Annotated in this window: 89 protein-coding genes and 4 tRNA genes (2 of these 93 running past the window's edge); 43 read left to right on the top strand and 50 right to left on the bottom strand. The window is 65.7% G+C overall.

Annotation, left to right across the window (positions count from 1 at the left end; genetic code table 11):
• From ASC94_RS34115 to ASC94_RS01355, 4 genes are all read left to right on the top strand, one after another.
• Window positions 1-859: the 3' portion of a methyl-accepting chemotaxis protein gene (locus tag ASC94_RS34115; RefSeq protein WP_056389654.1), read on the top strand. Its footprint begins 668 nt before the window's first position; only the last 859 of its 1,527 coding nucleotides appear in the window; its start codon lies beyond the left edge, outside the window; its stop codon occupies window positions 857-859.
• A 101-nt stretch (window positions 860-960) separates the two neighbouring features.
• Complete coding sequence (locus ASC94_RS01365; RefSeq protein WP_056389648.1) at window positions 961-1,620, top strand: DNA alkylation repair protein; 660 nt, start codon at window positions 961-963, stop codon at window positions 1,618-1,620.
• An 81-nt stretch (window positions 1,621-1,701) separates the two neighbouring features.
• Window positions 1,702-2,481: a class II aldolase/adducin family protein gene (locus tag ASC94_RS01360; protein WP_056389645.1), complete on the top strand. Its 780-nt coding sequence runs from the start codon at window positions 1,702-1,704 to the stop codon at window positions 2,479-2,481.
• A 10-nt stretch (window positions 2,482-2,491) separates the two neighbouring features.
• The gene (locus ASC94_RS01355; protein ID WP_056389642.1) at window positions 2,492-2,677 is read left to right on the top strand and encodes a 4-oxalocrotonate tautomerase; all 186 of its coding nucleotides are present in this window, start codon (window positions 2,492-2,494) and stop codon (window positions 2,675-2,677) included.
• Window positions 2,678-2,785: 108 nt separating this feature from the next.
• Here ASC94_RS01355 and purL read toward each other — a convergent pair whose 3' ends face one another.
• The gene (gene purL, locus ASC94_RS01350; protein WP_056389639.1) at window positions 2,786-6,832 is read right to left on the bottom strand and encodes a phosphoribosylformylglycinamidine synthase; all 4,047 of its coding nucleotides are present in this window, start codon (window positions 6,830-6,832) and stop codon (window positions 2,786-2,788) included.
• 249 nt (window positions 6,833-7,081) lie between these two features.
• Here purL and ASC94_RS01345 point away from each other — a divergent pair, with 249 nt between their 5' ends.
• The 3 genes from ASC94_RS01345 to ASC94_RS01335 are packed head-to-tail and all read left to right on the top strand — an operon-like array spanning window position 7,082 to window position 11,093.
• Window positions 7,082-8,803: a response regulator gene (locus ASC94_RS01345; protein WP_082616001.1), complete on the top strand. Its 1,722-nt coding sequence runs from the start codon at window positions 7,082-7,084 to the stop codon at window positions 8,801-8,803.
• On the top strand, window positions 8,803-10,440 hold the full coding sequence (locus ASC94_RS01340; RefSeq protein ID WP_056389636.1) for a response regulator: 1,638 nt from the start codon (window positions 8,803-8,805) through the stop codon (window positions 10,438-10,440). Before ASC94_RS01345 ends, ASC94_RS01340 begins: the two co-directional genes overlap by 1 nt.
• Window positions 10,441-10,457: 17 nt before the next feature.
• Window positions 10,458-11,093 carry a VOC family protein gene (locus tag ASC94_RS01335; protein WP_056389633.1) on the top strand — a complete coding sequence of 212 codons (636 nt, stop codon included), beginning with the start codon at window positions 10,458-10,460 and terminating at the stop codon, window positions 11,091-11,093.
• Here ASC94_RS01335 and ASC94_RS01330 read toward each other — a convergent pair.
• Complete coding sequence (locus ASC94_RS01330; protein WP_056389631.1) at window positions 11,088-14,702, bottom strand: hydantoinase B/oxoprolinase family protein; 3,615 nt, start codon at window positions 14,700-14,702, stop codon at window positions 11,088-11,090. The two genes, ASC94_RS01335 and ASC94_RS01330, sit on opposite strands and share 6 nt — an antisense overlap.
• Window positions 14,703-14,830: 128 nt before the next feature.
• Here ASC94_RS01330 and ASC94_RS01325 point away from each other — a divergent pair, with 128 nt between their 5' ends.
• Window positions 14,831-16,348, top strand: a complete 1,518-nt coding sequence (locus tag ASC94_RS01325) for a bifunctional ADP-dependent NAD(P)H-hydrate dehydratase/NAD(P)H-hydrate epimerase (protein WP_056389627.1) — start codon at window positions 14,831-14,833, stop codon at window positions 16,346-16,348.
• Here the strand turns inward: ASC94_RS01325 and ASC94_RS01320 are convergent.
• Window positions 16,345-17,046, bottom strand: coding sequence for an ABC transporter ATP-binding protein (locus tag ASC94_RS01320; protein WP_056391980.1), 702 nt, complete (start codon window positions 17,044-17,046; stop codon window positions 16,345-16,347). The two genes, ASC94_RS01325 and ASC94_RS01320, sit on opposite strands and share 4 nt — an antisense overlap.
• A 49-nt stretch (window positions 17,047-17,095) precedes the next feature.
• Between ASC94_RS01320 and ASC94_RS01315 the strand changes: the two genes are divergently transcribed.
• Both ASC94_RS01315 and mnmH read left to right on the top strand, forming a co-directional pair.
• Window positions 17,096-17,740, top strand: a complete 645-nt coding sequence (locus ASC94_RS01315) for an arylesterase (RefSeq protein ID WP_056389624.1) — start codon at window positions 17,096-17,098, stop codon at window positions 17,738-17,740.
• On the top strand, window positions 17,737-18,789 hold the full coding sequence (gene mnmH / locus ASC94_RS01310) for a tRNA 2-selenouridine(34) synthase MnmH (protein ID WP_056389621.1): 1,053 nt from the start codon (window positions 17,737-17,739) through the stop codon (window positions 18,787-18,789). The genes ASC94_RS01315 and mnmH overlap by 4 nt, the downstream gene beginning before the upstream one ends.
• 91 nt (window positions 18,790-18,880) lie before the next feature.
• Here mnmH and ASC94_RS01305 read toward each other — a convergent pair whose 3' ends face one another.
• The 12 genes from ASC94_RS01305 to ASC94_RS01250 all read right to left on the bottom strand — a co-directional run bounded on the left by ASC94_RS01305 (window position 18,881) and on the right by ASC94_RS01250 (window position 32,555).
• Window positions 18,881-20,800, bottom strand: a complete 1,920-nt coding sequence (locus ASC94_RS01305; RefSeq protein WP_082615999.1) for a SurA N-terminal domain-containing protein — start codon at window positions 20,798-20,800, stop codon at window positions 18,881-18,883.
• 149 nt (window positions 20,801-20,949) lie between these two features.
• Window positions 20,950-21,026: transfer RNA gene (locus tag ASC94_RS01300), tRNA-Asp, on the bottom strand.
• 25 nt (window positions 21,027-21,051) lie between these two features.
• Window positions 21,052-21,128: transfer RNA gene (locus ASC94_RS01295), tRNA-Asp, on the bottom strand.
• 54 nt (window positions 21,129-21,182) lie between these two features.
• A tRNA-Val gene (locus tag ASC94_RS01290) sits at window positions 21,183-21,258 on the bottom strand.
• A 53-nt stretch (window positions 21,259-21,311) separates the two neighbouring features.
• Window positions 21,312-21,599: an HU family DNA-binding protein gene (locus ASC94_RS01285; protein WP_307188286.1), complete on the bottom strand. Its 288-nt coding sequence runs from the start codon at window positions 21,597-21,599 to the stop codon at window positions 21,312-21,314.
• Between the two features lie 177 nt (window positions 21,600-21,776).
• Entirely contained in the window at window positions 21,777-24,188 is a 2,412-nt protein-coding gene (lon, locus tag ASC94_RS01280; RefSeq protein WP_056389611.1) for an endopeptidase La, read from the bottom strand.
• A 284-nt stretch (window positions 24,189-24,472) separates the two neighbouring features.
• Window positions 24,473-25,741 (bottom strand): ATP-dependent Clp protease ATP-binding subunit ClpX, encoded by a 1,269-nt coding sequence (gene clpX, locus ASC94_RS01275; RefSeq protein ID WP_056389610.1) that lies wholly within the window; start codon window positions 25,739-25,741, stop codon window positions 24,473-24,475.
• Between the two features lie 171 nt (window positions 25,742-25,912).
• Complete coding sequence (clpP, locus tag ASC94_RS01270) at window positions 25,913-26,530, bottom strand: ATP-dependent Clp endopeptidase proteolytic subunit ClpP (protein WP_056391978.1); 618 nt, start codon at window positions 26,528-26,530, stop codon at window positions 25,913-25,915.
• Window positions 26,531-26,571: 41 nt separating this feature from the next.
• Window positions 26,572-27,912 carry a trigger factor gene (tig, locus tag ASC94_RS01265; RefSeq protein WP_056391976.1) on the bottom strand — a complete coding sequence of 447 codons (1,341 nt, stop codon included), beginning with the start codon at window positions 27,910-27,912 and terminating at the stop codon, window positions 26,572-26,574.
• Window positions 27,913-27,945: 33 nt separating this feature from the next.
• Window positions 27,946-28,032 (bottom strand) — tRNA-Leu (locus ASC94_RS01260).
• 270 nt (window positions 28,033-28,302) lie between these two features.
• Window positions 28,303-31,389, bottom strand: coding sequence for an efflux RND transporter permease subunit (locus tag ASC94_RS01255; protein ID WP_056389606.1), 3,087 nt, complete (start codon window positions 31,387-31,389; stop codon window positions 28,303-28,305).
• Window positions 31,386-32,555, bottom strand: a complete 1,170-nt coding sequence (locus tag ASC94_RS01250) for an efflux RND transporter periplasmic adaptor subunit (protein ID WP_373888096.1) — start codon at window positions 32,553-32,555, stop codon at window positions 31,386-31,388. Before ASC94_RS01250 ends, ASC94_RS01255 begins: the two co-directional genes overlap by 4 nt.
• A 172-nt stretch (window positions 32,556-32,727) precedes the next feature.
• On the opposite strand from ASC94_RS01250, the gene hpnC reads away from it, so the two are divergent.
• The 6 genes from hpnC (at window position 32,728) to ASC94_RS01225 (ending at window position 37,890) form a co-directional block, all read left to right on the top strand.
• Window positions 32,728-33,594 (top strand): squalene synthase HpnC, encoded by an 867-nt coding sequence (gene hpnC, locus ASC94_RS01245; RefSeq protein ID WP_056389604.1) that lies wholly within the window; start codon window positions 32,728-32,730, stop codon window positions 33,592-33,594.
• Window positions 33,595-33,628: 34 nt separating this feature from the next.
• On the top strand, window positions 33,629-34,462 hold the full coding sequence (hpnD, locus tag ASC94_RS01240; RefSeq protein WP_056389600.1) for a presqualene diphosphate synthase HpnD: 834 nt from the start codon (window positions 33,629-33,631) through the stop codon (window positions 34,460-34,462).
• Between the two features lie 6 nt (window positions 34,463-34,468).
• Complete coding sequence (locus ASC94_RS01235; RefSeq protein WP_056389597.1) at window positions 34,469-35,971, top strand: FAD-dependent oxidoreductase; 1,503 nt, start codon at window positions 34,469-34,471, stop codon at window positions 35,969-35,971.
• 155 nt (window positions 35,972-36,126) lie between these two features.
• Window positions 36,127-36,249: a hypothetical protein gene (locus ASC94_RS33970; RefSeq protein WP_267875078.1), complete on the top strand. Its 123-nt coding sequence runs from the start codon at window positions 36,127-36,129 to the stop codon at window positions 36,247-36,249.
• Window positions 36,250-36,264: 15 nt separating this feature from the next.
• Window positions 36,265-37,062, top strand: a complete 798-nt coding sequence (locus tag ASC94_RS01230; RefSeq protein ID WP_056389594.1) for a DUF1700 domain-containing protein — start codon at window positions 36,265-36,267, stop codon at window positions 37,060-37,062.
• A gap of 18 nt (window positions 37,063-37,080) precedes the next feature.
• Window positions 37,081-37,890 carry a head GIN domain-containing protein gene (locus tag ASC94_RS01225; protein ID WP_056389589.1) on the top strand — a complete coding sequence of 270 codons (810 nt, stop codon included), beginning with the start codon at window positions 37,081-37,083 and terminating at the stop codon, window positions 37,888-37,890.
• 39 nt (window positions 37,891-37,929) lie between these two features.
• Here ASC94_RS01225 and ASC94_RS01220 read toward each other — a convergent pair whose 3' ends face one another.
• Entirely contained in the window at window positions 37,930-39,213 is a 1,284-nt protein-coding gene (locus ASC94_RS01220; RefSeq protein WP_056389586.1) for a TIGR03862 family flavoprotein, read from the bottom strand.
• A gap of 80 nt (window positions 39,214-39,293) precedes the next feature.
• Between ASC94_RS01220 and ASC94_RS01215 the strand changes: the two genes are divergently transcribed.
• Complete coding sequence (locus ASC94_RS01215) at window positions 39,294-39,527, top strand: hypothetical protein (protein ID WP_056389583.1); 234 nt, start codon at window positions 39,294-39,296, stop codon at window positions 39,525-39,527.
• Between the two features lie 141 nt (window positions 39,528-39,668).
• Here the strand turns inward: ASC94_RS01215 and moaD are convergent, their stop codons facing one another.
• From moaD to thrC, 3 genes are read right to left on the bottom strand one after another with little or no spacing between them, the layout of a single operon-like run.
• Window positions 39,669-39,926 carry a molybdopterin converting factor subunit 1 gene (moaD, locus tag ASC94_RS01210; RefSeq protein ID WP_056389580.1) on the bottom strand — a complete coding sequence of 86 codons (258 nt, stop codon included), beginning with the start codon at window positions 39,924-39,926 and terminating at the stop codon, window positions 39,669-39,671.
• Window positions 39,923-41,131, bottom strand: a complete 1,209-nt coding sequence (gene glp / locus ASC94_RS01205; RefSeq protein ID WP_056389577.1) for a gephyrin-like molybdotransferase Glp — start codon at window positions 41,129-41,131, stop codon at window positions 39,923-39,925. Before glp ends, moaD begins: the two co-directional genes overlap by 4 nt.
• Window positions 41,132-41,134: 3 nt before the next feature.
• The gene (thrC, locus tag ASC94_RS01200) at window positions 41,135-42,610 is read right to left on the bottom strand and encodes a threonine synthase (protein ID WP_056389574.1); all 1,476 of its coding nucleotides are present in this window, start codon (window positions 42,608-42,610) and stop codon (window positions 41,135-41,137) included.
• Window positions 42,611-42,779: 169 nt separating this feature from the next.
• Between thrC and ASC94_RS01195 the strand changes: the two genes are divergently transcribed.
• The 5 genes from ASC94_RS01195 to ASC94_RS32225 all read left to right on the top strand — a co-directional run bounded on the left by ASC94_RS01195 (window position 42,780) and on the right by ASC94_RS32225 (window position 50,339).
• Entirely contained in the window at window positions 42,780-43,931 is a 1,152-nt protein-coding gene (locus tag ASC94_RS01195) for a glycosyltransferase (protein WP_056389571.1), read from the top strand.
• A gap of 80 nt (window positions 43,932-44,011) precedes the next feature.
• On the top strand, window positions 44,012-44,581 hold the full coding sequence (locus tag ASC94_RS01190; RefSeq protein WP_056389568.1) for a dual specificity protein phosphatase family protein: 570 nt from the start codon (window positions 44,012-44,014) through the stop codon (window positions 44,579-44,581).
• A complete protein-coding gene (locus tag ASC94_RS01185) occupies window positions 44,578-45,189 on the top strand; it encodes a hypothetical protein (protein WP_056389565.1) in 612 nt (203 codons plus the stop codon). The genes ASC94_RS01190 and ASC94_RS01185 overlap by 4 nt, the downstream gene beginning before the upstream one ends.
• 52 nt (window positions 45,190-45,241) lie before the next feature.
• On the top strand, window positions 45,242-49,753 hold the full coding sequence (locus ASC94_RS01180; protein WP_056389562.1) for a DEAD/DEAH box helicase: 4,512 nt from the start codon (window positions 45,242-45,244) through the stop codon (window positions 49,751-49,753).
• A 25-nt stretch (window positions 49,754-49,778) separates the two neighbouring features.
• Entirely contained in the window at window positions 49,779-50,339 is a 561-nt protein-coding gene (locus ASC94_RS32225; protein ID WP_157201234.1) for a hypothetical protein, read from the top strand.
• Window positions 50,340-50,367: 28 nt separating this feature from the next.
• On the opposite strand, the gene ASC94_RS01175 is transcribed toward ASC94_RS32225, so the two are convergent.
• Genes ASC94_RS01175 through kbl form a run of 3 tightly spaced genes read right to left on the bottom strand, consistent with a single transcriptional unit; the run spans window position 50,368 to window position 53,973 of the window.
• On the bottom strand, window positions 50,368-51,747 hold the full coding sequence (locus tag ASC94_RS01175) for an L-serine ammonia-lyase (RefSeq protein WP_056389559.1): 1,380 nt from the start codon (window positions 51,745-51,747) through the stop codon (window positions 50,368-50,370).
• Between the two features lie 35 nt (window positions 51,748-51,782).
• Window positions 51,783-52,745 (bottom strand): NAD-dependent epimerase/dehydratase family protein, encoded by a 963-nt coding sequence (locus ASC94_RS01170; RefSeq protein ID WP_056389556.1) that lies wholly within the window; start codon window positions 52,743-52,745, stop codon window positions 51,783-51,785.
• Between the two features lie 22 nt (window positions 52,746-52,767).
• Window positions 52,768-53,973 carry a glycine C-acetyltransferase gene (gene kbl, locus ASC94_RS01165; protein ID WP_056389553.1) on the bottom strand — a complete coding sequence of 402 codons (1,206 nt, stop codon included), beginning with the start codon at window positions 53,971-53,973 and terminating at the stop codon, window positions 52,768-52,770.
• A gap of 164 nt (window positions 53,974-54,137) precedes the next feature.
• On the opposite strand from kbl, the gene ASC94_RS01160 reads away from it, so the two are divergent.
• Window positions 54,138-54,713 carry a helix-turn-helix domain-containing protein gene (locus ASC94_RS01160; protein ID WP_056389552.1) on the top strand — a complete coding sequence of 192 codons (576 nt, stop codon included), beginning with the start codon at window positions 54,138-54,140 and terminating at the stop codon, window positions 54,711-54,713.
• Between the two features lie 50 nt (window positions 54,714-54,763).
• On the opposite strand, the gene ASC94_RS01155 is transcribed toward ASC94_RS01160, so the two are convergent.
• On the bottom strand, window positions 54,764-55,822 hold the full coding sequence (locus ASC94_RS01155; RefSeq protein ID WP_056389549.1) for an oxidoreductase: 1,059 nt from the start codon (window positions 55,820-55,822) through the stop codon (window positions 54,764-54,766).
• 65 nt (window positions 55,823-55,887) lie between these two features.
• On the bottom strand, window positions 55,888-57,090 hold the full coding sequence (locus ASC94_RS01150; protein ID WP_056389545.1) for an ammonium transporter: 1,203 nt from the start codon (window positions 57,088-57,090) through the stop codon (window positions 55,888-55,890).
• 255 nt (window positions 57,091-57,345) lie between these two features.
• Between ASC94_RS01150 and ASC94_RS01145 the strand changes: the two genes are divergently transcribed.
• Complete coding sequence (locus ASC94_RS01145) at window positions 57,346-58,470, top strand: hypothetical protein (RefSeq protein WP_157201233.1); 1,125 nt, start codon at window positions 57,346-57,348, stop codon at window positions 58,468-58,470.
• A 13-nt stretch (window positions 58,471-58,483) separates the two neighbouring features.
• The gene (locus tag ASC94_RS01140) at window positions 58,484-59,320 is read left to right on the top strand and encodes a hypothetical protein (protein ID WP_056389541.1); all 837 of its coding nucleotides are present in this window, start codon (window positions 58,484-58,486) and stop codon (window positions 59,318-59,320) included.
• 95 nt (window positions 59,321-59,415) lie between these two features.
• Here ASC94_RS01140 and ASC94_RS01135 read toward each other — a convergent pair whose 3' ends face one another.
• The 4 genes from ASC94_RS01135 to ASC94_RS01120 all read right to left on the bottom strand — a co-directional run bounded on the left by ASC94_RS01135 (window position 59,416) and on the right by ASC94_RS01120 (window position 67,402).
• On the bottom strand, window positions 59,416-61,899 hold the full coding sequence (locus ASC94_RS01135; RefSeq protein WP_056389538.1) for a zinc-dependent metalloprotease: 2,484 nt from the start codon (window positions 61,897-61,899) through the stop codon (window positions 59,416-59,418).
• Between the two features lie 102 nt (window positions 61,900-62,001).
• Window positions 62,002-64,173 carry a prolyl oligopeptidase family protein gene (locus tag ASC94_RS01130; RefSeq protein ID WP_157201232.1) on the bottom strand — a complete coding sequence of 724 codons (2,172 nt, stop codon included), beginning with the start codon at window positions 64,171-64,173 and terminating at the stop codon, window positions 62,002-62,004.
• Window positions 64,174-64,289: 116 nt separating this feature from the next.
• On the bottom strand, window positions 64,290-66,740 hold the full coding sequence (locus tag ASC94_RS01125; protein ID WP_056389533.1) for an EAL domain-containing protein: 2,451 nt from the start codon (window positions 66,738-66,740) through the stop codon (window positions 64,290-64,292).
• Between the two features lie 8 nt (window positions 66,741-66,748).
• Complete coding sequence (locus ASC94_RS01120) at window positions 66,749-67,402, bottom strand: methylamine utilization protein (protein ID WP_229417125.1); 654 nt, start codon at window positions 67,400-67,402, stop codon at window positions 66,749-66,751.
• A gap of 147 nt (window positions 67,403-67,549) precedes the next feature.
• On the opposite strand from ASC94_RS01120, the gene ASC94_RS01115 reads away from it, so the two are divergent.
• On the top strand, window positions 67,550-69,352 hold the full coding sequence (locus ASC94_RS01115; RefSeq protein WP_229417124.1) for a GGDEF domain-containing protein: 1,803 nt from the start codon (window positions 67,550-67,552) through the stop codon (window positions 69,350-69,352).
• 22 nt (window positions 69,353-69,374) lie between these two features.
• Here the strand turns inward: ASC94_RS01115 and ASC94_RS01110 are convergent, their stop codons facing one another.
• The 3 genes from ASC94_RS01110 to ASC94_RS01100 form a co-directional block, all read right to left on the bottom strand.
• On the bottom strand, window positions 69,375-70,763 hold the full coding sequence (locus tag ASC94_RS01110; RefSeq protein ID WP_056389530.1) for a tetratricopeptide repeat protein: 1,389 nt from the start codon (window positions 70,761-70,763) through the stop codon (window positions 69,375-69,377).
• Window positions 70,764-70,865: 102 nt separating this feature from the next.
• Window positions 70,866-71,504: a PolC-type DNA polymerase III gene (locus ASC94_RS01105; RefSeq protein WP_056389527.1), complete on the bottom strand. Its 639-nt coding sequence runs from the start codon at window positions 71,502-71,504 to the stop codon at window positions 70,866-70,868.
• Window positions 71,504-72,760 carry an Hsp70 family protein gene (locus ASC94_RS01100; protein WP_056389524.1) on the bottom strand — a complete coding sequence of 419 codons (1,257 nt, stop codon included), beginning with the start codon at window positions 72,758-72,760 and terminating at the stop codon, window positions 71,504-71,506. The genes ASC94_RS01105 and ASC94_RS01100 overlap by 1 nt, the downstream gene beginning before the upstream one ends.
• Window positions 72,761-72,959: 199 nt before the next feature.
• On the opposite strand from ASC94_RS01100, the gene ASC94_RS01095 reads away from it, so the two are divergent.
• Window positions 72,960-74,087, top strand: a complete 1,128-nt coding sequence (locus ASC94_RS01095; protein ID WP_056389519.1) for a LacI family DNA-binding transcriptional regulator — start codon at window positions 72,960-72,962, stop codon at window positions 74,085-74,087.
• 23 nt (window positions 74,088-74,110) lie between these two features.
• On the opposite strand, the gene ASC94_RS01090 is transcribed toward ASC94_RS01095, so the two are convergent.
• The 4 genes from ASC94_RS01090 to cphA (ASC94_RS01075) all read right to left on the bottom strand — a co-directional run bounded on the left by ASC94_RS01090 (window position 74,111) and on the right by cphA (ASC94_RS01075) (window position 79,957).
• A complete protein-coding gene (locus ASC94_RS01090) occupies window positions 74,111-74,584 on the bottom strand; it encodes a hypothetical protein (RefSeq protein ID WP_056389516.1) in 474 nt (157 codons plus the stop codon).
• Between the two features lie 93 nt (window positions 74,585-74,677).
• Complete coding sequence (locus ASC94_RS01085; protein WP_056389513.1) at window positions 74,678-75,046, bottom strand: MmcQ/YjbR family DNA-binding protein; 369 nt, start codon at window positions 75,044-75,046, stop codon at window positions 74,678-74,680.
• A gap of 125 nt (window positions 75,047-75,171) precedes the next feature.
• Window positions 75,172-77,742 (bottom strand): cyanophycin synthetase, encoded by a 2,571-nt coding sequence (cphA, locus tag ASC94_RS01080; protein WP_056389510.1) that lies wholly within the window; start codon window positions 77,740-77,742, stop codon window positions 75,172-75,174.
• A gap of 49 nt (window positions 77,743-77,791) precedes the next feature.
• Window positions 77,792-79,957, bottom strand: coding sequence for a cyanophycin synthetase (gene cphA, locus ASC94_RS01075; RefSeq protein WP_056389506.1), 2,166 nt, complete (start codon window positions 79,955-79,957; stop codon window positions 77,792-77,794).
• A gap of 212 nt (window positions 79,958-80,169) precedes the next feature.
• On the opposite strand from cphA (ASC94_RS01075), the gene ASC94_RS01070 reads away from it, so the two are divergent.
• The 4 genes from ASC94_RS01070 (at window position 80,170) to ASC94_RS01055 (ending at window position 84,061) form a co-directional block, all read left to right on the top strand.
• On the top strand, window positions 80,170-82,452 hold the full coding sequence (locus ASC94_RS01070) for an ABC transporter ATP-binding protein (RefSeq protein WP_082615996.1): 2,283 nt from the start codon (window positions 80,170-80,172) through the stop codon (window positions 82,450-82,452).
• Window positions 82,442-82,933: a DUF1854 domain-containing protein gene (locus ASC94_RS01065; protein WP_229417123.1), complete on the top strand. Its 492-nt coding sequence runs from the start codon at window positions 82,442-82,444 to the stop codon at window positions 82,931-82,933. The genes ASC94_RS01070 and ASC94_RS01065 overlap by 11 nt, the downstream gene beginning before the upstream one ends.
• Before the next feature lie 22 nt (window positions 82,934-82,955).
• A complete protein-coding gene (locus tag ASC94_RS01060) occupies window positions 82,956-83,390 on the top strand; it encodes an NUDIX domain-containing protein (protein ID WP_056389497.1) in 435 nt (144 codons plus the stop codon).
• 149 nt (window positions 83,391-83,539) lie between these two features.
• Window positions 83,540-84,061: a hypothetical protein gene (locus tag ASC94_RS01055; protein ID WP_056389494.1), complete on the top strand. Its 522-nt coding sequence runs from the start codon at window positions 83,540-83,542 to the stop codon at window positions 84,059-84,061.
• An 8-nt stretch (window positions 84,062-84,069) separates the two neighbouring features.
• On the opposite strand, the gene ASC94_RS01050 is transcribed toward ASC94_RS01055, so the two are convergent.
• The 7 genes from ASC94_RS01050 to ASC94_RS01020 all read right to left on the bottom strand — a co-directional run bounded on the left by ASC94_RS01050 (window position 84,070) and on the right by ASC94_RS01020 (window position 91,247).
• Window positions 84,070-84,825: a LytTR family DNA-binding domain-containing protein gene (locus tag ASC94_RS01050; protein WP_056389490.1), complete on the bottom strand. Its 756-nt coding sequence runs from the start codon at window positions 84,823-84,825 to the stop codon at window positions 84,070-84,072.
• Window positions 84,822-85,991 (bottom strand): sensor histidine kinase, encoded by a 1,170-nt coding sequence (locus tag ASC94_RS01045; protein ID WP_056389487.1) that lies wholly within the window; start codon window positions 85,989-85,991, stop codon window positions 84,822-84,824. Before ASC94_RS01045 ends, ASC94_RS01050 begins: the two co-directional genes overlap by 4 nt.
• Window positions 85,988-86,560 (bottom strand): hypothetical protein, encoded by a 573-nt coding sequence (locus ASC94_RS01040; RefSeq protein WP_056389483.1) that lies wholly within the window; start codon window positions 86,558-86,560, stop codon window positions 85,988-85,990. Before ASC94_RS01040 ends, ASC94_RS01045 begins: the two co-directional genes overlap by 4 nt.
• Window positions 86,561-86,702: 142 nt before the next feature.
• The gene (locus ASC94_RS01035) at window positions 86,703-88,820 is read right to left on the bottom strand and encodes a TonB-dependent siderophore receptor (protein WP_056389480.1); all 2,118 of its coding nucleotides are present in this window, start codon (window positions 88,818-88,820) and stop codon (window positions 86,703-86,705) included.
• 70 nt (window positions 88,821-88,890) lie between these two features.
• Window positions 88,891-90,573 (bottom strand): M23/M56 family metallopeptidase, encoded by a 1,683-nt coding sequence (locus ASC94_RS01030; RefSeq protein WP_082615994.1) that lies wholly within the window; start codon window positions 90,571-90,573, stop codon window positions 88,891-88,893.
• 2 nt (window positions 90,574-90,575) lie between these two features.
• Window positions 90,576-90,950, bottom strand: coding sequence for a BlaI/MecI/CopY family transcriptional regulator (locus tag ASC94_RS01025; RefSeq protein WP_056389473.1), 375 nt, complete (start codon window positions 90,948-90,950; stop codon window positions 90,576-90,578).
• Between the two features lie 99 nt (window positions 90,951-91,049).
• Window positions 91,050-91,247 carry a hypothetical protein gene (locus ASC94_RS01020; RefSeq protein WP_056389470.1) on the bottom strand — a complete coding sequence of 66 codons (198 nt, stop codon included), beginning with the start codon at window positions 91,245-91,247 and terminating at the stop codon, window positions 91,050-91,052.
• A gap of 236 nt (window positions 91,248-91,483) precedes the next feature.
• On the opposite strand from ASC94_RS01020, the gene ASC94_RS01015 reads away from it, so the two are divergent.
• On the top strand, window positions 91,484-91,984 hold the full coding sequence (locus tag ASC94_RS01015) for a hemerythrin domain-containing protein (RefSeq protein WP_056389468.1): 501 nt from the start codon (window positions 91,484-91,486) through the stop codon (window positions 91,982-91,984).
• Between the two features lie 89 nt (window positions 91,985-92,073).
• Complete coding sequence (locus tag ASC94_RS01010) at window positions 92,074-92,313, top strand: DUF2158 domain-containing protein (protein ID WP_056389465.1); 240 nt, start codon at window positions 92,074-92,076, stop codon at window positions 92,311-92,313.
• On the opposite strand, the gene ASC94_RS01005 is transcribed toward ASC94_RS01010, so the two are convergent.
• Window positions 92,294-92,686 carry a YbaN family protein gene (locus ASC94_RS01005; protein WP_056389462.1) on the bottom strand — a complete coding sequence of 131 codons (393 nt, stop codon included), beginning with the start codon at window positions 92,684-92,686 and terminating at the stop codon, window positions 92,294-92,296. The genes ASC94_RS01010 and ASC94_RS01005 overlap by 20 nt on opposite strands.
• A 150-nt stretch (window positions 92,687-92,836) precedes the next feature.
• On the opposite strand from ASC94_RS01005, the gene ASC94_RS01000 reads away from it, so the two are divergent.
• From ASC94_RS01000 to ASC94_RS00990, 3 genes are all read left to right on the top strand, one after another.
• Window positions 92,837-93,742 (top strand): polysaccharide deacetylase family protein, encoded by a 906-nt coding sequence (locus ASC94_RS01000; protein ID WP_200955522.1) that lies wholly within the window; start codon window positions 92,837-92,839, stop codon window positions 93,740-93,742.
• Window positions 93,743-93,843: 101 nt separating this feature from the next.
• Window positions 93,844-96,762 carry a glycosyl hydrolase 115 family protein gene (locus ASC94_RS00995; protein WP_056389454.1) on the top strand — a complete coding sequence of 973 codons (2,919 nt, stop codon included), beginning with the start codon at window positions 93,844-93,846 and terminating at the stop codon, window positions 96,760-96,762.
• A 40-nt stretch (window positions 96,763-96,802) separates the two neighbouring features.
• Window positions 96,803-99,778, top strand: a complete 2,976-nt coding sequence (locus ASC94_RS00990; protein WP_082615992.1) for a sugar-binding domain-containing protein — start codon at window positions 96,803-96,805, stop codon at window positions 99,776-99,778.
• 116 nt (window positions 99,779-99,894) lie between these two features.
• Here ASC94_RS00990 and ASC94_RS00985 read toward each other — a convergent pair whose 3' ends face one another.
• Together ASC94_RS00985 and ASC94_RS00980 are read right to left on the bottom strand one after the other, a co-directional pair.
• The gene (locus ASC94_RS00985) at window positions 99,895-100,599 is read right to left on the bottom strand and encodes a GntR family transcriptional regulator (RefSeq protein ID WP_056389448.1); all 705 of its coding nucleotides are present in this window, start codon (window positions 100,597-100,599) and stop codon (window positions 99,895-99,897) included.
• A gap of 61 nt (window positions 100,600-100,660) precedes the next feature.
• Window positions 100,661-102,904, bottom strand: coding sequence for an outer membrane beta-barrel family protein (locus ASC94_RS00980; protein WP_229417122.1), 2,244 nt, complete (start codon window positions 102,902-102,904; stop codon window positions 100,661-100,663).
• A gap of 182 nt (window positions 102,905-103,086) precedes the next feature.
• Here ASC94_RS00980 and ASC94_RS00975 point away from each other — a divergent pair, with 182 nt between their 5' ends.
• Entirely contained in the window at window positions 103,087-104,568 is a 1,482-nt protein-coding gene (locus ASC94_RS00975; protein WP_056389442.1) for a hypothetical protein, read from the top strand.
• 37 nt (window positions 104,569-104,605) lie between these two features.
• On the opposite strand, the gene ASC94_RS00970 is transcribed toward ASC94_RS00975, so the two are convergent.
• Complete coding sequence (locus ASC94_RS00970; protein ID WP_056389438.1) at window positions 104,606-105,085, bottom strand: hypothetical protein; 480 nt, start codon at window positions 105,083-105,085, stop codon at window positions 104,606-104,608.
• 223 nt (window positions 105,086-105,308) lie between these two features.
• Between ASC94_RS00970 and ASC94_RS00965 the strand changes: the two genes are divergently transcribed.
• The 4 genes from ASC94_RS00965 (at window position 105,309) to zwf (ending at window position 111,256) form a co-directional block, all read left to right on the top strand.
• Window positions 105,309-106,517 (top strand): D-amino acid dehydrogenase, encoded by a 1,209-nt coding sequence (locus ASC94_RS00965; RefSeq protein ID WP_056389435.1) that lies wholly within the window; start codon window positions 105,309-105,311, stop codon window positions 106,515-106,517.
• 60 nt (window positions 106,518-106,577) lie between these two features.
• Entirely contained in the window at window positions 106,578-107,873 is a 1,296-nt protein-coding gene (locus tag ASC94_RS00960; protein WP_056389432.1) for an ABC transporter substrate-binding protein, read from the top strand.
• 94 nt (window positions 107,874-107,967) lie between these two features.
• The gene (locus tag ASC94_RS00955) at window positions 107,968-109,728 is read left to right on the top strand and encodes a sensor domain-containing phosphodiesterase (protein WP_157201231.1); all 1,761 of its coding nucleotides are present in this window, start codon (window positions 107,968-107,970) and stop codon (window positions 109,726-109,728) included.
• A 64-nt stretch (window positions 109,729-109,792) separates the two neighbouring features.
• Window positions 109,793-111,256 (top strand): glucose-6-phosphate dehydrogenase, encoded by a 1,464-nt coding sequence (gene zwf / locus ASC94_RS00950; RefSeq protein WP_056389423.1) that lies wholly within the window; start codon window positions 109,793-109,795, stop codon window positions 111,254-111,256.
• A gap of 9 nt (window positions 111,257-111,265) precedes the next feature.
• On the opposite strand, the gene ASC94_RS00945 is transcribed toward zwf, so the two are convergent.
• Together ASC94_RS00945 and ASC94_RS00940 are read right to left on the bottom strand one after the other, a co-directional pair.
• Window positions 111,266-111,703 (bottom strand): DUF2177 family protein, encoded by a 438-nt coding sequence (locus ASC94_RS00945; RefSeq protein ID WP_056389420.1) that lies wholly within the window; start codon window positions 111,701-111,703, stop codon window positions 111,266-111,268.
• Window positions 111,704-112,026: 323 nt separating this feature from the next.
• On the bottom strand, window positions 112,027-112,830 hold the full coding sequence (locus ASC94_RS00940; protein ID WP_056389417.1) for an SDR family oxidoreductase: 804 nt from the start codon (window positions 112,828-112,830) through the stop codon (window positions 112,027-112,029).
• Window positions 112,831-112,929: 99 nt separating this feature from the next.
• Between ASC94_RS00940 and ASC94_RS00935 the strand changes: the two genes are divergently transcribed.
• Window positions 112,930-113,352: a MerR family transcriptional regulator gene (locus ASC94_RS00935; protein WP_056389414.1), complete on the top strand. Its 423-nt coding sequence runs from the start codon at window positions 112,930-112,932 to the stop codon at window positions 113,350-113,352.
• Here ASC94_RS00935 and ASC94_RS00930 read toward each other — a convergent pair.
• Together ASC94_RS00930 and ASC94_RS00925 are read right to left on the bottom strand one after the other, a co-directional pair.
• Window positions 113,336-114,016 carry a type 1 glutamine amidotransferase domain-containing protein gene (locus ASC94_RS00930; protein ID WP_056389411.1) on the bottom strand — a complete coding sequence of 227 codons (681 nt, stop codon included), beginning with the start codon at window positions 114,014-114,016 and terminating at the stop codon, window positions 113,336-113,338. The genes ASC94_RS00935 and ASC94_RS00930 overlap by 17 nt on opposite strands.
• 101 nt (window positions 114,017-114,117) lie before the next feature.
• Window positions 114,118-114,726 (bottom strand): TetR/AcrR family transcriptional regulator, encoded by a 609-nt coding sequence (locus ASC94_RS00925; RefSeq protein WP_056389408.1) that lies wholly within the window; start codon window positions 114,724-114,726, stop codon window positions 114,118-114,120.
• Window positions 114,727-114,966: 240 nt separating this feature from the next.
• Between ASC94_RS00925 and ASC94_RS00920 the strand changes: the two genes are divergently transcribed.
• Window positions 114,967-115,343, top strand: the start of a protein-coding gene (locus ASC94_RS00920) for an HAF repeat-containing PEP-CTERM protein (RefSeq protein WP_162251378.1). The gene runs 697 nt beyond the window's last position; the window shows 377 of its 1,074 coding nt (coding positions 1-377); the start codon lies at window positions 114,967-114,969; its stop codon lies off the right edge, out of view.

The raw sequence follows: 115,343 nt of genomic DNA, 5'->3' as shown, positions 1-115,343 counted from the left end.
CATTGCCAGCGGCGATTTCTCCGCGAATATAGAAACCGCACCGGGCGATAAGCGCAGCCTGCTCTACGAAATTAAGAGAATTCAGGACCACTTGGCGGCGATGGTGCAACAAATCCGCGCCGGCACCGATACCATTGCTTTGGCCTCCCAGGAAATTGCTTCCGGCAATCTTGATTTATCCAACCGCACCGAAGAACAGGCCGGCTCGCTGGGCCGTACCGCCTCCTCGATGAACCAGATTACCGCGACGGTAAAACAAAATGCGGATAATGCCCGCCAGGCCAATGGCTTGGCCGCCTCCGCATCCGAAGTGGCGATCAAAGGCGGCGACGTAGTCGATGAAGTGGTTAAAACCATGAGCTCGATTAACGATTCTTCGCGGAAAATCGTCGACATTATCGGCGTTATTGATGGCATCGCTTTCCAGACCAATATCCTCGCGCTGAATGCCGCGGTTGAAGCGGCGCGTGCGGGTGAACAAGGGCGGGGATTTGCGGTCGTTGCATCCGAAGTCCGCAATCTCGCGCAGCGCTCCGCAGCTGCAGCCCGAGAAATTAAAGGCTTGATTGATGATTCCGTGCAAAAGGTGGATACAGGCAGCCGGCTGGTGGACCAGGCTGGCACCACCATGCAGGAAATCGTCAACAGCGTAAAACGCGTCACCGATATCATGGCCGAAATCAGCCACGCAAGCCAGGAACAAACCGCCGGCATCGAACAGGTGAATATCGCCATCGGCCAAATGGATCAGGTAACCCAGCAGAACGCGGCATTGGTCGAACAGGCCGCCGCAGCGGCTGCCTCCATGCAGGACGAATCGGCAAATCTCGCGCAAGTCGTCAGCCGCTTCAAACTATAATATTCCGATGCAACGTTGGGCGCTCTACGGAGCGCCTTTTTTTTGCCCAGTTCGCACCAGTACCGAGCACGTTCAAGCCACCTTCTGGCATACTTTACCCCATGAACGAGCACTTCCTCCAGCAAGTCCAGGCCACGCTGCTTACCCTTGCCAATCCAGAGCGCGCCAACGCCATGCGCGCCTATATGCGCGACCAATTCGACTATCTTGGTGTCCCCACACCAGAACGCCGCAGCGCATTAAAACCCATGCTGCAAGGACTTAAAGGAGCGGGGCCTGCGCAGCTGATCGCACTGGCCAGTGCACTCTGGGAGTTGCGCGAACGGGAATACCAATATGCCGCGCTGGACCTGCTGAATATGCACAGCAGAGAGTTGAATATAGCGGACATACCCGCCCTGCTCTCGCTGGTGCTGCGCAAATCCTGGTGGGATACTGTCGACGCACTCGCGACCATCATCGGCGATATATTAAAAGGCCGGCACGAACACATGGACGACGCGATCAAGCACGGGAATTTCTGGATGCGCCGCATAGCGCTACTGCATCAATTGGGCTGGCGCGGCAATACGGATAGTGCGCGCCTCTATTCATATTGCCTCGCCCAGGCGCATGAAAAGGAATTCTTCATTCAAAAGGCAATCGGATGGGCACTACGGGACTATTCGCGCCACGCGCCCGATGAAGTCCGCGCGTTCACGCAAACAAATAAACACATATTGTCGGCGCTCAGCTACCGGGAGGCTAATAAGCACCTCTAATCCCGCTTATATGCCGTCGCGCATGACCGCCATTCGCGCACGCACATTATGAGAGCGGCACGGCCCTGATAATCTGCCCCAATGGACAGACTTACCACATCAGGCCAGGCCGCATTTACGCCGCCCGGCATCACCAGCGCCGCCGAATGGCAAACCCGGATTGATCTCGCGGCCTGCTACCAACTGTGCGCCCTATTCAATTGGGACGACGGCATATATACCCACATTTCCGCCGCCGTTCCGGGCGAACCGGGCCATTATCTGATCAACCCCTTCGGTTTCAGGTTTGACGAAATTCGTGCCTCCAATCTCGTCAAAGTCGACCGCCACGGCAATATCATCTGCCGCTCCCAGCACGCAATCAACAGCGCAGGCTTCGCCCTGCACGGCGCTGTCCACGCAGCCCGTCCCGACGCGGCCTGCGTCATGCACTTGCACAACCCCAGCGCCATCGCTGTCGGCATGCAGGGCCCCGGGCTGCAGCCGCTGTCCCCCTACGCGCTGCGCTTCTACAGCGAGCTCGCCTACCACGACTACGAAGGCCTGGCCATGTCGCCCGCCGAGCAGGCCAGGCTGACGGCCAGCCTCGGCGGGCATCCAGCCATGCTCCTGCGCAACCACGGCAGCCTCACGGTCGGCCGCACCATTGCCGAAGCCTTTGTACTGATGCAGACGCTGGACCAGGCCTGCGGGCTGCAACTGCTGGCCCAGTCCGCCTGCATGCCCCTGCGCCAGCCCAGCGAAGCCGTGTGCATCAAGGCGCACGGGGAGCTCGTCGGCGACCGCGCTCCCGAAGGCCGGCTTGAATGGCCCGCCCTGCTGCGCCGTCTCGACGCCACCAATCCCAGCTACCGCACCTAAGGAACGCCGCATGCCAACCATCAACGTCCAACTCTTCGAAGGCCGCACGCCGGAACAGAAGCGCGCCTTCGTACAAGCCATCACCGAAGCCACCTGCGCCACGTTGGGCTCCACGCCCGAATCCGTCGACGTGCTCATCCACGAAATCAAAAAGGAACACTGGGCCACCGCCGGCCGTCTCTGGTCCGAAACCTAGGCACCAACAAAAAGAAAATGGGGTCAGGGTTAATTAATTTGGAAACATTTCCAAATTAATTAACCCTGACCCCATTTTGGGGGCGGGCCGGGCATGGCCCGGCTTGCTTTAGCCGATGAACTTGCGGGCGTTGCGGAACATGCGCATCCATGGGGAGTCTTCGCCCCACGATTCGGGGTGCCACGATTGCTGCACGCTGCGGAATACGCGCTCGGCGTGCGGCATCATCACCGTGAAGCGGCCGTCGGCCGTCGTCACCGAGGTCAGCCCTTGCGGCGAGCCGTTCGGGTTGTACGGGTAGGCTTCGGTGGCGGCACCTTTGTTGTCGATGAAGCGCAGCGCTGCGATGGCTTCGCCGATGTTGCCGGTCTGCGTGAAGTCGGCGTAGCCTTCGCCATGGGCGATGGCGATGGCGGTCTGGGTGCCGGCCATGCCCTGGAAGAAGATCGACGGCGAATCCAGCACTTCCACCATCGAGAAGCGTGCTTCAAACTTCTCCGATTTGTTGGTGGTGAACTTCGGCCACGCGTGCGCGCCCGGGATGATGGATTTGAGGTTGCTCATCATCTGGCAGCCGTTGCATACGCCCAGGCCGAAGGTGTCGATGCGGCCGAAGAAGCGCGCGAACTGCTCCGCCATCGCCGGGTTGAACAGGATGGACTTGGCCCAGCCTTCGCCCGCGCCCAGCACGTCGCCGTACGAGAAGCCGCCCACGGCGATGATGCCCTGGAAGTCGTCCAGCTTGACGCGGCCGGCAATCAGGTCGCTCATGTGGACGTCCACGGCGGCAAAGCCGGCCTGGTGCATCACCCACGCGGTTTCGATGTGGGAGTTAACGCCCTGCTCGCGCAGGATGGCCACGCGCGGACGCGCACCGGTGGACAGGAACGGCGCCGCCACGTTTTCCGACGGGTCGAACGTGAGCTTGGGCGAAATGCCGGGATCGGCCAGGTCCAGCAGGCGGTCGTACTCGGCGTCGGCGGTGGCCGGATTTTCCCGCACGCGGGAAATGCGCCAGCTGGTTTCGCTCCACAGGCGGTGCAGCTCGAAGCGCTGCTGGCTGTAAATGGTCTTGGCGTCGCGCGTGAATTCGATTACGCCACGGTCGTTCGGCTTGCCGATGATGTGGCTGCACGCGCCCAGGTTGAAGGAGCGCAGCACGTCCATGACCTGCGATTTCTCGTCGGCGCGCACTTGCACCACGGCGCCCAGTTCTTCGTTGAACAGCGCCTTGAGCGTCTGCTCGTTGCGCCGCTCGCCGATCTGGCTGGCCCAGTTCTTGGCGTCGCCCTGGTCGGCGCCGTGGCCGGCGTCCAGGGTCAGGATGTCGAGGTTGATCGACAGGCCGGCGCGGCCGGCAAAAGCCATCTCGGCCAGCGTGCCGAACAGGCCGCCGTCGGAACGGTCGTGGTAGGCCAGCAGTTTGCCGTCCTGGTTCAGCTGCTGGATGGCAGTGAAAAAGGCTTTCAGGTCTTCGGCGCTGTCGACGTCCGGCGCTTCGTTGCCCAGCTGGCCCATCACTTGCGCCAGCGCCGAGGCGCCCATGCGGTTTTTGCCGCGGCCCAGGTCGATCAGGATCATGACCGTGTCGCCCGCGTCCGTGCGGATCTGCGGGGTCAGCGATTTGCGTACGTCGTACACCGGCGCGAAGCCGGACACGATCAGCGAAACCGGCGACATCACGGCCTTGCTCTGGTCTTCATCCTTCCAGGTGGTGCGCATGGACAGCGAGTCCTTGCCCACCGGGATGGAGATGCCCAGCGCCGGGCACAGTTCCATGCCCACTGCCTGCACGGTGTCGTACAAGGCGGCGTCCTGGCCCGGCTGGCCGCAGGCGGCCATCCAGTTGGCGGACAGCTTGATGTCTTCGATCGAGCGGATCGGCGCGGCGGCCAGGTTGGTCACCGTTTCGCCCACGGCCATGCGGCCCGAGGCTGGCGCGTCGATCACGGCCAGCGGGGTGCGCTCGCCCATCGCCATGGCTTCGCCCAGGTAGCCTTCGAAGCTCATGGTGGTCACGGCGCAGTCGGCCACCGGTACCTGCCATGGGCCGACCATCTGGTCGCGCACGGACATGCCGCCCACGGTGCGGTCGCCAATGGTGATCAGGAAGGATTTGTCGCCCACGGTCGGCAGCAACAGTACGCGCTTGGCGGCTTCTTCCAGCGAGATGCCGGTCAGGTCGATGGCCGGGTAGTCGTTCTGTACGTGGTGCACGTCGCGCTGCATCTTGGGCGGTTTGCCCAGCAGGACGTCCATCGGCATGTCGACCGGGCTGTTGCCCATGTCGTCATCGATCAGCTTGAGCTGGCGTTCTTCCGTGGCGGTGCCGACCACGGCGAACGGGCAGCGCTCGCGCTCGCACATGGCCTTGAATGCCGGCAGGTCGTTCGGCGCAATGGCCAGCACGTAGCGTTCCTGCGATTCATTGGACCAGATTTCCTTCGGCGCCATGCCGGATTCTTCCAGCGGGATCTTGCGCAGGTCAAACAGCGCGCCGCGCTTGGCGTCGTTGGTGATTTCCGGGAAGGCGTTCGACAGGCCGCCGGCGCCCACGTCATGGATGGAGATGATGGGGTTGTTCGGACCCAGCTGCCAGCAGCCGTTGATCACTTCCTGGGCGCGGCGTTCCATTTCCGGGTTGCCGCGCTGGACCGAGTCGAAGTCCAGGTCGGCGGTGTTGGTGCCGGTGGCCATCGAGGAAGCGGCCGAGCCGCCCATGCCGATGCGCATGCCCGGGCCGCCCAGCTGGATCAGCAGGCTGCCGACCGGGATGTCGTTCTTGTGGGTGTGCTGGCCGGAGATGTTGCCGATGCCGCCGGCAATCATGATGGGCTTGTGGTAGCCGTACACGGTGTCCGGCGTGCCGGCAGTCTGCGTGCCGACGTTCTGCTCGTAGGTGCGGAAGTAGCCGCCCAGCACGGGCCGGCCGAATTCGTTGGAGAACGCGGCGCCGCCCAGCGGGCCGTCGATCATGATCTGCAGCGGCGAGGCGATGCGGTCCGGCTTGCCGTAGGCCTTGCTGGTGTCGCGGGCGGCGGCCGGCGCGGTGACCGAAGCGGCGTTTTCCCAGGCCTGCACGGCACCGGGTATCATCAGGTTGGACACCGTGAAGCCGCACAGGCCGGCTTTCGGCTTGGCGCCGCGGCCGGTCGCACCTTCGTCGCGGATCTCGCCGCCGGCGCCGGTGGAGGCGCCGGGGAATGGGGAAATCGCGGTCGGGTGGTTGTGGGTTTCCACCTTCATCAAGGTGTGGGTCAGCTCGGTGGTGGCGGCGTATTCCTGGCCGGCGCCTTGCGGGAAGAAGCGCGACACCACGGCGCCTTCCATGATGGACGAGTTGTCGCTGTAGGCCACGATGGTGCCTTTGGGCTGCTTCTCGTGGGTGTTCTTGATCATCTTGAACAGCGACTTGTCCTTCGCTTCGCCGTCGATCGTCCAGTCGGCGTTGAAGATCTTGTGGCGGCAGTGCTCGCTGTTCGCCTGCGCGAACATCATCAGTTCCACGTCGGTCGGGTTACGCTGCGCCTTGGTGAAGGCGTCGTGCAGGTAGTCCACTTCGTCTTCCGACATGGCCAGGCCGAGGTCGGTGTTGGCTTTTTCCAGTGCCTGCTTGCCGGCGCCCAGCACGTCGACCGCTTCCAGCGGCTTGGCTTCCAGCGTGCGGAACAGCCCGGCGGCTTCGTCAGCGTGGCGCAGCACGGACTCGGTCATGCGGTCGTGCAGCAGCGCTGCCACGGCCTCGGCCTGCTCGGCCGACATCTTGCCGGCGCCGATGCTGCTGCCCAGGAAACCTGCCTTCAGGTGGATGCGGTAGGCCACGCCGCGCTCGACGCGCTTGATGTGGGCCATGCCGCAGTTGTGCACGATGTCGGTGGCCTTGGATGCCCATGGCGAGATGGTGCCGAAACGCGGGATCACGACAAATTCCTCGACCGCGCCGCCGTCGGCCAGTTCGGCCTGGGCAGGTTCGCCGTAGGTCAGCAGGCCTTGCAGGCGGCTGGTGTCGTCGCTGGACAGCGGCACGGCGGCGTCGATGAAGTGCAGGTGGCGCGCTTGCACGGCCGTAATGGCTGGCAACACGGCTTGCAGTTGAGTGAGGAGGCGATGGCTACGGAATGCAGACAGGGCGTTAGAACCCGGCAAAATCAACATGGTTGGGAGGTGGTTGAGCAGCGAGGCTGCGGATTAAAGAAGAAATCTGTGTGGCTAAAATCCTTTGCCCGGCATTATACCTTGTTAGCACCTCTACGGGCAGGGTCCGCTAGACAGCTTATTCCTGCCGAGAGAGCGTCTGGCACGGCCGATCAGTGCCTTGGAAGCAACATTCTTTGCATTTTTCGGCAAATCCGGCACGCCATGGAGTATGCTGGAAAGAAGTATGCCCGGCCTGAAAGAAAGAAGATGCCAGACTATAGCAACCTGTCGGTCCTGATCGTCGACCCCAACCAGGGTATGCGCGCCAGCGTCCACAATATGCTGACCCAGGTGAACATCAGCAAGGTGGAGCACGCGGTCAGCTCCGGCACGGCCATCCGGGCCCTGAACAAGAAGAATTTCGACGTTATCCTGTGCGAGTACGACCTGGGCAGCGCCGGCGGCAGCGAGGCGGGCCAGGACGGCCAGCAGCTGCTGGAAGACTTGCGGCTGCACCGCGTGATCAGCCAGTGGGCCATTTTCATCATGCTCACCTCCGAAGGCGTCTACAGCAAGGTGGTGAGCGCAGCCGAACTGCTGCCCACCGACTACATCCTGAAACCGTTCACCGTGGACGTGCTGGCGCAGCGCATCGGCCGCGCGCTGGAGCGGCGCGCCACGTTCCTGCCGGTGTACCAGATGATCAGCCAGGGCAAGGCGCGCGAAGCCATTGCTGCCTGCCTGAGCAACGAAGCGTCCCAGCCGCGCTACGCCACCGACTACGCCCGCCTGCGCGCCGAACTGCTGATGAGCTTGAACCGCCTGCCGGAAGCCGAGCTGGCCTACGCCGGCATCGTTGCCGGCAAGCCGCTGGGCTGGGCCCAGCTGGGCCAGGCGCGCTGCGCCTTCGCGCTGACGCGCTACCCCGAAGCCCAGGCGCAGCTGGAAGCGCTGATCGCCGCCAACCCCAAGCTGATGGCGGCCTACGACCTGCTGGCCCAGGTGCTGCGCGCCCAGCGCAAGGATGGGGAAGCCAAGCAGGTGCTGGAGGACGCGGTGGCGATTTCGCCGCACATGGTATCCCGCCTGCGCAACCTGGGCGACGTGGCCTACGCCACCGGCGACATAGACGCCGCCGAAAAAGCCTTCAAGCAGGTGGTGGCCAAGGCCAGGTACTCCGAATTCCGCGACCCGGCCGACCATGTGAACCTGGTGCGCACCCTGGTCAAGAAGGGCGACGCTGGCGGCGCCTCGGCCGTCATCCGCGACATGGAGCGCTCGCTGCGCAGCGGGCCGGACGTGGACGTGTGCCGCGCCTATTCCTCGTCCATGCTGCAGGAGCTGAATGGCAAGCCGGATGCGGCCGCGGCCGAGCTGGCCAAAGCCATGGCCCTGCTGTCCGAAGCCACCGGCATGTCCAGCAACATCAAGCTGGGGCTGGCGCACAGCTGCCTGGTGAACCGCATGGACGAACAGGCCGCCGTGCTGTTCGAGGAACTCACCAGGGACCCGGACAGCGGCGTGAGCGCGGCCGACGTGGTCAGCCTGTGCGCACAGGCCGGGCGCGAGGACGTGGCGCGCAGCTACGACCAGCAGCTCGACCTGGAAGTGGACGCCATGGTGCGGCAGGCCGCCGAGAACAGCCGCAAGGGCGACCTGCAAGGCGCGGTGGCGGTGCTGCAGCTGGCGCTGCGCAAGCGTCCCGACCATAAGGGCTTGTGGACCGTGGCTGCCACGGCCATGCTGCGCCAGATCATGGACCTGGGCTGGGACGCCACCCTGGCGGTGCAGTGCACCGGCCTGCTGCGCCGCATCCGCGAAGACAATCCCGCCCACCCGCTGCTGCCGGGCCTGATCGCCCAATACGCCGCCGTCCGGCAGAAATACGCGCCCGCGGTGTCCGCCGCAGCCGCCGCGGCCGCCGGCACTGCCCCCCCTGCCCCCGGCCCCGCGCCCGCCCCGGCCCCGGCCCCTGCGGAGACACGCTGATGCAAGACTACGCCGAACTCTCCGTCCTGCTGGTGGACCCCAATCCCGGCATGCGCGCCAGCCTGCGCAATATGTTGAACCAGTCCGGCATCACCCGCATCGACGACGCGGTCAGCTCCGGCACGGCCATCCGCCAGCTGGGCAAGAAGAACTACGACCTGGTGCTGTGCGAGTACGACCTGGGCAGCGGCAGCAGCGACAACGGCCAGGACGGCCAGCAATTGCTGGAAGACCTGCGCCACCACAAGCTGATCGGCCCCTGGACCATCTTCATCATGCTGACCTCGGAAGGCGTGTATGGCAAGGTGGTGAGCGCCGCCGAGCTGCTGCCGTCGGACTACATCCTGAAACCGTTCACGGTGGAAGTGCTGCTGCAGCGCATCGCCAAGGCGGTGGGGCGGCGCACGGCCTTCCTGCCCATCTACGAAAAAATCACCCAGGGCGACATGCGCGGCGCCATCGCCGCCTCCACGGCGGCCGAAGCCAACCACCCGCGCCACGCCACGGACTTTGCCCGCCTGCGCGCGGAACTGCATTTCGCCGAAGGCCAGCTGGCCGAAGCCGAGCTGGCCTACCACACCATCCTGGCCGGACGGCCCATAGGCTGGGCGCACCTGGGCCTGGCGCGCTGCCAGTTCGCCGGCCAGCGCTACGACGACGCCCTGCTCACGCTGGACAAGCTGCTGTCGCAGAATCCGAAATACATGGCAGCCTACGACCTGCTGGCGCGCACGCACGAAGCCATGGGCCAGGCCGTGCAGGCCAAGAAGGTGCTGGAGGACGCGGTGGCGATCTCGCCGCACATGGTGAGCCGCCTGCGCCACCTCGGCACCGTGGCCTACGAAACCGGCGACATCGGCATGGCCGAGAAAGCCTTCAAGCAGGTAGTGGCCAAGGCCAAGTACTCCGAGTTCCGCGATCCGGAGGACCACGTCAACCTGGTGCGGACGCTGGTCAAGAAAGGCGATGCCAGCCAGGCCAGCGGCGTGATCCGGGACCTGGAACGCTCGCTGCGCGGCAACGCCAATACGGAAGTGTGCCGCGCCATCTCCGCCGCCCTGCTGCTGGACCTGACGGGCAACGACACAGCCGCGGCCACCGAACTGAGCAATGCGGTGGCCGCCGTCACGCAGGCCAAAGGCTTGTCCAGCCCGCTCAAGCTGAACCTCGTGCAAAGCTGTCTCAAGCATAAACTGGACAAGGACGCGGCCGGCGTCGTCATCGACATGATGAACGACAGTGAAAGCGGGCTGTCCATGGAGCAGGCGGTGGGCGTGTTCGAGCAGGCCGGCCGGCATGACCTGGCGCGCGGCATCGGCGAGCAGATCACCCACCAGGTGGAAGAGCTGCTGGAAAGCGCCGCCGGCCACTTGGAACAGGGCGATCACCGTGCGGCGGTCAGTTCGCTCAACATGGCCCTGCGCAAGAGCCCGGGCAACCTGGCGGTGCTGTACGCGACCACCAGCGCCATGCTGCGCCAGCTCGACGAGCTGGGCTGGGAAGCGCCGCTGGCCGAACAGGCCGGCCACCTGCTGCAGCGCCTGGGCCGCATCGACAGCGGCAACCCGGACTACGACACCCTGGTGCAGCAATACAGCGCCACCCAGCGCAAGTACGGCATTTCCACCACGGCCTGATCCACCGCCACGATGCCATGACAACTTGCCACATCGACCATCTCACGATTACCGCCCCCACCCTGGAAGCGGGCGCAGACTACGTGTGCCGGGCGCTCGGGGTGACGCCCCAGCGCGGTGGAGAGCATCCCCGCATGGGAACACACAACCTGCTTCTTCGGCTGGGCGACTCCCTGTTCCTGGAGGTTATTGCCGCGAATCCCCACGCCGCCAAGCCGGCGCGGCCGCGCTGGTTCGGGCTGGACGCCTTGCCGCCGGACGCGCCGCCTGCGCTCGCCACCTGGGTGGTGCGCACCCCGGACATCGGCGCCAGCGTCTCGGCCTGCCCTGAAGCGATCGGCAATATCGAGCCCATGAGCCGGGGCGCACTCAACTGGCAGATCACCATCCCTGCCGACGGCACGCTGCCCTTGAACGGTATCGCGCCCGCCCTCATCGAATGGCAGGCGCAAGTGCATCCGGCGGCCGGGCTTCAGGATGACGGCCTGTCGCTCGCCAGGCTCGAACTGTTCCACCCGGAACCGGAACGCATCACGCGTTTGCTGCAGTCGCTCAGCCTCGAAGGCCCGGTTACCGTCTCGCCCCTGCGCGGGAAGCACGGTGCATGCATGGTTGCGCACATCCATACACCGCAGGGGCTGCGCGTGCTATGAGCGCGGCGTTTCGGGCCCGTAGCCGCCGCCACCCGGCGTCTCGATAATAAACACGTCTCCCGGCGCCATGCCGGTCTTGCCGATGTGGCCGAGCTGTTCGATGCTGCCGCCGGCGCGCTGCACCAGGTTGCGCCCCACCTGGCCCGGCTGGCCGCCGGCCATGCCGAACGGCGCGTGCAGGCGGTTGTTGGACAGGATGGCGGCCGTCATCGCTTCCAGGAAGCGCACCTTGCGCACACCGCCATTACCGCCGCGCCAGCGCCCCGCCCCGCCCGAGCCCTCGCGGATCTCGTAGCTTTCCAGCCGCACGGGGAAGCGGAACTCCAGTATCTCCGGGTCGGTCAGGCGCGAATTGGTCATATTCGTCTGTACCACCGAGGTGCCGTCGAAACCGTCGCCCGCCCCCGAGCCGCCGCTGATGGTTTCGTAATACTGGTAGCGCGCGTTCCCGAAGGTGAAGTTGTTCATGGTGCCCTGCGACGCGGCCAGCACGCCGAGCGCGCCGTACAGCGCGTTGGTGATGCAGGTGGAAGTCTCCACATTGCCCGACACGACAGACGCCGGATAGTGCGGATTGAGCATGGAGCCCGGCGGTATCAGCACCCGCAGCGGCTTGAGGCAGCCGGCGTTGAGTGGAATCTCGTCGTCCACCAGGGTGCGGAACACGTACAGCACCGCCGCCATGCAGACCGCCGAAGGGGCGTTGAAGTTGTTGTCCAACTGCGCCGAGGTGCCGGTGAAGTCAATGTCGGCGCTGCGCCCGGCGCGGTCCACGCGCACCGCCACCTGGATCTGCGCGCCGTTGTCCAGCTTGAGCGTATAGCTGCCGTCGTGCAGCGCGCCGATCACGCGGCGCACGGCTTCTTCCGCGTTGTCCTGCACGTGGCCCATGTAGGCGCGCACCACGTCCAGCCCGAAGTGCGCCACCATTTTGCGCAGCTCGTCCACGCCCTTCTGGTTGGCGGCCACCTGGGCCCGCAGGTCGGCCATGTTCTGGTCGGGATTACGGGCCGGGTACTTTGCGCCGGCCAGCAGGGCGCGCGTTTCGGCGTCGCGCAACTGGCCGCCGGCGGCGCCGTCCACCAGCTTGAAGTTGTTGATCAATACCCCCTCTTCCTCGATGCTGCGCGAATCGGGCGGCATCGAGCCAGGCGTGGTGCCGCCGATGTCGGCATGGTGGCCGCGCGAGCCCACGTAGAACAGGATCTCGCTGCCTTCCTCGTCGAACACCGGCGAAATCACCGTCACGTCCGGCAGGTGGGTGCCGCCGTTGTAGGGGTCGTTCAGCATGTAGACATCGCCGGCGTGCATGCGGCCGGCGTTCTCGCGCATCACGGTCTTGATGCTTTCGCCCATGGAACCCAGGTGCACCGGCATGTGCGGCGCGTTGGCGATCAGGTTGCCGCCGGCGTCGAAGATGGCGCAGCTGAAGTCCAGGCGCTCCTTGATGTTGACCGAATAGGCGGTGTTCTGCAGCCGCAGGCCCATCTGCTCGGCGATCGACATGAACAGGTTGTTGAAGATCTCCAGCATCACCGGGTCGGCCGTGGTGCCGATGGCGCGGCGCTCGGGCAGTGCCTCGACGCGCGTCAGCACCAGGTGGTCGTGCGGTGTGACGTCCGCCTGCCAGCCGGGTTCTACCACGGTGGTGGCGTTGGCCTCGGCGATAATGGCCGGGCCGTGGATGAGGTCGCCGATGCGCGTGTCGCCGCGCTGGTAGAGCGGCGTGTCCCGCCAGGCGCCCGCCGCGTACATCGGCAGCACGGCCGAGGGCTGCAGTCCGCCGGCGCGCGGCGCTTGCTGCGGCGGCGCCTCGGCCGGCGCGTCCGACGCGCCCACCGCCTCGACCGATACGGCTTCCACGATCAGCGGCTTGTGCTGCATCAGGAAGGAGAAGCGCTTCTTGTAGGCAGCTTCGAACTGCGCCGTCATGCTCTCCACGCCGTCGAACAGCACGATCAGCGCCGAGTCAGTGCCCTCGTAGCGCAGGTGGACGCGGCGTATCAGCGAAATGCGCTCCGCAGCCACGCCCTGCCGCAGCAGTTCGCCGCGCGCTGCCTCGCCCAGCGCCGCCAGCCGCGCCGCCAGGGCCTGTTCGCCGCTGTCGGCCAGGCGCGCTTCCACCGCTGCCTCGCGCATCGCGGTCTGGTCGGCCAGGCCCATGCCGTAAGCCGACAGCACGCCGGCCAGCGAATGGATGAACACTGTCTTCATGCCCAGCGCATCGGCCACCAGGCAGGCATGCTGGCCGCCCGCGCCGCCAAAGCTGGTGAGCGTGTATTCGGTGACGTCGTGCCCGCGCTGCACCGAAATCTGCTTGATCGCGTTGGCCATATTGCCGACCGCGATGTCGATAAAGCCCGCCGCCACCTGCTCCGGCGTGGCGGCGGTGCCGGCCGCCGCGTTGATCTCGTCCGCCATGGCCGCAAACCGCTCGCGCACCGCGGCGGCGTCCAGCGCCTGCCTGCCGTCCGCGCCGAACAATTGGGGAAAATGCGCCGGCTGAATCTTGCCCAGCATGACGTTGCAGTCCGTCACCGCAAGCGGGCCGCCGCGCCGGTAGCTGGCCGGCCCCGGATTGGCGCCGGCGCTGTCCGGACCGACGCGCAAGCGGCTGCCGTCGAAATGCAGGATCGAGCCGCCGCCGGCTGCCACGGTGTGGATGCTCATCATCGGGGCGCGCATGCGCACGCCCGCCACCTGGGTCTCGAACACCCGCTCGAAATCGCCCGAGAAGTGCGAGACGTCGGTGGAGGTGCCACCCATGTCGAAACCGATGATGCGCTCGAAGCCCGCCAGCCTGCTGGCCCGCACCATGCCGACAATGCCGCCCGCCGGCCCGCTCAGGATGCTGTCCTTGCCCTGGAACGCGCGCGCGTCCGTCAGGCCGCCGTTCGATTGCATGAACTGCAGGTTCACGCCAGGCAGCTCGCTGGCCACCTGGTCCACGTAGCGCCGCAGGATGGGCGACAGATAGGCATCGACCACCGTGCTGTCGCCGCGCGCCACCAGCTTCATCATCGGGCTCACCTGGTGCGACACGGAGACCTGCGTGAAGCCGATCTCGCGCGCCACGGCCGCCACGGCCGCCTCGTGCTCACTGTAGCGGTAACCGTGCATGAAGACGATGGCCAGCGAGCGCAAGCCCTTGTCGTACGCTGCCTGCAGGCCCGCGCGCGCCGCTGCGGCATCCAGCGGCTGCACCACCTCGCCGTGCGCGCCCATGCGTTCATCGATCTCCACCACGTGGCTGTACAACAGTTCGGGCAGCACGATGTGGCGGTCGAACAGGCGCGGACGGTTCTGGTAGGCGATGCGCAGCGCATCCCGGAAGCCGCGCGTGATGGCCAGCGCGGTCGGTTCGCCCTTGCGCTCCAGCAGCGCATTGGTGGCCACCGTGGTGCCCATTTTTACCGCCCCGATCCTGCCCGCCGGCACCGGGTCGCCAGCCGCCACGCCCAGCAAATGACGGATGCCGGCAATGGCGGCGTCGCGGTACTGCTCCGGATTCTCGGACAGCAGCTTGTGCGTGCGCAGCGTACCGTCCGGCAGGCGCGCCACGATGTCCGTAAACGTGCCGCCGCGGTCTATCCAGAACTGCCAGTCCATGTGCTACCTCCAGCTATGCGTGAAGGGCCTATTGTAGTGTGCATGGCAAGGTTTTGGGGGACGATAGCGCGGCTCGGCGGCAGCGCTTCAATGCTAGAATGACATCACCTCCACTGCCATGGCCGGCCATGAATCCACTCTACACCGTCGCAGAAATCCGCCACATCGAACACACCGCCGCCCAGCGCCTGCCGCCGGGCGCGCTGATGCAGCGGGCCGGCCAGGCGGGCGCCAACGCGGCGCTGGACCTGCTGCCATTCTCCACCGGCCGCGCGCGCGTGCTGGTGCTGGCCGGCCCGGGCAACAATGGCGGCGACGCGCTGGAGACTGCCGCCCACCTGGCCTATGCCGGCGCGCAGGTCAGCATCCTGCACATCGACGGCGGCGCGCCGGGCTCTCCCGAGCGCGTCCAGGCGCTGCAGAGGGCCCGCGGCAGCGCGGCCGCATTCACGGAAATGGGTCTGGAGGAACTGGCCGGCATCGAATGGAACCTGGTGGTGGACGGCTTGTTCGGCATCGGCCTGACACGGCCGCTGGAAGGCCATCTGCGCGCGCTGGTGGCGGCGGTGAACGGCCTGCCCTGCGCGCGGCTGGCGCTGGACGTGCCCAGCGGGCTCGATGCCGACACCGGTGCCATCGTCGGTGCGGACGGCGTCGCCGTGCGCGCCACGCACACCGTCACCTTCATCGGCGACAAGCCCGGCCTGCACACCTGCGAAGGCCGCGACCACGCGGGCCTGGTGCAGATCTCGCGGCTGGACCTGGAAGCGTCGCTGTTCCCGCCTTCGCGCCAGCACCTGAACGACGTCAAATTCTTCGTGCGCCACGTGCGCGCGCGGCGCCACAACACGCACAAGGGCAGCTATGGCAACGTGGCCGTGCTGGGCGGGGCGCACGGCATGGCGGGCGCGGCGGTGTTGGCAGCGCGGGCGGCACTGCTGACCGGCGCCGGCCGCGTCTACGCCTGCTTTGCCGGCGATGCGCCGGCCTACGACAGCGCCTATCCGGAACTGATGTGCCGCCAGGCCGGCGATGCCGATTTCAAGGCCGTCGTGGTGGTGGCAGGCCCCGGTCTCGGCAGCGCGCCCGCCGCGCATGGCCTGCTGGCGCGCGCGGCCGGCGGCGGCGGCCCGCTGGTGCTGGACGCGGATGCGCTCAACCTGCTGGCATCCGACCCGGCGCTGGCGGCCGCGCTGGCCGGGCGCACCGGCCCCACGCTGCTCACGCCGCACCCGCTGGAGGCGGCGCGCCTGCTGGACATACCGGTAGCCGAAGTCCAGGCGGACCGGCTCSCCGCCGCGCGCCGGCTGGCCGCGCGGATGCGGGCGGTGGTGGTGCTGAAAGGGTCGGGTACGGTGGTGGCGGAGCCGCTGGGCCAGGTGGTCATCAACACCACCGGCAACCCCGCGCTGGCCACGGCGGGCACCGGCGACGTGCTGTCGGGACTGTGCGGCAGCCTGCTGGCACAGGGCTGGCCGGCCTGGGAAGGGGCGCTGGCGGCGGTCTGGCTGCACGGCATGGCGGCGGACGTGATGGTGGCCGAAGGCATGGGGCCAATCGGCATCACGGCGGGCGAACTGATACCGTTTATCCGCACGGCGCTGAACCGCATGGTCCAGCACCACGGCCACGGCCAGGCGCGTTAAACGATGCGCCCGGCCGCAATGGTGATGACGCGGCCGCAGCGGGCGGCAATCGACGGGTCGTGCGTCACCAGCACCAGCGTGGAACCGTGTTCGCGGTTCAGTTCAAACATCAGCTGGATCACCGCTTCGCCGGTGGCCGCGTCCAGCGAACCGGTAGGCTCGTCGGCAAACAGCAGCGGCGGCTGGCCCACGAAGGCGCGCGCCAGCGCCACGCGCTGCTGCTCGCCGCCGGACAGGTACTTCGGATAGTGCTTCAGGCGGCTGGACAGGCCGACCCGCCCCAGCATGGCCTCGGCCTTGGCGCGCGCGTCGCCGTCCCCGGCCAGCTCCAGCGGCAGCATCACGTTCTCCAGCGCCGTCAGGTGCGCCAGCAGCTGGAAGGACTGGAACACGAAGCCCAGCTTCGCCTTGCGCACGGCGGCGCGGCCATCCTCGTCCAGGGCGTAGATATCGCTGCCGTCCAGGTGCACGCTGCCGGTGCTGGGCGAATCCAGGCCGGCCAGCAAGCCCAGCAAGGTGGACTTGCCCGAACCGGAAGCGCCAACGATGGCAAGCGTCTCGGCCTTTTGCACGGTAAAATCCACGCTGTGCAGGATGGTCAGCTCACCGCTGGCATCGGCCACGCGCTTGCTCAGCCCCGCCACCACGATGGCCGCCTCGCTGCGCGCACCGGCCGGCACAGTGCCGCTGTCCAGCATGGACGGCGAATCCGGAATGAAATTGCTGGACGCTTTAGGGAATTCAGGCATGGTCTTTTTGAAGAAATTACGTCAGGTTCTGTGGCTGCCAGTGGCAGTGCTGCTCATGTTCAGCGCCGCCGCAAGCGCCTATTCTGCACCAAAAACCGTGCTGGTGCTGGGCGACAGCCTGTCTGCCGAATACGGCCTGGCGCGCGGCGCCGGCTGGGTGGCGCTGCTGGAACAGAAACTGCAGGCGCAGAAAATTGACGCGCGCATCGTCAACGCCAGCGTCAGCGGCGAAACCACCAGCGGCGGGCGCACCCGCCTGCCGGCACTGCTGGGCAAGCACAAGCCCGACATCGTGGTCATCGAACTGGGCGCCAACGACGGCCTGCGCGGCCTGCCGGTGGCTGCAGCCGAAGCCAATCTGCGCGCCATGGTCAAGCAGGCGCGCGATGCCGGTGCCCAGGTGCTGCTGGTGGGCATGCGCATGCCGCCCAACTACGGGCGCGACTACGCCGACAAATTCTTCGCCATGTTCGGCGCCCTCAGCAAGGACGTGAAAGCGCCGCTGGCGCCCTTCATGCTTGACGGCGTGGCCGAAAAGGCCGAACTGTTCCAGGCCGACCGCCTGCACCCGCTGGCGGCCGCCCATCCCATCATCCTTGGCAACATCTGGCCGCATCTGCAGCCGCTACTGAAAGCAAAATGAAATATCCCGAAATCCTGCGCTTCGCCGACATCGCCGGCCGCCTCGGCGAATTCGACGCCATCATCGACGCGCGCAGCCCGTCCGAGTACGCCCTCGACCACCTGCCCGACGCCATCAACTGCCCGGTGCTGAACGACGAGGAACGCATCCAGGTCGGCACCACCTACAAGCAAGTCAACTCCTTCGAAGCGCGCAAGATGGGCGCGGCCATGGTGGCCCGCAACATCAGCGCCCACATCGACGCGCTGTGGCTGGACAAGCCGCGCGACTGGCGGCCGCTGGTCTACTGCTGGCGCGGCGGCAACCGCAGCGGCTCGCTGGCCCACATCATGGCCAAGATAGGCTGGCCGGTGGTGCAGCTGGACGGCGGCTACAAAGACTTCCGGCAGTTCGTCAGCAGCGCCCTGGAGCACCCGCCGGCGCTGGACTACCGCGTGGTGTGCGGCACCACCGGCAGCGGCAAGAGCCGGCTGCTGCAGACGCTGGAATCGATCGGCGCGCAGGTGCTGGACCTGGAACAGCTGGCCGCCCACCGCGGCTCGGTGCTGGGCGGCCTGCCCAGCCAGCCGCAGCCCACGCAGAAAGCCTTCGAAACGGCCATCTGGGACCGCCTGCACCGCTTCGACCCCGCGCTGCCGGTGTTCGTCGAATCCGAGAGCAAGAAGGTGGGCGCGCTGCGGGTGCCGGGCGCGCTGATGGAACAGATCCGCGCCGCGCGCTGCATCTCGCTACAGCTATCGCGCGCGCACCGCGTGCAGCTGCTGATGGAAGACTACCAGCACTACACGCAGGACGCCGGCCCGCTCAACGAACAGCTGGGCTACCTGGCCGCGCTGCACGGCAACGAAAAGATCAGCAACTGGCAAAGCCTGGCCAGCGAAGGCCGCATGGCCGAGCTGGTGGAAGCGCTGCTGGCCGAGCACTACGACCCCGCCTACACCCGCTCCATCGGCCGCAACTTCCCCCGCATCGCCAACGCCCAGGTGCTCGACCTGCCCGGCATCGCGCCCGCCGACATGCTCGCCGCCGCCCGCCAGCTCCACCCCTAAACCAAAAAAAATGGGGTCAGGGTTAATTATTCGGGAAACATTTCCCGGATAATTAACCCTGACCCCATTTTCGGGGACGGCGGCGTTGGTGTTACTTGGCGTCCGCGGTCTTGGCCGTTTCTGCCGAGGCCAGGATCTTGACCTTGGATTTTTGCTTGAGCGCTTCCACGTAGGCCGCCATTTCCTGCTCGGCCACGATGCTGGTGATTTGCTCTTCTTCGGCTTTGCGGCGCGCGGCGTCCTGCGTTGCGGGCTGCTGCACTTTGCCGATGCGATACACGCCGTAGCCTGCGCCCGGCACTTCCACGCCCACGTAGGCCGGCAGCTTGCTGGCGTCGGCTTTCATGACTTCGGCCAGCACCTGCGGGCTCAGGCCCTTGCCTTCGGTGCGCGACACGATCTGCGCCGGGCCGAAGCCTTCCGCGCCGCCGGCTGCCTTGGCGGCGGCCATCTTGGCCTCGCCTTCCTTGCGCGCCAGCTTGACCGATTCTTCGGCCGCCACGCGCTGGCGGATGGCCGCGTCGACTTCGGCCAGCGGACGCTTGGCCGCAGGCTTGAATTCGACAATGCGGCCCGCCACCAGGGTGCTCGGCGCCACTTCAACCGCTTCGGTGTTGCGCTTGTTTTTCAGCGAGTCAGCCGAGAACAGCGCGGTCAGGAACTTGGCGTTGTTGTACGGCGCCGCGCCCAGGGCCGGCGAAGGATTGCGCGCCACGCGCTCGGCCGTTTCCACTTTCAGCTTGAGCTTGTCGGCCACCGGCTTCAGGCTGTCGGACTGCTCGTAGACGGTGTTGGTAAAGGCTTCGGCCATCTCGGAATACTGCTTGCCGGCTTTCTGTTTTTTCAGGTCGGCGGCGATGGTGTCCTTCACTTCTTCCAGCGGCTTGGTGGCCGATGGCTTGAGCGAGGTGATGGTCACCACGTGGTAGCCGAACTCGGTCTCGACCGGACCGGCGATCTCGCCCTGCTTCATGCTGAAGGCTTTGTCTTCCAGCGCTTTCGGCAGCGAGCCTTTTTCCAGTTCGTTCAGGTCGCCGCCCTGCTCGGCCGACGATGGATCCTGCGACTTGGCCTTGGCAATCTTGGCGAAATCGGCCGGGTTCTTCTTCACCTCGGCCAGGATGGCTTCGGCCTTGGCCTTGGCTGCTGCCTTGTCGGCGGCGCTGGCGTCCTTGCCCACGGTGACCAGGATGTGGCTGGCGCGGCGCGATTCGGCGCTGGCGAAGCGCGCCTTGTTGGCTTCGTAGTAGGCGGCCACCTCGGCGTCGGTCACGCTGACCTGCTCGGCCACGGCGGCGGCGCTGAACACCACGTATTCGATCTTGGCTTGCTCAGGCGTTTCGAACAGCTTGCTGTTCTTGTCGTAGAAGGCTTTCACCATCTCGTCGGTGACTTTGACTTGCGACAGGTACTGGGCGGCCGGGAACAGCTGTTCCTGCACCTCGCGTTCCTGCGAGCCGAAATCGGAGATCTGCTTGGCCACCGCGCGCGGCACGATGCCGGTGCCTTGCACGGCGCCTGCCAGCTGCTGCAGCGCCATGTCGCGGCGCAGCTGGGCTTCGTAGCCGGCTGGCGACAGCCCTTGCGCGCCCAGCAGCGCCTTGTAGCGCTCCATGTCGAAGCTGCCGTCGTCCTTGCGCAGGCCGGGGGTGTCCAGGATCTGCTTTTGCAGCACGCTGTCGGCCACGGTCAGGTGGCTGCGCACCATTTCAGCGGCCACTGCGCGGTCGGCCACCAGGCGCTCCAGCACGTTCTGCTTGAACTCGGGGGTGTCGAACAGCTTCTGGTCGAACTGCGCGCCCATACGCTGGCGGAAGCTGTCGAGCTGGCTGCGCTGCGCGGCTTCCCATTCCTGCCGGGTTACGGACTGGTCGCCGACCTTGGCCACGACGTTGGCCTGGTCGCCGGTGTTGTTGTAGCCGGCCACGCCGACCAGCACAAACGACGGCACGATCAGGATCGCCAGTAAAATCTGCATCAGCTTTTGATGCGTGCGTATAAATTCAAACATGGTCCGCCATTCTGAGGAGAGGAAATATTCCGTCGCGATTTTACAGCGCCGCGCCGCTCTATAGCAAGGCGCAGTTTTGAGAAAACGGCAAGCATGCCAGAATTGAAAAAGCCCCTGCAACTTCGCAGCTGCAGGGGCTTCCATATTCTTGGCGGAGCGGACGGGACTCGAACCCGCGACCCCCGGCGTGACAGGCCGGTATTCTAACCAACTGAACTACCGCTCCTGGTCAGATGTTTATGTGTATTTGCTGGCGGAGCGGACGGGACTCGAACCCGCGACCCCCGGCGTGACAGGCCGGTATTCTAACCAACTGAACTACCGCTCCAGCAAATACAGGTACAGCATCACTGTTACCACAACGTGTACAACATGGCTTGACTGGTGGGCGCTGAGAGGCTCGAACTCCCGACCTAAGCCTTGTAAGGGCTCCGCTCTACCAACTGAGCTAAGCGCCCAATCAAACCGCTTCAGTGAGTTTCAAGCTGGCTTGGCAACTCACCGAAGTCCGTTAGTTTACAGCATCCTTCAAAGCTTTGCCAGCTTTAAATTTAGGAACCTTGGCTGCATCGATCACGATTTCTTCTTTCGTGCGCGGATTGCGGCCGGTGCGGGCAGCGCGTTCGCTCACGGAGAAAGTGCCGAAGCCGACCAGGGTGACGCTGTCGTTCTTGGCCAGAGTAGTAGTTACGCCATCGATCACCGCATCCAGTGCGCGCGCAGCAGCCGCTTTCGAGATGTCAGCGGAAGTGGCAATATGGTCGATCAATTCAGTCTTGTTCACAAGCTTCCCCGTCACAAAGGTTTATATCGTTTATACCGTTTTTATACGGCAGAGAAAATCTCAGGCCGTATTAAACAAGCCGTTGCAACCTTGTGTCAAGGGAAACACAGTACAAAACCACAGTAAAAATTGAAACAGGCGCTTAAAAAGCGCCTGTTTATGGTCAAACGGACAATTTATGCAAGCCGGGGCTTAGTGCTTGACGACTTCGCCCTGCCCGTCCACCTTGGCTGCCGCTGCGGCCACCGCCTCCACCGGAGGGGTTTCCACGACAGCTTCCGGCTGGCGTTCCAGTGCGATTTCCAGCACTTTGTCGATCCAGCGCACCGGCACGATTTCCAGCTTGTTCTTCACGTTGTCCGGAATCTCGGCCAGGTCCTTCACGTTCTGCTCGGGGATCAGGACCGTCTTGATGCCGCCGCGATGCGCCGCCAGCAGCTTCTCTTTCAGGCCGCCGATCGGCAGCACTTCGCCGCGCAGCGTGATCTCGCCCGTCATCGCCACGTCGGCGCGCACCGGGATGCCCGTGAACACGGACACCAGCGCGGTCGTCATCGCGATACCGGCCGAAGGACCGTCCTTCGGCGTGGCGCCTTCCGGCACGTGGATGTGGATGTCGCTCTTCTCGAACACTTCGGGCTTGATGCCCAGCCGCGCCGAACGGCTGCGCACCACGGTGCGAGCTGCCTCGATCGATTCCTTCATCACGTCGCCCAGCGTGCCGGTGCGGATCACGTTGCCCTTGCCCGGCATGGTCACGGCTTCGATGGTCAGCAGATCGCCGCCCACCTCGGTCCATGCCAGACCGACCACCTGGCCAACCTGGTTTTCCTTCTCGGCCACGCCGAAGTCGTAGCGGCGCACGCCCAGGAACTTGTCCAGGTTTTTCGGCGTCACGGCGACCTTCTTCTCGGTCTTCTTCAGCAGCAGCATCTTGACCACCTTGCGGCAGATCTTCGACACTTCGCGTTCCAGCGAACGCACGCCGGCTTCGCGGGTGTAGTAGCGGATGATGTCGCGCAGCGCGGCTTCCGATACCGAGATCTCTTCTTCCTTCAGACCGTTGTTCTTGATCTGTTTCGGCAGCAGGTAGCGCTGCGAGATGTTGGTCTTCTCGTCTTCCGTGTAGCCCGACAGGCGGATCACTTCCATGCGGTCCAGCAGGGCCGGCGGAATGTTGTACGAGTTCGAAGTCGCCACGAACATCACGTCGCTCAAGTCGAAGTCCACCTCGATGTAGTGGTCGGAGAACGTGTGGTTCTGCTCAGGGTCCAGCACCTCCAGCAGGGCCGACGACGGATCGCCGCGGAAGTCCGCGCCCATCTTGTCGATTTCGTCCAGCAGGAACAGCGGGTTGCGCACGCCGACTTTCGCCAGCGACTGCAGCACCTTGCCCGGCATGGAGCCGATGTAGGTACGGCGGTGGCCGCGGATCTCGGCTTCGTCGCGCACGCCGCCCAGCGCCATGCGCACGAACTTGCGGTTCGTGGCGCGCGCGATGGACTGGCCCAGCGAGGTCTTACCCACGCCCGGAGGACCCACGAAGCACAGGATGGGCGCCTTCAGCTTGTCGACGCGCTGCTGCACCGCGAGGTATTCCAGGATGCGTTCCTTGACCTTGTCCAGGCCATAGTGGTCGCCTTCCAGCACTTTCTCGGCGTTCGCCAGGTCGTTGTTGACCTTGGACTTCTTCTTCCAGGGCAGGCCGACCAGGGTGTCGATGTAGTTGCGCACCACGGTGGCTTCGGCCGACATGGGCGACATCAGCTTGAGCTTTTTCAGCTCGGCGTTGGCCTTGTCCAGTGCCTCTTTCGGCATCTTGGCGGCGGCCACTTTCTTTTCCAGTTCGTCCAGGTCGGCGCCGTCTTCGCCTTCGCCCAGCTCCTTCTGGATCGCCTTGACCTGCTCGTTCAGGTAGTACTCGCGCTGCGACTTTTCCATCTGGCGCTTGACGCGGCCGCGAATGCGCTTTTCCACCTGCAGGATATCGAGCTCGCCTTCCAGCTGGCCGAGCAGGTGCTCCAGGCGCTTGGCGACGTTGAAGATCTCAAGGATGACCTGCTTCTGCTCAAGTTTGAGGGGCAGATGCGCAGCCACCGTGTCGGCCAGGCGGCCGGCGTCGTCGATGCCGGACAGCGAAGCCAGGATCTCCGGCGGGATTTTCTTGTTCAGTTTGACGTACTGGTCGAACTGTTGGACGATGGCGCGGCGCATCGCTTCGATTTCCGAATCATCGCCGATCTCGGAATCGAGCGGGGTCAGATCGGCCACGAAGTGCGTCGGCGCGTCGGTGATCTTCTTGATGCGGGCGCGCTGGGCACCCTCGACCAGCACCTTGACGGTGCCGTCCGGCAGTTTCAGCATCTGCAGGATGTTGGCCACGCAACCGATTTCATAAATGTCGGAGGCGGAAGGTTCGTCCTTGGCGGCAGCTTTCTGGGCGGCGAGCATGATGCTCTTGCCCTGCTCCATCGCGGCTTCCAGCGCCTTGATCGACTTGGGGCGACCTACAAACAGCGGTATCACCATATGCGGGAAAACTACAACATCCCGCAGTGGCAATAACGGCAGTTGAGTTTGCTCAGTTAATTTGGAAGTTGTCATGGCGTACCTTATGTGAAAGCGTGTTGCAGATATTGGCGCAAAGATGCCAAATCACAAGACCCGGCAGATAATAATTCTCTGAAATACTAACTATTGCATAACGCAAGGACTCCAGAGGGACTGCCGTGCTATAAAAATATGCAGAATTCAAATAAAAAAGCCACGCGCGACGCAGGCATCGCGTGTGGCTTTCCGAATGAAGCCTGCATTCTTTTATTGATTTAAATTGTACCGCCTTGCCTCATGGATGCAAAACGAATTTTGCGCATGTGTGCAGTCCTTATTTAATTTTCACCAGATGCTTTAGGCGTTTCCTGATAAATCAACAAGGGCTTGGCGCCGCTGGTGATGGTGTTTTCATCAATCACCACTTTACTCACATTCTGCTCGTTGGGCAGCTCGTACATCACATCCAGCAGCGCGTGTTCCAGGATCGAGCGCAGGCCGCGCGCGCCGGTCTTGCGGGCCAGTGCCTTCTTGGCGATGGCATGCAGAGCGGCAGGCCGGATTTCCAGCTCCGAGCCTTCCATGTCCAGCAGCTTGGAGTATTGCTTGACCAGGGCGTTCTTCGGTTCGATCAGGATCTGGATCAGCGCTTCTTCCGTCAGTTCGGCCAGCGTGGCCACCACAGGCAGGCGGCCCACCAGTTCGGGGATCAGGCCGAACTTGATCAGGTCTTCCGGTTCCGCTTCCATCAGGATCTCGGAGGCAGCGCGCTGCTCCTTGCTCTTGACGGTGGCCGAGAAGCCGATGCCGCTCTTTTCCGAACGGTTGGAGATGATCTTGGCCAGGCCGTCGAAGGCGCCGCCGCAGATGAACATGATGTTGGTGGTGTCGATCTGCACGAAGTCCTGGTTAGGGTGCTTGCGCCCGCCCTGCGGCGGCACCGAGGCCATGGTGCCCTCGATCAGCTTGAGCAGCGCCTGCTGCACGCCCTCGCCCGACACGTCGCGCGTGATGGACGGGTTGTCGGACTTGCGCGAGATCTTGTCGATCTCGTCGATGTAGACGATGCCGCGCTGGGCTTTTTCCACATCGTAGTTGCAGCTTTGCAGCAGCTTCTGGATGATGTTCTCGACGTCTTCACCCACGTAGCCCGCTTCGGTCAGGGTGGTGGCGTCGGCGATCACGAAGGGCACGTTGAGCATGCGCGCCAGGGTCTGGGCCAGCAGTGTCTTGCCCGAGCCGGTGGGGCCGACCAGCAGGATGTTGCTCTTGGCCAGTTCCACGTCATCCTTCTTGCCCAGGTGCTTCAGACGCTTGTAATGGTTGTACACGGCCACCGACAGGATGCGCTTGGCGGTCTGCTGGCCGATGACGTACTGGTCCAGCAGTTCCTTGATTTCGTGCGGGGTCGGCAGGTCCGACTTGGCGCCGGTGACCGATTCAATGCTCGACGTCTCGTCACGGATGATGTCGTTGCACAAGTCGATGCATTCGTCGCAGATGAAGACGGACGGGCCGGCGATCAGCTTCTTGACCTCGTGCTGGCTCTTGCCGCAGAACGAGCAATAGAGGAGTTTTTCGCCGCTGGAGGATTTTTTCTCGGACATGGGACTTGTTTAAGTAGTTGCAAGATTGGTGCAGCGTACACCTTGCCTATTTTGCCCTGGGCAAAACGTGCATGGGTGCACATAGCACATGCTACCTGAAATAAAAAAGAAACGCCCGGAACGTTGTAGCGTCCGGGCGTCTTTTTTGAGTTTCTCAGCGCAGGGAACGCATCAGCCGCGGTTGGTCAACACTTTGTCGATCAGGCCGTATTCCGTTGCTTCTTCGGCGGACAGGAAACGATCGCGGTCGGTGTCCTTGGCGATCTGTTCCACGGTCTGGCCGGTGCGCTCGGCCATGATCGAGTTCAGGCGGTGGCGCAGGTACAGGATTTCCTTGGCCTGGATTTCAATGTCCGACGCCATGCCCTGCGAGCCGCCCGACGGCTGGTGAATCATGATGCGCGAGTTCGGCAGCGAGAACCGCTTGCCCTTCGCGCCAGCCGCCAGCAGGAAGGCGCCCATCGACGCCGCCATGCCGGTGCACAGGGTGGACACGTCCGGCTTGATAAACTGCATCGTGTCGTAGATCGCCAGGCCGGCCGAAACCGAACCGCCAGGAGAGTTGATGTACAGCGAGATATCCTTGTCAGGATTTTCGCTCTCCAGGAACAGCAGCTGGGCCACGATCAGATTGGCCATCTGGTCGTTGACGGGGCCGACCATGAAAATCACGCGCTCCTTCAACAGGCGCGAGTAGATGTCATAGGAGCGCTCGCCACGGCCGCTTTGTTCAATCACCATCGGCACCAGGCCGAGCATTTCAGTGTCGAGTGCCGGATTACGGTTCATCATGCATTGTTCCTTGTGATGCAGCTTCTTCTGAAGCTGGATTACGCTTGCGCGTTGCTTCCCATCAGCTCGTCGAAGGCAACAGCCTTGGACGTGGTTTTCGACAGGCCCAGAACGAAGTTAACGACGTTTTCTTCCAATACAAGGGCTTCGACTTCCGCCAGGCGGCGGCGGTCGCTGTAGTAGTACTTCAGCACTTCGCGCGGGTCTTCGTAGCTTTGTGCGAAGTCTTCCACTTGCGCTTTCACTTGCTCCGGCAGCGCTTGCAGCTTGTTTTCGTTAACCAGTTGCGACAGGATCAGGCCCAGGCGCACGCGGCGCTCGGCTTTTTCCGCGAACAGTTCTGGTGGGAATGGTACATCTTTTACGTTCATGCCGCGTTGCGCCATGTCTTGACGGGTCATTTCGGCCAGGCGCTCGGTGTCTTGGGCGATCAGGGCTTGCGGCACGTCCAGGGTGGCGGTCTTGACCAGCGCATCCATCACGGCTTCCTTGTTGCGTGCTTTCACACGGCCGTTGACTTCGCGTTCCAGGTTGACTTTGATGTCTTCGCGCATTTTGGCCAGGTCGCCGTCGGCAACGCCCAGCGATTTGGCGAATTCCGCGTCAACTTCCGGCAGGTGCGCCCATTCCAGCTTCTTCAGCGTGATGGTGAACTGGGCGGTTTTGCCGGCCACGTCCTTGCCATGGTAGTCCTCTGGGAAAGCCAGGTCGAAGGTCTTGGCTTCGCCCACTTTCAGGCCCACGGTGGCTGCTTCGAATTCCGGCAGCATGCGGCCTTCGCCCAGAACGAATGCGTAGTCTTCGGCTTTGCCGCCTGGGAATTCAACGCCGTCGATGGAGCCGACGAAGTCCACGGTCACGCGGTCGCCGTTGGCAGCAATCGGCGCACCGCCGTCGCCGTGTTCACCGGCCTCACCCTTGGTGTGGAAGTGCACGCGCTGCTTGCGCAGGATTTCGATGGTCTTGTCGATTTCCGCGTCCGACACGTCGGCTTTCACGGTTTCGATTTCAACGGTGGACAGGTCGCCGATCACGACTTCCGGATACACTTCGAAGGTGGCGTCGAAGGTCAGCTGGCCTTCCGGCGCGTCGTTCTTTGGTTCGATGCGTGGGTAGCCTGCTACGCGCAGTTCGGCGGCATTGGCGGCGTCGTTGAAGGCGCGGCCTACTTTATCGTTCAGCACTTCGGTTTCGATCTGATAACCGTATTGTGCGGCGACCATTTTCATGGGCACTTTGCCAGGACGGAAGCCTGGTGCCTTAGCCGACTTGGCTTGCACTTTCAGGCGCTTCTCAACTTCCGAGCGGACTTCGCTCAGCGGGAAGGAGATCGTGATACGACGTTCGAGTTTGCCCAGGGTTTCGACTGCAGTTGCCATGTAAAAATCGTCCAAAAAATATAAAGAATACTGTGGTGCGAGGAGGGGGACTCGAACCCCCACACCATTGCTGGCGTCAGGACCTAAACCTGGTGCGTCTACCAATTTCGCCATCCTCGCGGCGTATTTGTACAAAAGCAAAGGGCGGCCCGTTTTTCAATAAGGTCCATTGAAAACGGCACGCCCTTTCCCCGCCGCAGCAGGGGCTTTCAACTTCAACGCGGTATTTTACTGTTTTTTTCAGAGTACGGAAGGGTTTTTTAACCTAAACACAACGTTATAAACGTAATGCCTTGATTCCTCTGCAAATTCAGCTTCCGCGCGGCGGGTTACGCGCTGCGCGCTAACCCGCCCTACGTGTGTCTCACTGGTTCTCACTGGTACGTGGCATTACGTTTGCGCCGGCTTTTTGACGCGGAACCAGGCCGCGTACAGCGCCGGCAGGAACAGCAATGTCAATGCCGTGGCCAGTATCAGGCCGCCCATGATGGCCACTGCCATCGGCCCCCAGAACACGGAGCGCGACAACGGTATCATCGCCAGCGCCGCCGCGGCCGCCGTCAGGATGATGGGACGGCAGCGCCGCACCGCCGATTCCACGATCGCATCCCACGGCTCCGCGCCACCCTTGATGTCCTGCTCGATCTGGTCCACCAGGATCACGGAGTTACGGATGATCATGCCGAACAGCGCGATGATGCCCAGGTTGGCCACGAAGCCCAGCGGACGCCCCAGCAGCAGCAAGGCGGCCGCCGCGCCGGCCACGCCCAGCGGCCCGGTGAGGAACACCAGCAGCGCGCGCGAGAAGCTGTGCAGCTGCAGCATCAGCAGGGTGAAGATGATGAAGATCGCCAGCGGCAGATTGGCCGAGATCGACGCTTCCGCCTCGCTGCTGTCGGACGCGGCGCCCTTCACGTCGATGCGGTAGCCGGCCGGCAGGTTCTTGCGCAGCTCGTCCAGCCTGGGATCGATCTGGCCGGTGACGGTCGGGCCCTGGATGCCTTCGGCCACGTCGGACTGCACGGTGATGGCCCATTCGCGGCCTTCACGCCACACCACGCCCGGCTCCCACACGAAGTGCACGCGCGCCAGCTGGCCGATGGTGACGGACTTGCCGTTCGCCGTCGGAATATTGGTGTCGTTCAGCCTGGAGATGGTGTTGCGCTCCTCCAGCGGCTGGCGCACCTGGATGTCGATCAGCTTGATGCCGTCTCGGAACTGGCCCACCGTGGTGCCGGACAGGATGGTATTGGCCGCGCGCATCACCGTTTGCGAGGTGACGCCCAGGGCGCGCATCTTGTCCTGGTCCAGGTCCATGCGCAGCACTTTCACCGACTCGTTCCAGTTGTCGTTCACGCCCAGTGTGTTCGGATTGGCACGCATGATGTCCTTCACCTGGTCGGCGATGACGCGCACCTTCTCCACCTCGCCGCCGATCACGCGGAACTGCACCGGGTACGGCACGGGCGGACCGTTAGGCAGCAGCTTCACGCGGCCGCGCACTTCCGGGAAGTCCTCCTTGAACAGCTTGGTGATCTTCTGGCGCAGCTCTTCGCGCGCCTTCAGGTCCTTCGGCAGCACCACGAATTGCGACACGTTCGTCTGCGGGAAGATCTGGTCCAGCGGCAGGTAGAAGCGCGGGCTGCCGGTGCCGACATAGCTGGTCACGCTGACGACGCCTTCCTGCTTCTGGATGAAGGACTCGAATTTCTTCACCTGTTTTTCATTGGCGGCGAACGCGGTCCCTTCCGGCATCCAGATTTCCACCATCAGCTCGGGGCGGCTCGAATCCGGGAAGAACTGCTTTTCGATGAAACCGAAGCCGTACACGCCCAGGAAAAAGACGGCCAGCGTGGCGGCGATGGTGGTCTTGCGCCATTCGACGCACCAGTTCACAAGCGAGCGGAATTTGCGGTAGCCCGGCGTGTCGAACAGTTCATGGTGGCCGTCGCCGTGGGGCTGCACTTTCAGCAGCAGGTAACCGATGTAGGGCGTGAAGAGCACCGCCACGAACCACGATATGATCAGCGCCAGCGCATTCACCGAGAACAGCGTGAAGGTGTACTCGCCCGCCGCCGATTTGGCCAGGCCGATGGGCAGGAAGCCCGCCACGGTGATCAGCGTGCCGGTCAGCATGGGCAGCGCGGTGGAAGTGTAGGCAAAGGTGGCCGCGTCGAAGCGCGAGAAGCCCTCCTCCATCTTACGCACCATCATTTCCACGGCGATGATGGCGTCATCCACCAGCAGGCCAAGGGCGATGATCAGCGCGCCCAGCGAGATCTTGTGCAGGTCGATGGACAGCATGCGCATGAACAGGAAGGTCACGGCCAGCACCAGCGGAATGGTCAGCGCCACCACCAGGCCGGGACGCGCGTCCAGGCGGAACTTGGGCTTGGTGTGCATGCCCAGCGAGACGAAGCTCACGGCCAGCACGATCAGCACCGCCTCGATCAATGTGTGCACGAACTCGCCCACCGAGGCCTTCACGGCGCTCGGCTGGTCCGACACGCGCTGGAGCTCGATACCGACCGGCAGCTTGGCCTTCATCTCGGCCACGGTCTTCTCCATGCTCTCGCCCATCTTGATGATGTTGCCGCCCTTCTCCATCGACACGCCCAGGCCGATCACTTCCTTGCCGTTGAAACGCATCTTCTCGGTCGGCGGATCTTCGTATTCGCGCTTGATGGTGGCGAAGTCGCCCAGGCGGAAGGTGGTGCCGTTGGCGCGCAATTCCAGCTCTTCCAGGTCCTTGACGCTCTTCAGGGCGCCGGTCACGCGCACCTGCAGGTTGTCGGTCGGGGTCACCAGCACGCCGGTCGATTCGATGTTGTTCTGCGTGGCGATCTGGTTGACGATGGCCTCGAAAGGAATGCCCAGCTGGGCAAACTTCTTGTGCGAGAACTCGATATTGATCTTCTCTTCCTGTACCCCGAACAGTTCGACCTTGGACACCTGCGACACGCCCAGCAGCTGCTGGCGCGCGAAGTCGGCGTAGTCCTTCATTTCGGCATAGGTGAAGCCGTCGCCCGACAGCGCGAAGATGGAGCCGTAGGTGTCGCCGAATTCGTCGTTGAAGAACGGGCCCTGCACGCCCTGCGGCAAGGTGCCCTTGATGTCGCCGATCTTCTTGCGCACCTGATACCAGGACTCCGCCGTCTCTTTCGGCGGGGCCGATTCGCGCAGCTCGACCAGGATCAGCGTTTCGCCAGGCTTCGAGTAGCTGCTGATCTCATTGACGTGCGGCGTCTCCTGCAGCTTCTTTTCCAGCTTGTCCGTGACCTGCTCGGCCATCTGCAGCGCGGTAGCGCCGGGCCAGAAGGCGCGCACCACCATCACTCGGAAGGTGAAGGGCGGGTCTTCGTCCTGGCCCAGGTTGGCGTAGCTCAGCATGCCGCCCAGCAGCAGCACGGCCATCAGGTAACGCGTCAGGGGGATGTGTTCGAGCGCCCAGCGTGAGAGGTTGAAGCCGTCCTTCATTTGGCGGCTCCGGCCGGCTTGGCGGGCGCAGTGGTGGCCGCAGTGGCCGCAGCGGGGGCGGCCGGCTTGCTCAATTCTTCACCGAGTATCTTCACCTTCTGGCCCGGCTTGAGCACGTTCACGCCGGCCGTCACGATGGTGTGGCCGGGCTTGACGCCGGAGGCCAGCACGATGTCGTTGCCGGCCACGCCGCCCGGCGTCACCGGCACCAGCTTGACGGCGCCGCCCTCCACCACCCAGACCGAGGTGGTGGCCTTTTCATAATGCAGGGCCGTGAGCGGCACCTTGATCTGCGGCTGCGCGGTCCTGGACGCGAACTCCACCACTGCCGTCATGCCCAGCTTCGCCTCGGCCAGGCTGTCGGGGATGGTCACCTTGACCGTGTAGGTGCGGGTGGCCGGATCGGCCGCGGGCGAAATCTCGCGGATCTTGCCGGGCACCGCATGCTGCGGGTTGGCCCACAGGCGCACGCGCACGTCGGAAATGGACTTGAGCGCGTCGACCTTGTCTTCCGGGATGCCGATCACAATTTCCCGCTCGCCCGCCTTGGCAACGCGCACCACCGGCGTGCCGGCCGCCACCACCTGGCCAGCTTCGGCGTCCACCGCCGTCACCACGCCGTCCACGTCGGACACCAGCGCCGCGTAGCCGGCCTGGTTGGCCTGCGCGCGGTAGCCGGCCTGCGCCGCTTCCACGTTGGCCTGCGCCGATTTGTAGGCGGAGTCCTTGCTGTCCAGGATAGTCTGGGCCACGAAATTCTGGGCTTTCAGGTCCTGGTAGCGTTTCAGTTCCGCCTTGGCGAAGTCGCGCGCGGTCTCGGCGGCGCGCAGCGAAGCCAGTGCCTGCGCCTGCGACAGCTTCAAGTCCTGCGGGTCGAGCTGCATGAGCTGCTGGCCCTTCTTGACAACCGAGCCCACCTCCACGCTGCGCGAGACGATTTTACCCGGCACGCGGAAGCCCAGGCGCGACTCCACGCGCGCCCTCACCTCGCCGGAGAACTCGGCATCCACATCGATGTCGCTGGCTTGCAGGACGATGGCGCGTACGGGACGGATATCTTCGGTCTTCTCGGGCTGCTTGCCACAGCCGCCCAACAGCACGGCGGCGGCGCACAGCGCCAGGGCCGGGATGCCGGACAAGGATGAAGAGGGACGCAGGTTTTTCAGGGAGTACACATTAATTCCTTTACTATGCGGGCTGCTTTGGATTGCGGCGATAGCACTTTGCCACTATGATGGTTCCGGCCAGAAAGTAAATGACTTTCCGTTAATTAAAAATTATAAGCCGTGACACACTCTTTGCAAATGACTTTCGCGTCATTTACTTGAATACCCCTATATGTCTGTAGACCATTACGAGAATTTCCCAGTCGCCTCCGTGCTGCTGCCGCGCCGCCTGGTGCCGGCCGTGGAGGCGATTTACGCCTTCGCCCGCAGCGCCGACGACCTGGCCGACGAAGGCGACGCCACGCCCGAACAGCGCCTGGCAGCGCTGGCCGCCTATGAACAGGCGCTGGACCGCATCGCCGCCGGCGAGCCGGGGCTGGAGCCGATGTTCGCGCGCCTGGCCGGCGTGATCGCGCAGTACGACTTGCCGCTGCAGCCCTTCCGCGACCTGCTGTCCGCCTTCAAACAGGACGTCACCGTGACGCGCTACGCCAGCTACGAGGCGCTGCTGGATTACTGCGCGCGCTCAGCCAACCCGGTCGGCTTGCTGATGCTGTCGCTCTACGGGCAGGCGGACGCGGACAACGTGCGCGATTCCGATGCCATTTGCTCAGCGTTACAGATTATCAACTTTTTACAAGACGTGGCGATCGATCTGCACAAGGAGCGCATCTACCTGCCGATGGAAGACCTGGCACGCTTTGCCGTGTCCCCTGCCGCGCTGGACCATCCCGGCGGCACAGCCAAGTGGCGCAGCCTGATGAAGTTCGAAGTGGCGCGCGCGCGGGCGCTGATGCTGAGCGGCGCGCCGCTGGCGCTGCGCCTGCGGGGCCGCATCGGGATGGAGCTGCGCATGGTGGTGCAAGGCGGGCTGCGCATCCTGGAGGCGATCGAAGAGGTCGATTACGACGTGTTCCGGCGCCGGCCCAAACTCACGCGCGGCGACTGGATCAAGGTGGCCTGGCGCAGCCTGAGGATGAAAGCCCTGATGAAACGCGCCATGAAAAGCCCCCCGGCTGCGGCGCTTCCCTTAGAATAGCGGCTTCGATCGCCTCACCCTTGCTTTTTTGACCATGTCACCAGACGAATACTGCCAGCAAAAAGCCGCCGCCAGCGGGTCCAGTTTCTACTACAGCTTCCTGTTCCTGCCGCAGGAACGGCGCCGCGCCATCATGGCGCTGTACGCGTTCTGCCGCGAAGTGGACGACACGGTGGACGAGTGCACCGACGAATCGGTGGCGCGCATAAAGCTGGCCTGGTGGCGCAAAGAGATCACCGGCATGTACGAGGGCAAGCAATCGCACCCTGTGACGCAGGCCTTGCAGCCCCACCTGGCGGTGTACCAGCTGAAGCAGGAGCACCTGCAAGCCATCATCGACGGCATGGAGATGGACCTGAACCAGACGCGCTACCTGGATTACGCGGGCATGTCCAAGTACTGCTGGCACGTGGCCAGCGTGGTGGGCATCCTGTCGGCCAGCATTTTCGGCGTGACCAATCCGCAAACCCTGCAGTTCGCCGAGAAGCTGGGCCACGCTTTCCAGCTGACCAACATCATCCGCGACGTGGGCGAGGATGCCCGCAAGGGCCGCATCTACCTGCCCGTGAACGAGCTGCAGCAGTTCAATGTAACCGCGGCTGACCTGCTCAATGCGCGCCACACCGAGAACTTCGAAAACCTGATGAAGTTCCAGATCGCCCGCGCCCACAAGGCTTACGACGAGGCCTTCGCGCTGCTGCCGAAGGAAGACCGCCGTGCGCAGCGTCCCGGCCTGATGATGGCGGCCATCTACCGCACCCTGCTCACCGAGATCGAGGCCGATGGCTACCACGTGCTGAACCAGCGTATCTCGCTGACGCCGATCCGCAAGCTGTGGCTTGCGTGGAAAACCTATATCCGTGGTTAAAGCTGCATGACACAGCCGACAGCGCGCAAGGTTGCCGTGGCGGGCGCCGGCTGGGCGGGCTGCGCGGCGGCCATGGAACTGGCGCGCGCCGGCTGCACGGTCACCCTGCTGGAATCGGCACGCACCCTGGGCGGGCGGGCGCGGCGCGTGGAGATGGATGGCCGCCAGGTGGACAACGGACAGCACATCATGCTGGGCGCGTACGCCGAAACGCTGCGGGTAATGAAGCTGGCGGGCGTGGACCTGAAGGCGGCCGTGCTGTCCTTGCCGCTGCAGATGCGCTACCCGCCCGGCGCAGGCGGCATGGACTTCGTGGCGCCGCGCCTGCCCGCGCCCCTGCACCTGCTTGGCGCCCTGCTGCGGGCCGGCGGCCTGGCGCGGGAAGACAAGCTGTCGCTGGCGCGCTTTTCCACCACCGCGCGCTGGATGGACTGGCGCCTGGACACCGACTGCAGCGTGGATGCACTGCTGGAACGCTTTGACCAGACGCCGCGCCTGATCCAGCTGATGTGGCGTCCCCTGTGCCTGGCCGCGCTGAACACGCCGCCGGAGCGCGCCTCCGCGCAGGTATTCCTCAGCGTGCTGCGCGACAGCCTGGGCGCGCGCCGCAAGGCGTCCGACATGCTGATCCCGCGCGCCGACCTGAGCGCGCTGTTCCCCGACACCGCAGCAGCCTATGTGGTCCGCCACGGCGGCACCGTGCATACCGGCGCCAAAGTGACCGGGCTGGCGCCGCTGCCCGGCGGCCGCTGGCGGCTCGAAGCCACGGGCAACGCGCTGGGCGACGGCTGGACGGACGAATTTGACGCCGTGATCCTCGCCCACGGCGCGCCCGCCACCGCCGCCCTGCTGCGTGCCATGGCGCCGGCGGACACGCAATCCTCGCAGGCTCCGCGCGCCCCGCTGACCGGGCCGGACGCCCCTGCCGCACAAGCTACGCTGGCCGCGCCGGCCCCGCTGCCCGCGCTGACCGAGCCAGGCGGCCCGGCCGCACAAGCCACCTTGGCCACGCTGGCCACGCTGGCCGCGCAGCTGGAAGCCTTCACGCCGGAAGCCATCACCACCTGCTACCTGCAATACGGCGCCGGCGTGCGGCTTGACCTACCCTTCTACGCCCTGCTGGACCGCCCCTCCGCCGGCCACTGGGGCCAGTTCGTGTTCGACCGTGGCCAGCTCGATGCCGCGCAGGCGGGCATGCTGGCGGTGGTCATCAGCGCGTCCGGCGCAGCCGCCGAACTGGGGCAGCAGGCCCTCAGCGCCGCTATCGCCGCCCAACTGGCCGCCGTGCTGCGCCGCCCCGAACTGGCGCATCCCTCCTGGAGCCGCGTCATCACCGAAAAGCGCGCCACCTACGCCTGCCGCCCCGCCATGCAGCGCCCGGCCAACGCCACCGGCCTGCCCGGCCTGCTGCTGGCGGGCGACTACACCGCCGGCGACTACCCGGCCACCCTGGAAAGCGCGGTGCGCAGCGGCGTGGCAGCCGCGAACACATTGTTAACGAGCAAATAGGCCGGCAAGCATGGCTCCGCTCCAGAACGTCCCCGGCTATCCCCTTCATATGTCGTCTGCCCCGCCGTTTATGCATCCTGTCGCACGCCAGTGGTCTGTACAAGTTGGTTTGCGTACAGTCGCATCATCGGTAGTGAATCAATATGGAGCAGAACATGACCCTCGGACTGACTTTGAAAACCTTGGCAGTGGTGGCCGTGGTGGCCGCCAGCACGGTTGCCATCGTGCTGAGCGAGCGCCTCGCCCCGGCAGTTTCCGTGTCGCAATACGCGTTTTAAACGCAGGAGTGTTAGATGGATAAGCAGGCTTACCTCGACGCGCTGCAAAAGGCCCTGGCGGGACTGCCGCCGGAAACGGTCGCCAAGACCCTGGCCTACTACGAGCAGCGCTTTGTCGACGGCGTGATGGCCGGCCGCAGCGAGCAGGAGATCGCCGCCGACCTCGGCGAGCCGCGCAAAATCGCCATGACGCTGCGCGCCAACGTTCACATGACGGCCTTCGAGCAAAAGAAAACCCCGGTCAATGCCGCCCGCATGGCCGTGTCGCTGGCCGGGCTGGCGATTTTCAACCTGATCATGGTAGTGCCGGCCATCGTGTACGCCGCGCTGCTGGGCACTGTCTACGTGTGCGCCTTCACCTTCTACCTGAGCGGCATCGTGATCACCGCCAGCGGCCTGTCCGGCACCAATGAGCTGGTGCTGGACGGCCCGCTGCGCGACGTGATCCAGTTCGACAACCGCGACGGCGAGGGCCACCGCACCCAGACCCGGATCGCCATCGGCCACGACGGCATCCAGATTTACCAGGAACCGCTGGACGGCTACGACGCCCCACCGGCCGACGCCGACGGCGAAGACGGCGACAGCCGCTCCGGCAAGATCATCGAAAAGGCCGAGCGCATGGCCAGCAGCGCGGTCCACATCTCCACAGACCTGGATGGCGAATCGCGCACCACCCAGTCGGTGTTGGGCATGACACTGGTGATCGCGGGCATCCTGCTCAGTTTGCTGAGCCTGGTGGTGACCAAGTACACCATCCTCGGCATCAAGCGCTACATCCAGGTGAATTTTTCCCTGTTGCGGGGCCGCTAAGGCGGACAGGAGCACACTATGAGAGCATTACTTAAAGTCGGAATCAGCATGCTGCTGCTCGCGTTCGCGCTGATCGCGGTGTCCTACAGCATGCTGCGGGCGCACGGCGCCACCAACCCGTCCAGCGCGCAAGGCCGCGCGCCGGCCAGCGAAACGCGCGACATCGGCAACGGCATCACGTCGGTGGAGCTGAGCGGGCCGATCGACCTCACCCTGCGCCAGGGCGACAAGCCCTCGCTCAAGGTGCGCGGCGAGCAGCGCCTGCTGGGCAATGTGGAGACCGAGCAGGATGGCAACACCCTGCACATCGGCACCAAAGGCATGCTGTTCCACCACCGCCGGCCCTTGCAGGTGGAGCTGGTGCTGCCTTCATTGTCCGAACTGGAGATCCACGGCAGCGGCGACAGCACAGTGAACGGCTTCAGCGGCGAAAAACTGTCGGTGCAGGTACACGGGCCCGGCAACCTGAATTTCAACGGGCGCTTCAAGAAGGTCGATGCGGGCGTGCACGGCAGCGGCGACCTCACGCTCAACACCGGCGCCAGCGACGTGGTGACGCTGGAGATGGTGGGGTCGGGCCAGATCAGGAGCAGCGGCAGCTGCAAGAGCCTGAACGCGGAGCTGACCGGATCGGGCGACCTGGACGCGCAGCACCTGGCATCCGACCAGGTGGTGGTGAACCTGAAAGGCTCCGGCACCACCAATGTATTCGCCCGCAAGTCCGCCGAGCTGACCCTGAACGGCAGCGGCGACATCCGCGTGTTCGGCAACCCGGACAACCGCAACGTCAGCCGCACCGGTTCAGGCGAAGTAAGCTGGGACCATTGAAAACACAACGATCCGCCGGCCCGTCGGCCGTAGGGCGGGTTAGCCCTGCAGGGGCGTAACCCGCCGCAGCCAGCCCAGCGCCTCCTCCCCCGCCGCCTGCCCGCTGGCCAGGCAAGCCGTCAGCAGATAGCCCCCGGTAGGCGCCTCCCAGTCCACCATCTCGCCGGCCACAAACACGCCAGGCCTCGCCGCCAGCATCAATCCCTGCAAAGCCTCGAAACGCACGCCGCCCGCCGTGCTGATCGCCTCATCGATCGGCCGCGGCGCACGCAAGCGCACCGGCAGCATCTTCAAGGCCCGCGCCAGGCGCGCCGGCTCGGCATACTCCTCGGCGCTGGCGCACTCGCGCAGCAGGCCGGCCTTCACGCCCTTGATCCCCAGGCGGCTCTGCAGGTGGCTGGCCATGGAACGCGCGCCGCGCGGGCGGCTGATCTCGTCCAGCACCCGCCCGGCATCCAGGTCCGGCAGCAGGTCCAGGTGGATCAGCGCGCTGCCGTCGGCCGCGATCTGGTCGCGCAGCGCGGCCGACAGCGCGTAGATCAGGCTACCCTCCACCCCGGTGGCTGTCACCACGAATTGCCCCTGCTTGCGGAACGGCTGCCCGTCCGCGCCGGTGGAAGTGATGGCGACCGTGGTCAGCGGCTCGCCCGCGTGCTTCGCGCTGAAATGCGCGCTCCAGTCCACATCGAAGCCGCAGTTGGCCGGCGCCAGCGGCGCCACCTGCACGCCCTGCCGCTCCAGCAGCGGCACCCAGGCGCCGTCCGAGCCCAGCCGCGCCCAGCTGGCACCGCCCAGCGCCAGGATCGTGGCGTCGGCCTGCACCGCCAGTTCGCCGTCCGGCGTGTCGAGCAGCAGTGCGCCGTCGGCATTCCAGCCGGTCCAGCGGTGGCGCTGGTGAAAATGCACGCCCAGTTCACGCAGGCGGTGCAGCCACGCGCGCAGCAGCGGCGCGGCCTTCATTTCGGTGGGGAATACGCGGCCGGAGGTGCCGACGAAGGTGTCGATGCCCAGGCCATGCACCCAGTCGCGCACATGCTGCGGACCGAAGGCGTCCAGCATGGGGCGCAGCACGGCGGCGCGCTTGCCGTAGCGGGTGACGAAGGTGTCGTAAGGCTCGGCGTGGGTGATGTTCATGCCGCCGCGCCCGGCCAGCAGGAATTTGCGGCCTACCGACGGCATCGCATCGTAGACGTCGATACTGAGCGGCTGGGCGGAGCCGGCCCGCTGCGCCAAAGTCTGCGCCGCCATCAGGCCTGCCGGCCCGCCGCCGATGATGGCGACGCGGTAGCTCTTGGTATCGTTATTGTTGTTCTGAGACTGCATGGGGAATTCCGGGTGAAATATTGAGGCAATCCGGCATTCTAGGGCATACTGGCACGCATCTACCAATTTGGGAGGCGGTCATGGGTGCAGCATTCTGGATCAAACGCTATCTGCTGGCGGCAGTGCCGCTGTTTGCGATCCTGGCCGGGGTGGAATATGTGAAGGGGACGACGTCCCAGGCCGACATCCTGAGCGCCGGCGCGTGGGCTGCCGTGGCGGCCGCGATTTTCGTGGGCACGCAGTACCGGCGCTACCGCAGGAACCAGGAGTGCGCCGCCTGCGACGCGGCGGGGAAGACGAGCAAGCGTTCCTGACGGAGCGCTGGCGGGTTACGCCTTCGGCTAACCCGCCCTACGGCGCTGCATGATGCCGCATATTCGCAGGGCACACGTAGGGCGGGTTGGCGCGAGCGCATAACCGGCGATCGTCAACCGCCGACTGCCAGCCGCCGGGTATCAGCCACCGGTGACAGGCGGGAAGAACGCTACTTCCGCGCCTGCCTGCACCACCGTCTCCGGCTGGCACATCACCTGGTTGCAGGCCATGCGCAAGGCGCGGCCTTCCCCCAGAGCCTGCGCCCAGGCGCCGCCGCGCGCCACCAGCAGCGCACGGATGCCCGCCACCGTCTGCACGCCCTCTGGCAGTTCCAGCACTTCGGTGGAGGTGCCCACCGCTTCGCGCACACTGGCGAAAAACTTCAACGTAACGTTCATATCAATTCTGAAAATGGAATAAAGCGCACCGTGTCGCCGGGCTGGATGACCTGGCCGGGCGGGTTGTCGATCAAGCCATCGCCCCACACGGTGGAAGTGAGCACGCCGGAGCTCTGGTTCACGAACAGGTCCAGGCCGCCCTGCTCGTTCAGGCGCGCGCGCAGGAACTCGTTGCGGCGGTCCGCCTTCGGCCAGCTGAAGTCGGCCCGCAGCTGGTAGGCTTTGGGCGCAAGCGCCCTGGCGTCGGACACACCCTGCATGCGCAGGATGAACGGCCGCACGAAGAGGAGGAAGGTGACGAAGCTCGACACCGGATTGCCAGGCAGGCCAAGGAAGAACGCGTCCTTCACCTCGCCGAAGGCCAGCGGCTTGCCCGGCTTGACCGCGATCTGCCACATATTGAGCTTGCCCTCCGCCTCCACCGCCGGCTTGATATGGTCCTCCTCGCCGACGGACACGCCGCCGGAAGTAATGATCATGTCATTGCCTTCGGCCGCCTGGCGCAGCACGGAACGGGTGGCGTGCAGCGAATCGGGCACGATGCCGAAGTCGCTGATCTCGCAGCCCAGGTTTTCCAGCAGTGCGCGCAGGGTGAAGCGGTTGGAGTTGTAGATGGCGCCCGGCGCCAGCGGTTCGCCCGGCATGGCGAGTTCGTCGCCGGTGAAGAATACCGCCACGCGCAGCTTGCGCCGCACCGGCAGTTCGGCCAGGCCAACAGAAGCGGCCAAGCCCAGCTCCTGGCTGCGCAGGCGGGTGCCGGCAGGCAGGATGACGCTGCCGTTGCTGATGTCTTCGCCGGCGCGGCGTATCCACTCGCCGGCCTTGGGCGCGTGCTTGATGTTGACCAGGTTGCCGGTCAGCTCGCACTGCTCCTGCATCACCACGGCGTCCGCACCCTCCGGTATCAGCGCGCCGGTAAAGATGCGCGCGGCGGTGCCAGGCAGCAGCGGCTGACCGACATGGCCGGCCGGAATGCGCTGCGACACCGTCAGCGTGGCCGCGCCGCTGGCGCAATCGGCCGCACGTACTGCGTAGCCGTCCATCTGGGTGTTGTCGTGCGTGGGCACGTTCAGGCCGGACACCTGCGCCTGCGCCAGCACGCGGCCGTTGGCCGAGAGCGTGGACAGCGTTTCGATGTCCGCCACCGGCCGCGCGGCGGCCAGCATGAAGTCCAGCGCCTCGCGCACAGGCATCAGTGGTTTCATGGCTTACAGTCCCGTGTTGCTGGCGATGTAGTCCTTCATTTTCGCCACGTCGGCCGGCATGACGACGAAACGCTGCTCCAGCGCTTCGATGTTCTCGAAACCGGCCGGACGCTCGGCGTCTTCGCCCAGCGCTTCCAGGATGGTTTCGTTGAACTTGGCCGCCAGTGCGGTTTCCAGCACGATCATGGTGACGCCGGCTTCCATGTTCTCGCGCGCCACCTTGATGCCGTCGGCGGTATGGGTGTCGATCACGATGCCGTAGTCGTCGGCCACGTCGCGGATGGTGTCCAGGCGGTCCTGGTGGGTGGACTTGCCGGACTTGAAGCCGTACTGGGCCACCTTGGTGAACTCGTCGCCGTCGCTGCCCGGGTAGCCGGACAGGTCGAAGCCGCCGTGCGTTTCCACTTTGGTAAACAGCGCGCGGGTGCGGTCGGCGTCGCGGCCCACCAGGTCGTAGATGAAGCGCTCGAAGTTGGAGGCCTTGGAGATGTCCATCGACGGGCTGCTGGTGTGGTAGGTCTCGGCGGACTTGCGCACGCGGTACACGCCGGTGCGGAAGAACTCGTCCAGCACGTCGTTTTCGTTGGTGGCGGCCACCAGCTTGTCGATCGGCAGGCCCATCATGCGGGCAATGTGGCCGGCGCAGATGTTGCCGAAATTGCCCGACGGGACCGTGAAGGACACCTTCTGGTCGTTGCTGGTGGTGGCGGCCAGGTAGCCCCGGAAGTAGTACACCACCTGCGCCACGACGCGCGCCCAGTTGATGGAATTGACGGTGCCGATTTTCTGTTTGGCCTTGAACGGCAGGTCGTTGGAGACGGCTTTGACCATGTCCTGGCAGTCGTCGAACACGCCTTCGACGGCGATGTTGAAGATGTTCGGGTCCTGCAGGCTGAACATCTGCGCAGTCTGGAAGGCGCTCATCTTCTTGTGCGGCGACAGCATGAACACGCGGATGCCCTTCTTGCCGCGCATGGCGTATTCAGCGGCGCTGCCGGTGTCGCCCGAGGTGGCGCCGAAGATGTTCAGTTCAGCGTTCTTCTTGGCCAGCGCGTATTCGAACAGGTTGCCCAGCAATTGCATGGCCATGTCCTTGAAGGCCAGCGTGGGGCCGTTGGACAGCGCCTGCAGCACCAGCTTCTTGCCCTTGGATTCTTCCAGCACGCGCAGCGGCGTGATCTCGGCGGAGGACTCGCCCTCGCGCGCATTGCGGTACACGCCGGCGGTGTAGGTCTTCGCGGTCAGCGCTTTCAGGTCGGCTTCCGGGATGTCGGTGGCGAACTTCTTCAGGATCTCGAAGGCCAGTTCGGCATAGGACAGCTTGCGCCAGGCATCGAGCTCGGCGCCGGTCACTTGCGGGTATTCGGTAGGCAGGTACAGGCCGCCGTCTGGAGCGAGGCCGCCCAGCAGGATGTCGGAGAACTGTTGCGGAGACTGCGATGCGGCCGACGCTGCGGCGCGGGTAGACACATATTGCATAGATGAGAAAGTCCGGTTGGCGTGCGAAATCGAGCGTCTATTATAGTGCGGCTCGGCCATCGCTGTTATATCGCATTGTTTTATGTATATTTCGAATAAGGGCGTGGGGCCGTTGTTTAGTAAAAAGGCAATCTGGTATGATTGCTATTTCCGCCTCCTTGGGTTGTCGATGAAACCGCGAAAAATCCTGCTGTTGAGTGTTTCGGCCGGCGCCGGCCACATGCGCGCCGCCGAAGCGATCCGCGCCCACGCCGGCGACGGCGTACAAGCCACGCACCTGGACGTGATGGACTACGTCAGCGCCGGCTTCCGCAAGCTGTACACCGATTTCTACATCACCCTGGTGAACAAGATGCCCGCGCTGTGGGGCTATCTGTACCAGGCCACGCACGACGCCCCGGCGCACAGCTCCATGCAGCGGCTGCGGCGCGGCGTGGAGCGCCTGAACACGCGCGCGCTGCTCAAGGAGATCGAGGCCTTCCAGCCGGACGCCATCATCTGCACCCACTTTCTCCCGGCCGAACTGCTGTCGCGCGCCATCGGCAAGGGCGAGCTGGCCTGCCCGGTGTGGGTGCAGGTGACGGACTTCGACCTGCACCGCCTGTGGATACAGGAGAACATGGCGGGCTACTTCGCCGGCAACGACGAGGTGGCGTTCCGCATGCGCGCCTCGGGCGTGCCGGCCGCGCGCGTGCACCAGACGGGCATTCCCATCATGCCGGCGTTCGGCCAGCCGCTGCAGCGCGCCGCCTCCGCGGCGGAATTCGGCCTGGACCCGGCCCGCCCCACCTTGCTGATGATGGGCGGGGGCGCGGGCCTGGGCAGCCTGGAGACGGTGGCGGAGCGGCTGCTTGCGCTGGAAGGCGACTTCCAGCTGATCGTCCTGGCCGGGAAGAACGCGCAGGCATTGGCGGCCTTGCAGCGCCTGGCGCAGCGCCATCCGGGCCGGCTGCTGCCGCAGGGCTTCACCAACCAGGTCGAGCGCCTGATGGCCTGCGCTGACCTGGTGATCACCAAGCCGGGCGGTCTGACCACGTCCGAGTGCCTGGCCATGGGTTTGCCGATGATCGTGAACTCGCCGATTCCGGGCCAGGAAGAGCGCAACTCGGACTTCCTGCTGGAGCAAGGCGTGGCGCTCAAGGCATTCGACGCGGTGACGCTGGAGTACCGCGTGCAATTGCTGCTGCGCGATCCGGCGCGCCTGGCCGCCATGGCTGTCCGGGCGCGCGCACTGGGCAAGCCGGATGCCGCCAGCCAGGTGCTGGCACAGGTGCTCGGGCAGCCGGCGACGCCGGTCTTCGCCGGCGCGCGCGCGGCATGATGGGCCACTGCATAAGACTCGCTGCGCGGCTGCGGCTGTGGGTCCGGTCGCTGCCGGAGGCAGGCGCGCTGTCGGCGGGTATGCTGACTATAGGTACTCTGGCGCTGGCCGTCCTGCCGCCGGCGGGCGCCGGCGAGAGCGCCGCCGCCTCGCAGCGCCACCAGGACTGGGCCACACTGATCCACGAGCCGGGCAATCTGTACAGCGTCACGCCCACCTTCTTCCGCAGTGCCCTGCTGCGCAAGGACGACGTGAAGCGCCTGCAAGCGCTCGGCATCAAGACGGTGGTGAGCCTGCGCGCCTTCCACAACGACGAGAAGGTGCTGAAGGGCAGCGGCATCAAGCCGGTGAGTGTTCCCATCAACACCTGGGACATCAGCGACCGCAAGATCATCGAGGCGCTGCGCGCCATCCGCACCGCCGAGCAGCATGGACCGGTGCTGCTGCACTGCCAGCACGGCGCCGACCGCACCGGCCTGGTGACGGCCATGTACCGCATCCTGTACCAGCAGCGCAGCAAGGAAGACGCGCTGCGCGAAATGAAGGAAGGCGGCTACGGCTACCACGCCGTATGGAAGAATATCGAATCGTATCTGCTCAAGGTGGACGTGGAAGCGGTCCGCGCGGGCGTGGAAAAGGAATCGCCATGACCGTGACAACCAAGTTGCTGGCGCTGCCGGCTACCCTGCTGTGTGCCGGCGCCTGCGCTGCGGCGCCCGACGCCATCGACCCGGCCAAGCTGTCCGAAAAGGACGTGACGCTGCAGGAGGTGCCGTCCGGGAAGCCGCAGGGCAAAGCCTTTCTGGCCGCCACCATCATCAACGCCCCGATGGCCAGGTTGTGCGGCATCATCCAGGACTACGCCGGCTACCCGGGCTTCATGCCCAGCGTGTCGCACACGGCGCTGTCGAAATCGGCCAGCGGGAGCCCGCTGGTGGACATGACGCTGAAGTTGCCGCTCGGAAAAGTTAAGAAATACCGCCTGGAAATGACGCCCAAGGTCAGCCCACAGCAGTGCCGGCTGGCCTGGGACATGGTGCCCAACGCCGCGCTGAAGAACGAGGAAACCATCGCCGGCACGGACGGCTTCTGGCAACTGGCGCCGGTCGCCGGGGACAGCGGCAAGACCGTGGTGCAGTATTATGTCTACACCGATCCCGGACCTGTACCGATGGGCGCTGGCTGGATCGTGGACAGCATGAGCAAGGATAGCCTGCCGAAGACGCTGGAAGCGCTGCGCGCCAGGGCGCTGCGCTGAGCGGGCGACGGCAGCCCTTGCCATCCACGGCCGCGCCCCAACCTGATCCATCATGAACAAGCGCGCGCCCTCGACCAGCCCTGCCGCCTTCCATCCCGCCGTCGCGGCGTGGTTCGGCGCGGCCTTCCCTGGTGCGACCGAGGCGCAGCAGCGTGCCTGGCCGCTGATCCAATCCGGCCGCCCCACCCTGGTGGCCGCGCCCACCGGCTCGGGCAAGACGCTGACCGCCTTCCTGGCCGCCATCGACGCGCTGGTGCGCGAGAGCAGCGCCGGCCCGCTGCCGGACGAAACCCAGGTGCTGTACGTCTCGCCGCTGAAGGCGCTGTCGAACGACATCCGCCTCAACCTGGAAGCGCCGCTGGAAGGTATCGGCGCGCGGCTTGCCGCCATGGACCTGCCCGCACACGGTATCCGCGCTGCGGTGCGCACCGGCGATACCACCACGGCGGAGCGAAACGCCATGCGGCGGCGCCCGCCGCACATCCTGGTCACCACGCCGGAATCGCTGTACGTGCTGCTAGGCTCCGATAGCGGCCGCGCCATGCTGGCCACCGTGCGCACGGTGATCGTGGACGAAATCCACGCGGTAGCAGGCGGCAAGCGCGGCAGCCACCTCGCGCTCAGCCTGGAGCGGCTGGATGCGCTGTGCGCGCTGCAGGGGCCAGGCGGCCACCGCCCTGTGCGGGTAGGCCTGTCGGCCACGCAAAAGCCGTTGTCGGCGGTGGCGGACTTCCTGGTGGGCGGCGGCGGCGCGCATGAATGCGCCGTGGTGGACGTGGGGCACGTGCGGGCCCGCGACCTGGCGCTGGAGCTGCCGCCGGTGCCGCTGGAAGCGGTGATGCCGAATGAGGTGTGGGAGCGGGTCTACGACCGCATGGCGGAGCTGGTGGTGCTGCACCGGACCACGCTCATCTTCGTCAACACGCGCCGCCTATCCGAGCGCATTGCGCGCCACCTGGGCGACCGGCTCGGGGCGGAACACGTCGCGGCGCACCACGGCAGCCTGGCCAAGGAATACCGCCTGGCGGCCGAGCAGCGGCTCAAGAAGGGCGAGCTGCAGGTACTGATCGCCACTGCGTCGCTGGAACTGGGCATCGACATAGGCGACGTGGATCTGGTGTGCCAGGTGGGTTCGCCGCGCAATATCGCCGCCCTGCTGCAGCGCGTGGGCCGCTCCGGCCACCACGTGGGCGGCATGCCCAAGGGGCGCCTGTTTCCCACCTCGCGCGACGACCTGATCGAATGCGCCGCGCTGCTGGACTGCGTGCGGCGCGGGGAGCTCGACGCGCTGCGCATTCCGGTCGCGCCGCTGGACGTGCTGGCGCAGCAGATCGTGGCCGAAGTGGCCTGCCGCGAATGGGGCGAGGACGATCTGTTCGACCTGGTACGCCGCGCCCAGCCCTATGAACGGCTGGAACGCGCGCGGTACGACGACGTGCTGCGCATGCTGGCCGATGGCTACACCACGCGCAACGGCGTGCGCGGCTCCTATTTGCACCGCGACGCGGCCACCCGTTCGCTGCGCGGGCGGCGCGGCGGCAAGCTGGCGGCCGTCACCTCGGGCGGCACCATACCGGACAACGCTGACTACACGGTGCTGCTGGAGCCGCAGGGGCAGTCGGTTGGCACCGTAAACGAGGACTTCGCAGTGGAGAGCTTGGCCGGGGACGTTTTCCAGCTTGGGAACACCTCCTACCGGATCATGAAAGTCGAAGCGGGCAAGGTGCGGGTGGAGGACGCACACGGCGCAGCGCCCAATATTCCGTTCTGGCTGGGCGAGGCGCCGGGCCGCAGCGACGAGTTGTCCGCCGGTGTGGCGCGCCTGCGCGGCGAGATTGGCCGCCAGCTGGCTGGCCCCGGCAGCGGCAACCAGGCCGGCGACGTGAAAGGCGGTGGCACTGGCGGCCCCGTTGGCGGCGCGGATGGCGATGGCGCGGCAGCGCTGGAGCGCGCGGTGGCATGGCTGGACGAGCATCTAGGCATGAGCGACGCGGCGGCGCGGCAAATCGTCGACTACCTGGCGGTGGCGCGCGCCGCGCTAGGCGAACTGCCCACGCAGGACACGCTGGTGATGGAGCGCTTCTTCGACGAATCCGGCGGCATGCAGCTGGTAATTCACGCCCCGTATGGCAGTCGGGTCAACCGCGCCTGGGGGCTGGCGCTGCGCAAGCGCTTCTGCCGCACCTTCAACTTCGAGCTGCAGGCCGCCGCCACCGAGGACGCCATCATCCTCTCGCTGTCCACCAGCCACAGCTTCCCGCTGGAAGAAGTGTGGCGCTACCTGCGCTCCAACAGCGCAGAGCAGATTCTGGTGCAGGCCCTGCTGGATGCGCCCTTGTTCAATGTGCGCTGGCGCTGGAACGCCACCACGGCGCTGGCGCTGCCGCGCTTCACGGGCGGGCGCAAGGTGGCGCCGCAACTGCAGCGCATGAAAAGCGACGACCTGCTCGCGTCCGTGTTTCCGGATCAGGCCGCGTGCCTGGAGAATATCGTCGGCGAGCGCGAGCTGCCCAGCCACCCGCTGGTAGACCAGACCCTGGACGACTGCCTGCACGACGCCATGGACAGCGAGGGCTGGCTGGCGCTGCTGCGCCGCATGGAAGCGGGCGAGGTGCGCCTGATCGCGCGCGACCTGCCGGCGCCCTCCCCGCTGGCCATGGAAATCCTCAACGCCCGTCCCTACGCCTTCCTGGACGACGCGCCGCTCGAAGAGCGCCGCACGCAAGCCGTGATCAACCGCCGCTGGACTGACCCCGCGAGCACCGGCGACCTGGGCGCACTGGACGCGGACGCCATCGCCGGCGTGGCCGAGGAAGCCTGGCCGAACGCGCGCAACGCGGACGAGGTGCAGGAGGCGCTGGTAGCGCTGGCCTGCGTCACGGACGAGGAAGCGCAGCGGCAGCCTGGCTGGCCGGAGTGGCTGGCCACGCTGGCGCAGCAGGGCCGCGCAACCCGCCTGCGCGCTACTGGTACCGATAACGCCGCGCTGTATGGCCGCGCCGACTTGTGGGTCGCGCTGGAACGCCTGGACTGCGTGCAAGCCGCCTACCCAGGCGCCACAGCCACGCCCGCACTGGCCATTCCCGACAGCCATCGCGGCAACGGCCCCGACGACTGGACGCGCGACAGCGCGCTGACCGAACTGCTGCGCGCCCGCCTCACCGGCTTCGGTCCGCAGCCGCTGGGCGCCATCGCGTGGCCGCTGGCGCTGCCCGAGAGCACCGCAGCCATCGCGCTGGCCCAGCTGGAAAGCGAAGGCTACGTCATGCGCGGGCGTTTCACGCCGGGCGTGGCGGAAGAGGAATGGTGCGAACGCCATCTGCTCGCGCGCATCCACCGCTACACCATCAAGCGGCTGCGGCGGGAGATCGAGCCCGTCGAACAGCAGGACTTCATGCGTTTCCTGTTCGACTGGCAGCACCTGACCGAAGACACGCAGCTGCAGGGCCAGGACTCCCTGCCCGCTGTGCTGGCCCAGCTGGAAGGCTACGAGGCCGCCGCCGGGGCCTGGGAAGGCGACCTGCTGGCCCAGCGCCTGCGCGACTATTCCATCCTCTGGCTGGACGACTTGTGCCGAGCCGGCAAAGTGGTATGGACGCGCGTCGGCGCGCCGCGATCGGCTGCCGGCGGCCCGGTGCGCAGCACGCCCATCGTGCTGCTGCCGCGCCGCCAGGCCGCGCTGTGGCACAGCCTGAACGCGGCCAGCGAACCGCCCGAAGTGTCGTCGCGCGCGGCCAGCGTGCTGGAACTGCTGCAGCGGCACGGGGCCATGTTCCTGGACGAGCTGCAGCATGACGCGCGCATGCTGCCGGTGGAGCTGGAGAATGCGCTGGGCGAGCTGGTGTCGGTCGGGCTGGTTAATGCAGACAGCTTCGCCGGCATGCGCGCCATGCTGCTACCCGCCGCAAAGCGGGCCAGCAACGACAAGCGCCGCCGCCGTGGCGCCGGGCCCACGATGGAAGAAGCCGGCCGATGGGCGCTGGTGCGGCGCGACACCTCGCTCGCGGCCAATGCGTCCGCCAGCCAGGCTGGCGCAGGCCCGGAGGCTCGCCCAGCCCGGGCGGACGTCGCCTCCGCGCCAGGCAAGCCTGCGCGCAAGCCACGCTTGCCGCCGGAGACGCTGGAATACGTTGCGATGACGCTGCTGCGGCGCTATGGCGTGATGTTCTGGCGTCTGCTGGAGCGGGAAGCGTCGTGGCTGCCATCGTGGCGTGAACTGCTGCCGGTCTACCACCGGCTTGAGGCGCGCGGCGAGATCCGGGGTGGGCGTTTCGTGGCCGGCTATTCCGGCGAGCAGTTCGCCCTGCCTGAAGCTATTCCGCTGCTGCGCGAAGTGCGGCGGCGCGAGAAGACCGGCAGCCTGGTGTGCATCTCTGGCGTGGATCCGCTCAATCTGTGCGGTACGCTGCTGCCAGGCGACAAAGTGCCCGCTGTGCCGGGAAACCGTATCCTGTTCCGCGAAGGGCTGCCGGTAGCCACCGTAGTCGCCGGCAAAATCAGCTACCTTTCACCACCGGGTGCCGAGCGTGAACTGCTCCACGCGCGCCTCGTTGGCCGCTACTAAACTCCACAACACCCACCAGGCCACCGTGCTCAAACTGCCTACGATCGTCCTCGCCGCCATGGCCGCCAGCGCCACGCCTGCCTTCGCCGACGACCTGGCCACATCCCATCACGCAGCTGGTATTGCACAAGCTATCGGTCACACCATAACCCGCACGATGCGATCGTGGCTGGCCCTGCTGCTGAGCGTCCCGGCAATAGCCGCCGCGCAATGTTCGGAGTTCGATAGCAAGCGCTTCTTTTCTGAACACGCCCCCGCAGCAGGCTGCCGCAATTCGGCAGGCGACACGTGCCTGGACCTGCCAAGAATTGTGGACGACCGTTTGCATGCGCTGGTGCTGAACGCGAGCGCGGACTATCTGGCGACATGGATGCCGGCTGCACAGGCAGTGCGAGGAAAGCCGGACCAGGCACCGCCCGGGACCATGCGCATTGTGGACAACGCACTACGCATGGATCTCACGCGCCGTTCGGTGTTTGTGACATGCGACGGCGAACACGCCTATTTTTTTGAAACCGGAGGCCTGGCAGGCAAAGCGGAATGGCGCGGGCCGGTGGCCTTGCGCACGCTGGCGCAGCCGCGTTGACGCCGGCGCCGGCGCCGGCGGGCGCTGATCAGCAGGCGGCGTGGTTGACGGTGACGACGTGAATCGCGAGCCCGCCCAGCGAGGTTTCCTTGTATTTCACCTGCATGTCCGCGCCGGTCTGGCGCATGGTTTCGATCACGTCGTCCAGGCTGACGAAGTGGGTGCCGTCGCCTTTCAGCGCCAGCGAGGCGGCGGTGATCGCCTTCACCGCGCCCATGCCGTTGCGCTCGATGCAGGGGATCTGCACCAGGCCGCCGATCGGATCGCAGGTCATGCCGAGATGATGCTCGATGCCGATTTCAGCCGCGTTCTCGATCTGCAGATTGGTGCCGCCCAGCGCCGCCACCAGGCCCGCCGCCGCCATGGCGCAGGCCACGCCGACTTCGCCCTGGCAACCGATCTCCGCGCCGGAAATCGACGCGTTGCGCTTGCACAGCATGCCGATGGCCGCAGCCGTCAGCAGGAACTCGCGCACGCCCTTTACCGGATCGCTCGGGTGGCAGTCTTCCGCATAGTAGCGCAGCACCGCCGGGATGATGCCCGCCGCGCCGTTGGTCGGCGCCGTCACAACACGGCCGCCGGCGGCGTTTTCCTCGTTTACCGCCATGGCGTAAAGGCTCACCTGATGCAGCGCGTCGTGCGGCAGCGCGTTGGCGACGTCGCCGCCCTTCGCCTGCAGCCACAGGCCCGCCGCGCGGCGTTTCACATTCAGCCCGCCCGGCAGCTGGCCGGCCGTCTCCAGCCCATGCGCAATGCAATCGCGCATCACGTGCCAGATGCGGTCCACGCCCGCGTTCAGCTCATCCTCGGACACGCGCATCAGCTCATTGGCGCGCAGCATTTGCGGAATGGTCAGGCCGGTGCGCTTGCCGTGCTCCAGCAGCTGGGCCATGGTATCGAAGGGATACGGCAACTCCACGGCCGGGCGGCCGTCGATGCCGCCGGTTTCGCCCTCTTCGCGGATAAAGCCGCCGCCCACCGAGTAGTACACCTTGCTCAGCACGGAGCCGCCGCTGCGCTTGAGAGTGAAGCGCATGCCGTTCGGGTGCTCCGGCAGCGTCTCGCTCTTGTGGAACAGCAGATTGGCAGCGCGCGTGAAGGGCACCGGGTGGGTGCCCAGCAGCTTCAGTTCCTTTTGCTGCTCGGCCGCCGCCAGCATGGCGTCCACCTGCGTGGGATCGACGTGCTGCGGCGTTTCGCCCATCAGGCCCAGGATCACCGCCTTGTCGGTGGCGTGGCCGACGCCGGTCAGCGCGAGCGAGCCATACAGGGCCGCTTCCACCGCCACCACATCATCCAGCGGACCGGCATCGACCAGGAAGCGGCGCGCCGCCACCATCGGTCCCACGGTGTGGGAACTCGACGGCCCGATGCCGATTTTAAACAGGTCGAAAACGCTCATGTCCATTGGATGTCTCTTTATAGTAGTTAGCGGGTAGCTATTCAGGCGGCCTGGCCCAGGCTGACGTCGATGTTCGCCAGCATGTCCTTGACCATCTCTTCGGTGCCAATGCGGGCTCTCCAGCCCCAGTCGGCAGTCGCGTGGCAGTCGTCCAGACTGTGCGGCCAGGTATCTGCAATCGCCTGGCGGCTGTCCGGCTTGTACTCGATCTTGAACCCGGGCACGGCGCGAGTGATCGCCTCTGCCAGTTGCGCCGGGTTGAACGACACGCCGGCCACATTATAAGAGGAACGCACTTTAATTTGCGACGCCGGTGCCTCCATCAGCTCCACGGTGGCGCGGATGGCATCGGGCATGTAGATCATCGGCAGCGTGGTTTGCGGGCCGAGGAAGCACTCGTAAGTCTCGCCGCGCAGCGCCGCGTGGAAAATGGCGATGGCATAGTCGGTGGTGCCGCCGCCCGGAGGCGACTTGTAGCTGATGATGCCCGGGTAGCGGATGCTGCGCACGTCCACGCCGTATTTCAGGAAGTAGTACTCGCACAGGCGCTCGCCGGCCAGCTTGCTGATGCCGTAGATGGTGGTCGGGTCCATGACGGTCAGCTGCGGCGTGTCGAGCGACGGCGTGTTGGGACCGAAGGCAGCGATCGAGGACGGCCAGAACACGCGCAGCGGCTTGCCCTGTTCGCCGCGCACGCGCGCCACTTCCAGGATGTTGAGCAGGCCGTCCATGTTGAGGGTCCAGGCCCTCAGCGGCGCCGCTTCGCCGGTGGCGGACAGCATGGCCGCCAGCTGGTACACCTGGGTGATGTTTTCGGAAGCGACCAGGGTCTCCAGGGCTTCCTTGTCCAGTACGTTCAGCACCTGGTAGCGCGCTGCGTTGTAGACATTCTTGGCGCCGATGTCGGTGGCGATGACGTTGTGGGCGCCATGTTTTTGCGCCAGCGCGTCCACCAGTTCACTGCCGATCTGGCCGTTTGCGCCAATGACTAAGATGCGTTCCATGCTGTTCTTTCTGTTCTTTGGTTTAGTTCTTCAGCAAGCCGAGTTCGCGGCCCGCCTGTTCGAATGCTGCCAGTACCGTGTCCAGCTGCTCGCGGGTGTGGGCGGCGGAGAGCTGCACACGGACGCGGGCCTGGCCCATCGGTACTACCGGGTAGAAGAAGCCGCTGAGCAAAACGCCCAGCTCATACATTCGCGCGGCAAATTTCTGCGCCACCGGCGCGTCGAACAGCATCACCGGCACCACCGGGTGGGTGCCCGGCTTGATGGTGAAGCCGATGCGTTCGATCTCCTTGCGGAAGTAGGCGGTGTTTTCGTGCAAGCGGTCGCGCAGCTCGGTGGAAGCGGACAGGCGCTTGAGCACTTCCAGCGACGCGCCGGCGATCGACGGCGCCAGCGTGTTGGAGAACAGGTAGGGACGCGATTTCTGGCGCAGCGTGTCGATCACTTCCTTGCGGCCGGATGTGAAGCCGCCCATGGCGCCGCCCAGTGCCTTGCCCAGCGTGCCGGTGATGATGTCGATCTTGCCCAGCACATTGTGGTGTTCGTGCGTGCCGCGCCCGGTCTTGCCCATGAAGCCGGAGGCATGGCATTCGTCTATCATCACCAGCGCGCCGTACTGCTCGGCCAGCGCCACGATCTTGTCCAGCTGGGCGATGGTGCCGTCCATGGAAAACACGCCGTCGGTGACGATGATCTTGTTGCGCTTGCCGGCCGCGTCCTGCAGCTGCTTTTCCAGGTCGGCCATGTCGTTGTGGGCGTAGCGGAAGCGCGCGGCCTTGCACAGGCGGATGCCGTCGATGATGGAGGCGTGGTTCAGCGCGTCGGAGATGATGGCGTCGTTCTCATCGAACAGGGGCTCGAACACGCCGCCGTTGGCGTCGAAGGCGGCCGCGTAGAGAATCGTGTCTTCGGTGCCGAGGAAGGCGGAAATGGCTTGCTCCAGTTCCTTGTGCACGGTCTGGGTGCCGCAGATGAAGCGCACCGACGACAGGCCGTAGCCGTACTTCTCGGTAGCATCGATGGACGCCTTGGCCACCCACTCCTCACCCGACAGGCCCAGGTAATTGTTGGCGCACATATTGATGAGCGTGCGGCCGTCCTGCGCCACCACCTCGGCGCCCTGGCGGGAAGCGATCACGCGCTCAGGCTTGTACAGGCCCTGTTCGCGCAGGGTGTCCAGGTTCTGCTGCAGGCCGGTGTAGAAGGCGTTTTTCGCTTGCTCGCTCATGATCTTCCTCTTTTGGTGGTGTGGGGTTATGCTGTGGGCTGAATGGAGTTTACTCCAGTTTTTTCACCGCACTCCTGAAATCCGTTATTTCGAACTCAAGTTCAATATAGTGGATAATATCGAACGCCAGTGAACTTTGCAACATATAAAAGAATGAAAACCGCATGAGCGCATCTATCCCGAACAACGCCCCGCCGGAAGTCGGCGCCGCCCTGCAACGACTGCGCCTGGCGCGCGGCCTGACGCTGGAAGACCTGTCCCGCATAGCCGGGGTGTCGAAATCCATGTTGTCGCAGATCGAGCGCGAGAAGGCCAACCCCACCATCGCCATCACGTGGCGACTGGCCAATGCACTAGGCGTGGCCATCGGCGAACTGCTGTCGGAGCAGGGAAAGAGTGTTGAGACGATCAGGATCCTGGACGCGCACGAGACGCCCACCCTGCCCGGCGCCCACGCCGGCTACACGATGCGCATCCTGGGACCGATGGAACTGGCGGGAAAGTATGAGTGGTACGAGCTAACGCTGGCGGCGGGCGGCGAACTGGTGTCCCAGGCGCACGACCCCGGCACCACCGAGCACCTGACGGTGCTGCACGGTGCGATGGAGCTTGAGGTGGGCGGCAGCAAGAAGAAGGTCAAGATGGGCGGCACGGCCCGCTACCCGGGAGACCTCGATCACGCCATCCGCAATGCGGGCAAGACCGAGGCCAAGGCCATTCTGGTGGTAATTCACCGCTAAGCAGCACAAGCTGCGGGGGCGCCTGCGGGCGTCGGCCCCGCCGCTGCAGCTTACGATGGAAAATCGACGGTGCGGCGCTCGCGGTGGCTCTGCCTGGCAGCCTCGATGACACGCACCACGTTTAGCGCCTCCTCCGCAGCCACCGGGACGGGCTGGCGGTCATTGATCGCCTTTCCCATGCCTGCGTAGTAGCTTTCGTAGCTGCCCGCCAGCGTCGGCACGCGCCGCGCCACGGCGGCGCCGTCTTCCATCAAGGTCACCGTGGCGTAGTGGGCGCTGTCGTCGCCGCCCCAGCCAGCGTCACCCGGCCTGGCGCCTTCCTTCAATGCCGTTTCCTGGCCATCGATTCCATATTTGGAAAAGCTGCCCTGCGTGCCATGTACTTCATAGCGCGGCCCGGGCGCACACACTTGCATGCCGGCGCGCAGCACCGCCTTGCAATGGCCGTAGTCCAGCGTGAGATGGAAATAGTCTTCCACCAGCGCACCGGCGCGCTGCACCGACAGGTCCGCCGTCACCGCGCGCGGCAAGCCAAACAGCTGCAGCGCCTGGTCGATCAGGTGCGATCCCAAATCCCACAGGATGCCCGCGCCCGGCTGCTCCTCCTCTTTCCAGCGCGGCTTCACCTGGGGCGCATAGCGGTCGAAGTGCGCGTAGTAAGAATGGACCTGGCCCAGGCTGCCGGACTCGATGCAGCTGCGCAGCGTCAGGAAGTCGTTGTCCCAGCGGCGGTTGTGAAAAGCGCTGATGAGCAAGCCCTTCTCCTGCGCCAGCGCGATCAGGGCCTCGCCCTCCGCCGACGACACGACAAAGGGCTTGTCGACCACCACGTGCTTGCCCGCTTCCAGCGCGGCGCGCGCCAGCGCATAGTGGCTGGCGTTTGGCGTGGCCACCACGATCAGGCCGATCCGGGGATCATCCAGCATGGCTTGCGGCCCGGCGTCGAGCGTGACATCGGGATAGCTGCGCCGCACCTCGTCCGGGTCTGCGCTGCTGCTGGAAATGCGCGCCAGCGCCAAGCCAGCCGGGGCGGCGGCAACGATCAGCGGCGCGTGGAAGACCTTGCCGGCGAGGCCATAACCAATCAGGCCTACGGAGCATGTTTGCATGGGATTGCCTTTCTGTTCATGTTGATACGGCATATCCCGCAACTATAGACTATAGCCGCGCAGGCTCACCAGTTCGACTCGCGCTCAGGCGTGGAGCTGATGCGGTGCACCGACAAGTCGGCGCCCTGGAATTCCTGCTCCGGATCGAGGCGCAGCCCCACTGTGGCCTTCAGCAGGCCGTAGATGACGTAGCCGGATGCGCCGGCAATGGCGACGCCCAGCGTGGTGCCGATCAGCTGCGACGCGAAGGACACGCCACCCATGCCGCCCAGCCCCTTCAGGCCGAAGACGCCGGCGGCGATGCCGCCCCAGGCGCCGCACAGGCCGTGCAGCGGCCAGACGCCCAGCACGTCGTCGATTTTCCACTTGTTTTGCGCCAGCGTGAACATCCACACGAACACGGCGCCGGCGATACCGCCGGTGACCAGCGCGCCCAGCGGGTGCATCAGGTCGGACCCTGCGCACACCGCCACCAGGCCGGCCAGCGGGCCGTTATAGGCGAAGCCGGGGTCGTTCTTACCCATCAGGACAGCCACCAGCGTACCACCCACCATGGCCATCAGCGAATTGACCGCCACCAGGCCGTTCATCTTGTCTAGCGCCTGCGCGCTCATTACGTTGAAGCCGAACCAGCCCACGGTCAGGATCCAGGCGCCCAGCGCCAGGAAAGGTATCGAGGACGGCGGATGGGCCGCGATGGCGCCGTTCTTCATGTAGCGGCCGCGCCGCGCGCCCAGCAGCAGCACTGCGGGCAGCGCGATCCAGCCGCCCATCGCGTGCACCACCACCGAGCCGGCGAAGTCGTGGAACTCCGCACCAAAGCTGTGCAGCAGCCATTGCTGGAAACCGAAGCGCTGGTTCCACACCATGCCTTCAAAGAAGGGGTAGACGAAGCCGACCAGCAGCGCGGTGGCGATCAGCTGCGGATGAAAACGCGCGCGTTCGGCGATGCCGCCGGAGATGATGGCCGGGATGGCGGCGGCAAAGGTGAGCAGGAAGAAGAACTTCACCAGCTCGTAGCCGTTCTTCGCCGCCAGCACGTCGGCGCTGGAAAAGAAGTTCACGCCGTACGCAATGCCGTAACCGATAAAAAAGTAGGCGATGGTGGACACCGCAAAGTCCACGAGGATTTTCACCAGCGCGTTGACCTGGTTTTTCTTGCGCACGGTGCCCAGCTCAAGAAAGGCGAAGCCGGCGTGCATTGCCAGGATCATGATGGCGCCGAGCAGGATGAATAGCGCGTCTGCACCAGAATTGTTACCAGTCATACCAAAACACTCCCCAAAAGGATGCAAGATGAAATAAAGAATGTTCTTACAAGCAAATTTCGTACCAATTTGGTGCGGTCAGCTAAGCCCTTGATTTCACACCAACTCCCGCGTGCTACGCGGCGCACCGATTCTGTGCGCGCACCGCCTTGGTGCCTCCTGTTGGTGCGGCGTGAATATTCGAGAGATTTAAGATGCACGATTAGGAGCAAAATGTAAAAATGATATCTTTTTAACCCAGACCCGGAGCGCACCATGCCTTTAAGCGTCGTATCGCCAACTGTCCGTTCGTTCTTGCCCGCCGTTGCCGCCCTGTTCACGCTGGCCGCGTTGGGCGGCTGCAGCACCGCCAAGACCTTCAACAACGCGCTTGAGGAACCGGTGGCGGCGCTCGCAAAGGCCGCAGCCGTGGTGCAGGCGGCGGAAAGCGATGTGATCCAGGCGAACGCACTCGGCCTGGTCGAGCAGCCCGCCGCCAATCCGCAAAGCCTGGTGTGCGGCGCGCCGGAGGGCTTGAGCGCCACCGCGGCCGATCTGCAGCAGTTCAGCGATGCGCTGGAAACCGTCAGCAAGGTGGCCACCAAGCCGGACGACACCAGTTTCGCCGGCTACGTCAAGCAGATCCGCAAGAACAAGGAAGCCCAGGCGAACGCCGACGGCGCGCCGGGGGCGGAGCTGCAAGCGGCAGCCAAAAAGAAGAAGGATAACTTCAACCGCTGCATGGCACTGTTCGCGGCCGATACCGCCGCCAACGCCAAGCTGTCGGCCGATCCGGCGCTCAACGCAACGGCCATCGCACCAGTGGTTGGCCTGATCATGGCGTGGGGCGATCTGGCGAAGGAATTGCTCAAGTACGGCGAAGCGGCGCAGCGCGAAAAGGCGGTACGCGCCACCGTCGCCAGCCTGTTGCCGCAACTGGAAGAGGCGCGCAAGGAGCTGGCCGAGGACACCAAGGACGGCAAGTTCGGCAGCAAGGTGGTCTACCCCGCCAGCGCCTCGCCGCTTGCCACGCAGATGAACCGCTCCAACCTCGGCGCCTCGATCACGATCCGGCGCTGGATGACCGCGAAGTCCATCCGCGCCAACTGGGACAGCCTGGCCCCCTGCCGCAGCGCCGCTACGCCGCGCAACTGCCTGGCCAGCGCGGCCGACCGCGCGGCCGCAGCCGAACTGTCGCTGCAGATTGCCAACTACCGCAGCCTGTACAAGATCGACGACAAGAAGATACTGGATGCGCTCAAGGCGGGCCTGGACCAGGCGCAGAAGGCCAACGCCTCGGTGTCGCTGCCCGACCTGATGGACGCCCTGATGGGCATCGGCGATGCGGTCACCTCGATCTCGGACAAGGTGGACGCGGTGCACAAGGCCAGGGACAACTGAGGCGGGAGTGGACATGCAACCCATTGCGCTGGCGCCGCGCGGCGTCTCCATCCCCATGTCCGAGCTGTCGAAAATCGCGGGGGCCATCAGCCAGCAGCTGGCGCGCGACGTGGCCCCGCACTGGAACGTGTCGGGCATCGTCATGCCGTTCGAGCACGCCAGCGACGCGCCCGGCGAATACTGGCAGATCCTGGTGGTGCCGGACGCGCACGGCGTGGGCGGCATGCATTCGCGGCCCGAACGCAGCGATGAACCGGTGATCGCCATCGTGCAGCACCAGGCCAAGGGCATGTGGTCGCTGGCGGCCAGCCACGAGGCGATCGAGATGCTGATCGACCCGCTCGGCGCCAACTTCCGCACCGGGCCGGACCCCAGGGGCAGCGGCAAGACGGTCAGGTTTCTGGTGGAGGTATGCGATCCGTGCCAGAGCCTGGGCTGCGCCTATGCGCTCAACGGCGTCTGGGTGTCCGATTTCGTGCTGCCGTCGTTTTACCAAAACGGCGGATCGTCCGGCCCTTTCACATTGAAGGAGAACGTCTGGTCGCCGCTGTCGGTCACCAGCGGCGGCATTCTGTCGTGGCAGGAAGCCGACACCGGCAACTGGCACCAGCTCAGCCCCACCGGGTTCAAGGGGCCAATCCCGGAAAGCGAAGTCATGCAGGCGCTGCAGGGGGCCAACCTGCGCGGCGCGGTGGACCGCCGCAATGGGGACTATCCGGGCCATCTGGTGGCGGACAAGGAACTGCGCCAGCAGAAGGCCCGCATCGCGGCCGTGGAGAAATCGGCGCAGCAGCGGGCCGGCCGCCGCACCGCTGCGCTGGAGAAGTTCTGCGCGCAGCACGGGCTGTAGGAAGAAGCGGCCGACCGGTCGGGCCATCTCCCGCACCGGGCCGGCCCGCCGGGCCGTGCGTGACGCCATGGCGGGCTGTGACGGGCCGCGCCGGATCAGATCGGGGCGCCGGGCGGCACGGATGGCAAGGCGCGCAGTTTTACGCTGCGGGGGTCTGCGAAGTAGGCCCGAAGGAGTTCGGCGGCCTGCTTGCGGCTGGCCACAGTGGTGCCCTGGCCGGGATGCTTCGCCAGCCACGCCGCGAAGTCAGCGGCGGCACCGCGCAGTTCGGCCTGCACGCCGGGATGCAGCCTGCCGCCGTCCAGCACATTCAGCGTGGCGTCCAGCAGCACCCAGTTGGCGGCGGTCTGCACCGCCTCGCCGCCCGGCAGTGACGCGGGCACCGGCTCGCGCTTCCAGGTCCGCTGCAGCAGCAGGTTCACCACTTCGGCTGCGCCGGGCTGCTGCGGATCACGCGCATGCTGCCAGGCCAGGCGATTCAGGCGCGCCGCGTCGAGCAGGAAGCCCACGCTGTGCGCGGCGCCCGCCTCCGCTGCGGACAAGGCGTCGAACACGCTGTCCATGCCGGTCTGGAAGTACTCGCGGTTGCGCTCATAGCCTTGCGCAGGCGGCGTGAGCTGGTCGAGCACGCCGGCCGGCAGGGCCAGGTACTCCGCGCGCAGCGTATCGGCCAGGCGGGCCAGCGCATCGCGCTGGGTGCTGGCGGGCACCACGCGCACGCCGCCTTTCGCCAGCCCCGCTTTCACGTCGCCGCTGGTGCCGTATTCGAAGTCGCCGCCGCCGACCAGCCGCGCCAGCGCTTCGCCCTGATAGCGCTGCAGCAGGTAGACCGGCACCAGGCGCGCTTCCAGTTCCCCGGCCTGGCGCTCGTCGGGCAGCACGGCGAACGAGAACTGGTCCAGCGCTTTGCGGCGCACGGCACCGAGCGCATCCCAGGTCTTGATCGAGTCGGGGCCGAAGTCCCACAGCAGGCCTTGCGGATGGACCGAGCCGGGCGAGCGGGCGTCGCTGTCGCCGGCGTATTCCAGCCCGGCGGCGCGCGCCTCGGCGCGCAGTTTCGCCAGCGCCGCTGCAGCCTGGTCTTCGCTGGCGAACTGGCCGTAGACGTGCTTGACGATGTAGTCGTCCCACGGGCCAACACCCACGCCGTAGGCATCCTGCACGTCGATCTCGCCCTGGGCGTTGATCTTCAGGACCGGGTGGGGATAGTCCATCACGGAGCCGTTGCCGTGGCGGCTGGCCGCGAAATTGTGGGCAAAGCCGAGCGTGTGGCCGACTTCGTGCGCGGACAGCTGGCGCAAGCGCGCCAGCGCCATGGCCTCCGCCAGCTTCTGCTTGTCCGCGCCGCCACCCTTGCCGTAAGGCGCCAGCAGGCTTTCGGCGATCAGGATATCCTGCCGCACGCGCTGCGAGCCGAGGTTGACGGCGCCGCGAATGATTTCGCCGGTGCGCGGGTCGGACAGCGCATTGCCGTAGGACCAGCCGCGCGTGGCGCGGTGGGTCCAGGTGATGACGTTGTAGCGCACGTCCATGGCGTCGGCGCCTTCGGGCAGCAGCTCGACGCGGTAGGCGTCCTTGAAGCCAGCCTTCTCGAAGGCGCTGGCCCACCAGCGGGCGCCGTCGAGCAAGGCGCTGCGCACGGGTTCCGGCGCGCCGCGGTCCACGTAGTAGACGATGGGCTTTTTCACGGCGCCGGGCGTGCCGGCTGCCACGGCGGCGGGATCGGATTTTTCCAGGCGGTGGCGCACTTGCCAGCGCACGTCCAGGCTCTTGGCCAGCGGCGTGGCGAAGTCGTAGTAGCCGGTATCGAAGCCGCCGGAGGCCGGGTGGTAGACGCGCGGCTGATAGCGCGTGGCGCCGGCGCCGGCGCCCGTATCCGGCAGGCGCACCAGGCTGATGTGCTGGCGCATGGACAGGCTGGCCGGATCGGCCGCCACCTGCTTGACGTATTCGCCCTGGCCGGGGCCCTGGAAGGTCAGCAGCGCCTCCAGCTCGGTATTGTCGGGGAAGCTCCTGGCCAGCTCGGGCAGCACGGCGCTGCGCCTCGCGTCCACGCTGTAGGCGCCCTGTTTGGCGCCTGCGATGCGGCTGGCCACGCCGTGCTGGTCGGCCAGCAGGAAGCTGGAGAAGTCCACCAGGTGCTTGCCACCGTCGCTGGCGAGGATGTCGCCGGCCCACAGCACCGCGCCGGCAAAGGATTCGGCCACGGCCGCGCGCTCGTCCGCGTCGCGCGAGGCGGCCACGAAGCGGCTGTTGTCCTGCACCAGGAACAGGCGCGCACCGTGCTTCCGGAAGCGCACCATCTTCACTTCGCCGGGCTGGCCGCGGTCCAGGCCCACGTCGTTCGAGCCGAGCGCGTACGGCAGGGAGCTCACCAGCAGGAAGGGCTGGTCCAGCGCAGCCACGGACAGCAGCACCCTGCCCTTGTCGCTGTCGCGCCAGACGTCGATGAAGCCCGGCTGCGCCTGCAGCCCACTGGTGTGCTCGGAGAGCGTTTTAGGCGCGTCGGCGGCGAAGACAGGCGCGGAGGGGATGGCGGTCAGCAGCAGGAGTGCGAGCAGGGAGGCGGGCTTGGTCATGGGCGTGGTGGGTGGATGGTAAAACGCGCCCCGGAGGGCGCGTGTTCAAACGAGGCTGCGGGGCGGCTTGCATGGCGGGCTGCCGCCCGCCATGCAACGGCCTTATTGGGCGCCGCCGGACAGCGGGGCGGCCGGTGAGTCCATCTGCAGCGCGCGGGTCAGGAAGCCCCAGCGGTCTGCCACTTCCTCGATCTGCTTGGCGGTCGGCTTGCCTGCGCCGTGGCCGGCCTTGGTGTCGATGCGGATCAGGATAGGATTGGCGCCCGCCTGCGCGGCTTGCGCGGCGGCGGCGAACTTGAAGCTGTGCGCGGGCACCACGCGGTCGTCATGGTCGGCGGTGGTGACCATGGTGGCCGGGTAGCAGCTGCCCGGCTTCAGGTTGTGCAGCGGCGAGTACTTGACCAGGGCCTTGAACTCTTCCGGGTTGTCCGACGAACCGTAGTCCGAGGTCCAGGCCCAGCCGATGGTGAATTTCTGGAAGCGCAGCATGTCCATCACGCCCACCGCCGGAATGGCGGCCGCGAACAGGTCGGGACGCTGCGTCATGGCCGCGCCCACCAGCAGGCCGCCATTGCTGCCGCCGCCGATGGAGAGCTTGGCCGGCGACGTCACCTTGTTGGCCACCAGCCATTCGGCTGCGCCGATGAAGTCGTCGAACACGTTCTGCTTCTGCAGCTTGGTGCCGGCCTTGTGCCAGGCTTCGCCGTACTCGCCGCCGCCGCGCAGGTTGGCCAGCACGTACACGCCGCCCATTTCCAGCCACGCCAGGTTGGCCACCGAGAACGACGGGGTCATCGACGCATTGAAGCCGCCGTAGCCGTACAGATAGGTGGGGTTGCTGCCATCGAGCTTGAGGCCCTTCTTGGCCACGATGAACATCGGCACCTTGGTGCCGTCGCGGCTGGTGAAGAACTGCTGGCGCGTTTCATACGCGGCCGGGTCGAAGTCCACCTTCGGCTGGCGGTACACGCTGCTCTTGCCGCTCTTCATGTCGTAGCGGTAGATGGTGGCCGGGGTGGTGAAGCTGGTGTAGGCGTAGAAGGTTTCGGTGTCCCTGGCCTTGCCGTTAAAGCCGCTGGCCGAGCCGATGCCCGGCAGCTCCAGCGTGCGTACCGGCTTGCCCTTCAGGTCGAAAATCTTGACCGCGCTGTGCGCGTCGGTCAGGTAGTTCAGCACCAGCTGCTTGTTGATGATGTTGGCCGAGGTGAGCGTTTCCGCCGCTTCGGGGACCAGCTCTTTCCACTGGTCCGGCGCCGGCTTGCGGATGTCGATGGCGATGATGCGCGACTTCGGCGCGTTCTTGTCGGTGCGGAAGTAGAACAGCGGGCCTTCGTTGGCGATGAAGTCGTAGGCCGCATCGAACTGCTCCAGCAAGCCCACCACTTTGCTGTCCTTCTTGGCCAGGTCTTTCACGAACACGCGGTTCTTGCGTTCGGTGCCGTGGCTGCCGTTGATGATGAGGTAGCGGCCGTCGTCGGTTACTTCGGCGCCGAAGCCCCACTCCTTCTGGTCCGGGCGGTCGTACACCAGCACGTCCGCGCTTTGCGGCGTGCCGATCTTGTGAAAATACAGCTTCTGGAAGTAGTTCACGCCGGCCAGCCTTGTCGCTTCGGTCGGTTCGTCGTAGCGGCTGTAGTAGAAGCCGGAGCCGTCGTGGTTCCAGGCGGTGCTGGAGAACTTCACCCACTTGATGTGGTCTTCGGTGTCCTTGCCGCTGTCAATGGCACGCACCTTGATTTCGTTCCAGTCCGAACCGGAAGCGGCGGTGCTGTAGGCCAGCAGCTTGCCGTCCGGGCTGACGGCGGCGCCTGCCAGCGCCACGGTGCCGTCGGTGGACAGGGTGTTCGGGTCCAGCAGCACGCGCGGCGTGTCCTGCAGGGTCTTCATGGTGTACAGCACGGACTGGTTCTGCAAGCCGTCGTTGCGGCTGTAGAAGTAGCGCCCGCCTTCCTTGTAGGGCACGCCGTAGCGCTCGAAGTTCCACAGCTTGGTCAGGCGCGCCTTGATGGCTTCGCGCGCGGGGATCTGGCCCAGGTAGCTTTGCGTCAGCTTGTTCTGGGCGTCCACCCATTCCTTGGTCTCGGCGCTGTTGGCGTCTTCCAGCCAGCGGTAGGGATCGGCCACCGTGGTGCCGTGGTAGTTGTCCTGCTGGTCCACCTTCTTGCTGAGCGGGTAGCTGACAGCGGAGCCGTTGCCGGGGCAGGTTTGCGCCAGCGCGGCGCCGCTGAAGGCAGCGGCCATGGCGAAGATCAGGGAAGCACGTCGTAATTGCATGGGAAGTCGTCTCGTCCAATGTTATTCGGGGATGGCGGGGCCGTTGCCACGCCGAAATCGATCATAGCGTGGAATGTGACAAATTTGAAATGTTCCAGAACCCGCTGCGGCGCTTTTTATTCGGTGAGCGCGGGCCGCTGGGCGCCCGTGGCTGCATTGGCGCCCGCATTCGCATCGGCGCCGGCCAGCGCGATCGGCGGCTGCCACTGCGCCAGCCAGCCGGCCAGCTGCGCGGCCGGCATGGGGCGGCTCATGAAATAGCCCTGGCCCTGGTCGCAGCCCATGCGCGCCAGCAGGCGCCACACGGCTTCGGTCTCGATGCCCTCCGCCACCACGCGCAAGCCCATGTTGTGGCCCAGGTCGATGGTGGAACGCACGATCTTGGTGTCGCCGATGTCGTTCTCCATATTGAGCACGAAGGACTTGTCGATCTTCAGCTCGTCCACCGGCAGCCGCTTCAGATAGGCCAGCGAGGAATAGCCGGTGCCGAAGTCGTCAATGGACAAGTCCATGCCCATGGCGTGCAGGCGCTCCAGCGTGTTCTGCGCCCGCACCGGATCGTCCATGATGGCGCTTTCCGTGATCTCCAGGCAGAACGCGCCGGGCCCGAGCTGGTGGCGCGCCAGCAGCTCGGCGAATTTCACGGGCAAGTCCTGGTCCATCAGGTCGCGGGTGGACAGGTTGACGGAAATTTTTAGCGCGATGCCCTGTTCGGCCAGCTCGCGGCACAGCACGGCCGACTGCTCCATGACCCAGCGCGTCAGCACACGGATGAAACCGGTCTGCTCGGCGAAGGGGATGAACTGGTCCGGGAAAACATTGCCGCGCTCGGGGTGCACCCAGCGCACCAGCGCTTCGGCGCCCACCGCCTTGCCGTCGGCCAGCGTGATCTTGGGTTGCACGAACAGGCGGAACTCGTTGCGCTCGACCGCGTTGCGCAGCTCGGTGAGCAGCGACAGGCTTTGCTCGCTGGACTTGTCGATGGCCGCGTCGTACACCACGGCGCCGTCGTTGCGCTGCTTGGCGCTGTACATGGCCACCTCGGCCCCGCTCAGCACGGCCTCGGCGCTGTCGCCGTGCAGCGGGTAGCCGGCGATGCCCAGGCCGGCGCCGATGTCCACCATCTGCTCGTCCAGCGACAGCGGGGTTTCCAGCGCCGCCAGGATGTCGCGCGCGGTCAGCTGCGCCTGCTCCAGGGTGGTATCGGGCAGCAGCACCACGAACTCGTCGCCGCCCAGGCGCGCCACCTGCGCCGAGGTGTCGCGGCGGTTGGCCACTTGCAGCTGCAGCCGGCCCGCCACCTGGCGCAGCAGCGCGTCGCCGAAGCTGTGGCCCATGACGTCGTTGACGTGCTTGAAGCGGTCCAGGTCCATCATCAGCACGAACACCGACGTGTCGCGCTTGCGCGCCTCGGCGATGGAATCGTTCAGGTGCAGCACGAACTGGGCCCGGTTGGGCAGGCCGGTCAGGGTGTCCCAGTACGCCAGGCGGCGGATTTCCTGCTCGCGCTTGGCAATCCCGTCGCGCATGCTGTCGAAGGCTTGCGCCAGCGCGCCGATCTCGTCTTCGCGCTTGAACTCGATCTGGCCCTTGTAGTCGCCGCGCTCCAGGCGCTTGGCGGTATCGGCCAGCAGCGTGAGCGGCTGGGCGATGCGCTTGGCGGTAAACACGCTGGCCATGGCCGAAATGACGATGCCGGCGATGGTCAGCCCTAGCAGCCAGCGCTCCAGGCGCGCGTATTCGGAAATGGCTTCGTCAATGGAGCGCGCCAGCAGTACGCTCACGGCCTGCCCCGCGTCCTCGCCGATCAGCAACTGGCGCACGCTGTAGCGCGCGCCCTGCACGTCGGCGTCGAACGGCGCGTCCTGCTGGCGCGGCTTGGCCTGCAACTGCGTCACCAGGCCGGACACCGCCGGCACGCCGAAGGTGGACGCCACCGGCAGCAGGTTGCCCTGCCGGTCGCGCGTGAGGATGGAGGTATGCAGTCCGGTCACGCTTTGCATTTCCGCCGCCAGCTGGCCGTCGATCGGGAAGGTCATCACGATGTAGCCGATGACGATGGGTGCCTTGACCGGCATCACCACCACCTGATAGGGATAGCGGTCCACCACGGCGACCCCGTTGGCGCCGTCCGACGCCTCGGCCTCGTCCAGCATGCCCATGACCAGCTTTTCCAGCCCGGCCGACTGCGCCTGGCTGGTGGTGGCGGTGATCTTGCGTTCGGACGACACCAGCATGGACGCGGTGGCCTTGATGCGGCGGCCGCTGTTGGCCAGCGCCGACTCGATGGTGGCGCGGTCGGATTCGTCGTTGTTGCCGATGGCGGCCACGAAGGCAGTGTCGCGCGCCAGCAGGCGGGCGCCGAAGCGCAGGCTTTGCGCGTTCTGCTCCAGCAGGCGGCGGAACACCTTGGCGCCGTTGTTCAGCTCCACGCCGATGGCGGCGCGCGCGTTGTTGTCGATGCCGCGCTGGATCAGCAGCAGGCCCACCACCTGCACCGCCACGATCAGCACCAGGAACAGCGTGACGATGCGGGTCTCCAGGCTGCGGAAGCGGAACAGGCGCATGCGGTCCCCTACAGCGCGTCGGCGGCGGCCGGCGGCTTCATGGCCAGGCGCACGCTGGCCATGCCGGCTTCATCGCCGGCCTTGACCAGCAGCGCCTGCTCGGCCGGCTGGCCGCCGGCCATATTGAAGTGCCACACCTTGAGCACGTATTTGCCGGGCGGCGCCTCCACCCGGCCCACGCCGTTGGCGCCGGCCTTGGCGAAGTACGGCGTGTCCACCACGCGCACATAGGCCACCATCTTGTCGTGGATGTTGCAGCCCAGGACCACCACCCCGGCCTTGTCGAACATCTGCGGGGTGGCCGAGGTGCCCGAGTACAGCTTCTGGTCGAACTTGTGCGCCGGCGAGAAGGAGTAGATGTGGTGGCGCACCTTGTCATTATTAGGGAACTCGATCCGGCTGCCGGTCTGCACGACGGTCACCAGCGGCATAAACTTCAAGGCCTTCTGCTCGATCTCGGCGGGCTTGAGCGGCTTCGGCAGGCTGGCCGCGCCGTCCGGCTCCAGCCAGGCCACGGCGTCGGCCAGCGGCGCGCCCGTGCTGTCGGCGACATGGACGGCAACGCCGGAGGCGCTGGCCACGGCCGGGGCCACGCTGAGGCCGAAGCCCAGGCTCAGGCTGAAGAAGGCGGCGGCAGCCGGGCGGGGAAACAAAATCGTCATCTGCTGAAAACACGGTCGGGAGCGGGAAACCTATTGTAGCGCCAGCGGCAGGGCCGCGTTAAGTAGTTTCCCAAATTCATCAACATGTCATATTCCATGAATAAGATAGCAGGGTTGACTCCCTTGCCAGCTTCTTGCCTCCCTATCATGAACAATGTGGCCTATCTGCGCCCCGCCCCCGACGACGACGCCCTGATGCGTATGCAACTGAACGACATCATCGAGCGCCGCCAGCTGAGCGCCCTGCTGCAGCCCATCGCCCGCATGCAGGACGGCGAAATCATCGCCTATGAGGGGCTGATACGGGGACCGTCGGACAGTCCGCTGCATTCGCCGATGAACCTGTTCAAGGCGGCGCGCGCCTGCGGCCGCACCGTGGAAGTGGAACACCTGTGCCGGCGCGTGGTGCTGGAGCGCTTTGCCGAGCTGCAGCTGCCGGGCAAGCTGTTCCTGAACGTGAGCCCTGAATGCCTGTTGCTGCAACCCGACGGCACGCGCGGCGAGACCTTGCAATATATTCATCAAATCGGCATCCACCCGGACCGGGTGATCATCGAGCTGACGGAAAACCAGCCCACCTATGACTACGAACTGATGCGCGAGGCGGTGCTGCATTACCGCAACATGGGCTTCCAGATCGCCATCGACGACCTGGGCGAAGGGTTCTCCAGCCTGCGGCTGTGGTCCGAGCTGCGGCCCGAGTACGTGAAGATCGACATGCACTTCATCCAGGGCATCAACCACGACCCGGTGAAGCTGCAGTTCGTGCGCTCGATCCAGGAAATCGCCGACAAGTCGGACACCCTGGTGATTGCCGAGGGCATAGAAACCCAGGCCGAGCTGCTGGTGCTGCGCGACATCGGCGTGGCCTACGGCCAGGGCTACCACCTGGGCCGCCCGCACAGCGCGCCGGCACGCACGCTCCCGGCCGAGGTGGCCAAGGCGCTGAGCCGCAACGGCGTGGCGGTGTATCCGCAGCGCAGTGGCGAGAAGCAGGCCGCCACCATCGCCAAGCTGCTGCACGAGGTGGCCGCGGTCCCACCCTCGCTGAACAACAATGAAGTCTACGAAATCTTCATGGCCGAGCCCAAGCTGCTCATCATCCCGGTGGTGGACGACGGCGTGCCGCTGGGCCTGATCAGCCGCTTCGACATGATCGACCACTTCGCGCGCCCCTACCAGCGCGAACTGTACGGCAAAAAATCCTGCCGCCAGTTCATGGACCCCAAGCCGCTGATCGCCGACAAGGACACCAGCCTGCAAGACCTGTCCTACCGCATGGTGGAGTCGGCCGCGCACCACCTGTTCAACGGCTTCATCATCACCGAGCACGGGCGCTACCTGGGCATGGGCACCGGCCACGACCTGATGCGCGAGATCACGCAGATGCAGATCCACGCGGCGCGCTACGCCAATCCGCTCACGCAGCTGCCGGGCAACGTGCCGATCAACGAGCACATCGACCGCCTGCTGGAAAGCGGCACCCGGTTCTGGGTGTGCTACTGCGACCTGGACCACTTCAAGCCCTTCAACGACGTGTACGGCTACCGCAGGGGCGACGACGTGATCCAGATGACGGGCCGCATCCTGAGCAGCCACTGCGATCCGGACCGCGATTTCATCGGCCACATCGGCGGCGACGACTTCATGCTGCTGTTCCAGAGCGAGGACTGGGAAGCGCGCTGCCGCGCCATCCTGGACGACTTCGAGACCAGTGTGCTGGACTACTACAGCCTGGAAGACCGCGACCGGGGCGGCTACATCAGCGAGGACAGGCAGGGCAAGAAGGTGTTTTACTCACTGATGAGCTTGTCGCTTGGGACGATACGGGTGGAACCGCACCAGTATTACTCGCACCACCAGATTGCCACCCAGGCTTCGGACGCGAAGAAGCAGGCCAAGAAGATCCACGGCAACAGCCTGTTCGTGGACCGCCGCCAGCCGGCGTAGCGCGCGGGCCGGGCGCCTGGCGCTAAGCCGCCTGGCTATCCGCTCGGCCGCCCCGGGCCGGCCGGAACTGTTCGACCAGCGCCTGCGCGGCGACAATGTCCGCCGCGCCGAGCCTGGCGCGCAGCTGCTCGCACTGCGCCGCCGCGCTGCGGTTGCCGCTGGCGGCCGCCAGCGAAATCCACATCAAGGCCTGCACAGGGTCGCGCGCCACGCCCCGGCCGCTGCGATACATGCCGCCCAGGTTGTACTGCGCCAGCGCATGGCCCTGCTCGGCCGCGCGCCGGTAGCAGGCCACGGCCTCGCCGTCGCTGCGCGCCACGCCCTGGCCGTTGGCATACATCACCCCCAGGTTGTTGAGAGCGCTGGCGTCCCCCTGCCCGGCCGCCGCCTGGTACCACGCCACGGCGCGTGCCTCGTCGCGCTTCATGCCCTGGCCGTTGGCGTACATGACGGCCGCGTTGAACTGCGCGTTCGCCACGCCCTGCGCGGCAGCCTGGCAGTACCACTCCAGCGCGCTGGCCTGATCGGCCGCTACGCCGCGCCCCTGGGCGAACATGGCACCCAGGTTGTACTGGGCCAGCGCGTGGCCGGCCTCGGCGGCGCGGCGATACCAGATGAAGGCTTCCGGCTCGTCGCGGTCCACGCCGAAGCCGTTTGCCAGCAGCACGCCCAGGTTGAACTGCGCATCGACGTCGTCCTGCGCGGCGGCGCGCGCCAGCCAGCAGTAAGCGCGGCGCTGGTCCGGCGCCACGCCGCGCCCCTCGGCATAGGCCACCCCGACCTGGCGCTGCGCCGCCGGATGGCCTTGCGCGGCGGCCTGGCGGAACCAGGCCAGCGCGGCCGTGTCGCTGGCCGGCACGCCCTGGCCGCGCCGGTGCATCAGCCCCAGGTTCAGCTGCGCGCCAGCGTCGCCCTGCAGCGCCGCCTTGCGCAGCCAGGCCAGGGCCAGCGGCTCGCTGCGGCGCGTGCCTAGGCCCAGCAGATAGGCTTCGCCGGCCAGCGCCTGCGCGCTGGCCACGCCCTGCTCGGCGGCGCGGCTGAACCAGGCCAGCGCGGCCACCTCGCTGCGCGGCACGCCCCGGCCCTTGCGGTACATCTGCCCCAGGTTCTGCTGCGCCGACGCTTCGCCCTGCTCGGCGGCGCGGCGGAACCAGAACGCAGCCTCGCTGTCGCGGCAAGGCGTGCCGCGCCCGTTGTAGTACATGGCGCCGACGTGGTTCTGGGCAAAGGCCAGGCCCTGCAGGGCGGCCAGGCGCATCCAGACGAAGGCTTTTTCTTCGTCGCGGCGCACGCCCTGGCCCTTCTTGTAGAGCAGGGCCAGGTTGAACTGGGCATAGGGATTGCCGCGCGCAGCCGCATCCCGATACCAGGTGAAAACGCCGCTGTCGGCAGTGGAATGGCGGTGGTCCATGATGGCCCTTTGCGTCGCGTGTGCCTCAAGCTTAGTCAGTCAGGCGGACGCGCGTTTGATCCCGCTCAATCGTGATGACGAATCGATATCGTCATGGCAACATCAGCAGGGCGCAGCGGTCCCGGCCTGCTTGAGCAGGTAGGCGTGCACCTTGGCGGCTGCCAGCTTGTTCACTGACAGCAGCAGCTCGGGCGCCACGGCCGGCAGGCCGTAGGTGTCGCCCAGGTGGCGGGCGATGTGCAGCAGCACTTGCGCGGCCACTTCGGCGTCCGACTCGGCCCGGTGGGCCGCGCTCTTGAAACGGATGCCCAGCTGGCCGGACAGCTGCCCCAGCTTGTAGCTGCCCAGCGCGGGAAACACCCGGCGCGACAGCTTGAGCGAACACACCGTGCCCTGGTGCGCCGGCGCCAGGCCCAGGCGGGCGCTTTCGGCGCGCAGGAATTTTTCGTCGAAGCTGGCGTTGTGCGCGGCCAGCGCGTCACCGCCAATGAACTCCAGCAGCGCCGGCACCACCTCGCCCACCGGCGGCGCACTGTCGACCATCTGCTGCGTGATGCCGGTGAGCCCGGTGATGAAGGATGGGATGCGCACGCCGCAGTTGATCAGCGACACATAGCGCGCCGTGATGCGGCCGTCTTCGATGCGCAAGGCGGCCACTTCGGTAATGCGGTCGCCCATGTCGGGCGACAGGCCGGTGGTCTCGAAGTCGATCATCACGATGGGCTTGGTGTACACCGCCATCACGCGCCCCCGAACTTGCGCACCGCGTCCAGCGCCAGGCCGGCGCCGATGCTGCCGAACAGGTCGCCTTCCACCTTGCGCGCCGCCGGCAGCACCGCGCCGATGCGCTCGCGCAGCGACAGCACGCCGCTGGAGCCGCCGGTGAAGAACACCGTGTCGACCTGCTCCGGCTTCACGCCCGCGTCCGCCAGCATCTTCTGCACGGTTAGCTCGACCGAGCCGACCAGGTGGCCGATGGCGGCATCGAAACCGCTGCGGCTCAAGTCCAGCGTGACCGGCGGCGACAGGCGCTCCAGCTCCAGCGCCACCTGCTCCGCGCCGGACAGTGCGATCTTGCCCTCTTCCACCTTCATGGCCAGCCAGTGGCCGGCGCGCTCGTCGATCAGGCGTTGCAGGCGGCCCAGCTTGTCCTGCTCGCGCGCGTCGCGCACCAGCTCGGACAGCTGGCTCCACATTTTCTTGGTGTAGGCCAGGTTGATGGTGTGCCAGGTGGCCAGGTTGAAGAAGTAGCTGGACGGCACTTCGCTGTTGTTGTTGAGCTGGCTGCCGTAGCCCAGCAGCGGCATCACGGCCGACAGGCTCAGGTATTTGTCGAAGTCGGTGCCGCCGATGTGCACGCCGCCGGTGGCCAGGATGTCGTCGCGCCGTTCAGCCTTCTTCGCGCGCTCGGGCGACAGGCGCACCAGCGAAAAGTCCGAGGTGCCGCCGCCGATGTCGGCAATCAGCACCAGCTCTTCGCGGTCGATCTGCGACTCGTAGTCGAAAGCGGCGGCGATCGGTTCGAACTGGAAGGCGATGTCCTTGAAACCGACCGAGCGGGCGATCTCGGCCAGCGTGTCCTCGGCCAGCTGGTCGTTGGCGGCGTTGTCGTCGATGAAGTGGACGGGGCGGCCAAACACGGCCGAGGTGAACGGGCGGCCGGACGCCTGCTCGGCGCGCTTCTTGAGCTCGCCGATGAAGTTGGCCAGCAGCATGCGGAACGGCAGCGCGCGCCCGCCCACTTCGGTCTGGCCGTCGATCAGGCTGGTGCCCAGCAGGCTTTTCAGCGAACGCATCAGGCGGCCTTCGTAGCCGGCCAGGTATTCGGCCAGCGCGGCGCGGCCGAAGGTCACTTCCTCGTCCTCGGCGTTATAGAACACCACCGAGGGCAAGGTGGTCTTGCCGTCCTCCAGGGCCAGCATGGTGGGGTGGCCGGGACGCACCCAGCCTACCGTGGAATTGGACGTGCCAAAATCGACTCCGCAAGCAATGGCCATGTCTCTCTTCCAGTATGCTAAAGGGGCGGTAGTCTACCAGAAACCGCCGTGTCCGGCTACGTCCCCGCGCCGGCAGCCGCTGTGCGCCGAAATAGCGACACTTGCGCGCCAATTCGTGGCACTCTATTGCCACAGAGTAAGATTATAAGTTATTCTGAGGTAACAACTATAATCATGCAACGTCTGGCCTTACGACACGATGACAACAAAAGACGCGCCAGCACTGAAATCAGCCCGCCAACCCGCCAGGAAGCCGGCACCCGATATTGCCGAGCACAAGGCAGCCATCCAGCGCGATAACCGGCGCGTCACGTCCTATGATGTGGCGCTGGTGGCCGGCGTGTCGCAATCCGCCGTGTCGCGCTGCTTCAAGCCGGGCGCCAGCGTGTCCAAGACTACCTATGCGCGCGTGATGAAAGCGGCCGAAGGCCTGGAATACATCCCGAACGCCGCCGCGCGCAGCCTGATCACGCGGCGCAGTAATATGGTGGCGGTCATCATTTCCAACGCCGCCAACCTGTATTATCCCGAAGCGCTGTCCGAACTGAGCAAGCAAGTGACGCGGCGCGGCAAGCGCGTGCTGCTGTTCACGCTGCAGCGCGAGAGCGAGCTGGATGCGGTGATGAACGATGTCTGGCAATACCAGGTGGATGGCGTGATCGCCGCCGCCACGCTGAGCGACGCGCAGGTGGCGGAATTCGCGCGCCGCCGCGTACCGCTGCTGGTGTTCAACCGCAGCCTGCGCGGCCAGACCGCCAACACCGTGGCCTGCGACCAGTACGAGGCAGGCCGCGCGCTGGCCTCGCGCCTGGCGGCTGCCGGACACCGCATCTTCGGCATCATCGACGGCACGCAGGACAACGCGGTGGCCACCGAGCGCCGGCGCGGCGCCTGCGAACGCCTGGCGGAGCTGGGCTTGCCCGAGCCCATCATCGTGCGTGGCCATTTCGATTACGCCAGCGGCAAGCTGGGCCTGCGCGAAATTATCGCCCGCAACGGCGGCCGCGCGCCGGACGCCGTCATCTGCGGCACGGACGTGATGGCCATCGGCTGCCTGGATTGCGCGCGCCACGAGCTGGGCCTGGCGGTGCCGGCGCAGCTGTCGGTGGCCGGCTTCGATGCGGTGGAACCGTCCAACTGGCTCAGCTACAACTTGACCACCATGCGCCACCCCATGCAGCAGATGGCTGCGGCAGCAGCCGAGCTGCTGCACAAGCTGATCGACGACCCGGGCGGCGTGGCTGAAAAGCGCGTGTTCGCGCCGGAGTTCATCGAAGGCGCCACCGCCCGTCTCGCCCCGGTCAGCAGCATGGAGCTGGCAGCGTAGCTGTTCCCGGCTGCCTTGAGCGGCTACGCTTGCTGCGGCCTGGTCGACAGCGCCACGATGGCAGCGCCGGCCGCCACGATCAGCGCGTCTTCAATCAATCCGCTGCGGGTTTGCCCGATGCGCGCCATGGCCTGCTTGCGCGCAGCCAGCGTGAGGTAAGCAAGCGGGACGGCGGTCGCAACCGCCACCGCGGCGCCGGCACGCTCCCGGCCTTTCGGGGCCAGTGCCGCGCCGGCAATCCCGGCGCTCATGACGCGCGCCAGCAGCCCGAGGAACACCGTCCGGTCCGGGGCAGTCTTCATCTTGTCGCCGGCCAGCTCCCCGAGCCCCATCGCCAGCGCACCGGCCTTGACCACCGGCCGGTCCAGGAGCAGCAACTCCCCGCTGGTACGCCGGTGCGCCAGGCGCGCCGCCGCGATGGTCGCCATGGGCGTCATGGACCGCGCGCTGGCGACAGCGCCTATCAGGGCGGAGGAAAGCAGGCTGGGAATCTTCATCTTTGTACCCCTATGCAAGTGGAATCGTGTGAACGATTCGACTTTAAGGGGTTTTGTGCGCCCCATCTGTTAGATGGGACATATAGCCCGCGATCAGGCGGCCAATGCAGCCAATGCCGCCAGCCGCTTGGGCTTGCTGAGGCCCGACAGCGCCTTGTCGTAGGACCATTGCACTAGCTCGGCCAGATAGTCCTGCGGGAAGTGCTGCACGTTGACGATGGTGACCCAGTGGAAACGGCCCATGTACCGGGCGGGCTTCACGCCGGGTACGCCGGTCAATTCCAGGAAGCGGTCGGGCGAGGCGCGCAAGCTGAAGCGCCAGCGCTCCGGCTCGCTGGTCTTGAAGTAGGCGAAGGTCTTGCCTCCTACCGCATACACCAGGATGTTGCTCGGGGCGCCGTGCAGTGTTGCAGTGGCGCCGGGAAGCCGGGCACAGTGGGTTTTCAGCTGGTCAGCGTCCATCGTGGTCCTTTGGGGGCTCCGGCGGCTCCGGCGGGTTACGCAGCTTCGCTGCTAACCCGCCCTACGGCACCGGGCAGATAAGATTAGACCCGCACGCGGCGGGTCTTTTTTTTGTGCGGCTGTCTTTACGCTTCGGCTACGCGCTTGGCGATGTGCGCCAGCGATTCTTCCACCTGGTCCACCAGCACCAGGCACAGGTCGCCCGGCTGCAGGCGGGCCAGCGCCTTGTCGATGGCGATGAACTCGCCGTTGATTTCGTCGACGTGGCTGGTGCGCGGCGCGTCCGTCAGGCCCTGGCGCAGCAGCGCCACCACTTCGCCGTCGGCGCGGCCGCGCTGGCACTGGTCCTGGTACAGCAGGACGTCGTCGAAGGCCTTGCCCAGGATTTCGGTCTGCTGGCGGATGTCTTCGTCGCGCCGGTCGCCGGCGCCGGAGATCACCACCGAACGGCGCTTGGCAGGCAGCGCGTCCACCGCCTGCACCAGCGCCAGCATGGCGTCCGGGTTGTGGCCGTAGTCAGCGATCACGGTGGCGCCGTTGTAGGTGAACATATTGAAGCGGCCCGGCGCGTTGTCGCTGTCGTTGGCGAAGGTGGCCAGGCCCTTGCGGATGGCCTCCCAGCCGATGCCGGCGCCCCATGCCGCCGCCACGGCGGCCATCACGTTCTCCACCTGGAAGCCGATGGCGCCGTTGCGCGTGATCGGCACTTCGGACAGCGCCACCGCTTCGGCGTGCTTGCCTTCGGCGGCGATCAGTTGGCCGTCTTCGATGTAGACGGTGCGGCGGCCCTGCGCCAGGTGGGTGGCGATGACCGGATGCTCGCGGTCCGCGCCGAAGAAGGTGACCTTGCCCTTGCACGACGCCGCCATGCCCGCAACGATAGGATCGATGGCGTTCAGCACGGCCACGCCGTTCTTGTCCACGTTTTGCACGATGACGCGCTTGAGCACCGCCAGGTCTTCCACGGTGGTGATGTAGTTCAGGCCCAGGTGGTCGCCGGCGCCGATGTTGGTCACCACGGCCACTTTGCAGCGGTCGAAGGCCAGGCCCTCGCGCAGCACGCCGCCGCGCGCGGTTTCAAACACGGCCGCGTCCACGTCCGGATGCTGCAGCACGTTGCGCGCGCTGCGCGGGCCGGAGCAGTCGCCGCTGTCGGTGCGGCGGCCGTTGATGTAGACGCCATCGGTATTGGTCATGCCCACGCGCAGGCCGCTGGAAGCCATCAGGTGCGCGATCAGGCGCACCGTGGTGGTCTTGCCGTTGGTGCCGGTCACCGCCACCACGGGAATGCGGCCGTCGTCGCCCTCGGGGAACATGGCCGAGATGATGGCTTCGCCCACCGGACGGCCCTTGCCGTAGGAAGGCGTCAAATGCATGCGCAGGCCCGGCGCGGCGTTCACTTCCACCACGCCGCCGCCTTGCGCCTCGATCGGCTGCAGCACGCTGTCGCACACCACGTCCACGCCGCAGATGTCGAGGCCGATCATCTGCGCCGCTTCCACCGCGCGCGCCGCCACCTCCGGGTGCACGTCGTCGGTCACGTCGGTGGCGCTGCCGCCGGTCGACAGGTTGGCGTTGTTGCGCAGTGTGACGCGCTGGCCTTTAGGCGGCACGGAGTCGGCTTCGTAGCCTTGCAGCGCCAGGCGCGCCAGGGCGATGTCGTCGAAACGGATCTTGGTCAGCGAGGTGGCGTGGCCGGAGCCGCGGCGCGGATCGGCGTTCACCAGGTCCACCAGTTCGCGCACCGAATGCACGCCGTCGCCCACCACGTGCGGCGGGTCGCGGCGCGCGGCGGCGATCAGTTTATTGCCGATCACCAGCAGGCGGAAATCGTGGCCCGGCAGGAAGCGCTCGACCAGGATGTCTTCGCGGAATTCGCGCGCGGCGGCGAAGGCCTTGAACACCTGTTCGCGGGTGGTGATATTAACCGTCACACCCTTGCCCTGGTTGCCGTCCTTCGGTTTGATCACCACCGGCAGGCCCACTTCGTTGGCAGCCTTCCAGGCGTCTTCCTCGTCCACCGCCGCGCGGCCGTGCGGCACCGGCACGCCGGCCGCGTCCAGCAGCTTCTTGGTCAGTTCCTTGTCCTGCGCGATGGTCTCGGCGATGGCGCCGGTGGAGTCCATTTCAGCGGCCTGGATGCGGCGCTGGCGCGAACCCCAGCCGAACATCACCATCGAGCCTTTGGTCATGCGCTTGAACGGGATGTTGCGAACCACGGCGGCCTGCACGATGGCGCCGGTGCTCGGGCCCAGGCGCACGTCCTCGTCCAGGTCGTGCAGCTGCGCCAGCGCGCCCTGCAGGTCGAAGGGCTGGTCGTCCAGCGCGGCCTGCAGCAGCTGCTCGGCCAGTTCCACGGCCAGGCGGCCCACTTCTTCTTCGGTGTATTCCACCACCATCTGGTAGATGCCGGTTTCCAGCGTCGCCGTGGTGCGGCTGAAGGTGACCGGGCAGCCCGCTTCGGCCTGCAGGGCCAGCGCGGCCAGCTCCAGCACATGCGCCATCGGAATCGCGTCGTCGTGGCCGATCGGCTGCAGCGCGGCAATACCCGGGAAGCGCGCGCGCAGGCGCACTTCGAAGCCGGGCAGCTTGTCGATGTTTTCTTCGTCAGGCGTGCATTTGACGATGGCTTCGACCGCCGTGTGGTGACTCCAAAGATTGGGGCCGCGCAGCGCGCGGATGCGAATAACTTCCATTACCTGTGTCCTGTATGGTGAACTGGGTGATCTGCGTGATCTACGTGTGTTAGTTGGCCTTGAAGGTGCGCAGCGCGGCGGCGATCAGGCCGGGTTCCAGGCCCAGCGCCCAGCCGGCGGCAATTGCCGCCAGCACGGCTTCCTCGTTGCCCTTCTGGCTGGCCGGCATGCACGACAGGGGCAGCATCGCCACGTCGTTGGCACCGGCCGCCAGCACGAAGCCGCCGGCGCGCAGGAACACGGCGCGCTCGCCGTCCTGGCGGTGCTCCACGATGGCGGGCAACTGCTCGTCCAGGCCGTAGAAGATCACGGCGCCGTCGCACAGCTCGGCCATTTCCACAACTTGCGGCTCGGCCGCGTTCAGCACCGCGGCGCCGTCCGGCAACACCACGTCGACCTGGGTGCGCAGCACGCCGTACATATCATCTTCGTCGGAAATGTAGAACTCCGACAGTTCGCCGTGCCCGCCGACGTCGGTGACAATGCCAACCGAGCACTTGTCGTAGGCCAGGCCTTCGGTGAGGATCATGCGGCTGCCATTGTGGAACACGGCCGCCTCCACATTACGGTTGAGCAGCAGGCGCTGGCCCGACTCCCAAGCCGACAGCGGCCCGCGCGGCACCTTGCGCCCGTTCAGGTAAATGCCTTCCTCGCAGCTCAGGCCCACCGACTTGCCGCTCACTTCCAGCAGCCAGGCGGTCAGGTTGGCGATCAGCACGCTGTGCCGCTCGCCGGCCACGCCCACCACCGGGATGCGGCCGGTGTCGTCCGCTGCAAACAGCTGGTCGACAATGGCCGCGCCCACCGGACGCGGCTGGCCGCCTTCGGCCGGCTTCAGGTGCGCCAGCAAGCCCGGGCTGGCGTTCACTTCGATGATGGCGCCACCCTGCGCTTCCAGCGGACGGGAAATATCCTGCGTCACCAGGTCGATGCCGGCGATGTCCAGGCCGATCACGCGCGCAGCCAGAGTGGCCATCTCGGCGATGTCCGGGTGCACCAGGTCGGTCACGTCCACCGCCACGTTGCCGTTCGGCTGGATCAGCACCTTGTGGCCGGCGGCCGGCACCGATTCGTGCGTCATGTTCTGGCGCTTGAGTTCGAGGATGATCTCGGCCGACTCGTGCGGCTTGATCAGGCCCAGCGGCGAATCTTCCGTCTCGCCGCGGCGCGGGTCGATATTGATGTGCATGTCGCACAGCTGCTTGATGGTATGCTGGCCGTCGCCGGTTACCCACAGCGACTCGCCCTTGGCGGCCGCGATCAGCTTCTTGCCCACCACCAGCAGGCGGTGTTCGTCGCCGGCGATGAAACGCTCCACGATCACGCTCTTGCTGCCGCCCTTGCGCGCGGCCAGCTCGTAGGCGGCCGTCACGTCTTCGCGGGTGGTCAGGTTCAGGGTTACGCCGCGGCCGTGGTTGCCGTCGTAGGGCTTCACCACCACCGGCAGGCCGATGTCCTCGGCCGCTTCCCAGGCTTCCTCGGCGCTGCGCACCAATTCGCCTTCCGGCACCGGCACGCCGGCCGAGGCCAGCAGGCTCTTGGTCAGATCCTTGTCGCTGGCGATGCCTTCGGCAATCGCGCTGGTGGCGTCGGTCTCGGCGGTCCAGATGCGGCGCTGGCGCGAGCCGTGGCCCAGTTGTACCAGGTTGCCGTCGGTCAGGCGGATCGAGGGGATCTTGCGGTCGGTGGCGGCATCAACGATGTTGGCCGTGCTCGGGCCCAGGCACAGCGACTCGACCATGTCGGTCAGCTCGGCCACGGTGGCTGCCAGGTCGTACGGACGGTCTTCGATGGCGGCCATCAGCAGTTCGCGGCCGGCGGCGAGCGCGGCGCGCCCCACCTGTTCCTGGCGGGTGCGGAAAGCCATCTTGTAGATCACGCCGTCCTCGGAAGTCTGGCGCGTCTTGCCGAAGCCGGTGCGCATGCCGGCCAGGTTCTGCAGTTCCAGCACCACGTGTTCGAGGATGTGGCCGGCATAAGTGCCGTCGCGCAGGCGTTCGTTGAATCCGCCGCGCTCGCCCACACCGCAGCGGTGCTCCACCAGGTGCGGCAGCACGGCGGTGAGGCGTTCGTACAGGCCGGGGATTTTGTCAGAGGGGAAATTTTCGAGCTCGCCAATATCCAGCCAGGCCTCGATCACCGGGCGGTAGGTCCAGATATTAGGTCCGCGCAAGTGTGTTACACGGAGAAATTCAATGTCTTTCTTCTTTGTCATGTTTTTGCTCTTGTACCTCTTGCGGTATACTCCGCAAAAGCAGGCCGCACTTGGCGGTCCCCCTCTTTTATTTCGTCAAATGATGAATAACTGACAGAATACCGTAAATCACTGCCTGGCTACGACGCGCTTACGAGTTCCTGATTCGCTATTTTCCCACTGTTTCTCTTTCCTTGCCACTTGGCAAAGCCCGCACTGGAGTATGTTGCACAATGATAACAAAACAGCTTTCCTCTGAACTGAGCCATACTGAGCTACCAGAAGTATGGCGGTCCGAGGTGCTTGCACAACTTTCCTCCGGGGAAAACGTTTCAAGTGCGCTTGAGGTTGACCTCGACGCGCGTCTTCATTTCGCCAAGGGCCTCATCCTCGTCACCGAGCGCCGCATTATGGCACGCGCGCCGGGGGAAACGGTATGGCAATCTTGGCCTTACGCCCAGGAATTGACGCTGAAACTGCACGACCATGCGGGCGTCGGCCACCTGGAGTTATTTAACAAGCAAGGCCGCCTGGCCAACTGGCGCTTCACCCTGGGCCAGAACCTGCTGGCCATCCGCCTGTCCGAAAAGTTCGCCGCCCTGCGCGAGAGCGCCGTGAGCGGCCAGCCCATGGTACAGGACGAGGAGCACATCTGCCCGTCCTGCAAGGCCCCGCTGGCGCCGGACCAGGACGAATGTCCGATCTGCACCAAGGTGGTGTACACGCCGCCATCCACCTGGACCCTGTTCCGCCTGTGGCGCTTCGCCAAGCCCTACCAGTGGCCGCTGCTGGCCGGCTTCCTGCTGATGCTGCTGAGCACGGCCGCGCACATGATCCCGCCCTACCTGACCATGCCGCTGATGGACAATGTGCTGATTCCTTACCAGAACGGCAAGCCGGTGGACAAGATGCTGGTCACCATGTACATGAGTGGCCTGTTGGGCTCGGCGGTGCTGGCCTGGATACTCGGCTGGGGCAAGACCTATGTGCTGGCCCTGGTGTCCGAGCGCATCGGCGCGGACTTGCGCACCACCACTTATGAGCACCTGCTGCGCCTGTCGCTGGAATATTTCGGCGGCAAGCGCACCGGCGACCTGATGTCGCGCATCGGCAGCGAATCGGACCGGATCTGCGTGTTCCTCTCGCTGCACCTGCTGGACTTCGCTTCGGACGTGCTGATGATCATCATGACCGGCGTGATCCTGGTGTCCATCGACCCGTGGCTGGCCGCCATCACCTTGCTGCCGCTGCCCTTCATCGCCTGGCTGATCCACCTGGTGCGCGACCGCCTGCGCACCGGCTTCGAAAAGATCGACCGCGTGTGGGGCGAAGTGACCAACGTGCTGGCCGACACCATCCCCGGCATCCGCGTGGTGAAAGCCTTCGCCCAGGAATCGCGCGAAGCGGGCCGCTTCCGCGTGGCCAACAAGCACAATCTGGCCGTGAACGACAAGCTCAACAAGGTCTGGTCGCTGTTCTCGCCCACCGTGTCCTTCCTCACCGAGCTGGGCCTGCTGGTAATCTGGGTGTTCGGCATCTACCAGGTGTCGCAATCGCACATCACGGTCGGCGTGCTGAGCGCCTTTGTTGCCTACTCCAGCCGCTTCTACGGCCGCCTGGATTCGATGAGCCGCATCGTCTCGGTGACCCAGAAGTCGGCTTCCGCCGCGAAACGCATCTTCGACATCCTGGACCACGTGTCCTCGGTGCCGGAACCGGCCAAGCCGGTCAAGCTGGGCAAGGTACAGGGCAATATCGCGCTGCGCGAAGTCGGCTTCCGCTATGGCAACCGGGCCGTCAACCGCAATATCAACATCAACATCAAGGCGGGCGAAATGGTGGGCCTGGTGGGCCACTCCGGCTCCGGCAAAAGCACGCTGGTCAACCTGATCTGCCGCTTCTACGACGTGACCGAAGGCGCCATCCTGCTGGACGGCGTGGACATCCGCGCCCTGGGCGTGTCCGACTACCGCCGCAACATCGGCCTGGTGCTGCAGGAACCCTTCCTGTTCTTCGGCACCATTGCCGAGAACATCGCCTACGGCAAGCCGGACGCCACCCGCGAGCAGATCATCGCCGCCGCGCGCGCCGCGCACGCCCATGAATTCATCCTGCGCCTGGCGCAAGGCTATGATTCCATGGTGGGCGAGCGCGGCCAGGGCCTGTCCGGCGGCGAGCGCCAGCGCATCTCGATTGCGCGCGCGCTGCTGATCGATCCGCCCATCCTGATCCTGGACGAGGCCACCGCCTCGGTGGACTCGGAAACCGAGAAAGAAATCCAGAAAGCGCTGGACAACCTGGTCACCGGCCGCACCACCATCGCCATCGCGCACCGCCTGTCCACGCTGCAGAAGGCGGACCGCCTGGTGGTACTGGACCGCGGCCGCGTGGTGGAAGAAGGCGGGCACGACGAGCTGATGGCCGCCGAGGGCGCCTATTACCGCCTGTACATGGCACAGGCACGCAACGTCGACACCGACCTTGACGATGCACCGGGAAAACGACATGACGACTGATATGACCACGCTGAGCATCCACAACTTCACCCTGGCGCGCGACGCCTTCGGCCACCTGAACCTGACCGACGCCGCCGGCGTGGTGCACGAGAACGTGGCGCCGGTGCGCGCCTTCCCCATCCAGGCGCCCGAGCAGGGCATTTCCCTGGTGACCACGGACGGCAAGGAAATCGCCTGGATCGACAGCCTGGCCGACCTGGACCCGTCCAACGCGGCGCTGGTGCGCGACGAGCTGCAGGGGCGCGAGTTCATGCCCGAAATCGCCCGCATCCTGGCCGTGACCAGCTACGCCACCCCTTGCACCTGGACCGTGGACACCAACCGTGGCCACACCGAGTTCGTGCTGCGCGGCGAGGAAGACATCCGCCGCATCGGCACCGATACCCTGCTGGTGTCGGACAACCACGGCATCCACTTCCTGATCCGCAACCAGTACGAGCTGGACAAGCACAGCAAAAAGATCCTGGACCGCTTCCTGTGACCCTCCCTGTGACCGCACGCCCATGAAACAGAAATCGCTCTCGGCAGGCGCGGTTGTGCTGCATGGCAGCGGCGTGGCCCGCCGCTACCTGCTGATGCGCTGTTTCCAGTACTGGGACTTCCCGAAGGGGATGGTGGAGCCGGGCGAGTCGCCGTTCCTGGCGGCGCAGCGCGAAATCTACGAGGAAGCCACGCTGCAGGACCTGTCCTTCCCCTGGGGCGAGCAGTTCATCGAAACCGCCCCGTACGGCGACGGCAAGGTGGCGCGCTACTACCTGGCCGTAAGCGCCACGCGCGACGTGGTGCTGGGCGTGAGCGAGGAACTGGGCTTCCCCGAGCATGACGAATTCCGCTGGGTGGACGCGGACGAGGCGCGCTCCCTGCTGGGCGCCCGCGTGCGCGCCGTGCTGGAATGGGCGCACCAGCTGAGCGCCACGCCGCCGGACGCCACGGCTTGAAGTAGCCGAAAAGCAACATCCTTCCCCTCACAGCCCTCTACGGAGCCGCGCCAGTCGCGGCTTTTTGTTTACTTGATCAACGGCAAGGACTACCATGATAAACATAGGAAACTATAATTGCCTATAGTGAAATCCTTCCGGAGACCCCCATGTGCCGCACCCCAACCGTCCGCCAACTGTGCCTGCTGCTTGCAGCCGGCTGGCTGGCTACGGGCGCACAGTCGGCCGGCGCCGCCGCCATGAGCGCAGCCGGGATCGGCACCATCCCCGCTTCCCGCAGCGCTCCCGCCGCATCCGGCACGGCAGGCGCTGCCGCTGCCCCGGCAGCCGCCGCTGCGCCATTCGAAGCGCTGGCGCCCGCCGAACCGCAATTGCTGGCGGCGGCCAACAACATCTCCCAGGCCTACCTGACCCCGGCAAACTTCTCCCGCGCGCAAGCCGGCGACGCCAACGCCAGCCTCCTGCACCTGCCGCGCCAGGACGCGGACCTGGACGCCATCGACCCGTACAAGCGGCATCCAACCAGCGCCGACGACGGCCTAAACCCCACCGTGCTGTGGCTGTCCGCACTGGGCCTGGTGACGGCCGCCGTTTCCGGCGTCCTGCAATATGCGCGCAATCCCATCACGCGCAAGCGCAAATACCGCAACTACGACAGGCCCGCACCGTAGGCGTAGCTTCACATTCCCTTGAAACGGTGCTGAAAACGCTGGCTCACGGGTAGCCTGGCGGCGTGGCCGCGCAGCGACAGCCACAGCGCGCCGTCGCCATCCCTGCTGGCCGCCGAGATGCGCTTCACCGCCACCACGTGGCTGCGGTGCACCTGCCAGAAGCCCGCCTCGTCCAGCGTTTCAGCCAGCTCCTTGAGCGGCGTGCGAATGTGCGCTTCCAGCGTGTCCGTCACCACCCGCGTGTACTTGGCCTCGGCGGCGAAATAGATCACGTCCGCCAGATCGATAAAATGGATGGTCTGCCCGATGGAAGCCTGCAGCCAGCACGGCGCGGCCGGCTTGGCCTGCAGGCGCGCCATCAGGCGTGTAAGATCCGGCGGCGGCTGGCGCAGGCGCTCGCGCACCCGCGCAATGCAGCGCGCCAGGCGGATGGGATCGGCCGGCTTGAGCACGTAATCCACCGCTCCCTCGTCGAACGCCGCCACCGCGTGCTCGTGGTAAGCCGTCACGAACACCACGTGGGTGCGCGCCGAGAAAGTGCGCGCCAGTTCCAGCCCGCTCAGGCCCGGCATGCGGATATCGAGAAAGGCCACGTCGGGCGCCAGCTGCTGCGCCAGGCGCAAGGCCTCGTAGCCGTCGGCCGCCTCGCCCACCAGCTCGGCCTCGGGCCACAGCTGCCGCAGCGCCTCGCGCAATTCCGCCCGCAGCAAAGGCTCGTCATCCGCAATCAGCACGCGCGGACGCGGCGCAAGAAAATCGTTCATGCCGCCATTTCAGTCAGTGGCGCAGCCGCTGCGCCGGAACTAGCCGCGATGCCTGTCACGGCCAGGGCCGCAGCGTCGGCGCCGGCACGGGCCGCCTCCTGCCAAGCCAGCGGCAGCCGCAACTCGGCCTCGGTCTGGCCGGCGCTGCCGGTACGCAGCTCAAATCCGGCCCGCGCACCATATTGCGCCGCCAGCCGTTCGCGCACATTGCGCAAGCCCACGCCGCTGCCGAACACCGCCTCGGCCAGGCCTGCGCCGCTATCAGCCACCAGCACATGCAGGCTGTCCCCATGCACGGCCGCGCTCACGTGCACGCTCACGGCGCCCGGCTTGGCTTCCACGCCATGCCGCACCGCGTTCTCCACCAGCGACATCAGCATCAGCGGCGGCATGGCCGCGGCCCGTAGCACCTCCGGGCACGACACCTCGTACGACATGCGTTCGCCAAACCGGATCGCCATCAGCGCCAGATAGTGTTCCGCGAGCTGGCACTCCCGCCCCAGTGTGGAGACGGACGTGCGCATGTCCGGTAGCGCCGTGTGCAGATAGGCGATCAGATGGTCCAGCATGTCGACCGCCTTGGCCGGCTCGTGGCGCGCCAGGTAGCGGGTGTTGGCCAGCGTGTTATACAAAAAGTGCGGTTCCACCTGCGCCTGCAGGGACTTCAGTTCCGCCGCCAGTGCGGCCTGCTTCAGCGTCGCCAGTTGCAGCGCCTGCGACTGGCGACGCAGCACCGCCAGCGGCACCGCCAGCAACAAGGTGCACAACGCCAGCGCGCTGCCGAATACCTGGCCGTCCGCCAGGCTGCGACTACCGAGCAACGGCGCCAGGCCGCGATACACCAGCACCGCGCTGCCAGCACCGGCAGCCAGGGCAGCCGCCAATCCGCCCCAGGCCCACCACCAGCCGCCGTCCTGCGCCGCGCGCTGCGTAGGCAGCACCAGCCGCACCAGCATCAGCACCGCTGTGCCGACGGCCAGCGCGGCCAGCAAGGCCCCGAACAGCGCCAGCCAGGCCAGCGTCCGCATGCGCCACGCGGCCACGCACAGCAACAGCAGCAGCGCAGCACTGGCCGACGCCTGGCGCCAGGAGCACCCGCCAAGGCGCAGCAACGCCTGGGCCGGGCCCAACTCCGCCACCACCGGCGATGCCGCGCCCGCCGTCACAGCGTAGGCTCCGTCGGCAGCTTACGGGTGCGCGTGAAAGCGTCGGCCGGCACGTCCTTGCCCACAACTTCCAGGCTGAGATTGTCGATATAGGTTTCGCCCGAGCCGCTGCTGATTACCCCCAGCGACACCACGGTGGCATCCTCCGCCACGTCCAGCACCACGCTGCGGCGCTCCCACACCATGGTGCCCTTCATGGGCTTGTCCTGGCTGTTGTAGAAGGCTGCGCCGTGCATCTGCGGCCTGTCCACGCGCATCCACAAGCCGGCCCAGTCGCTCACCGCATGCGTCATCACGTCCGCCTGCAGGCGCACCCGCTTGCCGCGATACTGCTCGGCCGAGAACTGCTGCATCAAGGTGCCCCAGCTCTTGCCGTCTCCCTTCACCATACGCAGGTACTTGGCACCCTTGTTGCCGCTGCCGCTGCCGTCGGCATCCACGCCGGCCTGGTACATCTCGGGCGATTTGCCCGCCACGATCCACGGTTCCGGCACCGAAGCGCCCGGCTGGGCCAGCGCCAGCACACAGACAGCGGCCAGTGCGGCCGATATAACAAAATGAGGTTTCATAAGGCATTCTCCCATGGCATGACCGAATTGTCATGCTGGCCACTTTGCCAAAATCAGCAGCGTTTTGGGGCCGCATGCGACGAACGCCCGCGGCCCCGCGACAAGCGCTCGCAAATGCCGACGAGTGCCTTGCAGCCGCCTGCTACCAGTTGCGCTCCAGGCCCACGCGCAGCGTCGGCGACACATCGGTGCGGGTCAGCACCTGCTGCACGCCGCCCGGCAAGGCCGCACTGCCCAACTGCGCCGCGCTCCACTCCACGGTTTGCCGCCGCAGCAGGTTAACAGCCCCCAACCGTAGCCGCGTCGCACCGTCCAGCTGCCAGACCGCATACAGATCCAGCTTGCGCACGCTGCCGACGGAAGACGCCTCCGCCACCGACACCTGCGTCCGCGCCCCGCGTTGATAATTCAGATCCGCGCCAGCCTTCAGCGCCGGAAAGACCTGCCAGTCGACGCCCACATTCGCACTAAGCGGCGCCTGGCGGTCCAGCCGGTTGTCCGGCCCCGGCACGTCCGCCACACGCGACCAGTTGCGCGCCACATTCCCACGCACTGCCCACGCCGGGGACAGCGTAACCTTTGCCTCCAGCGCCATGCCATACGCATCCGCCCGCCCCTGGTTCGACGGAGTGCGCACCCAACGCGCACCGTCCCTGAACAGCAGCGGCAACGTCACGTCCTCGATGCGCCGCGCGTAAGCGCTGGCGCTGAACAAGCCATCCTTGCCGAAATAGTGGTCGTAGCCAGCGTCCAGGCCCCAGGCCAGCTCCGGCCGCAGCGCCGGATTGCCCTGGGTGTCGGGATTGGTGGCGCTATTGTTGTTATCGGTCGTATAGCGGCGCGGGATCAGATCCACCATGGTCGGCGCCTTGAAAGTGCGCGCCAGTCCCAAGCGCAGCTGCTGCTGCGGCGTCAGCTTGAGCATGCCCTGCACGACCGGGCTGACAACCGGTGACCGCTGTACGATCTGGCCCGCGCCGCGCTGCGCCACCGCCGTTTCCAGCGCCTCCCAGCGCACGCCGGCCGACAGCGACCAATCCTGGCCCAGTTCCCACTCATCCTGCGCAAACACCGCAAGCCGCGTGATCAAGCCGCGGTAGCGCTCATCGTACGCCATGCCCGTGGTGTGATCCTGCTCCTCCCGGCTCTGCGTGCGCCGCGTGCGGCCGCCGTCCCAGCCCACCGCCAGCGCGTGGCCGCCACCCAGCGGCAGCTGGTATTTGCCGCTGAAGGTAAGGCCGGCTTCGCCGATATCCGCGTGCACCACTTTCAGGTCGCCCGAATGCACGCCGCCGGCCAGCGAATGGAACTCGAAATCCGAGCTGCGCGGATTGGCCAGCACGCCCACTTTCGCCTCGACGCGCGCACCTTGCTCCAGCGCGCGCTGCCACGTCAGGTCGCTGCGCAGCAGCACGCCGCGCAGCACCACGTGGCGGCCATTGTCGGGAAACTGCGTCGGCGCGCCGGCCAGGACCAGCTCGTGCGCCTCCACGCCCTGCGTGCGCTCGTACAGGTTCACGAAAGTCTGCGAGGCCAGCGTGTCGCCGCCCCGTGTCCAGGTAAAGCGCGGCGCCACACTGGCCGCTCGCGCTATGTTGACATTGCGCTGCGGGCTCACACGCGACACTGCCGGCGCGCCGCCCTGGCCAGCGAGCGCGTCCACCGTTTCATACTCCACCCGCGTGTCCGGTGTGGACGTCCTGCTGGCCGTTGCCGCCACCGTGTAGCTGCTGCCGCCTCCCTTGTCCGACGCCTGCCAGCCCAAGCTTGGCGATCGCGTTCCCGCCAGCGCGTCGACGCCGAGCTTGGCCTCCTGGCGTGCGCGCGGCGCGCTCTTGCGCAAGATGATGTTCACCGTGCCCGCTATCGCCTGCGTCCCCAGTTCCACCGACGCGCTACGCAGAATCTCCACCTTCTCGACCAGCTCCGGCGCCAGGCTCTCCACGTTGAAACCCGGCGGGACGGCCACGCCGTTGAGCAGCACCTGCGTATAGCCATTGCCCAGGCCCCGCATGCGGATCTCCGAGCCCTTGCCGCCGCCCTCCCCAATCGTAATGCCCGGCACGCGCTTCAGCGCATCGGCCAATGTGCGGTCGCCCTGGCGCTGCAATTCCTGCGGCCCGATGATGATGGCGGCCGCAGTCTCCTCGCGGCGCTGATCCAGCCGGGTGCCTGCAACCTCCACCTGCTGCACCGCCTGCGCGGCCGCAGCGGGCGGAAAGACAACTGCAACCGCCAGCGCACAAATGCGTACTTTCATAGATCTCCTCAAACGTAGGGACGTGCGAAGTCCTGCCGCGCAGGCATGGACTTCGTTGAAACAAAGGGAATTAGTTGGCCAGTGCGGCCGAACGCGCGCGTAGCGCCGAAGGGAAAGCGCTGGCGTCCAGGTTGGCGATCAGCCGTGCCGGATCCACGTGCGCGCCGTCACGCTGCACTTCGAGATGCAAGTGCGGCCCGGTGACCCGCCCCGTAGCACCGGACAGGCCGATCTGCTGGCCAGCTGCCACGGCGTCCCCCACACGCACCGAGCGCCGGTCCAGGTGCGCGTACATCGAACGCAGGCCGTTGCCGTGGTCGATCACCAGCACCTGCCCGTACTTGGCCTGGCCATCATACAGCGCCGTGGACTCCACCACTTTGCCCGCCGCGGGCGCCAGCACGGGCGTGCCGCGATGCGCCGCAAAATCGATCCCGCGATGAAAGGCGTTGCTCGACGCCAGCGGCTTGCTGCGCGGGCCGTAGAAGCTGCTGACCCGCGCCACATCCAGCGGCGACCGCCAGGACGGCAGAGCGTCAGCGGTGGCGGCGGGTGCAGCGGTTTCGGCGCGCGCTGCACCGGCGACACCGGCAGCATCGGCAACAGCTGCACCCACGCCCACATCCGGCGGCACCGTGATGCTGCCCCCGCCGTCGCCCGCCTGCCCGCCCGCATCGGCAGCGCGCCAGGCGAATGCCGGCTGTAGCAGCACGCTGGCCGCCAGCAGCGCCACGGTGGCACCACCCAGCAGCGTCTTGCCCGCCGCGCCCAGCACGCCGGCTCCGCCATCGCGTATCAGCCTGATCCTCTCGCTGACCGCCGCCAGCCCTGCCCCGCCAAACGCCGACGCCGAATATCCACTCGACACCATCGCTTCCTGCAGCTTCAGCTGCGCCACCAGGGCCGCAGCATAACTCTGGCGCTGCTGAACGGGACGGCCAGCCAGCACCTGCTGGTCGCACGCCAGCTCCTGCGCCCAATTCATTTTCGCGCGCATCAGGCGCACCGCAGGGTTGAACCAGAACAGCGTCTGCAACAGCAGGCTCGCGTGCAGCCACACATGATCGCGGCGGCGCCAGTGCGTGAGCTCATGCGCCACGATCAGCTGCTGTTGCTGCGCGTCGAACTGTGAAAGGTGGCTGGGCAGCAGCAAGCGCGGAGTCCGCAGGCCCACCAGCATGGGCGACACCGGCACAGGCGTCTCCAGCACCGGCGGCCCGCGATACGGCGACACCTCAGCGAAACCCTGGCGCGTATTCAGCGCGGCGCTGCTCACGCGGTCCGCCGTGCGCAGCAAGGCCCGCAACGCCCGCTGCGCCCGCGCCCAACTGCCGGCCGCATACAGCAAGCCCGCACCGTAAACTGCCAGCCAGGCCAGCGACAACAGGGACAGCCAGCGCGGCATCGCGTTCACGGGCGCGCCGTCCAGCTCCGAATCGCCTGCGGCACTGTCCAGCGCATCCCGGCCAATCGGCCCCAGCACGCCCGGCACTGCCGATGCCTGAAGCGGCCCGCTGCGCTCCGCCGGCGACAGCTCAATCGCCGGCACCACGCTGATCTCTGCGCTGCGCGGCAGCAGCGCCAGCACGAAGGTCACCGCCACCGCCAGCTGCGCCAGCAGCCACACCGCGCGCTGCGCCGCAATGCCCGGCCACAGCCGCTCCGCCAGCTTCAACAGCGCCCACGCCAGCGCCCCCGCCACGAGGCAGGTAGCGCTGGCCAGCAAAAACAAGACAGGGGAAATCGACGGCATGCTCAGTCCTTCTCCGCAGGCCAGTCTTGCAGCAATTGATCCAGTGCGGCCAACTCCTGCCGGTCCACCAGTTTGCTGCCCGTGAACATATTGACCGGCAGCGGCGCATCCATCTCCATGACGCGCTTGCCAAAGTCATGCGCGAAAGCGGCCAGCGTAGCCACCTTCTCCAGCGCCGCCGTGTACACGTTCACGCCGTGCACGGCCTGCTGCGCCACCATCTGCTTTTCCAGCATCCGGTCCAGCGTCTTGCGGGTGGACGAATATGACCACTCCAGTTCATCCACTACCCGCTCGTGGATTTCGCGCGCGCTCAGCGGCTGCTCCTTCCACAAGCATTTCAACAAGCTTAATTCGGTTACCGATGGCGTGGACATGGATTGCTCCTATGTGACTAGAGACGCCATCATACGACAGTTGTCGCATCCCTGCAATCGCTTTATGCGACAACTGTCGCAGGCACTGCCTGCACTACATTAACGGTTCTGCTTGCCGCCGCCGGAAGAGCTGCCGGAGCTGCCGGACTGCTTGCTGCCCGACGAGCTGGCGTTGTCATTCTTGTGACTTTGACGGCCCGCCTCAACGTGCTGCTCGTGCGTGCCGCCTTGGGTGCCGGAACGCGAACCGCTCGATTTGCCGCCGCGTTTTTTATCGTCCTTGGACTGATTAGGCATGATGCATTCTCCTGTCGAGTTTCAATAAACCGGCACTATTGCCGGTATGGCCGCATCATGCACGCCGTGTTTTCCCGAAAAAATCGGAGCGCAAGCAATAAGCGCGTAGGACTGCACTGAGTTCCTCGGGAACATAGGAAAGATGCTCGAGTAACGTGAGCTAGCGCACCGAGTCATTGCAGCGCGCCCGCCAAACTGGCGCTGCCTAGTTCAACTTACAGCCTGAGGAGGCCAACATGCGTACCGAAAAATCCCAGTCCAAAGCCATGCCGAAACGTATCCCTACGGAAGCCGGCGACACCGATGCTATCAGCCTGCTGACGGCGGACCATGAGCACGTCAAGGACTTGTTTGAACAGTTTGAAAGCATGACGGACCGCGCCGTGGTCAGCAAAAAACGCCTGGCGGACGAAATCTGCAAGGAGTTGACTGTCCATGCCACCGTGGAAGAGGAAATCTTCTATCCGGCCGTCCGCGCAGCCGGCAAGGAGTTTGAAGACCTGATCGATGAGGCCGTTGTCGAGCACAGCTCGGCCAAGCAGCTCATCGCCGAGATCGAAGCCATGGATCCGGGCGAGGACCTGTACGATGCAAAAGTGAAAGTGCTGTCCGAGATGATCGAACATCACGTTCAGGAAGAAGAAGGCGAAGTCTTCCCGAAAGTGCGCAAGGCCAAGCTGGACCTGGAGGAGCTAGGCCAGCAAATGGCTGAACGCAAGGAAGAACTATCGATCTAGCCTCAACCGTGGCGCCGCCGCCACCAAGTCCCCATTTGAAAGCGCTACACTAGCCATTCCTGGCAACCTTGACACTTCGCGAGGCGTAAATGGAACGGTTCAAAGAAGGGGACATGGTGCAGGTACGCGGCGGCGGCCCGGAAATGCTGGTCGTCGGCGCCTACGAGGAACTGCAATGCGGCGACGAGGCGATAGTGGGCATATTCTGCGTCTGGGACAGCGACCACCAGCTGAACGAACGGGTGTTTGCCCCGGATGAACTGGACATCATCCGCTACGAACGCCGCCGCTTCGCAAGACCCGGCCTGGTCAGCGTTCCCCAGAGCTGACCGGCGCCGCGTCCTGCTGCGGCGTGGTCGGCAGTCTCAGCAGGTAAACCGTGACCCCGCAGGCGATGAAGAACAGCATCACCTTCAAGCCGATGTAGGGTACGCGGTACATCGAATACACCATCGAAGGCCACATCAGCCCCAGCGCCAGCACCTTGCCGCGCAAGGGAATGCCGCGCCCGTCCTCGAAATCCGTCAAATAGCGCCCCAGCGCGCCGTGATTGCGCAGCCACTTGTGCAGCCGCTCCGAACTGCGCGCAAAGCAGGCCGAGGCCAGCAGCAGGAAGGGCGTGGTCGGAAGCAAAGGCAGAAACACCCCCAGCACCGCAAGCGCGAGGAAGATGCAGCCGAGGACGATGAGGATTAGTTTCATTGGGGATACAGTATAACTCAGCCGCCCCCCCCCGGTGCAGTCATCATATAGCGTACTCATGGCAATTGCGTCTGGCAATTGCGCAGGTAATTCTGGATAATCAGCCGACAGAACTATCCAGATCTCACAGTTAGAGCGCAAAGGAAGACGATGATTCGCACGGATATGTGGCCGCAACGCGCCCTGGGGCTTTTCCTCCTGATCCCGGCTTTGGCGGCAGCCGCCCCCTTCGATGTCGCCATCACCGTCGACGACCTCCCGGTGCATGGCCCTCTGCCACCAGGCATGACGTGGCTGGGCATCACCCAGACCCATCTGAATGTATTTCGGGCCAACGGGGTGCCGGAGGCGTTCGGCTTTGTGAACGCCGCCAAGCTGGCGACCACCGCAGACGGCGAGGCCGCGCTCGACGCATGGCGGGCGGCTGGCTACCCGCTGGGTAACCACACCTTCAGCCACTTGGACCTGGCCCGCGCCCCGACACTGGACGCGTGGATTGCCGATGTGGTGGCGGGCGAACCGCCAGTCGCATCCAGGATGGCCGGCGCCGATTGGCGCTATCTGCGCTTCCCCTTCCTGAGCGCCGGCGGCGAGCGGCAGAAGGAGGCGCTGGACTATCTGCACAAGCGCGGCTACAAGGTGGCCGACGTGAGCCTCGCCTTCGACGACTGGGTCTACACGGACGCTTACGCCCGCTGCGTGGCCAAAGATGATACCGCCGCGATCCAGGCCATGAAGGCGGAATATCTGGCTGGCGTTGATAGCGCTATCGCGCGCATGGAGGAGCAGTCGCAACGGGTGTATGGCCGCGTGATCCCGCAAGTGCTGCTGACCCACCTGGGCGGCTGGAGCGCCGTCATGTTGCCGGACCTGATGGCGAAGCTGAACGCGGCGGGCGCACGCTACGTTACCCTGGCGCAGGCGCAATCCGATCCCGCCTACTCCGTGCCGGGCGGCGGCTCGGTCATCACCCGCACTGCCAGCCTGAGAGGTATTAGCCTGCCTCAAGCGAAACCCGCTGCGCCGCCGCTGGAAGTCGGCAAGCTTTGCCGCTAGAAGACACGTTGGCCAAATAGTCATCCGGCTGAGCGGACCGGGTGATCGGCGCCGAACTCTGCCATGCTAATATTTCAGTGGTCAAAATTCACGGCCACTCCATGCTGACACTGAAATCCACACTGGCTTCGCTGCTGCTCGGCACGCTGCTGAACGCGCAGGTCTGTCACGCGGAAAACATCCGCCTGGCAGGTCCGGATGGCGTGGCCGACGTCCTGTCCGAAGACAGCGTCACCATGGATCTGGCGGCCGGGCTGCTGCGCCGCGACCTGCAGTCGGTGAGCGGCAAAACGCCGCGCCGCCTGGCCGCCGGCGGCCTGGACGACTGCGGCCGCGTCTGCGTGGTAATCGGCCGTCACGACAGCCCTCTACTGCGCGAGCTGGCACTGCGCGAACACCTCGATTTCTCCAGTCTCAAGGGGGAGTGGGAACGCTACTTCCGCATCAGCCAGCCGTCGCGCAGCAAGCCCGGCACGCGGCTGCTGGTGATTGCCGGTTCCGATACGCGCGGTGCGGTTTACGGCACGGTGGACCTGAGCCGGGAACTGGGCGTATCGGCCTGGGAATGGTGGGCCGACGTGCGGCCCGCCGCGCGCGACGTGGCCGAGGTGCGCGCCGAACGCATACTTTCCGAACGCCCTTCCGTGCAGTACCGGGGCGTGTTCCTGAACGACGAAGACTGGGGCTTGCAGCCGTGGGCCGCCAAGACTTACGACAGCAGCGGCGACATCGGCCCGGCCACTTACGCGCGCATCTTCGAACTGCTGTGGCGCTTGAAGGCCAACCTGATCTGGCCTGCCATGCACGACTCCACGAAGCCCTTCTACCAAATGCCCGGCAACGCGCAGACCGCGCGCGACTATGCCATCGTGGTAGGCACCTCGCACGCGGAGCCCATGATGCGCAACAACGTGCGCGAGTGGAAGAAGAGAGATGGCGCCTTCAACTTCTTCACCAACCGCGACGCGCTGGCGCGCTACTGGCAGCAGCGCGTGGATGAGGTGAAGGATTACGAGAACTTCTATTCCATGGGCATCCGTGGCGTGCACGATTCAGCCATGGAAGGCGCGAAAACGCTGGAGGAGGCGCGCGGCGGTATGTCGGACGTGATCAAGCTGCAGCGCGGCATGCTGGCCAAGTCGTTAGGGCAGCCGCTGTCCGCGATTCCACAGGCGCTGACCTTGTACAAGGAGGTGCTGGACATATACAACAGCGGCCTGGCACTGCCGGACGATATCACGCTGGTCTGGCCGGATGATAACTATGGCTATCTGCACCAGCTCAGCACACCGGCCGAGGCGGCGCGCAGCGGGGGCGCGGGGCTGTACTATCACATCTCCTACTGGGGCAGGCCGCATGACTATCTGTGGCTGGGCACCACGCATCCAGGGCTGATCCGCGACCAATTGCAGCGCGCAGCCAGCACCGGCGCGAACAAAGTGTGGGTGGTGAATGTGGGCGACATCAAGCCTGCAGAATACCTCACGCAGTACTTCCTCGACCTGGCGTTCGACCAGCGCCTGCTGGCGCGCGGCGCGAACCAACATCTGCAAGACTGGCTAGCGATGCAGTTCGGTGCGACCCAGGCGCCAGCCATCGCCGCCATCATGCAGGAATATTACAGCCTGGCGTGGGAGCGCCGCCCGGAGTTTATGGGTTTCGGCCAGACCGAACCCACTACCCCCACGCGCCAGACCGACTATATGCAATCGGGCGGCGAGGAAGCGGAGCTGCGGCTGGCGCGCTACCAGGCGCTGGTGCTGCGGGCACAGGCCATCGGAGCGGCGCTGCCTGCTGCCAGCCAGGATGCGTACTTTGAGCTGGTGCTGTATCCGGTGCGGGCCAGCGCGAACCTGAACGCGCGCATATTGAAGCTGGACCTGGCGGCGCAGTATGCACGCATGGGCCGTCCGGCTGCCCAGTTTTATGCACGGCAGGCGGCAGCGGCGCAGGCGGCCATCGTTGCGGACACGGCGCGCTACAACGCCCTCGGCGGAGGCAAGTGGCGCGGCATGATGGACGCTGCCCCGCGCCGCCTGCCAGTGTTCGATGCGCCGGCATTCCCCAGTTACGCCAGCGCCAGCCGCACCAGCTGCGGGCTGGCATATCCGACACCGCTGTCCGCGCAGGGCGGATCATTAGCCTTCACCCGTGGGCGGGCGGAGACCAAGACGGTGACGCTGATCCAGTATGGCGCACAGCAGCAAGCATGGTCGGCCACCTCGGTCCCGCCGGGCATCAGCCTGTCCGCCAGCAAGGGCGCGCTCAACGACAGCAATGGCTACGAGCAGCGCATCGACGTGCGCTATGACGGGCGCGCGCACGTGGCCGGCGGCAGCGAGGGCGGCGGGGGCAGCGGTGGAAGCGGCGCTAGCCAGCTGCGCTTTGCCTGCGGCAGCGACCAGCTGCAGGCGAAAATTCAATGGGCTCCCGGGGCGGACGACGGCGTGGCGACCGAGCACGAACGCGTCATCACACTGCCCGCCACCAGCGGCGCGGCAACAGCCGGCTGGTCCGCCATCGACCTGGGCAGCTTTGGCGCCAGCATGCGCGCCGACCTGGCATTGCCCTCGCGCGAGCTGGGCGCGGTGGGCGCGGCGAACGCGGTGGACACGGCGAATAAGGTAGACGCAACAGGCACCGCAAGCGCTACCGCACCTGCCCTGCTCTACCGCTTCCACAGCCACACCAGGGGCGCCGCGCAGCTGAAAATAGTCGCCGTGCCGGTGCATCCGCTCACCTCGGCCAACAAGCTGCGCATCGCCGTGAGCCTGGACGGCCAACCGCCCGCCGCGCTCGACTACACGACCCACGGCCGCAGCGACGAGTGGAAGAACAACGTGCTGACCAACAGCGCAGTGCGCAACATCGCACTGCCGGACCTAGCACCCGGCCCGCATACCCTGAAAGTCCTGGCACTGGACCCCGGCTTCATCCTGGACCGCATCGAGATTGCATTCGACGGCGCGCCCAAGTACTACGGCAACCCTGCCGCCGCCGCTGCGCGGCCCACTCCCTGATCTCCTCCCTGATCTCCTCCCTGACCCACCTCGCCCGACAATGAAACCAAGTCCAACCTCGCCGCGCAGCCTGCCCCGCCTCCGCCTGGCCGCCGCCCTCATCGCAGCGGGCCTGATCCTGCCCGCCCACGCCGAACGCCAGACTTACAGCTTCAATCCCGGCTGGCGGCTGGCCGTGGCCGACCCTGCGGACGCTGCCCAACAGGCCTTCGACGACAGCGCCTGGAAAGCCGTCACCCTGCCGCGTGCCTGGAACGAGGACGACGCCTTCAGCAAGGACATCGTGGACCAAAGCACAGGCATTGCCTGGTATCGCAAGCACTTCACTCTGCCCGCCTCCGCCGCCGGCCAGAAGGTATTCCTCGAGTTCGAGGGCGCGCGCCAGGCTGCCGAGGTGTACGTGAACGGCAAGCGCATGGGCCTGCACGAGAACGGCATCAACGCCTTTGGCTTCGACATCACGTCCGCGCTGCAGGCCGGCGACAACGTGGTGGCGGTGCGCACCGATAACAGCTGGGACTACCGCGAAAAGGCCACCAACCAGCGCTACCAGTGGTCCGACAAGAACTTCAACGCCAACTACGGCGGCCTGCCGAAAAACGTGCGCCTGCACGTGACGGACAAGCTGTACCAGACCTTGCCGCTGTATTCCACGCTCGGGACCACTGGCGTCTACGTCTACGCCCGCGACTTCGACATTCCTGGCCGCCGCGCCACCATCGCGGCCGAATCGGAGGTCCGCAACGAATATCCGGAGGCGCGCGCCTTCACCTACGAAGTTCGCATCAAGGACCGCGACGGCAAGCAGGTGGCGCAGTTCACCTCGCCCGCGCAGACCGTGGCGCCCGGCGCCACCGCCGTGGTCAAGGCGAGCGCCGCCGTGCAAGGGCTGAATTTCTGGAGCTGGGGCTATGGCTACCTGTACGACGTAGTGACCACGCTGAAAGTGGACGGCAAGGCGGTCGACAGCGTCACCACCCGCACCGGCTTCCGCAAGACGGAGTTCGGCAACGGCATGGTCAAGCTGAACGATCGCGTCATCCAGATGAAGGGCTACGCACAGCGCACCTCTAACGAATGGCCCGCCGTCGGCATGTCCGTACCGGCATGGCTGAGCGACTACAGCAACGGCCTGGCCGTGGCCAGCAACGCCAACCTGATACGCTGGATGCACATCTCGCCGTGGAAACAGGACACCGAATCGCTGGACCGCGTGGGCATGATGCAAGCCATGCCGCCCGGCGACTCGGAGGCCGACGTAACCGGGCGCCGCTGGGAGCAGCGCGTCGAGGCCATGCGCGACTCCATCATCTACAACCGCAACAACCCCAGCATCGTGTTCTACGAGAGCGGCAACCGCGGCGTGAGCGAGGCGCACATGCTGGAGATGAAGACGCTGCGCGACCAGTTCGACCCGCACGGCGGCCGTGCGTCCGGCAGCCGCGAAATGCTCAGTGCCAAACTGCAGCAGGTGGCGGAATATGGCGGCGAAATGCTCTACATTAACAAGAGCGCGCGCATCCCGATGTGGGCCATGGAATACTCGCGCGACGAGGGCGCCCGCATCTACTGGGACGAATACACCGCGCCCTTCCACAAGAACGGCGACGGCCCGCCGCACAAGGGCCAGCCGGCGCCGGCTTACAACCATAACCAGGACTCGCACGCCATCGAGAACGTGAAGCGCTGGTATGACTACTGGGAGCAGCGTCCCGGCACCGGCACGCGCGTGTCCAGCGGCGGCGTCAACATCATCTTCTCGGACTCGAACACCCACCATCGCGGCGCCAACAACTACCGCCGCAGCGGCGAGGTGGACGCCATGCGCATTCCGAAGGACGGCTACTACGCGCATCAGGTGATGTGGGACGGCTGGGTGGACGTGGAAAAGCCGCGTGCCCACATTATCGGCCACTGGAACTACGCGGCGGGCACGGTCAAGCCGGTGAGCGTGGTGTCCAGCGCGGAACGTGTGGATCTGTTCCTGAACGGGAAAAAGATTGGCGCCGGGCGCCAGAGCGAGCGCTTCCTGTTCACCTTCGACGACGTGGCATGGCAGCCGGGCGAGCTGAAAGCGGTGGGCTACGACGCCAAGGGCACGGCCGTGTGCGAGTCCGCGCTGGCCACGGCCGGCGCGCCGGCGCGGCTGCGGCTGACGCCGATCGCCTCGCCCAAGGGGCTGCAGGCCGACGGCGCGGACCTGGCACTGGTGCAGGTGGAAGTGGTGGATGCCAAAGGCCGGCGCAATCCGGTGGCGCTGAACACCGTGGCGTTCGAGCTGCAAGGCCCGGCGGAATGGCGCGGCGGTATCGCGCAGGGACCGGGCAACCATATCTTGTCCCGCACGCTGCCGGTGGAAGGCGGCGTGAACCGGGTGCTGCTGCGCAGCGCCACACAGGCCGGCAAGATCACGCTGCGCGCAAAGTCCGCCGACCTGGCCTCGGCCGAGCTCACGCTGGTGTCGAGGCCGGTACAGGTGAAGGATGGCTTGTCGGCCCAGTTCCCGGCGGACGGCCTACCGCTGAACCTGCAGCGCGGGCCCACGCCAGCCACGCCGTCGTTCCAGGTCTCGCGCATAGCGGTGCCGGTGGCCGCCGTGGAAGCGGCCAGCAATGCGGCCGACGCGGGCAACACCGTGGACGATGACGAAACCACCAAGTGGGCCAGCGAAGCGGGCAAAGGCACGATCACCTTCAAGCTGGCGCGGCCGGCGAAGCTGAGCGAGGTGGTGCTGAAGCTGTCCGGCTGGCGCGAGCGCAGTTATCCGCTGCAGGTGGAGGTGGACGGGAAGCAGGTCTATGATGGCATGACGCCTAAAGGACTGGGCTACGTGACGCTGCCGCTGGCCGCCAACGCTGGGCAAACCGTGCGCATCGCGTTGAACGGCGTGGCCGACGAGCGCAACGCCATCAAGCTCACCGAAGTGGCGAACCAGGCCATCGCGGACACTGGCGCCAACCAGACGCCGAAAGGTGTGCTGTCCATCGTGGAGGCCGAATTTTACGAGCGGCCTTAGCGGCTGCGGCGGGTTACGCTGCGCTAACCCGCCCTACGGGGCTACGGAATACGGCATACGGGAATGGGGCGCATTGCGTAGGGCGGGTTAGCGCGCAGCGCGTAACCCGCCAAGCCTCAAGGATTCGGCAACATAAAGCTCGGATACTTCCGCCTTAACTGCTCAATCTCCGACAAGGTGCCCGACAAGTGCTGCCGCACGCATTGCTGTGCGGCAGCAGGATCGCCGGCGCCGATGGCGCGCGCAATCGCGCCATGCTCCTCAAGGATGGACTGCGCCTTGCCATTGAGCGGCAGATGCAGCCGCCGCAGCCTGTCCAGGTTGCCGCTGCTGCTGCGCATCACGCTCCAGAGCTGCTCCAGCTGCGCCGCCTCATACAGCTTCTGGTGAAACGCCAGATCGATACGGGTGAAATTCTTCAGGTCGCCCGTCTCCAGGCAGGCACGCTGCTGCTCCACCAACTGCTGCAACGCCAGCGCCAGAACCGGATCCGCCTGCTCGGCCAGCAGCCGCACAATCTCCAGCTCCACCGACAAGCGCAGAAAATGCGCCTGCCGCGCGGACGCCAGGTCCACGCTGCGCACCCGCGTAATGTGCTGGGGGAAGATGTCTACTAGGCCTTCATCGCCGAGGCGCGTGAGGGCATCGCGGATGGGCGTGGCGGACAAATTGAAGTAGCGCGTGAGCTCAGTGCGGGGCAACACCGCGCCCGGTTCCAGCGCCAGCGTGACGATCAGCTCACGCAAATGTTCAAACACCTGCACCGTGGCGTTCCTGGACCGGTCCAGCTGAAAAATCCCCGGTATGACGACAGTCTCCATAGTGCCGCGCGCGCTGATCTAAAGCTTGGATATTAGCATATCAGCACGCTTCGGCGGCCTCCTAGAAGCCCGGCCCCGGGCCGTCGCCGCGCGGCGGCCCGCCCGGCCCCTGCCCCGGACGCGGCCCCTGAAACTGCTGCTCGCCGCGTTCGGCCGAGCTGGCCGCACCGCCGATGCGGTATGACAGGCCAACGTAGAACACCCGGCCGTCGAAGCGCCGTATCGTGCTCTCCTTCAGCAGCGGCGTATCGATGACGGTGGCCATCTTGTTCTTGTCGAGCACGTCGGTGACGTTCATCACCAGGTTGAGCTGCGGCGTGAGCGCGTGCCGCATGCTGAGGTTCAGGGTACGGTTCGGCTCCCGGTAACCCTGGCCGGTCAGCGTCTTGCCCTGCATTTGCAGCATGGCCTGCAGCTGGGTGGCGCTGTCCAGCTGGTAGTTCAGCCGCGCGCGGCCGCTCAGCGAGCTGGCGTTGCGGGTGACGTCGGCACCGGTCAGGTCGCGCGAGGTGAGCTCGCTGCGCGCCAGGTTGCCGCTGGTGTTCAGCGTTAGCGACGGGGTCAGCTTGCCGCTCACGGTGAACTCCAGCCCGCTGGAGTGGCTGGTGCCGCCGTTCTCGCGTGTGGTCAGCAGCACGGTCGGACTGATGAAGGTGCTGCGCTCGACGATGGTATCCGATTCATCGCGGTAGTAGGCGCGCAGATTGGTTTCCAGCGTGCCGAACCTGGTCTCGTAGCCCACCTCGAAGGAACCGGTCTTGGCCGGCTTCAGCATCGGGTTGCCGGATGAGACGTTGAACTCGTCGCGGTACACCACGTAGGGATTCAGGTCGTTCGCCATCGGCCGGCGGATGCGGTGCGCGTAGCTGAAGCGCATGTTCGCCGTCTCGCTCACCTTGTAGGTCGCGAAGAAGCTGGGGATGTAGTTGATGTAGCTGTTACGGGCTGCGATACCGCTGGTGATCTGCTCGATGTCCATCCCGGTATGCTCGGCGCGCAGGCCGGCCAGTGCGCCCCAGCGGTCGTTCAGCCGCATCTGGTAAGAGCCGTACAGCGCAATCGTGGTCTCGTCCAGGTTGAAGCGGTTGGTGCGCGACGGGTTCACGGTTTCGGACAGGGTGGCGGGATTGATGTCCACGTACTGCGTGTCGAAGCTGCTCTTTGTGTTGGCCACCTTGTAGCCCAGCTTGGCCGAACCGCCGGCGATATTGCGCTCGTAGTCGCCAGTCAGGTCGACAATGCGGGTGCTGGTGTCATTGGACAGCCGGCTGCGGTCGGACGGCGCATTGAAGGGACGCACGGTGTAGGCGTTGCTGTAATTGGTGTCGCTGTCGTTGTCCGTGGAGGACACGCGCAGATCCGTCTTCAAGCTCTCGCCCGGGGCGTCGCCCTTGTGGTCCCAGCGCGCGCCCCAGCTGTAGCTCTTGCTGTCGCCTTCGCGCTGCGTGGTCCGCAGGTAGTCGCTGATGGTGGCCGCGCCGTTGGCGGTGGCGTAGTGTTCGCTGGACTTCTGGTCGTTACCGCGCGCGGTGTAGTTGGCGCTGGCCGTCAGCGTATCCTGCGCGCCGAGGTTGTAGCTGACGGTGCCATTCAGGCCGACGGAGTCGTTCAACCCCTTGCTGGTGGAGTCCTGCGTGCTGTGCTCGGCCGCGCCGGTGACCGGATTGATGCGGTCGCGCACGGTGGAGCCGGTGGAATTGCGGCCGTCGTGGCGCACGTTGATGCCGCCCTGGTAACCCCACGCGCCTTCATTGTAGCTGCCGGAGACAGCGCTGTTGTAGCGCCCGTCCTTGCCGCCGTTGGCGTTGATAGTGGCGAAGCCGCCCGGCTTGCGGTTGCGGCGCATCACCAGGTTCAGGATGGGGCCGCCGCCGCCCTCGTTGCCAAACTGGGCGCCGGGATTGTTGATCACTTCCACCGATTCGATATCGTCCGCAGCCATCGCGTTCAGCGTGGCGCCGCGGTTATCGCCCTGCATCATGGCGGACGGCTTGCCATCCACCAGGATCTGTACGTTGCTGCTGCCGCGCAGGGTGACGGTGCCGTCCGGGTCCACTGCCACCGACGGCACGTTGTTCAACGCGTCCGCCGCCGTACCGTTAGTGCTGCCGACGTCCGATTTCACGTCGTACACCTGGCGGTCGATGCGGTTGGTGGGGCGCTCGCCCGCCACCGTGACCGAGGGCACCGGCACGCCGGTTTCTGTGGCCTTGGCTTCCGGTTTCGGTTCCGGTTTGGCTTCCTTTTTGGGCGGTGCGCCCTTCACCACCACTTCGGGCGTGGCGGCCGGTTGGGATTGGGCCATGGCGGCGCTACCGGGCAGCATCGCGGCACTGCCGGCGACACAGCATGTGAAAAGAATTTTTTGCATGGGACAAGAGAATGAATGGATGCCCGCATTCTATCCGCGCGGCACCAATCAAAGTATTGTCATTACGTAATTTTACACAGGCTAAACTTAACAGCAACATTTGCCGTTAAGTAGGCATGACCTCCATATCGACACTTTCCAACTGGCAGCCAGTCACCCCGCGCCTGCCAGCCACCAGCGCGCCAAAAGCCGCTGCCACGGCGCCTGGCTGGACCGCGCCGTCCGCCATCGTCAAGCTCAGCCCGGCCAGCCTGGCTGCGGCCAGGCAGAGCGAAGCCGAAGCTGCCGCCCTGCCGCCCACCACAGCGGCCCGCTTCAAGGACCTGGGCGCCGCCATGCTGAACCAGTTCAAGAGCGGCGCCGCCGTGCCGGTGGACCAGGCCAAGCTACCGGAAACGGTGGACAACAAGTTCACACTCAGCATCACTACCCGCAGCGGCGTGCAGGTGGAACTGAGCCTGGCCAACCTGGACGATGGCATGGCCTTGCAGATGAGTGCCAGCGCCGAGCTCAGCGACAATGAGCGCACTGCCCTGTCCAGCCTGGCCGCAGGCTTCCAGAACGCCATCGACGGCATGACGCAGGACGACCCGCAGGTGCGCCTGGGCGCTTTGTCCCAGTTCGACAGCAAATTCCTGCAATCGGTGGACTTCCACGCCGCAGTAAAACAATCCACGGTGCCGCCCAGCACGCAAACCCTGGACTTCCATGCGGACGGCAAGCAGCGCAAGGTGAACATTGGCGGAGCGTCCGGCAATGCCGAAGTGAGCATCGACACCAGCAAAATCGAGAGCCTGGGCACCAAGGAGCAGCAAGCCAAGGCGATCAACAGCTACCTGAAGCAGTTCGACCAGGCCACCGCGCGCGGCCATGGCGACGCCGGCCTGATGACCATGTTCAAGGACGCGTTCTCCGACATGAGCCGCACCGCCGTCCGCGAAGCCCCGCGCGACAACGGCCTTTCCCTGCCCGACAAGTGGACGCTGGCGGCCGAAGACCATGCCGTGCTGACCGGCCTGGCCGACTTCAGCGCCTCCGTCACGCAGGCTGCCAAGTGGCCGAACCCGCTGCGCCTGGGCGAAAAGGACAGCTTCTCCTATGAAGTGTCGCAGAACACGCGCACCGAAGGCGAGCGGCGCGATGACCGCTCCATCTCCCAGACCCAGCAGTCCCGCCTGACCGCGCAATTCCACGAACCGTCCAAGAAAGGCGGCGATCTGATGCTGGACGTGACGCCGCAGTCGCAGAACTACAGCTACCACCTGATCGACGACAGCGCCAGCAGCAACGTCGAGCTGGGCTACAAGGAAGGCAAGCTGTTCAAGGCCACCTTGCGGCAGGCCGCCAGCCAGTCCGAGCAGGTACTGAAGTATGTGATGGGCAAGCAGGTGTCCGATAAGATCACGCCATCCGACTTCAGCCTGGAGCGCGATCTGATGTCCTCGCTGGCCCTGTACCAGGCCAACGATGCCGGCGGCGAGAAGGAAACGGACGGGGCGCGGAACGAGCGCCGCCAGCAAAGCCTGTCCGCACTGCGCGACACTATGCTCCTGTGGGGCACGCCGAGCGAACTGGCTGCCCGCGCCCAAGGGTTGTGACCACGCTGGCGCCGCGCGGAGCCGCTCAGCGCAAGCGCTACTGCGAGTCCGAGCTGCTGTCCGAGAAGACCTTGTTAGCGCGTACAATGGCCCGGACAATCTCAGGCTTGACGGTACAGGTTGACGCTGAGGTATCCAGTCCGACGTAGTGATTGCATCGGCTGTTGCCATCCGTGTCAAACCTGAGCCCGGTTGGGCGCGAAACGATCTTTATCGTGTACTCGCCTCGCGCCTCGTTGAGGCTGACGGAGATCGCCTTTCGGATGTATTGCCCGGCTGTTTGCGCGATCCGCGGCTGGACATTCACCTTGGCCGCCTGCCCTATCTCGGCATCCATACGCTCTTCGTACTTGCCTTTAATGAAGAGCAAGGTACTGACATTCCCCGTTTCGAGCTGGCCCATCATTTTGCGATGCAGATATTTGCTGATCGCCATCTGGATGCAGGCCTCTTCCTCCATTTTGGGCGTATAGCGGGCGATGTGCCTTGCCGCAAAGGTAATTGAAACGTTATCCATGTAAGCTCCACAAACGGTTGAACTGCGTGTCGATGGGACAACATTAGCGCAGGCATGCAATAAGAGCAACGTATCGAAGATCGGCCAGTCCCGTGTCGCCCGCTCATAGGAGGAGCCGCCAAAAACGGGAGAAAAACCGGCGAGCAAATCGATAGCCAGCGACCACGGCAGCCCGCCGCGCTGCCGCCCGCTCAGCTGCGGGATCGTGTAATATGTTTAACCCATGAAAACAATCGCAGTCATTGGCGGCGGCATCACCGGCGTCACCACCGCCTATGCCCTGGCCAAGCGCGGCCTGGAGGTGACGTTGTATGAACGCCACCGCTACCCTGCCATGGAAACCTCGTTCGCCAACGGCGGCCAGCTGTCCGCCTCCAACGCGGAAGCCTGGAACCACTGGTCCACGGTGGTGAAGGGCCTGAAATGGATGTGGCGGCACGACGCCCCGCTGCTCGTGCGGCCGTCCGCCAGCTGGCACCAGTTATCGTGGTTCGCCGAGTTCGTGCGCGCCATTCCCCGCTACCGCAGCAACACCATCGAGACCGCCCGCCTGGCAGTGGCAGCGCGCCAGCATCTGTACGCCTGGGCGGCCGCCGAGAACATCGAGTTCGACCTGAAGCGCAAGGGCATCCTGCACATCTATCACGACAAGGCCGGTTTCGAGCACGCGGCGCAGGTGACGCGCCTGCTGGCCCAGGGCGGCCTGGAGCGGCGCGCGGTCACGCCAAACGAGATGCGCGCGATCGAGCCCACGCTGGCGGGCCATTACTACGGCGGCTTCTACACCGAGAGCGACGCCAGCGGCGACATCCACAAGTTCACCGTCGGCATGGCGGCAGCCAGCGAGCGGCTGGGCGTGCGCTGCATCTACGGGCGTGACGTCGACAAGCTGTCGCGCCATGCCCACGGCATCTGCGTCGGCACGCAGGACGAGCGCTACGACGGCATCGTGATCTGCGCCGGCACCGGCAGCCGCCGCTTCGGCGCCATGCTGGGCGACCATGTGAACGTCTACCCGGTGAAGGGCTATTCCATCACCGTCAACCTGAACACGCCGGAAAGCCAGCGCGGCGCGCCCCAGGTGAGCCTGCTTGACGACGCCACCAAGCTGGTGGCCAGCCGCCTGGGTCCCGACCGCCTGCGCATCGCCGGCACCGCCGAATTCAACGGCATGAACCGCGACATCCGGGCCGACCGCATCCGTCCGCTGGTGGCCTGGGTGGAGCGCTGCTTCCCCGAGGTGAACACGCGCTCGGTGGTGCCCTGGGCCGGGCTGCGGCCGACCATGCCGGACATGATGCCCCGCGTGGGACGCGGCCGCGCGCCGGGCGTGTTCTACAACACCGGCCACGGCCACCTGGGCTGGACCCTGGCCGCGGTGACCGCCGACGCGGTGGCCGACGCCGTGCAGCACGCGGCCGCCCGCTCGTAGCCCGGTCATCGTTTCCGCTTCCAGTTGACATGCACCATTGGGGAGCACAGACTTGCATGTATGCATGCAGTCCCGACCAAGCCTGTTTCCCGGCTTTACGCGCGCGCCCGCCACTGGCTGGCGGCGGGCCTCGTGTTTGCCGCCGCATGGCTGCCCGCAGCCAGTGCCCCCGCCGCCGCCGAGCAACTGGTGATCGACTATGTCATCTCCAACACGCCGCAGCGCAGCGCGTGGATACGCACCATCAGCCAGTTCGCCGCAGCCAATCCGGACATCCAGATCATCCACAACGGCTTCCCCCAGGAGCAGTACAAGCGTGACTTTGCCGCCCGCCTGCGCACCGGGCGCGCCGACCTGGCCTTTTGGTACGCGGGCCAGCGCCTGCGCGATGCGGCCGAAGACAAGCTGCTCGCGCCGCTGGACGCCGAGACGGTCGCGCTGCTGAAAAAGAAGAAATTCCATCCCGCCACGATCGAAGGCACGCGGATCGATGGCGAGGTGTACGGTTTTCCGCTGTATTACTATGTCTGGGGCCTGGTCTACCGCAAGTCGCTGTTCGCCCGGCTCGACCTGCGCCCGCCGGCCACCTGGAGTGAATTTCTGCAACTGTGCGAACGGCTCAAGGCCGCCGGCGTGACGCCGCTGGCGGTAGGTGCCAAAAGCGGCTGGCCGGCGGCTGGCTGGTTCGACTACCTGGACCTGCGCATCAACGGCATCGACTTCCACCGCAAGCTGCTGCGCGGCGACGTGCGCTTCACGGACGTTCGGGTGCGACAGGTATTCGATGTGTGGGGCGAATTGCTGCGCAAGGGCTACTTTCTGGAAGCGACCATGGACCAGGAAATGGACCGCGTACTGCCCTATCTATACCGCAACCACGTGGGCATGACGCTGATCGGCAGTTTCATCGCTGCCAGGTTTCCAGAAGCGATCGCTGCCGACATGGGCTTCTTCGCGTTCCCGAACTACACGCCGGCCATGCCGGCGTATGAGGAGGCGCCGCTCGACGTGCTGGTGCTGCCGGCCGCCGGCCTCAACCCGGGCGCCCGCAACCGTTTCCTGGCATTCCTGGCCGAGAGCGGGTCGCTGCGCCACATTGCCGAAGCGGACCAGACTATCCCGGCCCAGTCCGGCGGCAACCTGTCGCCTATGCCGCTGGGCGAAGGCAGCAGCGCCATCCTGGCCGCCGCCGCCGGCCTCACCTACTTTTTCGACCGCGACGCCAGGGCGGAACTGGTGGCGCCGGCGTTTGAAGGGATGCGCCAATTCCTGAAAGCGCCGCACGACGCAGAGCAAGCCCTGCAGCTCCTGGAAAAGGCACGCCTGCGGATCAAGGCCCCCGACAGCCTGCCCTAATCCGGATGGGTGAAAGCGCCCGGGCCCGTTCCGCTATACCATATAGGCAGAGAAACTTATATTGCGCCTAGACATGACAACAAATAGCACGGAAATGATGCCTCGGAACTCGGACGAGGACCGCGTTGCCGCACTGGCCAGCCTGGGCATCCTGGACAGCCAGACCAACGAGTACTTCGACGGCGTGACGCGCCTGGCCATGACCATTTTCGGCATGCCGGGCGCCTTCATCTCCCTGATCGACCGCGACCGGCAATGGCTCAAGGCGGCTACCGGCTTCTGCACCCCGGGCGATTCGCGCGAACATTCCTTCTGTACCCACACCATCGAGGGTGCCGAAGTGCTGGTCATCGAGGATACCCAAGACGATCCGCGCTTCCGCGGCAACCCAATGGTGACCGGTCCGGACAAGATCCGCTTCTACGCCGGCGCGCCCATGCTCACGCGCGACGGCTTTGCCGTGGGCGCCCTGTGCGTGATCGACCAGGCGCCGCGCCGGCTGGACCCGGACCAGCGCGGCAAGCTGCAGGCGCTGGCGGCGCTGGTGATGTCGCACATCGAGCTGCGGCGCGCGGTCGGGCACGTGGACGCGGTCAGCGGCATCGCCAACAAGTTCCAGCTGGAGGCGGACTTGCAGGAGCAGTGCGCGCTCGCCGAGGGCGAAGAGCGGGTGCTGGTCTACATCGACATGCCGGACGCGGCCAAGGCCTTCGAGATTGCCAGCGTGCTCGGCGTGGCGGTATATGACGACCTGGTCCGCAGCGTGGCACGCCGCCTGTCCGGCCTGTTCCGCGAACGCGCCACCCTGTACCACATCACCGACACGCGCTTCGCGCTGCTCTCGAAAGACAGCGGCGCGGCCGGCTTCATCGGCTTCGTGCACAGCCTGGACGCGGCACTGCAGGAGCCGCTGCTGGGGCTCAGCCTCCCGCTCAACCTGGTCAGCTTCGGCGGCATTGTGCAGTTCAGGCTGTGCCCGCAATCGTCCACCGATGCGCCACGCAAGGCCTCGGCCGCCGTCAACCAGGCCCTGATCTCGCGCCTGCGCTGGAGCCTGTATGATCCGCAATCCGACGCCAGCCAGCAGCGCGCCTTCCGCTTGCTCAACAGCGTGCACCGTGGCCTGGAGGAAGACGCCTTCCACCTGGTGTACCAGCCCAAGCACGACGTGCGCACCGGCACTTGCCATGCGGCCGAGGCGCTGCTGCGCTGGAACCATCCCGAGCTCGGCTTTGTGTCGCCGGCCGAATTCATCCCCTTGATCGAGAAGACCGCCCTGATCGGACCGCTCACGCACTGGATCATCCGCACCGCCATCCGGCAGACGGCGGCCTGGCACCGGCAAGGCTATCCCATCAAAATCGCCATCAACCTCTCGGCCTACAATTTCGACGAGCCGGACATCTGCACCCGGCTGCTTGGCGCCTGCAGCGAGTTCGCGCTGGAGCCGCGCTACGTGGAGATCGAATGCACCGAAGGCACGTGGATGGAAAGCGCCAGCATCCTCAAAGCCATGCACGCGATGCGCGCCGCCGGCATGAGCCTGGCGCTGGACGACTTCGGCACCGGCTACAGCAACTTCTCCTATCTGCAGAACGTACCGGCCACCGTGGTGAAAGTGGACCAGTCGCTGATCCGCAACGTGCACACGAACGCGCGCGACCAGCGCATTGTGCGTTCACTGATCGCGCTGGCCGGCGAGCTGGATTACCAGGTCGTCGCCGAGGGTGTGGAAACAGCGGAATCGCTGGCCATGATACGCAGCTGGGGCTGCCAGACCGCGCAAGGCTACCACTTCGCCAAGCCCCTGGCGGCGGACGCGTTCATCGGCCATGTGCAAAAGCATGCCTTGTAGCTTGCTCTCAGCATAAGACTGCTATAGTTACAAGTCCCCGCTACCAACCTCAAGCCCGAACGACATGACTACGTCCGCTCACACCGATACCAGCCTGCCCCTCGACATGATCATTTTCGGCGGCATGGGTGACCTCGCCATGCGCAAGCTGCTGCCGGCGCTGTACATGGCCCACCTGCACGGCAACCTGCCGCCCGCGACCCGCATCATCTCGACCGGCCGCCAGGACTTCGGCCGCGACGCCTACCTCGCCTTCGTGGAAGAACATTCGCGCTCCTTCATCACCGGGGGCAATTTCACCGAAGAGGCATGGGGCAGCTTCCTGCAGCTGCTGGAATTTGTCCGCCTGGACGTGCAGCAGGACGACCTGGCGGCGCTGGCCAGCGTGTCGCGCGCGGGCGCCGAGCGCGTGTTCTATCTGGCCACCGCGCCGTCCCTGTTTACCACCATCTGCGACAAGCTGGCGGCGGCCGGCCTGGTCGACCGCAACGCCCGCGTGGTGCTGGAAAAACCGCTGGGGCGCGACCTGGCCTCCGCCGTCGAGATTAACGAAGCGGTCGGCAAACATTTCGCGGAATCGCAGATCTACCGCATCGATCACTACCTGGGCAAGGAGACCGTGCAGAACCTGATGGTGCTGCGCTTCGGCAACTCCATCCTGGAACCCCTGTGGCGCGCGCCGAACATTTCCAGCGTGCAGATCACGGTGGCCGAGGAAGTGGGCGTGGGCAGCCGCGCCGGCTTCTACGACAGCGCCGGCGCCATGCGCGACATGGTCCAGAACCACCTGCTGCAGCTGCTGTGCATCATCGCCATGGAGCCGCCCGCCTCGCTGGCGCCCGATTCCGTGCGCGATGAAAAACTCAAGGTGCTGCGTTCGCTGCGCCGTTTCAGCCTGGCCGGCATCGCGCGCGATACGGTGCGCGGACAGTATGTACGCGGCGCCAACGGCAGCCAGGAAGTGCCCGGCTACCTGGAGGAGCCCAACGTTCCGGCCGGCAGCAGCACGGAAACCTTCGTGGCGCTGCGCACCTATGTCGACACCTGGCGCTGGTCCAAGGTGCCGTTCTACCTGCGCACCGGCAAACGCATGCAGAGCCGCTCGTCGAAGATCGTGGTGGAGTTCGCCAATCCGCCGTTCCCGCTGTTCCCGGAGAGTCCGGGCGGCGTCGCCAACCGGCTGGTGATCGAACTGCAGCCGGACGAAGCCATCAAATTGCAGATCATGGCCAAGCAGCCCGGCAGCGGCATGCAGATGCAGCAGGTGGAGCTGAACCTGGACCTGCAGTCCGCCTTCTCCCAGCGCCGCGCCGAGGCCTACGAGCGCCTGCTGATCGACGTGGTACGCGGCCGCCTCACCCACTTCATGCGGCGCGACGAACTGGAAGCCGCATGGGAATGGGTGGAGCCCATCATCAACGGCTGGGGCACCCTGGCCGAGAAGCCGTGCAAGTACGCGGCCGGCACCTGGGGCCCGTCCGAATCGTTCGCGCTGCTGGCGCGCGACGGCTTTGCCTGGGTCGAGTAGCCTGCCGCCTCACCGCCCCCAGCGGCTCGCTGCATGCCAACCGGCCGTGGCAGCGATGGCGGTCAGGACTGCGCCCCAGGCGATGTCCGCCAGCGCCAGGCCGAGCGGCCAAGCCTTGAGGATGGAATAATTGGTCAGGTCGTAGGTTGCGTAGGCGATCAAACCCAGCACCGCACCGTGCACAGCGGTAGCCTGCCAGCTCAGCGCACGCAGGCCGGGCGCGGTGGCCAGGAACACGACGCCGCCCGCATACACCAGGTAGAACGCGGCGGCGGCGAGGAAGCGCGGCTGCTCCAGCATCAGGTCCCCCAGCGCCGACTTGTACGCTGGCGCCATGTACAGGCCGATCCACAAGGCGTCCAGCGCCAGCATGGACAGCAGCGTGCCGCCGTAGGCGAGCAGCCATTGCTGCACGCTGAGTTCTTGTACGGGATCGGTGCTAAGCATAAGAAGTCCCCGGGCTGAGTAAGCGAGGACTCATCGTAGCCGGAACTGCGCTTCGGCTCGGTTGGCCAAGCCACACTCAGCGAATTTTCCGCTTCCGCGCCCAGGACTTTTCGTCGCGCCAGCCGCATTGCTAGCACAGTCCGTGCCGCGCACTTATCACGGAAGATCGGATACGCCCCGCAGGGCGGCCTGTTCAGATACCGCGCGGTCGACTATGGCAACGGCACGGCGACCGGCCTACGGCATGCTGCTTGCCGGGCTGAGCGTGGCGGGTTGGCTGGGCCGCCGTCGCGCCCGGGGGTAAGCATCGGCGCCTGCGAGCCTCAGTTCACGGCAGGCTGACGGGGTTTCAGCATGTTCGCGACGATCTGCAAAATCGCCTGCCTTGGCAGCATCCGAGGCAAGCAGCCAAGCAGGCGATTGGCTCTCCCGGGCACGACATGGCTCAGGCCGCGGTCCAGCGCCTGCAGGCTCACGTTGACGACGGTGTCCGGCGCCATGCGCGTGCCGACACCGGCCTCCGCCGCGCCGACCACGTCGAAGAACGCCGTGTCGGTGGCGCCGGGACACACGGCAAGCACGCGCACGCCGCGCTCGCGGTATTCCTGCCACAAGGCCTCAGAGAAGGACAGCACGAACGCCTTGGTTGCGCCATAGATGGCCATGTAGGGCAAGGGTTGCAACGCGGCGGTCGACGCCACGTTAATGATGGCACCCTGCCCCCGCCGCAGCATTCCGGGCAACACCGCGTGGCTGAGCTCGACCACGGCCTTGCAATTGAGCGATATCTCGTCGAGCTGGCGTGCCAGCGGCAACTGGTCGAAATGGCCGTGCGTCGCAAAGCCGGCATTGTTGATCAGGACGTCCGGCGCCAGGCCGAGCGCGGTTGCGCGTACGTGAACCTCGGCGGCCGCGCCGGGTGCGGTGAGGTCGGCAACAAGCGCGTGCGCCTGGATGCCGTGGCGCCGCGCCAAGTCCCGCGCCAGGCCGTTTAGCTTGTCCTCGGACCGTGCCACGAGGATCAGATCCGCGCCGCGTGCGGCCAGCGCGCCGGCGAAAGCCAGGCCGATGCCCGATGAAGCGCCTGTTATCATGACGGTCGTGTTGCGATAATTGATTGGTCGCATGCTGAATTGATGTAGTTGAGAAGGTGCTGACTGTAAAGCGTGGTCTAAGGTCCACGGTCAAGCACTTTTCGACCACCATCTCGATTAAAGGAAACAGGAATGCGTATCGGTGAAATTGCATCCCGGGCCGGCGTCTCCCGCGACACGGTCCGATTTTATGAACGCATGGGCTTGCTCAGCGAAGCAACCCAGCCGCACTTGAGCAACAACTACAAGGAATACTCGCCGGTGGCACTGCGGCGCATCGAACTCATCACCCACGCCAAGGCCCTCGGCTTCACGCTGAAGCAAATCGCGGAAGTGATCGGCGTGTGGGAGCAGGATGCGCTGGCGCCCGCCAAGAAGCAACTGCTCATCCGCGAGAAAATCCGGGAAGTGGAAAAGAAGGCGCAGTCGCTGTCCTTGCTGCGCAGCGCCTTGACGGAAGCGTTGAGCAAGGTGGAGAGCGGCTGCACCGACGAAGACCCGGCGCCCCGCCTACGCGGCGGCGCGCCGGCAGGCCGAGTTACGCAATCTGCTTGAGCAACACGGCAGCGGCCTCCGCCGACGAGGCCGGGTTCTGCCCGGTGACCAGCAGACCGTCGGCAACCACGTAGGAGCCCCAGTCAGCGCCCTTGGAATACAGGCCGCCCTTGGCCTTCAGCTCGTCTTCCACCAGGAAGGGCACCACGTCGGTCAGGCCCACGCCCTCTTCCTCGCTGTTGGTGAAGCCGGTGACTTTCTTGCCCTCCACCAGCGGACGGCCATCGGGCGTCTTCACATGACGCAGCACGCCCGGCGCGTGGCAGACCAGCGCGACTGGTTTGTTGGCGGCCAGGAAGGCTTCGATCAAGGCGATGGAGTGACGGTCCTCGGCCAAATCCCACAATGGGCCGTGGCCGCCCGGGTAAAACACGGTATCGAAATCGGCCTGGTTGACGCTGTCGAGGCGTACGGTGGCCGCCAGTTGTGCCGTCGCGGCCGCATCGGCTTCGAAACGGCGCGTCAGATCGGTCTGGAACGACGGCTCATTGCTCTTCGGGTCCAACGGCGGCTGGCCGCCCTTGGGCGACGCCAGCACGACGTCGAGGCCGGCGTCCTTGAATGCGTAGTACGGCGCCGCCAGCTCCTCCAGCCAGAAGCCGGTATCGCGGCCGGTGTTGCCCAGTTTGTCGTGCGAAGTCAGAACCATCAATACTTTTTTCATGTTGTTTCTCCTAGGGTTGGTACATCCACTTTACTATTAGACCGGTCGTCTAGCTATACGGTCAAAAAAAGGCATCCCTGCCGAAATGCCTGTTTGCTGCGCTACTCGGGTGGCAGGTGGAGAATTTGGCGCGTCGTCCGCATCGCGGTGTCGAACGGTGCCCCATCACGCTCTACCTTGACCATCACGCTCGATCCCAGCCATAGCTGGTACAAGCTTTGTGCCGTACTACCGGCATCGCCATCAATCGCCAGCGAGCCCTCTGCCACACCGCCTTCGATCGCCTTCGTCAGCCGGCTGACAATGCCGGAGGTGCCGCGCTTCATGGCAAGGCGCATCGCCTCCGAAAGGTCCGCCACTTCGGCCGCCATTTTCACCGCCAGGCATTTGCCCTGGCAGTCAAGAAAGGACTGGTTGTCGCGCCACGCCTCAAAGTAGCTGATAAGGCGCTGCGCCATGGACTGCCCCGGCTGAGCCAGCGTTGCGTCTATCTCCGCCAGATAATCGTCGAAGTAACTGTGCAGCAAGGCCTCGCCAAACGCGTCCTTGGAACTGAAGTAGTGATAAAAGGAGCCCTTCGGCACGCCGGCGCTCGTCAGAATCTCATTCAAACCGACAGCCGAGTAACCCCTCCCCGCCATGAGGCGCTGGCCCGTAGCAAGGATGTGGTCGCGAACTTCGCTCGTGTCGGCGGGTGTTGTTGTGCTCATGACTGCCACTATAAGTTAAATTAGACCAGTCGTCTAGTGCCAATTTACACCCGAACCTCGAAATGGCAGGGAAGGCGCCCGGGCGGGCAGGCTCATTAACACTGTTCGTGCCACGCACTTATCACAGAAAATCACAAAGCAAATAAACAACAATAGCGCGCAACAAAGCAGTCATGCGCATCTCCGGCCCGCTACTATTGCCTGTCCACCCGCAAGGGGAACCCTGAACAGGAGATGGACATGACACTTGCAAGATGCGTCGCACGTGCGCAAGCGGTAGCACTGGCCCTGTTATTGCCGGCGGTGGCCCACGCCGGCCCGTACACGTTCAACTACCTCAACATCATGACGGATTGGCAGTACAGTTCCGGTGGCACGATCTCCGCCATCAACAACAGCAACCAGGTGACGGGGTATGTGAGCTTTGGGCCGGAATTTCCAGGCAGCTCTTTTCTCTATCAGAACCACCAGGCCGCTTATCTAGCAAGCCAGCTCGCCAATATCCATGACATCAACAATGCCGGCGTCATGGCAGGCACAGCGCCAGGCGGGGTGGCCGCACTGCTGGCCAATGGACAGACGACCACGTTGCTCAACGACGGCCGTTCCTCCACGGC

Origin of the sequence: Massilia sp. Root418 (assembly GCF_001425265.1) — a bacterium.
Classification (GTDB): Bacteria; Pseudomonadota; Gammaproteobacteria; order Burkholderiales; family Burkholderiaceae_D; genus Rugamonas.
This window is presented reverse-complemented; position numbering and strand designations above follow the sequence as displayed.

What these genes read in the sequence shown, in the direction of transcription:
- ASC94_RS01365 (WP_056389648.1), top strand. Translation starts at nt 961, where the DNA reads ATGAACGAGCACTTCCTCCAGCAAGTCCAGGCCACGCTGCTTACCCTT.
- ASC94_RS01360 (WP_056389645.1), top strand. Translation starts at nt 1,702, where the DNA reads ATGGACAGACTTACCACATCAGGCCAGGCCGCATTTACGCCGCCCGGC.
- ASC94_RS01355 (WP_056389642.1), top strand. Translation starts at nt 2,492, where the DNA reads ATGCCAACCATCAACGTCCAACTCTTCGAAGGCCGCACGCCGGAACAG.
- purL (WP_056389639.1), bottom strand. Translation starts at nt 6,832, where the DNA reads ATGTTGATTTTGCCGGGTTCTAACGCCCTGTCTGCATTCCGTAGCCAT.
- ASC94_RS01345 (WP_082616001.1), top strand. Translation starts at nt 7,082, where the DNA reads ATGCCAGACTATAGCAACCTGTCGGTCCTGATCGTCGACCCCAACCAG.
- ASC94_RS01340 (WP_056389636.1), top strand. Translation starts at nt 8,803, where the DNA reads ATGCAAGACTACGCCGAACTCTCCGTCCTGCTGGTGGACCCCAATCCC.
- ASC94_RS01335 (WP_056389633.1), top strand. Translation starts at nt 10,458, where the DNA reads ATGACAACTTGCCACATCGACCATCTCACGATTACCGCCCCCACCCTG.
- ASC94_RS01330 (WP_056389631.1), bottom strand. Translation starts at nt 14,702, where the DNA reads ATGGACTGGCAGTTCTGGATAGACCGCGGCGGCACGTTTACGGACATC.
- ASC94_RS01320 (WP_056391980.1), bottom strand. Translation starts at nt 17,046, where the DNA reads ATGCTGGACAGCGGCACTGTGCCGGCCGGTGCGCGCAGCGAGGCGGCC.
- ASC94_RS01315 (WP_056389624.1), top strand. Translation starts at nt 17,096, where the DNA reads ATGGTCTTTTTGAAGAAATTACGTCAGGTTCTGTGGCTGCCAGTGGCA.
- mnmH (WP_056389621.1), top strand. Translation starts at nt 17,737, where the DNA reads ATGAAATATCCCGAAATCCTGCGCTTCGCCGACATCGCCGGCCGCCTC.
- ASC94_RS01305 (WP_082615999.1), bottom strand. Translation starts at nt 20,800, where the DNA reads ATGTTTGAATTTATACGCACGCATCAAAAGCTGATGCAGATTTTACTG.
- lon (WP_056389611.1), bottom strand. Translation starts at nt 24,188, where the DNA reads ATGACAACTTCCAAATTAACTGAGCAAACTCAACTGCCGTTATTGCCA.
- clpX (WP_056389610.1), bottom strand. Translation starts at nt 25,741, where the DNA reads ATGTCCGAGAAAAAATCCTCCAGCGGCGAAAAACTCCTCTATTGCTCG.
- clpP (WP_056391978.1), bottom strand. Translation starts at nt 26,530, where the DNA reads ATGAACCGTAATCCGGCACTCGACACTGAAATGCTCGGCCTGGTGCCG.
- tig (WP_056391976.1), bottom strand. Translation starts at nt 27,912, where the DNA reads ATGGCAACTGCAGTCGAAACCCTGGGCAAACTCGAACGTCGTATCACG.
- ASC94_RS01255 (WP_056389606.1), bottom strand. Translation starts at nt 31,389, where the DNA reads ATGAAGGACGGCTTCAACCTCTCACGCTGGGCGCTCGAACACATCCCC.
- hpnC (WP_056389604.1), top strand. Translation starts at nt 32,728, where the DNA reads ATGTCTGTAGACCATTACGAGAATTTCCCAGTCGCCTCCGTGCTGCTG.
- hpnD (WP_056389600.1), top strand. Translation starts at nt 33,629, where the DNA reads ATGTCACCAGACGAATACTGCCAGCAAAAAGCCGCCGCCAGCGGGTCC.
- ASC94_RS01235 (WP_056389597.1), top strand. Translation starts at nt 34,469, where the DNA reads ATGACACAGCCGACAGCGCGCAAGGTTGCCGTGGCGGGCGCCGGCTGG.
- ASC94_RS33970 (WP_267875078.1), top strand. Translation starts at nt 36,127, where the DNA reads ATGACCCTCGGACTGACTTTGAAAACCTTGGCAGTGGTGGCCGTGGTG.
- ASC94_RS01230 (WP_056389594.1), top strand. Translation starts at nt 36,265, where the DNA reads ATGGATAAGCAGGCTTACCTCGACGCGCTGCAAAAGGCCCTGGCGGGA.
- ASC94_RS01225 (WP_056389589.1), top strand. Translation starts at nt 37,081, where the DNA reads ATGAGAGCATTACTTAAAGTCGGAATCAGCATGCTGCTGCTCGCGTTC.
- ASC94_RS01220 (WP_056389586.1), bottom strand. Translation starts at nt 39,213, where the DNA reads ATGCAGTCTCAGAACAACAATAACGATACCAAGAGCTACCGCGTCGCC.
- ASC94_RS01215 (WP_056389583.1), top strand. Translation starts at nt 39,294, where the DNA reads ATGGGTGCAGCATTCTGGATCAAACGCTATCTGCTGGCGGCAGTGCCG.
- moaD (WP_056389580.1), bottom strand. Translation starts at nt 39,926, where the DNA reads ATGAACGTTACGTTGAAGTTTTTCGCCAGTGTGCGCGAAGCGGTGGGC.
- glp (WP_056389577.1), bottom strand. Translation starts at nt 41,131, where the DNA reads ATGAAACCACTGATGCCTGTGCGCGAGGCGCTGGACTTCATGCTGGCC.
- thrC (WP_056389574.1), bottom strand. Translation starts at nt 42,610, where the DNA reads ATGCAATATGTGTCTACCCGCGCCGCAGCGTCGGCCGCATCGCAGTCT.
- ASC94_RS01195 (WP_056389571.1), top strand. Translation starts at nt 42,780, where the DNA reads ATGAAACCGCGAAAAATCCTGCTGTTGAGTGTTTCGGCCGGCGCCGGC.
- ASC94_RS01190 (WP_056389568.1), top strand. Translation starts at nt 44,012, where the DNA reads ATGCTGACTATAGGTACTCTGGCGCTGGCCGTCCTGCCGCCGGCGGGC.
- ASC94_RS01185 (WP_056389565.1), top strand. Translation starts at nt 44,578, where the DNA reads ATGACCGTGACAACCAAGTTGCTGGCGCTGCCGGCTACCCTGCTGTGT.
- ASC94_RS01180 (WP_056389562.1), top strand. Translation starts at nt 45,242, where the DNA reads ATGAACAAGCGCGCGCCCTCGACCAGCCCTGCCGCCTTCCATCCCGCC.
- ASC94_RS01175 (WP_056389559.1), bottom strand. Translation starts at nt 51,747, where the DNA reads ATGGACATGAGCGTTTTCGACCTGTTTAAAATCGGCATCGGGCCGTCG.
- ASC94_RS01170 (WP_056389556.1), bottom strand. Translation starts at nt 52,745, where the DNA reads ATGGAACGCATCTTAGTCATTGGCGCAAACGGCCAGATCGGCAGTGAA.
- kbl (WP_056389553.1), bottom strand. Translation starts at nt 53,973, where the DNA reads ATGAGCGAGCAAGCGAAAAACGCCTTCTACACCGGCCTGCAGCAGAAC.
- ASC94_RS01160 (WP_056389552.1), top strand. Translation starts at nt 54,138, where the DNA reads ATGAGCGCATCTATCCCGAACAACGCCCCGCCGGAAGTCGGCGCCGCC.
- ASC94_RS01155 (WP_056389549.1), bottom strand. Translation starts at nt 55,822, where the DNA reads ATGCAAACATGCTCCGTAGGCCTGATTGGTTATGGCCTCGCCGGCAAG.
- ASC94_RS01150 (WP_056389545.1), bottom strand. Translation starts at nt 57,090, where the DNA reads ATGACTGGTAACAATTCTGGTGCAGACGCGCTATTCATCCTGCTCGGC.
- ASC94_RS01145 (WP_157201233.1), top strand. Translation starts at nt 57,346, where the DNA reads ATGCCTTTAAGCGTCGTATCGCCAACTGTCCGTTCGTTCTTGCCCGCC.
- ASC94_RS01140 (WP_056389541.1), top strand. Translation starts at nt 58,484, where the DNA reads ATGCAACCCATTGCGCTGGCGCCGCGCGGCGTCTCCATCCCCATGTCC.
- ASC94_RS01135 (WP_056389538.1), bottom strand. Translation starts at nt 61,899, where the DNA reads ATGACCAAGCCCGCCTCCCTGCTCGCACTCCTGCTGCTGACCGCCATC.
- ASC94_RS01130 (WP_157201232.1), bottom strand. Translation starts at nt 64,173, where the DNA reads ATGCAATTACGACGTGCTTCCCTGATCTTCGCCATGGCCGCTGCCTTC.
- ASC94_RS01125 (WP_056389533.1), bottom strand. Translation starts at nt 66,740, where the DNA reads ATGCGCCTGTTCCGCTTCCGCAGCCTGGAGACCCGCATCGTCACGCTG.
- ASC94_RS01120 (WP_229417125.1), bottom strand. Translation starts at nt 67,402, where the DNA reads ATGACGATTTTGTTTCCCCGCCCGGCTGCCGCCGCCTTCTTCAGCCTG.
- ASC94_RS01115 (WP_229417124.1), top strand. Translation starts at nt 67,550, where the DNA reads ATGAACAATGTGGCCTATCTGCGCCCCGCCCCCGACGACGACGCCCTG.
- ASC94_RS01110 (WP_056389530.1), bottom strand. Translation starts at nt 70,763, where the DNA reads ATGGACCACCGCCATTCCACTGCCGACAGCGGCGTTTTCACCTGGTAT.
- ASC94_RS01105 (WP_056389527.1), bottom strand. Translation starts at nt 71,504, where the DNA reads ATGGCGGTGTACACCAAGCCCATCGTGATGATCGACTTCGAGACCACC.
- ASC94_RS01100 (WP_056389524.1), bottom strand. Translation starts at nt 72,760, where the DNA reads ATGGCCATTGCTTGCGGAGTCGATTTTGGCACGTCCAATTCCACGGTA.
- ASC94_RS01095 (WP_056389519.1), top strand. Translation starts at nt 72,960, where the DNA reads ATGACAACAAAAGACGCGCCAGCACTGAAATCAGCCCGCCAACCCGCC.
- ASC94_RS01090 (WP_056389516.1), bottom strand. Translation starts at nt 74,584, where the DNA reads ATGAAGATTCCCAGCCTGCTTTCCTCCGCCCTGATAGGCGCTGTCGCC.
- ASC94_RS01085 (WP_056389513.1), bottom strand. Translation starts at nt 75,046, where the DNA reads ATGGACGCTGACCAGCTGAAAACCCACTGTGCCCGGCTTCCCGGCGCC.
- cphA (WP_056389510.1), bottom strand. Translation starts at nt 77,742, where the DNA reads ATGGAAGTTATTCGCATCCGCGCGCTGCGCGGCCCCAATCTTTGGAGT.
- cphA (WP_056389506.1), bottom strand. Translation starts at nt 79,957, where the DNA reads ATGACAAAGAAGAAAGACATTGAATTTCTCCGTGTAACACACTTGCGC.
- ASC94_RS01070 (WP_082615996.1), top strand. Translation starts at nt 80,170, where the DNA reads ATGATAACAAAACAGCTTTCCTCTGAACTGAGCCATACTGAGCTACCA.
- ASC94_RS01065 (WP_229417123.1), top strand. Translation starts at nt 82,442, where the DNA reads ATGACGACTGATATGACCACGCTGAGCATCCACAACTTCACCCTGGCG.
- ASC94_RS01060 (WP_056389497.1), top strand. Translation starts at nt 82,956, where the DNA reads ATGAAACAGAAATCGCTCTCGGCAGGCGCGGTTGTGCTGCATGGCAGC.
- ASC94_RS01055 (WP_056389494.1), top strand. Translation starts at nt 83,540, where the DNA reads ATGTGCCGCACCCCAACCGTCCGCCAACTGTGCCTGCTGCTTGCAGCC.
- ASC94_RS01050 (WP_056389490.1), bottom strand. Translation starts at nt 84,825, where the DNA reads ATGAACGATTTTCTTGCGCCGCGTCCGCGCGTGCTGATTGCGGATGAC.
- ASC94_RS01040 (WP_056389483.1), bottom strand. Translation starts at nt 86,560, where the DNA reads ATGAAACCTCATTTTGTTATATCGGCCGCACTGGCCGCTGTCTGTGTG.
- ASC94_RS01035 (WP_056389480.1), bottom strand. Translation starts at nt 88,820, where the DNA reads ATGAAAGTACGCATTTGTGCGCTGGCGGTTGCAGTTGTCTTTCCGCCC.
- ASC94_RS01030 (WP_082615994.1), bottom strand. Translation starts at nt 90,573, where the DNA reads ATGCCGTCGATTTCCCCTGTCTTGTTTTTGCTGGCCAGCGCTACCTGC.
- ASC94_RS01025 (WP_056389473.1), bottom strand. Translation starts at nt 90,950, where the DNA reads ATGTCCACGCCATCGGTAACCGAATTAAGCTTGTTGAAATGCTTGTGG.
- ASC94_RS01020 (WP_056389470.1), bottom strand. Translation starts at nt 91,247, where the DNA reads ATGCCTAATCAGTCCAAGGACGATAAAAAACGCGGCGGCAAATCGAGC.
- ASC94_RS01015 (WP_056389468.1), top strand. Translation starts at nt 91,484, where the DNA reads ATGCGTACCGAAAAATCCCAGTCCAAAGCCATGCCGAAACGTATCCCT.
- ASC94_RS01010 (WP_056389465.1), top strand. Translation starts at nt 92,074, where the DNA reads ATGGAACGGTTCAAAGAAGGGGACATGGTGCAGGTACGCGGCGGCGGC.
- ASC94_RS01005 (WP_056389462.1), bottom strand. Translation starts at nt 92,686, where the DNA reads ATGAAACTAATCCTCATCGTCCTCGGCTGCATCTTCCTCGCGCTTGCG.
- ASC94_RS01000 (WP_200955522.1), top strand. Translation starts at nt 92,837, where the DNA reads ATGATTCGCACGGATATGTGGCCGCAACGCGCCCTGGGGCTTTTCCTC.
- ASC94_RS00995 (WP_056389454.1), top strand. Translation starts at nt 93,844, where the DNA reads ATGCTGACACTGAAATCCACACTGGCTTCGCTGCTGCTCGGCACGCTG.
- ASC94_RS00990 (WP_082615992.1), top strand. Translation starts at nt 96,803, where the DNA reads ATGAAACCAAGTCCAACCTCGCCGCGCAGCCTGCCCCGCCTCCGCCTG.
- ASC94_RS00985 (WP_056389448.1), bottom strand. Translation starts at nt 100,599, where the DNA reads ATGGAGACTGTCGTCATACCGGGGATTTTTCAGCTGGACCGGTCCAGG.
- ASC94_RS00980 (WP_229417122.1), bottom strand. Translation starts at nt 102,904, where the DNA reads ATGGCCCAATCCCAACCGGCCGCCACGCCCGAAGTGGTGGTGAAGGGC.
- ASC94_RS00975 (WP_056389442.1), top strand. Translation starts at nt 103,087, where the DNA reads ATGACCTCCATATCGACACTTTCCAACTGGCAGCCAGTCACCCCGCGC.
- ASC94_RS00970 (WP_056389438.1), bottom strand. Translation starts at nt 105,085, where the DNA reads ATGGATAACGTTTCAATTACCTTTGCGGCAAGGCACATCGCCCGCTAT.
- ASC94_RS00965 (WP_056389435.1), top strand. Translation starts at nt 105,309, where the DNA reads ATGAAAACAATCGCAGTCATTGGCGGCGGCATCACCGGCGTCACCACC.
- ASC94_RS00960 (WP_056389432.1), top strand. Translation starts at nt 106,578, where the DNA reads ATGCATGCAGTCCCGACCAAGCCTGTTTCCCGGCTTTACGCGCGCGCC.
- ASC94_RS00955 (WP_157201231.1), top strand. Translation starts at nt 107,968, where the DNA reads ATGATGCCTCGGAACTCGGACGAGGACCGCGTTGCCGCACTGGCCAGC.
- zwf (WP_056389423.1), top strand. Translation starts at nt 109,793, where the DNA reads ATGACTACGTCCGCTCACACCGATACCAGCCTGCCCCTCGACATGATC.
- ASC94_RS00945 (WP_056389420.1), bottom strand. Translation starts at nt 111,703, where the DNA reads ATGCTTAGCACCGATCCCGTACAAGAACTCAGCGTGCAGCAATGGCTG.
- ASC94_RS00940 (WP_056389417.1), bottom strand. Translation starts at nt 112,830, where the DNA reads ATGCGACCAATCAATTATCGCAACACGACCGTCATGATAACAGGCGCT.
- ASC94_RS00935 (WP_056389414.1), top strand. Translation starts at nt 112,930, where the DNA reads ATGCGTATCGGTGAAATTGCATCCCGGGCCGGCGTCTCCCGCGACACG.
- ASC94_RS00930 (WP_056389411.1), bottom strand. Translation starts at nt 114,016, where the DNA reads ATGAAAAAAGTATTGATGGTTCTGACTTCGCACGACAAACTGGGCAAC.
- ASC94_RS00925 (WP_056389408.1), bottom strand. Translation starts at nt 114,726, where the DNA reads ATGAGCACAACAACACCCGCCGACACGAGCGAAGTTCGCGACCACATC.